The 115343-nt window shown below is 54.0% G+C and carries 109 protein-coding genes, 3 tRNA genes, 1 other RNA gene and 1 other annotated feature (1 of these 114 running past the window's edge); of the genes, 99 read left to right on the top strand and 14 right to left on the bottom strand.

The window, feature by feature from the left end; genetic code table 11:
- The 10 genes from glyQ to rnpB form a co-directional block, all read left to right on the top strand.
- Positions 1-284 carry the 3' portion of a glycine--tRNA ligase subunit alpha gene (gene glyQ, locus GT003_RS25080; protein WP_161703102.1) on the top strand. Its footprint begins 604 nt before the window's first position, so the window shows 284 of its 888 coding nt (coding positions 605-888); its start codon lies off the left edge, out of view; it ends in the stop codon at positions 282-284.
- The gene (gene glyS / locus GT003_RS25075) at positions 277-2358 is read left to right on the top strand and encodes a glycine--tRNA ligase subunit beta (RefSeq protein WP_161703100.1); all 2082 of its coding nucleotides are present in this window, start codon (positions 277-279) and stop codon (positions 2356-2358) included. The genes glyQ and glyS overlap by 8 nt, the downstream gene beginning before the upstream one ends.
- 40 nt (positions 2359-2398) lie before the next feature.
- Positions 2399-3217: a pyruvate, water dikinase regulatory protein gene (locus GT003_RS25070; RefSeq protein ID WP_161703098.1), complete on the top strand. Its 819-nt coding sequence runs from the start codon at positions 2399-2401 to the stop codon at positions 3215-3217.
- 85 nt (positions 3218-3302) lie between these two features.
- A complete protein-coding gene (locus tag GT003_RS25065) occupies positions 3303-3761 on the top strand; it encodes a YaiI/YqxD family protein (RefSeq protein WP_161703167.1) in 459 nt (152 codons plus the stop codon).
- A 40-nt stretch (positions 3762-3801) separates the two neighbouring features.
- Positions 3802-5646 carry a DNA primase gene (gene dnaG, locus GT003_RS25060; protein WP_161703096.1) on the top strand — a complete coding sequence of 615 codons (1845 nt, stop codon included), beginning with the start codon at positions 3802-3804 and terminating at the stop codon, positions 5644-5646.
- 32 nt (positions 5647-5678) lie between these two features.
- Positions 5679-6803 carry an RNA polymerase sigma factor RpoD gene (gene rpoD, locus GT003_RS25055; protein ID WP_161703094.1) on the top strand — a complete coding sequence of 375 codons (1125 nt, stop codon included), beginning with the start codon at positions 5679-5681 and terminating at the stop codon, positions 6801-6803.
- 486 nt (positions 6804-7289) lie between these two features.
- The gene (locus tag GT003_RS32655; protein ID WP_239565815.1) at positions 7290-7748 is read left to right on the top strand and encodes a hypothetical protein; all 459 of its coding nucleotides are present in this window, start codon (positions 7290-7292) and stop codon (positions 7746-7748) included.
- A gap of 1 nt (position 7749) precedes the next feature.
- Positions 7750-8541 (top strand): tRNA (adenine(22)-N(1))-methyltransferase, encoded by a 792-nt coding sequence (locus tag GT003_RS25045; RefSeq protein ID WP_161703089.1) that lies wholly within the window; start codon positions 7750-7752, stop codon positions 8539-8541.
- Entirely contained in the window at positions 8505-9626 is a 1122-nt protein-coding gene (locus GT003_RS25040) for a Nif3-like dinuclear metal center hexameric protein (RefSeq protein ID WP_161703087.1), read from the top strand. The genes GT003_RS25045 and GT003_RS25040 overlap by 37 nt, the downstream gene beginning before the upstream one ends.
- A gap of 67 nt (positions 9627-9693) precedes the next feature.
- An RNA gene (rnpB, locus tag GT003_RS25035) (RNase P RNA component class A) lies at positions 9694-10101 on the top strand.
- A gap of 118 nt (positions 10102-10219) precedes the next feature.
- Here rnpB and GT003_RS25030 read toward each other — a convergent pair.
- Complete coding sequence (locus tag GT003_RS25030; protein WP_161703085.1) at positions 10220-12148, bottom strand: S8 family peptidase; 1929 nt, start codon at positions 12146-12148, stop codon at positions 10220-10222.
- 201 nt (positions 12149-12349) lie between these two features.
- Between GT003_RS25030 and GT003_RS25025 the strand changes: the two genes are divergently transcribed.
- The 8 genes from GT003_RS25025 to GT003_RS24990 all read left to right on the top strand — a co-directional run bounded on the left by GT003_RS25025 (position 12350) and on the right by GT003_RS24990 (position 19022).
- Positions 12350-12850, top strand: coding sequence for a YpuI family protein (locus GT003_RS25025; protein ID WP_161703083.1), 501 nt, complete (start codon positions 12350-12352; stop codon positions 12848-12850).
- Positions 12851-12903: 53 nt separating this feature from the next.
- Complete coding sequence (locus tag GT003_RS25020) at positions 12904-13116, top strand: DUF1540 domain-containing protein (protein WP_161703081.1); 213 nt, start codon at positions 12904-12906, stop codon at positions 13114-13116.
- Positions 13117-13122: 6 nt separating this feature from the next.
- Positions 13123-13539 carry a DUF4190 domain-containing protein gene (locus GT003_RS25015; protein WP_161703079.1) on the top strand — a complete coding sequence of 139 codons (417 nt, stop codon included), beginning with the start codon at positions 13123-13125 and terminating at the stop codon, positions 13537-13539.
- A gap of 156 nt (positions 13540-13695) precedes the next feature.
- A complete protein-coding gene (locus GT003_RS32915; RefSeq protein ID WP_161703077.1) occupies positions 13696-14394 on the top strand; it encodes a lytic transglycosylase domain-containing protein in 699 nt (232 codons plus the stop codon).
- A 149-nt stretch (positions 14395-14543) separates the two neighbouring features.
- The gene (locus GT003_RS25005) at positions 14544-15713 is read left to right on the top strand and encodes a cysteine desulfurase family protein (RefSeq protein ID WP_161703074.1); all 1170 of its coding nucleotides are present in this window, start codon (positions 14544-14546) and stop codon (positions 15711-15713) included.
- Between the two features lie 4 nt (positions 15714-15717).
- A complete protein-coding gene (thiI, locus tag GT003_RS25000) occupies positions 15718-16938 on the top strand; it encodes a tRNA uracil 4-sulfurtransferase ThiI (protein ID WP_161703072.1) in 1221 nt (406 codons plus the stop codon).
- Between the two features lie 302 nt (positions 16939-17240).
- Entirely contained in the window at positions 17241-17516 is a 276-nt protein-coding gene (locus GT003_RS24995; RefSeq protein WP_161703070.1) for a hypothetical protein, read from the top strand.
- A gap of 9 nt (positions 17517-17525) precedes the next feature.
- The gene (locus GT003_RS24990; protein WP_161703068.1) at positions 17526-19022 is read left to right on the top strand and encodes an MDR family MFS transporter; all 1497 of its coding nucleotides are present in this window, start codon (positions 17526-17528) and stop codon (positions 19020-19022) included.
- 191 nt (positions 19023-19213) lie between these two features.
- Here the strand turns inward: GT003_RS24990 and GT003_RS24985 are convergent, their stop codons facing one another.
- Positions 19214-19915, bottom strand: a complete 702-nt coding sequence (locus tag GT003_RS24985) for a TerC family protein (RefSeq protein WP_161703066.1) — start codon at positions 19913-19915, stop codon at positions 19214-19216.
- A 242-nt stretch (positions 19916-20157) separates the two neighbouring features.
- On the opposite strand from GT003_RS24985, the gene GT003_RS24980 reads away from it, so the two are divergent.
- The 7 genes from GT003_RS24980 (at position 20158) to GT003_RS24950 (ending at position 25595) form a co-directional block, all read left to right on the top strand.
- On the top strand, positions 20158-20817 hold the full coding sequence (locus GT003_RS24980; RefSeq protein WP_161703064.1) for a TerC family protein: 660 nt from the start codon (positions 20158-20160) through the stop codon (positions 20815-20817).
- A gap of 107 nt (positions 20818-20924) precedes the next feature.
- Positions 20925-21407, top strand: a complete 483-nt coding sequence (locus GT003_RS24975) for a hypothetical protein (RefSeq protein ID WP_161703062.1) — start codon at positions 20925-20927, stop codon at positions 21405-21407.
- A 78-nt stretch (positions 21408-21485) separates the two neighbouring features.
- On the top strand, positions 21486-23327 hold the full coding sequence (typA, locus tag GT003_RS24970; protein ID WP_161703059.1) for a translational GTPase TypA: 1842 nt from the start codon (positions 21486-21488) through the stop codon (positions 23325-23327).
- A gap of 137 nt (positions 23328-23464) precedes the next feature.
- On the top strand, positions 23465-23764 hold the full coding sequence (locus tag GT003_RS24965; RefSeq protein WP_161703057.1) for a YlaH-like family protein: 300 nt from the start codon (positions 23465-23467) through the stop codon (positions 23762-23764).
- Between the two features lie 5 nt (positions 23765-23769).
- Complete coding sequence (locus tag GT003_RS24960; protein ID WP_161703055.1) at positions 23770-24042, top strand: hypothetical protein; 273 nt, start codon at positions 23770-23772, stop codon at positions 24040-24042.
- 15 nt (positions 24043-24057) lie between these two features.
- Entirely contained in the window at positions 24058-25062 is a 1005-nt protein-coding gene (locus tag GT003_RS24955) for an LCP family protein (protein WP_239565816.1), read from the top strand.
- Between the two features lie 80 nt (positions 25063-25142).
- Positions 25143-25595 (top strand): pyridoxamine 5'-phosphate oxidase family protein, encoded by a 453-nt coding sequence (locus GT003_RS24950; RefSeq protein WP_161703053.1) that lies wholly within the window; start codon positions 25143-25145, stop codon positions 25593-25595.
- Positions 25596-25702: 107 nt separating this feature from the next.
- On the opposite strand, the gene GT003_RS24945 is transcribed toward GT003_RS24950, so the two are convergent.
- Complete coding sequence (locus GT003_RS24945) at positions 25703-26281, bottom strand: YhcN/YlaJ family sporulation lipoprotein (protein ID WP_161703051.1); 579 nt, start codon at positions 26279-26281, stop codon at positions 25703-25705.
- Between the two features lie 218 nt (positions 26282-26499).
- Between GT003_RS24945 and GT003_RS24940 the strand changes: the two genes are divergently transcribed.
- On the top strand, positions 26500-27831 hold the full coding sequence (locus GT003_RS24940; RefSeq protein ID WP_161703049.1) for a PhoH family protein: 1332 nt from the start codon (positions 26500-26502) through the stop codon (positions 27829-27831).
- On the opposite strand, the gene GT003_RS24935 is transcribed toward GT003_RS24940, so the two are convergent.
- Positions 27828-28349 (bottom strand): hypothetical protein, encoded by a 522-nt coding sequence (locus tag GT003_RS24935; RefSeq protein ID WP_161703047.1) that lies wholly within the window; start codon positions 28347-28349, stop codon positions 27828-27830. The two genes, GT003_RS24940 and GT003_RS24935, sit on opposite strands and share 4 nt — an antisense overlap.
- Positions 28350-28498: 149 nt before the next feature.
- Between GT003_RS24935 and GT003_RS24930 the strand changes: the two genes are divergently transcribed.
- On the top strand, positions 28499-29833 hold the full coding sequence (locus GT003_RS24930; protein ID WP_161703045.1) for an extracellular solute-binding protein: 1335 nt from the start codon (positions 28499-28501) through the stop codon (positions 29831-29833).
- A gap of 2 nt (positions 29834-29835) precedes the next feature.
- Here the strand turns inward: GT003_RS24930 and GT003_RS24925 are convergent, their stop codons facing one another.
- Entirely contained in the window at positions 29836-30921 is a 1086-nt protein-coding gene (locus tag GT003_RS24925; RefSeq protein ID WP_161703043.1) for a coiled-coil domain-containing protein, read from the bottom strand.
- A 108-nt stretch (positions 30922-31029) separates the two neighbouring features.
- On the opposite strand from GT003_RS24925, the gene GT003_RS24920 reads away from it, so the two are divergent.
- A complete protein-coding gene (locus tag GT003_RS24920; protein ID WP_161703041.1) occupies positions 31030-32241 on the top strand; it encodes a class I SAM-dependent methyltransferase in 1212 nt (403 codons plus the stop codon).
- 121 nt (positions 32242-32362) lie between these two features.
- Here the strand turns inward: GT003_RS24920 and GT003_RS24915 are convergent, their stop codons facing one another.
- Positions 32363-32599, bottom strand: coding sequence for a DUF2626 domain-containing protein (locus tag GT003_RS24915; protein ID WP_090638377.1), 237 nt, complete (start codon positions 32597-32599; stop codon positions 32363-32365).
- A 268-nt stretch (positions 32600-32867) separates the two neighbouring features.
- Between GT003_RS24915 and GT003_RS24910 the strand changes: the two genes are divergently transcribed.
- The 6 genes from GT003_RS24910 (at position 32868) to GT003_RS24885 (ending at position 39417) form a co-directional block, all read left to right on the top strand.
- Positions 32868-33515 (top strand): RsfA family transcriptional regulator, encoded by a 648-nt coding sequence (locus tag GT003_RS24910; protein ID WP_161703039.1) that lies wholly within the window; start codon positions 32868-32870, stop codon positions 33513-33515.
- A 130-nt stretch (positions 33516-33645) separates the two neighbouring features.
- Positions 33646-34590: a ketopantoate reductase family protein gene (locus GT003_RS24905; RefSeq protein WP_161703037.1), complete on the top strand. Its 945-nt coding sequence runs from the start codon at positions 33646-33648 to the stop codon at positions 34588-34590.
- Between the two features lie 23 nt (positions 34591-34613).
- Positions 34614-35009, top strand: coding sequence for a DUF3397 domain-containing protein (locus GT003_RS24900; protein WP_161703035.1), 396 nt, complete (start codon positions 34614-34616; stop codon positions 35007-35009).
- 135 nt (positions 35010-35144) lie between these two features.
- A complete protein-coding gene (bshC, locus tag GT003_RS24895) occupies positions 35145-36776 on the top strand; it encodes a bacillithiol biosynthesis cysteine-adding enzyme BshC (protein ID WP_161703033.1) in 1632 nt (543 codons plus the stop codon).
- A gap of 18 nt (positions 36777-36794) precedes the next feature.
- Complete coding sequence (locus GT003_RS24890; protein ID WP_161703031.1) at positions 36795-38066, top strand: adenosylhomocysteinase; 1272 nt, start codon at positions 36795-36797, stop codon at positions 38064-38066.
- Positions 38067-38304: 238 nt separating this feature from the next.
- Positions 38305-39417 (top strand): DUF4349 domain-containing protein, encoded by a 1113-nt coding sequence (locus GT003_RS24885; protein ID WP_161703029.1) that lies wholly within the window; start codon positions 38305-38307, stop codon positions 39415-39417.
- A gap of 38 nt (positions 39418-39455) precedes the next feature.
- On the opposite strand, the gene GT003_RS24880 is transcribed toward GT003_RS24885, so the two are convergent.
- Complete coding sequence (locus GT003_RS24880; protein ID WP_161703027.1) at positions 39456-39743, bottom strand: hypothetical protein; 288 nt, start codon at positions 39741-39743, stop codon at positions 39456-39458.
- A gap of 298 nt (positions 39744-40041) precedes the next feature.
- Here GT003_RS24880 and mraZ point away from each other — a divergent pair, with 298 nt between their 5' ends.
- The 35 genes from mraZ to GT003_RS24705 all read left to right on the top strand — a co-directional run bounded on the left by mraZ (position 40042) and on the right by GT003_RS24705 (position 77954).
- Complete coding sequence (gene mraZ / locus GT003_RS24875) at positions 40042-40479, top strand: division/cell wall cluster transcriptional repressor MraZ (protein WP_161703163.1); 438 nt, start codon at positions 40042-40044, stop codon at positions 40477-40479.
- Positions 40480-40541: 62 nt separating this feature from the next.
- Complete coding sequence (gene rsmH, locus GT003_RS24870) at positions 40542-41477, top strand: 16S rRNA (cytosine(1402)-N(4))-methyltransferase RsmH (protein WP_161703025.1); 936 nt, start codon at positions 40542-40544, stop codon at positions 41475-41477.
- A gap of 85 nt (positions 41478-41562) precedes the next feature.
- Entirely contained in the window at positions 41563-41979 is a 417-nt protein-coding gene (locus GT003_RS24865; RefSeq protein ID WP_161703023.1) for a septum formation initiator family protein, read from the top strand.
- Between the two features lie 9 nt (positions 41980-41988).
- A complete protein-coding gene (locus GT003_RS24860; RefSeq protein ID WP_161703021.1) occupies positions 41989-44220 on the top strand; it encodes a penicillin-binding transpeptidase domain-containing protein in 2232 nt (743 codons plus the stop codon).
- Between the two features lie 131 nt (positions 44221-44351).
- Positions 44352-46292: a stage V sporulation protein D gene (locus GT003_RS24855; RefSeq protein ID WP_161703019.1), complete on the top strand. Its 1941-nt coding sequence runs from the start codon at positions 44352-44354 to the stop codon at positions 46290-46292.
- A 107-nt stretch (positions 46293-46399) separates the two neighbouring features.
- Complete coding sequence (locus tag GT003_RS24850; RefSeq protein WP_161703017.1) at positions 46400-47890, top strand: UDP-N-acetylmuramoyl-L-alanyl-D-glutamate--2,6-diaminopimelate ligase; 1491 nt, start codon at positions 46400-46402, stop codon at positions 47888-47890.
- Positions 47890-49296: a UDP-N-acetylmuramoyl-tripeptide--D-alanyl-D-alanine ligase gene (locus GT003_RS24845; RefSeq protein ID WP_161703015.1), complete on the top strand. Its 1407-nt coding sequence runs from the start codon at positions 47890-47892 to the stop codon at positions 49294-49296. The genes GT003_RS24850 and GT003_RS24845 overlap by 1 nt, the downstream gene beginning before the upstream one ends.
- A gap of 9 nt (positions 49297-49305) precedes the next feature.
- The gene (gene mraY / locus GT003_RS24840; protein WP_161703013.1) at positions 49306-50262 is read left to right on the top strand and encodes a phospho-N-acetylmuramoyl-pentapeptide-transferase; all 957 of its coding nucleotides are present in this window, start codon (positions 49306-49308) and stop codon (positions 50260-50262) included.
- A gap of 587 nt (positions 50263-50849) precedes the next feature.
- Complete coding sequence (gene murD, locus GT003_RS24835; RefSeq protein ID WP_161703011.1) at positions 50850-52286, top strand: UDP-N-acetylmuramoyl-L-alanine--D-glutamate ligase; 1437 nt, start codon at positions 50850-50852, stop codon at positions 52284-52286.
- Positions 52287-52331: 45 nt separating this feature from the next.
- The gene (gene spoVE / locus GT003_RS24830; protein WP_161703009.1) at positions 52332-53429 is read left to right on the top strand and encodes a stage V sporulation protein E; all 1098 of its coding nucleotides are present in this window, start codon (positions 52332-52334) and stop codon (positions 53427-53429) included.
- A gap of 7 nt (positions 53430-53436) precedes the next feature.
- Positions 53437-54546, top strand: a complete 1110-nt coding sequence (gene murG, locus GT003_RS24825) for an undecaprenyldiphospho-muramoylpentapeptide beta-N-acetylglucosaminyltransferase (RefSeq protein ID WP_161703007.1) — start codon at positions 53437-53439, stop codon at positions 54544-54546.
- Positions 54547-54750: 204 nt separating this feature from the next.
- Entirely contained in the window at positions 54751-55656 is a 906-nt protein-coding gene (gene murB, locus GT003_RS24820) for a UDP-N-acetylmuramate dehydrogenase (RefSeq protein ID WP_161703005.1), read from the top strand.
- Positions 55657-55671: 15 nt separating this feature from the next.
- Positions 55672-56952 (top strand): UDP-N-acetylglucosamine 1-carboxyvinyltransferase, encoded by a 1281-nt coding sequence (gene murA, locus GT003_RS24815; RefSeq protein ID WP_161703003.1) that lies wholly within the window; start codon positions 55672-55674, stop codon positions 56950-56952.
- Between the two features lie 94 nt (positions 56953-57046).
- Positions 57047-57811 (top strand): cell division protein FtsQ/DivIB, encoded by a 765-nt coding sequence (locus GT003_RS24810; protein WP_161703001.1) that lies wholly within the window; start codon positions 57047-57049, stop codon positions 57809-57811.
- A gap of 231 nt (positions 57812-58042) precedes the next feature.
- Complete coding sequence (ftsA, locus tag GT003_RS24805; RefSeq protein ID WP_161702999.1) at positions 58043-59287, top strand: cell division protein FtsA; 1245 nt, start codon at positions 58043-58045, stop codon at positions 59285-59287.
- Between the two features lie 15 nt (positions 59288-59302).
- Entirely contained in the window at positions 59303-60439 is a 1137-nt protein-coding gene (gene ftsZ, locus GT003_RS24800; protein ID WP_161702997.1) for a cell division protein FtsZ, read from the top strand.
- A 264-nt stretch (positions 60440-60703) separates the two neighbouring features.
- Complete coding sequence (spoIIGA, locus tag GT003_RS24795; protein ID WP_338045924.1) at positions 60704-61714, top strand: sigma-E processing peptidase SpoIIGA; 1011 nt, start codon at positions 60704-60706, stop codon at positions 61712-61714.
- Complete coding sequence (gene sigE, locus GT003_RS24790; protein WP_090638315.1) at positions 61693-62415, top strand: RNA polymerase sporulation sigma factor SigE; 723 nt, start codon at positions 61693-61695, stop codon at positions 62413-62415. Before spoIIGA ends, sigE begins: the two co-directional genes overlap by 22 nt.
- Positions 62416-62622: 207 nt before the next feature.
- On the top strand, positions 62623-63627 hold the full coding sequence (locus tag GT003_RS24785) for a methionine ABC transporter ATP-binding protein (RefSeq protein ID WP_161703159.1): 1005 nt from the start codon (positions 62623-62625) through the stop codon (positions 63625-63627).
- A 2-nt stretch (positions 63628-63629) separates the two neighbouring features.
- Entirely contained in the window at positions 63630-64295 is a 666-nt protein-coding gene (locus tag GT003_RS24780; RefSeq protein WP_161703157.1) for a methionine ABC transporter permease, read from the top strand.
- A gap of 43 nt (positions 64296-64338) precedes the next feature.
- Complete coding sequence (locus GT003_RS24775) at positions 64339-65196, top strand: MetQ/NlpA family ABC transporter substrate-binding protein (RefSeq protein WP_161702995.1); 858 nt, start codon at positions 64339-64341, stop codon at positions 65194-65196.
- A gap of 292 nt (positions 65197-65488) precedes the next feature.
- Positions 65489-65890 carry a GntR family transcriptional regulator gene (locus tag GT003_RS24770; protein WP_161702993.1) on the top strand — a complete coding sequence of 134 codons (402 nt, stop codon included), beginning with the start codon at positions 65489-65491 and terminating at the stop codon, positions 65888-65890.
- Positions 65883-66572, top strand: a complete 690-nt coding sequence (locus GT003_RS24765) for an ATP-binding cassette domain-containing protein (protein ID WP_161702991.1) — start codon at positions 65883-65885, stop codon at positions 66570-66572. Before GT003_RS24770 ends, GT003_RS24765 begins: the two co-directional genes overlap by 8 nt.
- The gene (locus GT003_RS24760) at positions 66569-67408 is read left to right on the top strand and encodes a hypothetical protein (RefSeq protein WP_161702989.1); all 840 of its coding nucleotides are present in this window, start codon (positions 66569-66571) and stop codon (positions 67406-67408) included. The genes GT003_RS24765 and GT003_RS24760 overlap by 4 nt, the downstream gene beginning before the upstream one ends.
- A 14-nt stretch (positions 67409-67422) precedes the next feature.
- Positions 67423-68670: a hypothetical protein gene (locus tag GT003_RS24755; protein WP_161702987.1), complete on the top strand. Its 1248-nt coding sequence runs from the start codon at positions 67423-67425 to the stop codon at positions 68668-68670.
- Positions 68671-68825: 155 nt separating this feature from the next.
- Entirely contained in the window at positions 68826-69608 is a 783-nt protein-coding gene (sigG, locus tag GT003_RS24750; RefSeq protein ID WP_090573745.1) for an RNA polymerase sporulation sigma factor SigG, read from the top strand.
- Between the two features lie 279 nt (positions 69609-69887).
- Positions 69888-70163 (top strand): YlmC/YmxH family sporulation protein, encoded by a 276-nt coding sequence (locus GT003_RS24745; RefSeq protein WP_161702985.1) that lies wholly within the window; start codon positions 69888-69890, stop codon positions 70161-70163.
- Positions 70164-70261: 98 nt separating this feature from the next.
- Positions 70262-71116: a peptidoglycan editing factor PgeF gene (gene pgeF / locus GT003_RS24740; protein ID WP_161702983.1), complete on the top strand. Its 855-nt coding sequence runs from the start codon at positions 70262-70264 to the stop codon at positions 71114-71116.
- Positions 71113-71835: a YggS family pyridoxal phosphate-dependent enzyme gene (locus GT003_RS24735; RefSeq protein WP_161702981.1), complete on the top strand. Its 723-nt coding sequence runs from the start codon at positions 71113-71115 to the stop codon at positions 71833-71835. The genes pgeF and GT003_RS24735 overlap by 4 nt, the downstream gene beginning before the upstream one ends.
- A 60-nt stretch (positions 71836-71895) precedes the next feature.
- Positions 71896-72345, top strand: a complete 450-nt coding sequence (locus tag GT003_RS24730) for a cell division protein SepF (RefSeq protein ID WP_161702979.1) — start codon at positions 71896-71898, stop codon at positions 72343-72345.
- A gap of 28 nt (positions 72346-72373) precedes the next feature.
- Positions 72374-72616, top strand: coding sequence for a YggT family protein (locus GT003_RS24725; RefSeq protein ID WP_161702977.1), 243 nt, complete (start codon positions 72374-72376; stop codon positions 72614-72616).
- Positions 72613-73395, top strand: a complete 783-nt coding sequence (locus GT003_RS24720; RefSeq protein ID WP_161702975.1) for a YlmH family RNA-binding protein — start codon at positions 72613-72615, stop codon at positions 73393-73395. The genes GT003_RS24725 and GT003_RS24720 overlap by 4 nt, the downstream gene beginning before the upstream one ends.
- Before the next feature lie 93 nt (positions 73396-73488).
- On the top strand, positions 73489-73986 hold the full coding sequence (locus tag GT003_RS24715) for a DivIVA domain-containing protein (RefSeq protein ID WP_161702973.1): 498 nt from the start codon (positions 73489-73491) through the stop codon (positions 73984-73986).
- A 67-nt stretch (positions 73987-74053) separates the two neighbouring features.
- Positions 74054-74353, top strand: a binding site (T-box leader).
- Positions 74354-74401: 48 nt separating this feature from the next.
- A complete protein-coding gene (ileS, locus tag GT003_RS24710) occupies positions 74402-77497 on the top strand; it encodes an isoleucine--tRNA ligase (protein WP_161702972.1) in 3096 nt (1031 codons plus the stop codon).
- 151 nt (positions 77498-77648) lie between these two features.
- Entirely contained in the window at positions 77649-77954 is a 306-nt protein-coding gene (locus GT003_RS24705) for a DUF5665 domain-containing protein (RefSeq protein ID WP_239565834.1), read from the top strand.
- A gap of 14 nt (positions 77955-77968) precedes the next feature.
- Here the strand turns inward: GT003_RS24705 and GT003_RS24700 are convergent, their stop codons facing one another.
- A complete protein-coding gene (locus GT003_RS24700; RefSeq protein ID WP_161702968.1) occupies positions 77969-78685 on the bottom strand; it encodes a TraR/DksA C4-type zinc finger protein in 717 nt (238 codons plus the stop codon).
- A gap of 179 nt (positions 78686-78864) precedes the next feature.
- Between GT003_RS24700 and lspA the strand changes: the two genes are divergently transcribed.
- The 24 genes from lspA to GT003_RS24585 all read left to right on the top strand — a co-directional run bounded on the left by lspA (position 78865) and on the right by GT003_RS24585 (position 103520).
- Positions 78865-79389, top strand: coding sequence for a signal peptidase II (lspA, locus tag GT003_RS24695; protein WP_338045925.1), 525 nt, complete (start codon positions 78865-78867; stop codon positions 79387-79389).
- Positions 79343-80314, top strand: a complete 972-nt coding sequence (locus tag GT003_RS24690) for an RluA family pseudouridine synthase (RefSeq protein WP_161702964.1) — start codon at positions 79343-79345, stop codon at positions 80312-80314. The genes lspA and GT003_RS24690 overlap by 47 nt, the downstream gene beginning before the upstream one ends.
- Positions 80315-80516: 202 nt before the next feature.
- Positions 80517-81752 (top strand): LL-diaminopimelate aminotransferase, encoded by a 1236-nt coding sequence (locus GT003_RS24685; RefSeq protein WP_161702962.1) that lies wholly within the window; start codon positions 80517-80519, stop codon positions 81750-81752.
- Positions 81753-82028: 276 nt separating this feature from the next.
- Positions 82029-82559, top strand: a complete 531-nt coding sequence (gene pyrR / locus GT003_RS24680) for a bifunctional pyr operon transcriptional regulator/uracil phosphoribosyltransferase PyrR (RefSeq protein ID WP_161702959.1) — start codon at positions 82029-82031, stop codon at positions 82557-82559.
- 15 nt (positions 82560-82574) lie between these two features.
- On the top strand, positions 82575-83477 hold the full coding sequence (locus GT003_RS24675; protein ID WP_161702957.1) for an aspartate carbamoyltransferase catalytic subunit: 903 nt from the start codon (positions 82575-82577) through the stop codon (positions 83475-83477).
- A 21-nt stretch (positions 83478-83498) separates the two neighbouring features.
- Positions 83499-84788, top strand: a complete 1290-nt coding sequence (locus GT003_RS24670; protein WP_161702955.1) for a dihydroorotase — start codon at positions 83499-83501, stop codon at positions 84786-84788.
- A gap of 35 nt (positions 84789-84823) precedes the next feature.
- Positions 84824-85969, top strand: a complete 1146-nt coding sequence (locus GT003_RS24665) for a carbamoyl phosphate synthase small subunit (RefSeq protein ID WP_161702953.1) — start codon at positions 84824-84826, stop codon at positions 85967-85969.
- Positions 85956-89174 carry a carbamoyl-phosphate synthase large subunit gene (carB, locus tag GT003_RS24660; protein ID WP_161702951.1) on the top strand — a complete coding sequence of 1073 codons (3219 nt, stop codon included), beginning with the start codon at positions 85956-85958 and terminating at the stop codon, positions 89172-89174. The genes GT003_RS24665 and carB overlap by 14 nt, the downstream gene beginning before the upstream one ends.
- Positions 89175-89356: 182 nt before the next feature.
- On the top strand, positions 89357-90052 hold the full coding sequence (gene pyrF / locus GT003_RS24655; protein ID WP_161703155.1) for an orotidine-5'-phosphate decarboxylase: 696 nt from the start codon (positions 89357-89359) through the stop codon (positions 90050-90052).
- Complete coding sequence (gene pyrE, locus GT003_RS24650) at positions 90053-90700, top strand: orotate phosphoribosyltransferase (RefSeq protein WP_161702949.1); 648 nt, start codon at positions 90053-90055, stop codon at positions 90698-90700. It abuts the gene before it with no gap.
- A 183-nt stretch (positions 90701-90883) separates the two neighbouring features.
- Positions 90884-91138, top strand: coding sequence for a hypothetical protein (locus tag GT003_RS24645; RefSeq protein WP_161702947.1), 255 nt, complete (start codon positions 90884-90886; stop codon positions 91136-91138).
- 450 nt (positions 91139-91588) lie between these two features.
- Positions 91589-92578: an ATP-binding cassette domain-containing protein gene (locus GT003_RS24640; protein WP_161702945.1), complete on the top strand. Its 990-nt coding sequence runs from the start codon at positions 91589-91591 to the stop codon at positions 92576-92578.
- Positions 92579-92582: 4 nt separating this feature from the next.
- Positions 92583-93422, top strand: coding sequence for an ABC transporter permease (locus GT003_RS24635; RefSeq protein WP_161702943.1), 840 nt, complete (start codon positions 92583-92585; stop codon positions 93420-93422).
- Entirely contained in the window at positions 93406-94251 is an 846-nt protein-coding gene (locus tag GT003_RS24630; protein WP_161702941.1) for an ABC transporter permease, read from the top strand. Before GT003_RS24635 ends, GT003_RS24630 begins: the two co-directional genes overlap by 17 nt.
- Before the next feature lie 297 nt (positions 94252-94548).
- Complete coding sequence (locus tag GT003_RS24625; protein ID WP_161702939.1) at positions 94549-95313, top strand: ABC transporter ATP-binding protein; 765 nt, start codon at positions 94549-94551, stop codon at positions 95311-95313.
- Positions 95279-96361, top strand: a complete 1083-nt coding sequence (locus GT003_RS24620) for an efflux RND transporter periplasmic adaptor subunit (protein WP_161702937.1) — start codon at positions 95279-95281, stop codon at positions 96359-96361. Before GT003_RS24625 ends, GT003_RS24620 begins: the two co-directional genes overlap by 35 nt.
- A gap of 3 nt (positions 96362-96364) precedes the next feature.
- The gene (locus tag GT003_RS24615; RefSeq protein ID WP_161702935.1) at positions 96365-99283 is read left to right on the top strand and encodes an ABC transporter permease; all 2919 of its coding nucleotides are present in this window, start codon (positions 96365-96367) and stop codon (positions 99281-99283) included.
- A gap of 6 nt (positions 99284-99289) precedes the next feature.
- The gene (locus GT003_RS24610) at positions 99290-100162 is read left to right on the top strand and encodes an ABC transporter ATP-binding protein (protein ID WP_161702933.1); all 873 of its coding nucleotides are present in this window, start codon (positions 99290-99292) and stop codon (positions 100160-100162) included.
- Positions 100163-100167: 5 nt separating this feature from the next.
- On the top strand, positions 100168-101700 hold the full coding sequence (locus GT003_RS24605; RefSeq protein WP_239565818.1) for an ABC transporter substrate-binding protein: 1533 nt from the start codon (positions 100168-100170) through the stop codon (positions 101698-101700).
- Between the two features lie 158 nt (positions 101701-101858).
- Entirely contained in the window at positions 101859-102023 is a 165-nt protein-coding gene (locus GT003_RS32180) for a hypothetical protein (RefSeq protein ID WP_170312332.1), read from the top strand.
- Positions 102024-102116: 93 nt separating this feature from the next.
- Positions 102117-102193 (top strand) — tRNA-Met (locus GT003_RS24600).
- A 21-nt stretch (positions 102194-102214) separates the two neighbouring features.
- A tRNA-Ile gene (locus GT003_RS24595) sits at positions 102215-102291 on the top strand.
- Between the two features lie 22 nt (positions 102292-102313).
- Positions 102314-102399 (top strand) — tRNA-Leu (locus tag GT003_RS24590).
- Positions 102400-102581: 182 nt separating this feature from the next.
- A complete protein-coding gene (locus tag GT003_RS24585; protein WP_161702931.1) occupies positions 102582-103520 on the top strand; it encodes a tyrosine-type recombinase/integrase in 939 nt (312 codons plus the stop codon).
- Positions 103521-104089: 569 nt separating this feature from the next.
- On the opposite strand, the gene GT003_RS24580 is transcribed toward GT003_RS24585, so the two are convergent.
- Positions 104090-104818: an NERD domain-containing protein gene (locus GT003_RS24580; protein ID WP_161702929.1), complete on the bottom strand. Its 729-nt coding sequence runs from the start codon at positions 104816-104818 to the stop codon at positions 104090-104092.
- A 565-nt stretch (positions 104819-105383) separates the two neighbouring features.
- Here GT003_RS24580 and GT003_RS24575 point away from each other — a divergent pair.
- The 3 genes from GT003_RS24575 (at position 105384) to GT003_RS24565 (ending at position 106751) form a co-directional block, all read left to right on the top strand.
- The gene (locus GT003_RS24575; RefSeq protein ID WP_161702926.1) at positions 105384-105578 is read left to right on the top strand and encodes a hypothetical protein; all 195 of its coding nucleotides are present in this window, start codon (positions 105384-105386) and stop codon (positions 105576-105578) included.
- Positions 105578-105934: a hypothetical protein gene (locus GT003_RS24570; RefSeq protein ID WP_161702924.1), complete on the top strand. Its 357-nt coding sequence runs from the start codon at positions 105578-105580 to the stop codon at positions 105932-105934. Before GT003_RS24575 ends, GT003_RS24570 begins: the two co-directional genes overlap by 1 nt.
- Before the next feature lie 208 nt (positions 105935-106142).
- The gene (locus tag GT003_RS24565; protein ID WP_161702922.1) at positions 106143-106751 is read left to right on the top strand and encodes a hypothetical protein; all 609 of its coding nucleotides are present in this window, start codon (positions 106143-106145) and stop codon (positions 106749-106751) included.
- A 101-nt stretch (positions 106752-106852) separates the two neighbouring features.
- Here the strand turns inward: GT003_RS24565 and GT003_RS24560 are convergent, their stop codons facing one another.
- The 5 genes from GT003_RS24560 to GT003_RS24540 form a co-directional block, all read right to left on the bottom strand.
- On the bottom strand, positions 106853-107305 hold the full coding sequence (locus GT003_RS24560) for a hypothetical protein (protein ID WP_161702920.1): 453 nt from the start codon (positions 107303-107305) through the stop codon (positions 106853-106855).
- A gap of 71 nt (positions 107306-107376) precedes the next feature.
- Entirely contained in the window at positions 107377-107721 is a 345-nt protein-coding gene (locus tag GT003_RS24555) for a hypothetical protein (protein ID WP_161702917.1), read from the bottom strand.
- 186 nt (positions 107722-107907) lie between these two features.
- Entirely contained in the window at positions 107908-108219 is a 312-nt protein-coding gene (locus GT003_RS24550; protein WP_161702915.1) for a hypothetical protein, read from the bottom strand.
- Between the two features lie 534 nt (positions 108220-108753).
- Positions 108754-110052: a DEAD/DEAH box helicase family protein gene (locus GT003_RS24545; RefSeq protein ID WP_161702913.1), complete on the bottom strand. Its 1299-nt coding sequence runs from the start codon at positions 110050-110052 to the stop codon at positions 108754-108756.
- A gap of 720 nt (positions 110053-110772) precedes the next feature.
- The gene (locus tag GT003_RS24540) at positions 110773-111312 is read right to left on the bottom strand and encodes an NUMOD4 domain-containing protein (protein WP_161702911.1); all 540 of its coding nucleotides are present in this window, start codon (positions 111310-111312) and stop codon (positions 110773-110775) included.
- Between the two features lie 311 nt (positions 111313-111623).
- Between GT003_RS24540 and GT003_RS24535 the strand changes: the two genes are divergently transcribed.
- From GT003_RS24535 to GT003_RS24525, 3 genes are all read left to right on the top strand, one after another.
- Positions 111624-111815: a helix-turn-helix domain-containing protein gene (locus GT003_RS24535; protein ID WP_161702909.1), complete on the top strand. Its 192-nt coding sequence runs from the start codon at positions 111624-111626 to the stop codon at positions 111813-111815.
- Positions 111816-111892: 77 nt separating this feature from the next.
- On the top strand, positions 111893-114451 hold the full coding sequence (locus tag GT003_RS24530) for a hypothetical protein (RefSeq protein ID WP_161702907.1): 2559 nt from the start codon (positions 111893-111895) through the stop codon (positions 114449-114451).
- A 9-nt stretch (positions 114452-114460) separates the two neighbouring features.
- The gene (locus GT003_RS24525) at positions 114461-115096 is read left to right on the top strand and encodes a hypothetical protein (protein WP_161702905.1); all 636 of its coding nucleotides are present in this window, start codon (positions 114461-114463) and stop codon (positions 115094-115096) included.
- Positions 115097-115343 lie beyond the last annotated feature (247 nt).

Below are 115343 nucleotides of genomic sequence, written 5' to 3'. Positions count from 1 at the left end.
AGACGTCCGATGCGGCGATGCTCTTCTCGCTGTTCAATATGTACGAAGAGGAAGCGAAGAAGACGATGGAGCATAAGCTCGTTTTCCCGGCTTACGATTACGTGCTCAAATGCTCGCATACGTTCAACCTGCTGGATGCGCGCGGCGCGATCAGCGTAACGGAACGAACCGGTTATATCATGCGCGTGCGCAATCTTGCGCGGGCATGCGCGGCTACGTATTTGGAGGAGCGCGAGCGCCTCGGATTCCCATTGCTGAAGAAAGGAGCGAACGCCAATGGCTAAGGATCTATTGCTGGAGATCGGATTGGAAGAAGTGCCGGCCCGTTTCGTGCGCGGAGCGATGAACCAATTGAAAGAGAAGGCTGCCAAATGGCTGGAGACGAGCCGCATCGCGCATGGCGAGATCGAAGCGTACGGTACGCCGCGCCGCATCGCAATCCTGGTTCGCGGTGTCGAAGAGAAACAAGCCGATGTCAACGAGGAAGTAAAAGGCCCGTCCCGTAAAATCGCGCAGAACGAGCAGGGCGAGTGGAGCAAAGCTGCTCTCGGTTTTGCCCGCAGCCAAGGCGTCGAGCCGAGCGACTTCTTCTTCAAGGAAGTCGGCGGCGTCGAATATATCTATGCGAACAAAAGCAGCATCGGGACCGTTACGGCCGACGTGCTGCCAGAAGGCCTGACGACGCTTATCACCTCGATGTCCTTCCCGAAGAATATGCGCTGGGGAAATTACGACCTGCGCTTCGTCCGTCCGATCAAATGGCTGGTCGCGTTATTCGGCGAAGAGATCGTGCCGATGGAAATCACGGCCGTCCAAAGCGGCAGAACGTCGCGCGGACACCGTTTCCTAGGCGCGGAGACGGATATTCCTGCACCGGCTGACTACGTGTCCCGCTTGAAAGAGCAGCATGTTATCGTCGACGTGGCAGAGCGGGAATCGCTGATCGTCGGTCAAATCAACGCTTTGTCCGCAGAGAAGAACTGGCATATCGCGATCAAGGAAGATTTGCTCGAAGAAGTCGTGTTCCTCGTCGAATATCCGAATGCCCTGTTCGGCACATTCGACGAATCGTTCCTGAACATTCCGCAGGAAGTGCTCATCACTTCGATGCGCGAGCATCAGCGCTACTTCCCCGTACTGGACGGAAGCGGCAAGCTGCTACCATTCTTCGTCACGGTGCGCAACGGCGACCGGACGTCGATCGAGAATGTGGCGAAAGGCAACGAGAAAGTGCTGCGGGCGCGTCTGTCCGATGCGAAGTTCTTCTACGCCGAGGACCAGAAGCTGGCTATTAACGATGCGCTGGCAAAGCTGGATTCGATCGTCTATCATGAGGAGCTCGGCACGGTCGCGGACAAAGTTCGCCGCATCGTGGCTACCACCGGCAAATTGACGGCAGCGCTTGGTTTGGATAAGCAGGCTTCCGAAGATGCAGCGCGCTCGGCCGCGATTTGCAAATTCGATCTCGTTACGCAGATGGTCTACGAGTTCCCGGAGCTCCAAGGCATCATGGGCGAAGATTACGCGCGTAAAGCAGGCGAACGGGAAACGGTCGCGAAAGCGATTAACGAGCATTACCAGCCTCGATTCGCCGGCGACCGCGCTCCGGCTTCCATCGTAGGCGCAATCGTCAGCTTGGCGGATAAAATCGACACGATCGTCGGCTGCTTTTCCATCGGCATTATTCCTACCGGTTCGCAGGATCCCTACGCGCTTCGCCGCCAGGCTGCCGGTATCGTGCAAATCGTGCTCGCACATGGCATGAAGCTGCCACTGCACACATTGTTCGATTTGGCACTCGACGTTCACTCCGCTCGCGGATTGAAACGGAATGTTGACGAAGTACGTAAAGATCTCTATGAGTTCTTCGGGCTTCGGGTGAAAAACGTACTTGCAGAGCAAAGCATCCGTTACGATGTCGTCGATGCGGTAATGGCTGTCGGATACAACGACTTGCGTCAAACGGTCGATCGGGCCGCGGCAGTTACGGCAGCGGCCGCAGGCGACCGCCGCGAAGAGTTCAAGACCGTCGTGGACGCGCTCGGCAGGGTGTGCAACCTTGCCGCCAAAGCAGCGTCTAATGAGGTGAATCCGCAATTGTTCGCGGACGACTCCGAGGGCGTCCTGTATCGTGCGTGGCAATCAGTAAGCGATCGCGTGAATGAACGGGTCGAGCAAGGCGACGCGGCTGCGGCCATCTCCGAGCTGGCGGGTCTGAAGGCGCCGATCAATGCGTATTTCGACCGCGTCATGGTTATGGCGGAGGACGAAGCGGTACGTAAGAACCGGCTGGCGACGCTGGCTTCGATTGCGGGAAGCGTGAATCGGATCGCGGATTTCTCCAAGCTGGTGTGGTAATCGCCAGCATCGTTTTGATAAGGATTAGGAGGGGATTGAAATGGCGGCAGATGCGCAGCCTGAAGTGATCATTTATGTCGTTTCCGATTCCGCCGGCGATACCGGCGAGCTGGTGGTCAGGGCAGCGGTGGCCCAATTTCATCCTATCCATACCGATATCCGCCGGGCGCCGTTCGTCCATGACGAGGCTTCCCTCGAACGTTTCGTGCGTCTGGCGAAGGAGCATGACGCGATCATGCTGTATACGCTCGTGCTTCCCGGCATGCGCGAGCGCATGATCGAGTTCGCGGACAAGCATGGCGTAACGGCGATCGATCTGCTCGGTTCGCTCATCAAGAGCCTGGAGCTCAAGACGGACCGCAAAGCCCGTCAAGAGCCGGGTCTCAATCATGTGCTGGACGAAAATTATTTCCGCAAGGTCGAAGCCGTGGAATTTGCCGTCAAGTACGACGATATGCGCGACACGACCGGGATTTTGAAAGCCGACATCGTGCTGGTTGGCGTATCGCGTACCTCCAAGACGCCGCTGTCGATGTATTTGGCGCATAAGCAGTTCAAAGTCGCTAACGTGCCTTTGATCCCCGAGGTCGGGCCGCCGCCCGAATTGTTTCAGATTCCGAAGGAGAAAGTCGTTGGGCTGACGATCGACGTCCGGTACCTGAACGGCATTCGGAAGGAACGGCTGAAGGCGCTCGGCCTGCCGGACAGCGCATCTTACGCGAAGGCGGAACGGATCGAGTTCGAGCTCCAGTACGCGTCATCCATCATGGATCGGCTCGGATGTCTCGTCATTGATGTCTCCCATAAAGCAGTCGAAGAGACGGCGAGCCTCATTCTGGAGCACATCGAATCCGTTTGAGATTAGCGGCAGGATTTTTTGGTTATTTGCCGTATATAATAGTACGGAAGTTACACGGAGATGCGGTGGTGCAAAATTGACGGCAATGCCAACGATCGTAGTCGATGCCGATGCTTGTCCGGTAAAGCGGGAAATTGTCGAAATTGCTCGGGCGCATGCTGTGCCGGTTCTTATGGTAGCTTCACATGATCATCGGCTTCACGCGGAGGAAGGCGTAGCGATCATGCAGGTAGACCGCAGCGATCAATCGGTCGATCTGTATATCGCGAACCATATTCGGCGCGGGGATATCGTCGTCACGCAGGATTTCGGACTTGCGACGATCGTGATTGCCAAAGGAGCGATTGCGCTTTCTCAGCGAGGTCAGGAATACGATGACAGCAACATCGATTATCTGATGGAGCGGAGGCATGAACTGGCGAAGCGGCGCCGGGGAGGCGGTAGAACGAAAGGACCCAAAGCGCTGACGAACGAGGATCGGGTTCGCTTTCAGCAAAAGCTGACAAAAGTTTTGGTCTCTCGGCAGGAAAATGCTGAACCGTAGCGAATAGTATTACTTGTCATTTAGGATGAAGGTGAAGGTTATGGCTTACGGGAAAATACCGGATTCCGTCATTGAAGCGGTGCTGAAGCATCACGATATCGTCGAAACGGTAGGAAAGTACGTTCACCTGTCGAAACAAGGGAAATACATGAAGGGATTGTGCCCGTTTCATTCCGAGAAGACGCCGTCATTTACCGTCACGCCGGAGAAAGGGATTTTCTACTGTTACGGATGCGGCAAAGGCGGCAACGCCATCAAGTTCATCGAGGAAATCGAGGAATATTCGTTTCCCGAGGCCGTGCGCGTTCTAGCGGAAGAAGCCGGCATTCCGATTGCGTGGACCGGTCCGGGCGATGGTCCTTCGAACGAAGGAAACGGAGACCGGGACAAGCTGATTCAAGCTCATGAACTGGCAGCCAAACTGTATCATTATCTGCTTATGAACACGACGCATGGACAGCCGGCGCTGAAGTATTTGCGGGATCGGGGCGTTACGGACAAGCAGATCGATCAATTCCAGATCGGCTATGCACCTCCGGAATGGGACACGCTCGCGCGCTTCCTGGAGAAGCGGGAGTTCGATAACGCCCTGATGGAGAAAGGCGGGCTGTTGATCGGGAAGCAGGACAAGAGCGGGTATATCGATCGATTTAGGGACAGGGTCATGTTCCCGATATGGAACCGCGACGGCAAAATGATTGCATTTGCCGGCAGGATGCTCGGCGAAGGACAACCGAAATATTTGAATTCACCGGAAACGATGCTGTTTAACAAAAGTCGGAATTTATATAACTTTCATCACGCAAGGGCGGCGCTCCGCAAGAGCAGGCGCGTTGTGTTATTTGAAGGCTATATGGATGTCATCAAGGCTTGGAGCTCCGGAGTGACGAATGGCGTCGCCTCCATGGGAACGTCATTGACCGAGGAGCATGCGGCGGTGTTGCAGCGCAATGCGGACGATGCGGTGCTGTGTTACGACGGCGATAACGCGGGACAAGCCGCCGCGCTCAAGACGATACCGATTTTGGAGAAAGCAGGGCTGCGCGTACAAGTTGCCATGCTGCCCAAAGGCATGGATCCGGACGAATTTATCGAACAGAACGGCGCGCATGCGTTCATGCGGGACATTATCGAACATCCGGTTTCCGCAACAAAATTTAAATTACTATATGCAAAGAAAAACCATATACTCCTAGAAGAAGAGGGACAGAAAAATTACTTGCTTGAAGCCGTGCGCATTATTGCCGTGCTGGATTCACCGACAGAGCGGGAATTTTATTTGAAAGAGCTGTCCCGGGAGTTCGATATGTCCTTGGATTCGCTGAAGCAGGACTGTTTTGCGCAGCGCCAGCAGCTTCAAAAAATGAAACCGCAAAGGGATAATAACGACAATTCGTGGAATAATGGTAGGAATGAAAACCGTGAAAACCGTCGTTCATCCTCTGCACCGCCCGTATTGCCCGCTTATCAGGTAGCAGAGCGCAAGCTGCTTGCGCAAATGCTGCAAAGCGCGGACGTTGCGAACACGGTGCATCGGAAGCTTGGAGAAGCTTTTCATGTGGAGGATCACGCAGCGCTTGCTGCTTACTTATACGCTTATTATGCGCAAGGCCATGATCCGGATGTTAGCCGGTTTGTAGCGTCGCTTCAGGATGATCGTCTTGAACGGGCGGCCGCCTCCATTCTTATGATGGACGATGACATGCCTTTCGACGAGCAATTGCTCGACGACTACGTGAGTGAAATCGTGAAAGTGCCTAAGCTTCGAGAGATCGAACAGAAAAAAGAAGCCATGGTGCGGGCGGAGCGCTCAGGCGACATGCTGAAAGCGGCACAAATTGCAAGTGAGATTATAGCCCTAGAGAGACAACTGAAAGGTCGGTAGGATGATCGTTCTAGGGAGGAGGGAGTCGGAATATGGCGAATGATCAACATACTGAATTGGATACTGAACAAAGGCTGGAGCTCGTCAAAGAACAGCTGATTGAACACGGGAAGAAAAGATCCTCCTTAACTTACAAAGAAATCATGGAGAAGCTTTCGCCGTTCGATCAGGATCCGGAACAAATCGATGAGTTCTTCGAACAGCTTGACGATATCGGAATTGAAGTGGTGAACGAGAACGACGATCTTCCGATTGGCAACAGGGATGATCAAGAACGCGAACAAGACGACTTCAACTTCGACGACGACTTGGCACTCCCGCCAGGCATTAAAATAAACGATCCGGTGCGGATGTACTTGAAGGAAATCGGCCGCGTACCGTTGTTGTCGGCAGACGACGAAGTGGAATTGGCGAAGCGGATCGAGAATGGCGACGAAGAAGCCAAACGCCGGCTGGCCGAAGCCAACCTACGGCTCGTCGTAAGTATCGCGAAGCGCTACGTGGGTCGCGGTATGCTGTTCTTGGACTTGATTCAAGAAGGCAACATGGGCTTGATCAAAGCCGTCGAGAAGTTCGACCATACGAAGGGCTACAAATTCAGTACGTACGCAACATGGTGGATCAGACAAGCGATCACCCGTGCGATCGCGGACCAAGCGCGTACGATTCGGATTCCGGTCCATATGGTCGAGACGATCAACAAGCTCGTTCGGGTCTCCCGTCAATTGCTGCAGGAGCTGGGCCGCGAGCCGAGCCCGGAAGAAATTGCCGCCGAGATGGATCTGAGTACCGAGAAGGTTCGGGAAATCATGAAGATCGCGCAGGAGCCGGTTTCGCTGGAAACGCCGATCGGGGAAGAAGACGATTCGCATCTGGGCGACTTTATCGAGGATCAGGAAGCACTCGCTCCGGCGGATGCCGCGGCTTACGAGCTCTTGAAGGAACAGCTGGAGGACGTGCTTGATACGCTCACCGAGCGTGAAGAAAACGTGCTGCGACTGCGTTTCGGACTCGATGACGGCCGTACGCGCACCTTGGAGGAAGTCGGCAAAGTGTTCGGCGTCACCCGCGAACGGATTCGGCAAATCGAAGCAAAGGCACTTCGCAAGCTTCGTCACCCGTCCCGCAGCAAGCGATTGAAAGATTTTCTTGAATAACAATCCGGGACCTTACTGCGCAAGCAGCAAGGTCTTTTTTGGAAGTTCGATGCCTTACCGCCGGTATTTCTTACAGCAACTCACTATCCTGCGCATAGAAAGGGACAACAGGCTGTCATGGATCAGGAGCGCCGAAAGACGATTATTAAAGAAATCGAGCATTGGGAGCGATCGAAACTGCTGCCCGGGCAATATTGCGACTTCCTGCTGAACCTGTATCTGGAGGAAGGGGAGACCCGAGGGCCAGCGACATTTGCAGGGAGAGCAGCGATTGTGGTGAAAGGAGCTTCGGCCAAACAATGGCTCCTTACATTTGGAATATTTTCCTTGATTTGTTTTGTTGTTCTTTATTTTAACGTTTTTCATCCGCTATTGCAAATGGCCGTGTCGATTACGGGCGTATATCTGCTCTTGCTTCTAGGTCATAGGTACCGTTCAAAAAATGAGTCCGTGGGACTAGTTCTGATCGGGGCAGGTATGCTGCTTATGCTTGGCGCAGGATTGTATATTCTAGAGCTGCACGATTGGAATGAATGGGGCTGGAAAGCGGGGCTGTTGTCGTTTTGTGCGCTCGTCTGGGTAGCCTTCGGGATAGGCGCAAGAATTCCGCTGCTTCATTTATGCGGCTGGCTGGCGTTCTTCCTTGTGTATGCCTGGCTGTTGTCTAACAATACGGTTGATCCGGAGTGGTACGAAATTCAGTTGTATTGGCTGCCGCTCTCGTTCGTATTCGGCTGGTCGAGCTGGTTCGTTCAGCGGTGGACCAAATCGTCCGCGTCGATTTTGTTTATTGCCGGCGCCGCAGCCTGGTTTATGCCCGAGCTCTACACGGCCATGTTCCGCGGCGGCGCGGCTGAATTGCAAGTGGAGCTTATCATCAAAATAATAGCGGGAGGCATCTTGCTCTTCTCGCTCCGAAAACAATGGATTGCGTGGGTTGCTTGAAATGATAAAGCTGTCAAAACGATTACAAACGATTGCGGACTGCGTAACGGCCGGCGCGCGCACGGCGGATATCGGTTCCGACCATGCGCTGCTGCCGGTCTATCTGCTTCAGTCCGGCAAGTGTCCTTCGGCGATCGCCGGAGAATTGAATTACGGTCCCTATCAGGCGGCTAGAAAACAGATTGCCGAGGCAGGGCTAACCAAGGTCATCGAAGCTAGACAAGGAAATGGTTTAGGCGTTCTTGCCCCTGGCGAGGCGGACACGGTCACGATTGCCGGAATGGGCGGAGCCTTGATGGCAGACATACTCGAGACGGGACGGCTGGCGGGTAAGCTCGAAGGCGTCAAGGAACTGGTGCTTCAGCCGAACGTAGGCGAAGAGATCGTGCGCAAATGGCTGTCGAAGCATGGCTATGTCCTTCAAGGCGAGACGCTGCTCGAAGAGGACGGGAAGCAGTACGAAGTGCTTCATGCGCTTCGCGCGGCGGATAGTCCCGCCGACGTCACAAACGAGCGTCTGTACGATCCTTCGTTCTTGCCGGCTGCTATGGAACCCGGTCTGAAGCAGGAATGGCTTTATCGTATGGGACCGTATTTGCTGCGGCAGCGCGCGGAGCTGCTGCCGAACAAATGGCGGCATGAGATCGGGAAGCTGGAGCGGATCTGCAAACAGATGGGACAATCCGAGCTGCCCGAGTCCCGCGAGAAAGAGGCGCTGCTGCGCGGCGAGATCAACGCGATCGAGGAGGTGCTGTCATGTTTGCAAATGGTCAAACCGTCGTCCAACTGCTAGAGCAGCTGGCTCCGAAACATATTGCCATGGAGAACGACAAAATCGGTCTGCAGCTGGGCACGCTTCAAAAGGAAATCACGAAGGTGCTGGTGGCACTCGATGTTACGCCGGAGGTCGTGGACGAAGCGATCGCTATCGGGGCGGAGCTGATCGTTGCGCATCATGCCATCATCTACCGGCCGCTGGCCAAGCTGGATACGTCAACGCCTGCCGGCAAGCTGTACGAGAAGCTGATCAAGAACGATATCGCGGTGTATATCGCGCACACCAACCTGGACGTCGCGGACGGCGGCATCAATGATTGGATGGCCGATATGCTGGGCATTCCGGCAGATGGACGTTCATCGCTGGAGGACGTGCATACGGATAAGCTGTACAAGCTGGTCGTATTCGTCCCGGAAACGCATCATGAACAGGTGCTGCAGTCGGTCTTGAACGCAGGAGCGGGTCAAATCGGCGGCTACAGCCACTGCAGCTTCAACATTGAAGGCATCGGTACGTTCAAACCGGGCGAAGACGCCAAGCCGTTCATAGGCAAAACCGGCCGTCTGGAGCGCGTTCGCGAGGTGCGGGTAGAAACCATCGTGCCGCACAGCGCGCACCGGAAGGTCGTTCAGGCGATGCTGAAAGCCCATCCGTACGAGGAAGTGGCATACGACCTCTATCCTGTCGAGCTGAAAGGACGCGTATTCGGCCTTGGCCGGGTAGGAAAGCTGCCGGAGCCTGTCACGCTAGGCGAGCTCGCGGCAAGGGCCAAGTCGGCCTTCGACGTGCCCGCCCTTAGGCTTGTCGGGGATCCTGAGCGTCCCGTACGCAAGATAGCCGTGCTCGGCGGCGCCGGCTCCAGATATATACGCCATGCGTCCTTTGCAGGCGCCGACGTGCTCGTGACGGGCGATATCGACTATCATACGGCGCATGACGCGCTGGCAGCCGGTTTGGCGATTATCGATCCCGGCCATAACATCGAGAAGCTGATGAAGCCGCGGCTTGCGGATTGGCTGCGTCAAGAGCTGCAGAAACGCAGCTGCGCGACGGAAGCGGTTCCGTCGCAGATCAATACGGAGCCGTTCCGATTCCTGTAGAGGAAACGGAGGGAATCTTTCCGGCTTGAGCTTTGTCTCTTTTCTTAGTATACTGTTGACTACACGGAAAGTTTGACAGACAATCGCTGGCGGCCTAGATGCCGCGAGAGGAAAGTCCGGGCTCCGCAGGGCAGAGATGCTGGATAACGTCCAGTCGGCGCGAGCCGAAGGATAGTGCCACAGAAATGGACCGCCGATGGCTGCGCTTCGCGCGCGGCACAGGCAAGGGTGGAACCGTGGTGTAAGAGACCACGAGGACCGTTGGTGACAACGGTGCTGGTAAACCCCATCTGGAGCAAGACCGAGAGAACGCAGCAGCCTCGCGCTGCACCCTTGCCCGGGGAGCGTTCGGGTGTGTCGCTGGAGCCGGTCAGCAATGGCAGGCCTAGATAGATGATTGTCGCTTCACAAGTGGAAGGGTAGTTCCCGTTATACCACGCGAAGTACAGAACCCGGCTTACGGCAAGCTTTCCATATGCTCAAATAACCCGCAAGGCTTATGCCTTGCGGGTTATTTCGTCATTGTCGTCATCAGCGACCGGATTGCATCTCAGGAGCAAGTGAAAGTAAAAACGAGCAAGAACGTCAAGACTTTAACTGTATTTCCGTTCGATTTGCGCCAAGCGACGCTCGACCTGCTTCGGAAACTGCTGCAGCGAAACCTTCGATTGACGGGCGGCGAGCAGCGCCTTGTCGATATCGATTTGTCCATAACCGAAATAGTTGTCTTTGCCTTTGCTGCCGAGGTCCTGCGCTGATTCGCGGATAATATCCATGACTTCCGTATTCTTGAGGTCCGGATTGATGGAGCGGATCAGCCCTGCCAATGCCGCAACATGCGGACTGGCCATTGAGGTGCCGGAGAGCGCGGCATACTGGCTGCCGGGATACGTGCTCGCGATGCTCATCCCCGGTGCCGCTACGTCGATGTAATCGCCGTAGTTGGAGAACGGCGACCGGGTGCTGTCCGCATTGGTCGATCCTACGGCCAAGACCTCGGGATAAGCCGCCGGATAGCCCGGGCGTTCCGTATTGTCGTTGCCGCTGGCCGCGACCAGCACGACGTCCCTGTCATAAGCGTATTTGATCGCATCGTGCAGAAACTGGGCTTCGGCATAATTGCCAAGACTCATGTTGATGACCTTGATGCCATGGTCCGTCGCCCAGATGATGCCTTCCGCGACGGAATACGTGGAGCCCGCTCCGCTCGAATCCAGCACTTTGATCGGAACGATTTTGTTGTACCAAGTCAGACCGGCCACGCCTTCGCCGTTATTGACGGAAGCCGCGATGATGCCGGATACATGCGTCCCGTGTCCGACGTCGTCATCCGGAGGGCTTGTTTCATCGACCAAATTGGTGCCTTTATCAAGCTTGCCGATCAGATCCGGATGGTCGGCCTGCACGCCCGTATCCAGCACGCCGATCAGCACTTGGTCGCTGCCCTTGGAAAGGTTCCAGCCTTTCTCCGCCTCGATGATCGGAAGATTCCATTGGTACCGGGAGTAGAGCGCATCGTTCGGCGTGATGTCCATATCGGTATCCGCATCGGAATTCGCACCGGCAGTGCCGGTAACGGATTCGTGTCCATCGCCTGCTTCGGCTTCGCTGCCGGTTCGAGCATCATTGGTCATATACAAATAATGAGGTTCCGCATAAACGACATTGCGGCTGCGTTGGAAATACCGCATCATATCGTCGGCTTCCATGACGCGCGAGCGGAACACGTACGTATAACCAAGCTTTCTCGTCGAAATGGCATGAATATCCCGCTGGATGCCGGCCATCTCGCCAGCGGACGGCTGTACCTTGAACCTGACGACGACCTCGTTGAGATGGTAGTGGCTGGCGTTCCCGTTCTGCTCGCCGTCGTTGACCGTAATGTCGGTCGTGGAATTCGGACTGACGGACTCGATCTTGTATTTGCCCTCCGCCGGATACGGAACGAGACGAAGATTGCGGCGCTGGTGATCCTGAACCTTCATGACGATATCCTGGAGAAGAACGCCGACGATCCCATCGCCCTTATGCTGCTTGTCCGCCTGGCCGATGACCATGTAACGATGGCCGTTCGCTTGCAGCGGAGGGGAGGTGAAGTCGGTCCCGGCCATTACCTGTTTCTTCGCTTGGCCGATCAGCGCATCCAGTTCGCCCGAGGATGGCTTGGCCCCTTGCGTGATGCTGCCGCCTTGATGATGCCACCATACAAATACCATCTGCTTGTGCATCTTCATCATATGCTGCAGATGCTGTTTGTTCATCGGCGCTGCCGCCTCGTGCCGAATAAGCTTCTCAAAATTGCGCGCGCATTCCGTCGTGCAGAGCAGGGCGGTTGCATCCATGTCCGATTTCACGGCGGCCAGCTTCATCTGGCGTTCTTGATGCGCCGTCATGGTGCTCATTTGCTTGTTATTCTTAGTCGTCTCGCCCGGTGCGCGGCCGCTGAACCATGGGGTGAGCGGTATCAACAAAGCGATCGCGGCAAGCGCCGCGAACCAGCCGATCCATTTACGTCGAGTCATATCGTAGTTTCCTCCCTGATTGAGGCCTGCAAGCGCGATGACAGTCCGTTTCGCGCTTCGCCGTTAGACCTTAGGGTAACGTCCGCCGGGAGAAAATATACGGTCAGGTGGTTGAAACGGCAGTACCATCTGTTTCATTTTTGTGGTACGATGTTGATGATTTAAGTATTGTTCGCGATGATGAAAGGGGATCTACCAATCATGCCTTCGACTAACGTAAAAGCGATTAGCGAATCAACAAGGGAAAAATTAAAGCTAGCCATCAGCCAACTGGAATCGTTTCTGAACGAAAATGCTCTTCCGCAGCTCACTGCAGAGGACCAAGGAAACGAATCGGAGCTTTTCTATAAAGGATTGCTGTCTGATCTCCGCCATATGCTGGTTTTTTCCGAAGTCGCGTACGAGAAGCTGGGCGTCGCGCTGAGGCGGCCTAACTTCGATACGGATTTCGCGGAACGCGCGCTTTACGAAGTCTACCACCAATGTGTAAATGCATTTTTCTATCCGAAGAACGAATGTTATTCCGAAGACGGCCGTTATGCTTACACGGGACAAGACGCCATCCGTTTCCGCAAGAAGCCGGTTCGTACGGGACGCGACATCGTATTGTCCGTTTCCAAAGTATTCGAGGAGCTGCGCGACGACCTTTCGTATTACGAAAGCGACTACATGACGCAGCGCCGCATGCAAGGACAAAAATAAGGCAGACATAACTCACCCCCGGTACGGGCAACTTGATACCGGGGGTGATTTTTATGCCGAATGGCGTAAGCTGCAGCGTTGCGAACTGTTCTTTCTGGGGCGAAGGTAATCAGTGCGGCGCCGACAAAATTATGGTCGACATCGACCGTCATGCCAACGTCGATTTCGATTCCGAGTTCGCCGAAGAACATTTCGGGCACGACCATCAAGACAAGGCCGATAACAGTGCATCCACTTGCTGTCAAACCTTTAAACCAAAGGAGTGAAGCCGCATGGATCGCGAAAACCATGGTCACGAAAGGTTCGAGCATAGTCCGCACGACGACACGGCGACAGGCCCGTTGTACCATCCCGATATGCGGGCGTACAACGAGGAAGCGGCGGCGGAAATCGCCGTACCGCATGCCTCGATGCACGATTATTATCCGGACCGCACGACGACCAGGCTTACGAATCGGGCCGTCCGGGAAACCAAATCGGCTGGCGTGGCTACAGGCTGGGCAGCACTTATATTGGCAGTCTTATCTTGGATTGTTTGGCCGGTGGTGCTGGGCGCGACCGCGGTTGTCGTCGGCTTCATCGCCTATTGGCAAGGAGCGCGCGGCCTTGGCATAACTTCGATTACGCTGGGCATGATCGCCGTGCTCGCTTATTTGGTCCTTGTACCTTTCTATTATGCAATAACCTAAGCACGAGCCGGCTGGGGATTCCTCCCTGGCTGGCTTTTTTTACTATTCTTCATCGCGCATGGGACTAACGGCTCATTGGCGTAAAATCGCGGTTCGATGTAAAATAGTGTTAATCTTTGTCGAATAAAGCAGAAGACAGTGGGGGTAACTTACGACATGAGCATTGATCCGCGGATTATGAAATCGCTGCTGCAGCTTCAAATGCTGCCGAGCCTGGACTTGAACGGTAACGAAAACGTCTTGTCCACGACAACGGGGGCGGACGGCTCCTCGATGTTCGATACGCTGCTCCAACAATACATGGCCGGCGGTACAGGCGGCGTTTCAACAACGGATGAACGCTCTGCATATGCGAATATGATGCCAACGAACGGCCTGAATTCTCTCATGCCGATGCTGAGCAGCATGAATGCGCAGCCGGATTCGAACAGCGGCGATTCGGCCGGCTACGAGGCTTGGATCGATCAAGCGGCGGCGAAATACGGCATTGATCCGACTTTGATCAAGGCGGTTATCCACACGGAATCGGGCTATGATCCGAACGCGCAATCCTCTTCCGGCGCCAAGGGCCTGATGCAGCTCATGGACGGAACCGCTCGCGGCCTCGGCGTTGCCAATTCATTCGATCCGCAGCAAAATATCGAAGGCGGCACGAAGTTTCTCTCTTATCTGATGCGCAAATACGGCGGCAACGAAGAGGCGGCCTTGGCGGCCTACAATGCCGGTCCCGGCAGAGTAGACCGTGCGGGCATTCAGACGGACAGCGATTTCCGGTCGCTGATGAGCCGTCTGCCCGATGAAACGCAGCGTTACGTCACGAAGGTATTGAACGCGAAGTCGGGTTATTCGGCTTAAAACGGGGTTATTTACATATTTTCGGTAAACGTTAGATCGCGGGGAAAGCTTATCGGGCATGAGAATGCCTCGGAAGCCTTCTTTCGTTGATCTTTTTCTTTTATATGCGATACTAGTAGGAAACACGTTTTTGAAAGGAATCTTTGAACATGCACTACTTCGATCATTGCGCATCCTCGCCGCCGCAAGAAGAAGTCATCCGTACGATGGCCGAAATCATGGCGAAGCATTATGCGAATCCCTCCTCGCTGCATCGCAGCGGGCAAGAGGCGAGAAATTTGCTGGAACGGGCCAGGCTGGTCATTGCAGGTCTATTTCCCGGTACCGCGGCAGCCGATTGGTTGTTCACTTCGGGAGGCACGGAGAGTAATAATATGGCGATTGCAGGCGCGGCGCGCAGTCTGGGCCGTAGAGGCAAACACCTGATTACCTCTGCCATCGAGCATCCTTCCGTGTACGATACATGCAAAAGCTTGGAACGGGAAGGCTGGACGGTGACGTATTTGCCGGCCAACGAAGCGGGATCCGTATCCGCCGATGACGTGGAAGAAGCATTGACAGCGCAGACCGCGCTCGTAAGCATCATGCACGTCAACAACGAGACCGGAACGATTCAGCCCGTCGGGGAAATCGGCCGCAGATTGAAGGAACGCGGCAACGTACTATTTCATGTGGATGGCGTACAGAGCATCGGTAAAGTGAAGGTCGATCTCGAAGAGTGCCGAATCGATCTCTTCTCGGCATCCGCTCACAAGGTTGGCGGACCGAGAGGCGCCGGATTGCTCTATGTTCGTTCGGGACTTCAGTTAGCGCCCGTGTATCGGGGCGGCGGCCAGGAACGGAATCTCCGTCCGGGCACGGAGAATGTGCCGGCGATCGTGGCGGCGGCCAAGGCGTTTCGGCTCGCCGTCGAGAGCCAGGCGGAGAGGGCGGACCGCATGTACGCGCTGAGGGAGCGGCTGCTGGCCTGTATCTCCGCGATCCCCGAGCTCGTATTGAACGGCAGTCCCGACGTCGCGGCGGGCGGACAAGCCGCCCCTAATATCGTGAACTTCTCGTACCCCGGCATGAAGCCCGAGGTTATCGTTCATATGCTGGAGAAACATCAGATATTGGCATCCACCAAATCCGCTTGCTCGTCGAAAAGCGACGAGCCCAGCCGGGTGCTGCTCGCGATGGGCTTGCCGAGGGACAGAGCGGCAAGCGGGATCCGCATCAGCTTCGGGGACGAGCATGGAGAGGCCGAGCTTGAATGGCTTTGCGGCATGCTCCGTAAAGTCGTGCACAAATTAAAACCGCTGGAACGAAAAGAGGGATAACAACATGAATCCGGATATGATTTTGCTTCGATTCGGCGAATTCACAGTGAAAGGCAAGAACCGGGATAAGTTCGACAAACGAATCACGGAGCAAGTGAGGAAAGCGGTGGCGGGATACGCGCGCGCCGAGATCGTCAGGGCATACGGCAGAATATATATTACGTTAAACGGCGAGCCTTACGAGGAGATGGCCGTGAAGCTGAAGTCGATATTCGGTATCGCGTCGTTCAGTCCCATCCTTCGAACAACAAGCGAGCTGGAGGCGATCAGCGGCGCGGCATTGGCTGTCATGCAGGCGCTGCCGAAGCAGCCGGAGACGTTCAAAGTATCCGTTCGCCGCGTCGATAAAGGTTTTCCCCATGATTCCCAAGAAATGAATCACCTCGTCGGCGGACATGTGCTCCGCGAGCTGCCGGGTCTTAAGGTCAACGTTCGGGAACCGGAGGTCGAGCTCCGCGTCGAGATCCAGCCGGAAGGCACGTATGTCTTCAGCAGCGTCGTACCGGGCGCAGGCGGCTATCCGTACGGCACGAACGGCAAGGCGATGCTGCTGCTGTCCGGCGGCATAGACAGCCCGGTTGCCGGTTATCTCGCGATGAGGCAAGGCTTGGAGCTGGAAGCGGTCCATTATCACAGCTATCCGTTCACGAGCGAGAAGGCGACCGAGAAGGTCATCGATCTAGTCCGCAGGCTGGCGCATTTCACGGGCAGCTCGATCAAGCTGCATCTCGTTTCGTTTACCGATATCCAAACCGCCATCGCCCAATGCAACCATAATTCGCTCATCATCACGCTGATGCGCCGATCCATGCTTCGAATCGCGGAGCAGCTTGCGGAGCAGCGGGAAGCGCATGGTCTCGTGACGGGAGACAGTCTCGGGCAAGTCGCCAGCCAAACGCTCGGCAGCATGAATGTCATCGGGCGTACGACGGTGCTGCCGCTCCTTCGGCCGCTTGTTACGATGGACAAGAATGAGATCATTCGCATCGCCCGGCAGATCGGAACGTTCGAGACGTCGATCCTGCCGTACGAGGACTGCTGCACGTTATTCGTGCCGAAGAATCCGACGACCAATCCGAACTTGAACATCGTCGAGAATGCCGAAGCGGGCATCCTCAATTTGCAGGAAATGATTCGCCAGGCGGTTGCGACCGTGGAAACGATGAATATTACCCCGGAGATTCAATCGGCCGTAGAATCGGCAGGCCAAGACGATTGGTTTTAAGACGCTGGAAATAAAAGGAGCTGCCCGCAAATCACCCGTTCAGGGATGTATTGCTGGCAGCTTCTTTTTTTTGCATATCCGGACGAAACGCAGCGCTCGTCAATTATTATTTCGGCTCGAAGGAAAAGCTAATCAGGGAAACGCTCAAGCTGCAGCTTACTTCTTTTCGGGCAGCCTTCTCTGCATTCGACGATACTGAATCGCCTCCGCTTGCGCAGCTGGAGACATTCATGCTCGCTTACCGAACTCGCTTCAGGGGCATCCCGAGCTGATCAAGCGCCTGCTCGGCCAAGAGCATTTCTTTGAATCGCAGACGGAATATGCCGCGTCAGGGATTCGAGAAGCTGAGCGCCGTGCTGACGGAGATAGTCGGGCCATCCGACAGGCAAACGACGATGCTCATCATGCAGCAAATGTTCGCGGCGATTCTGTCGCCCATCGTTAAGGGCACTTTCGCACAGAAGCACAAATCGATGGACGCAGAAGAGCAGCTGATCAGCGCATCCGTCGAGGAACAAATCGACTTCTTCCTTGATCATTATTTTTACAAATACGCAGCTCGAAGAGCAGAAAGCTGAGGCATACCTATGTCCGCTCGACCCCCAGCGCAAGTACCCGCAAACGGCGGCGACAACTTCTCGATGAAAGCGATTCTGCCGCCGCTGATGGCCATTATCGTAGGCATGATCATGGTCATCTTGGACAGCACGGTCGTCAATAATGCCATTCCGAAACTTGTCGAATATTTCGATACCGATCTGAAAACCATCCAATGGACGGTTACTGGCTATACGCTGGCTTTGTCCGCCGTCATTCCGCTCGCCGGCTGGCTGACGGATAAATTCGGCTCCAAACAAATTTTCTTAATCACCATTACGTTTTTTACCCTCGGGTCCGTTCTGTGCGGAGTAGCGCAAACGCCGGAGCAGCTGATCATCTTCCGCGTTCTTCAAGGTTTGGGCGGAGGCATGGTTTCCCCGATCGGAATGGCGTTGGTATTCAAGCTTGCGCCGCCTGAGCGCCGCGGCTCCATCATGGGCGTGCTCGGCATTCCGATGCTCATGGCTCCGGCTTTCGGCCCGGTTCTCTCCGGGTGGCTGGTCGATTCCGTCAGCTGGCATTGGATTTTCATCATCAACTTGCCTATCGGCATCATCGCATTTTTTCTCGGCATCAAATACCTGCCTAGGTCCGACCGTCAAACGGCGCCTCATCTCGACGTCATCGGGATGTGCTTGGCGCCGATCGCTTTCGCGATGCTGGCATACGGAGTAAGCGAAGGCGGTACGAGCTGGACCTCGGCATCGACGCTTACCGGCCTTATCGTGGGCGGCGCCGCTTTAATCATTTTCATCTTCGTCGAGCTGGGCCAGAAGCAGCCGCTGCTGGAGCTCAAGGTGTTCAGATCGTCCGACTTTACGCGCAGCATTATTTTGACTTGGATCGTGCAGCTCGCGTTGTTCGGCGCCATGCTGATCGTGCCGCTCTATCTTCAGGGCGTCAAAGGCTATTCGGCGCTCGATACGGGGTGGATTCTCATGCCGCAGGCGATTTTCGCGGGCATCGGCATGCCGATCAGCGGACGGCTGTTCGATAAAATCGGCGCTCGGCCGCTTGCGTTCGCCGGTCTTGCCGTCGTTTCCGCAGCCTTGTTCATTCTGTCGGGCGTTACCGTCGACACCAGCTTATGGCTGATTATCGTCTCCCTCTGCATGATGGGCCTCGGCATGGGCTTCTCCATGATGCCGCTGAACACGCATGTTCTGAATTCGGCTCCAAGGCGGCTGGTAAGCCGCGTAACGCCGCTTACGACGGCAGCGCAGCAGGTCGTCGTGTCGTTCGCCGTTGCCGGTCTCACGGGTTATCTGACCTCTCAGATCACATCGCATGCTTCCACTGCGGAAGAAGGCGCGAATCCGCTGATGGCGGTCGTTGCCGGCTATGGCGATACGTTCTTCTTATCCGCCTGCATCGCGACCGTCGGCGTGCTGCTTTCCTTGATTCTTCGCAAGCCTCGTTTGAAAGAGGAAGATAAATTGGCAGGCGGGGAAGCGCCGGATCCGGCCATGATGATGGGGCACTAACCATAGTCTCATGGGGGTAATCTAACGTTAATCTAACGAAATGGGAAGAATGGGATCTAAGCCGCGTTAGCCATGTTCTCAAGAAATATTGCATGAAAAAAGATCGCCTTCCGCAAACGGGATAGGCGATCTTTTGTTTTGTTATAAATGTCGTTTTTTTGATTCGCGGACCATTTCCATTCATTCGTTTCTTAATGCGTCTCGCGGCTGTTTTCAACGCGAACCGATCTGCCGCGTCTTAAGTTCTTGCGCAAACCGAAAGCAATGACGGCGATCACGACCAGAATCATGAACGACCACTCGAATGCGGGACTTGCGTCGAACAGTTCCTCCAGCCGTTTCTCGTGCGTGATCATCTTCGCAGCGGTATATGCGATAACCGCGGAACCGATATAAACGATCCAGGGATAGCTCGATATGACCTTGATGAATAAGGTACTGCCCCATACGACGATGGGAATGCTGATGACGAGTCCAAGGACGACGAGGAGAATATTGCCATGTCCGGCGCCGGCGACGGCGATGACGTTGTCGATCCCCATGGCCGCGTCGGCGATGATGATGGTCCGAACGGACTGCCAAAGCGAATTGCCGGCTTGGACATCGTCATGCTCGTCCGAATCGACCAGCAATTTATACGCAATCCACAGCAGCAGGACGCCGCCGACCACCATCAGCCAAGGCACCTTCAGCAGGTAGACGACCAGTACGGTCGCGACGGCTCGGATGGCGACGGCCCCGACCGTCCCCCAGATGACCGCTTTTTTCTGCTGCTCTTTCGGCAGCTTTCTGGCCGCGAGCCCGATGACGATGGCGTTGTCTCCGGCTAGGATCAAATCGATGAAGACGATCGTCAGGAGTGCCGTGAGAAATTCCAGTGAGAAAAAGTCCATTTTGTTTCAACACCCTTTCTGCTTGCGATAGCTATCTCCTCATACGAGCCTAGCGGGGAAAGGATTCAAAAAAATCGCAAACATAAGCTGTCCATTTGGAACATACCGTTCATAGACGGGAGCTTTCTTTACTCGAATCGGAGTTTGCAACAGCCTCCCCGATGTATTTTCAAAACGGAAGAAACCTGCTTCGTCCTTCAATGGGACGGGCTACAGCCGTTTCTTCGCAGGAGGCGGACAAATTGGACAGCTTGATCGTATTTATTCAAATTATGGTTATCAATGTGCTCTTAAGCGGTGATAATGCCGTTGTCATAGCGCTCGCAAGCCAGCAGCTGCCGCCTGCACAGCGGCGCAAGGCGGTTTTATGGGGGGCAGTCGCCGCCGTTGGGCTGCGCTGCGTTCTTACGCTAGTCGCCCTGTCGCTGCTTCAGGTTCCGTATCTCCAAGCCGGCGGAAGCATCCTGTTATTCTGGATCGCCGTCAAGCTCATCATGGACGCTTCTGACCATGCCCAGGAATTTCACGCCATGCGCAAAGTAACCTCGCTCGCGGGAGCGGTCCGCACGATCGTCATCGCGGATTTTATCATGAGCCTCGACAATGTGCTTGCCATCGCCGCCGTTGCGCAGGGGGAGCCCGTTCTTATCCTGCTTGGCATCCTGCTCAGCATCCCGATGATCGTATGGGGCAGCCAGCTCCTCAGCAATATGCTTCGGAAATTCCCTTCCTTGGTCTATATCGGAGGCGGCCTGCTTGGCTATGCATCCGGAGAGATGCTCGTCCATGACCCGGCGATCCACCGGCTGCTGGCCGAGAATGCGGCCGTAATGATCAAGGCGATGCCCGTCTTATTCATTCCATTGGTCATAATTGTGGCGCTCTTGCGCATCAAAAAATGAAATAACCTATTATTTTCAGTAATTTGCAGTACTTTCACTGGTTTTTTGCCTTCCGTTCCATTACACTAGTAAATGTTAAAAAAGTGTCGAGAGAAAGGAACTTAGGCATGTCGAAAAATCAATACACCGTCGGACTTCTCTTTTTAATCGCCGGCGCTGTGATTTTACTCGGGAAATTGGGGCTGTTTGCGTTTATCGGCACAAACTTCTGGCCGCTTTTTCTGTTGATACCCGGCATTTTGCTGCACGTGCTGTTTTTCGGACGATTGCTGCCTCCGTACGTATTGGTCCCTGGAGCGATTTTGACGATTAACGCCTTTATTTTTTTCTTTTGCATGGCACTCGGCTGGAACCACATGCAGTACCTTTGGCCGTTTATGATTTTAAGCGTCGCAGCCGGATTGTACGAATATCATCTTTTCGACACGTACCGTCCGAGATTCCCGCTAACGCTTGCCATCGTATTGGCGCTTGCGGCGGTATGCCTGTTCCTGATCATGCTGGTATGGGGCTGGGGGTTATACATCATAGCTGTCTTGCTGATCGCGGCGGGTGCATGGCTTGTGCTGGGACGGAGAGCCCGCTGGTAAGGTTGCAATGGATTGGCACGGTTTTAGAAGCTTGGTGTTAAACAGACTATAAATAAAAAGTGGAGTGGATAACTTACAATGCAAGCTAGAGAGAACATCAGAAATATCGCCATCATCGCGCACGTTGACCATGGTAAAACAACGCTGGTCGATAAACTGCTTCAACAATCCGGTACGTTCCGCGATAACGAAACCGTTCAAGAACGCGCAATGGATTCCAATGACCTGGAACGCGAACGCGGCATTACCATCTTGGCCAAGAACACGGCGGTAAATTATAAGGACTATCTCATTAACATCGTGGATACTCCTGGACATGCCGACTTCGGCGGAGAAGTAGAACGGATCATGAAAATGGTCGACGGCGTACTGCTTGTCGTCGATGCCTTCGAGGGCTGCATGCCGCAAACGAAGTTCGTGCTTCGCAAAGCGCTGGAGAGCCAATTGACGCCGATCGTCGTATTGAACAAAATCGACCGTCCGAACGCAAGTCCGGAGCAAGTCGTCGACGAAGTACTGGATCTGTTCATCGAGCTGGGCGCCAATGACGAACAGCTGGAATTCCCGGTCGTTTACGCTTCCGCGCTTATGGGTACGGCAAGCATGAACGTCGAGACGCAAGACGAGAACATGCAGGCGTTGTACGAGACGATCATCGAACACATTCCGTCCCCGACGGAAAGCATCGAAGAGCCGCTGCAGTTCCTCGTCACGCTGCTTGATTATAACGAATACCTCGGCCGTATCGCGGTAGGACGCGTGAATCGCGGCAAGATCCGCCAAGGTCAATCCATTGCGGTCATCAACCGCGATGGCGTAACGAAGCAGGCGCGGATCGAGAAGCTTTTCGGCTTCCAAGGCCTGAAGCGCGTGGAGGTTGAAGAAGCCGGCGCCGGCGACATCGTGGCGATCGCGGGTATCCGCGAGATCAACATCGGCGAGACGATCGCCGATCCGGCTAATCCGGAGGCGCTGCCGGTTCTGAAGATCGACGAGCCGACGCTGCAAATGACGTTCCTCGTCAACAACAGCCCGTTCGCGGGCCGCGAAGGCAAATGGGTAACGTCCCGCAAGCTTCGCGAGCGTTTGTTCAAGGAACTGGAAACGGACGTTGCGCTGCGCGTCGAAGAAACCGACAGCCCGGATGCCTTCATCGTATCCGGCCGCGGCGAGCTTCACCTCGGCATTCTGATCGAGAACATGCGCCGCGAAGGCTTCGAGATGCAAGTATCCAAGCCGGAAGTTATCGTGAAAGAAATCGACGGCGTGAAGTGCGAGCCGTACGAGCGCCTGCTCATCGACGTACCTGAAGAAAACATGGGTGCAGTCATGGAGAGCCTGGGTTCGCGTAAAGCCGAAATGGTCAACATGGTCAACAACGGCAGCGGTCAAGTTCGTATCGAGTTCATCATTCCCGCGCGCGGCCTGATCGGCTACCGCACGAACTTCCTGACGCTTACGCGCGGTTACGGCATCATGAACCACGCGTTCGACAACTACGGGCCGCTTGCAGGATCCTCCGTCGGCGGACGTCACCAAGGCGTGCTGATTTCCAGCGAGACCGGCGTAACGACATTCTACGGCATGCTCGGCGTGGAAGACCGCGGCTTGTTGTTCCTGGAACCGGCAACGGACGTCTACGAAGGCATGATCGTGGGCGAGCACAACCGCGACAGCGACATCATCGTCAACATTTGCAAAGAAAAAGCGCTGACGAACGTTCGTTCCGCTGGTAAAGACGACACGGTCCGTCTGAAAACGCCAGTTCTGTTCTCCTTGGAGCAGGCGCTTGAATACTTGAACGACGACGAATATTGCGAAGTAACGCCGAAATCGATCCGCCTGCGCAAGAAGCTCTTGAACAAGAGCGAACGCGAACGCGCGGAGAAACAACGCAAGACCGCCCAAGCAGGCGTATAATTTAAGGCAAGCTTAGTATCGCCAACAGCTTTGACGGAGGCAGGGCAGCGGATTTCCCCAGGGAGATCTGTTGCCCTGCCGTTTGCGTCAAGCGCTTCAATATGCTACATATAGAATAGAAAAGGAGGAGAACGCACGTGCAGCACTGGCTTTCGCAACATCCGCTTTTGACGTACATCCTTATCCTCGCGTTCATTATTTATATTTTCAATGCGGTTTTCCGCGCTTCGAAGCGCCTGCCGATTCTGAAGGAAATTCTCGTTCATCTGATCATGGTGATCGGCGCGTTCGTTTTGTTCATTCTACAAGATTTCGGCCTGCCGATTCTCCAATGTATGGCCGTTGCCGTATTCATGATGCTCCTGCTGCGAGGCAGACAGCTCTACGACAAAATCAAAGCCAAACGCAGCAGCAGATCTGACGCGGAAGGGGTCTGACGCCATTGCGCCTCGAGGATGCCCTGTTCAATTGGCTGCAAATTCAGCTCGTTGCCGAGCAGCGTCCCGATGACCGTGCCGCTGCCGACACCCGCGATTTCTTTCTCGAGATCTTGACGGATGACCACGGCGTAACGGACGTGCTCGTACATAAGACGGATGATACGATGATTCACGTGAAGTATGTCAAGGATGACCGCGCGAAGCTGCAGCTGTATCCGAGAGAAGCAGCCGAACAGCTGCTGACCGACATCAACCAGAATCCGAAATACAACTGACGAAGGTGGACCCCTATGACAAGGACGGCTGACAAAGCAGTACGACCGAAGAAAAAAAACTATTGGCCGCGCCGCATTATGGCTGCTCTTCTCCTTGTGCTCGTCGGAGCTGCATGCTACATTGGCTATTTGGTATACGAGTCGAAACAAGCGCTTAAGGATATCACGACGGATGCGGATCCTTCCGTTGTCGTGGCGCCGGAAGACTCCGTGAAAGTGAAGCCGGTCGCCTTGATGATGCTCGGCATCGACTCGCGCAAGAAGACGGGAACCTTAAACACGGACGTTATGATGATCGTCGCGATGAATCCGAAGACCAAGTCTGCGGTAGTCGTCTCCATACCGCGCGATTCCCGCATACAGGTGAGCGGCTACAACAGCCGCAAGGCGAATGCGTATTACGCGAACTTCCTCCGGCAGGAACACAACGACGGCTTGAAAGACAAGGAAGCCGAGCAGGCGGCGAAGAAGGGCATGCGCACGATGTTTAGCAAGTTTTTCGACATTCCGATCGATTACACCGCGATGATCAACTTCCAAGGCTTCTCCGACGTCGTGGATGCGATCGGCGGCGTAACCGTCGATGTCGATATGGACATGCATTACGTGGATAGCGCCGACGGCACCAATATCAATCTGTCGAAAGGTCGTCAGAAGCTGATGGGCGACGACGCGCTCGATTTTGTCCGTTACCGCAAGTCCAACGACGGCAAGAACATGTCCAGCGACTTCGACCGCAACCAGCGGGAAAGCCAAGTGCTCGGCCAAATCGCGGACAAGCTGAAATCGTTCTCCGGCGTGCCTAAGATTGCCGGCGTCATCAAGGCGGTCGGCAGCAATTTGCGGATGGACATCCCGGCCGGCGAAGTCGAGAACCTGCTCAAAACGTATTACGGGATCAGCGGCAGCGGCATTACGTTCATTCCGCTAGAAGGAACGTGGAAGAGCCCTTACGTTTATTTGGACCAGGCGAAGCTGCAGGCTGCGAAGGATGCGCTGCAAGCAAAACTGGCTGAATGACGGGTGGAAGAAGGGACACGGCTATGCTATAATGGGTCCATCGGAGCATTCATGATACGTTAAGCAAGGAGGGCATGCGGATGACCGAACCCGTCACAGTACTCACTGACGAATTGTTTGGCGCGCTGAATCACGATCCGTTCGTTCTTCTGCACACCATCGATGCGGACAACGGCTCCCCAACGTCCAGCGCGATCTCGTGGATTTATGCGGTCGACCGTACCACGCTAAGATTCGCGATCGACGGCCGCTCGCGCTTGTCGACGAACATGACTTCGAAAGCGGAAGTAAGCGTTACGCTGTTTGCGCCGGGAACCGTACAAACGATCTACGGCACAGCGAAGCTTGCTTCGGAAGCATTGGAAGAAGTACCCTTCAAGCTCGTCTGCTTCGACATTGACATCGCTTCAATCCGCGATGCGATGTTTTACGGCGCGCGCTTGTCCGTTGTACCGGACCATGAGAAAACCTATGACAAGAGAGCTGCGGACAAACTGGATGGACAGGTGTTTGCAGCCATGAGAAAAGCCTAGTGAGCGTTCACTAGGCTTTTTCTGTTCATTGGCGATGTTGTCTTGTTCGGCTGCAACACGAGCGACGTCGTAATCGCATTAGCGCTCAACTTGTCGCGGCATCACGTTCAAAGCTTCTTCTGGTTTTTCGAACCGGCCTGCTGCAGCTGGCGATCGAGGTTCTTTTGCTCCGTGGACTTTGGTTCCATCTTCATGGGCTGCACGTCCCGCGGAATTTGCGGCACGATTCGGCCGATGATGTCCGCCATTTCTTCGCCTAGCCCGGCAAGAGGACGGCCGCGTCTAATATCGGCGCCAAGTTCGCTGAGCCTGTGTGAGAGGTCGATATCCGCGGTAACGATGGCGTCGACTCCATAGGGATCCTTATGGAACGCTTCCGCAACGGCGTATTTGACGGTTCCGACGCGGGATCGGTCCAGATTGCCGGCCACGTCGATACCGACGACAGCTTTATTTTTAAAGACTACGCAGTGCGCGCCCTTCACCCCTGGCACATGCCGCGCCAAGTCCTCCAAATGCGCGGCGACCTGCTTCGGGCTGCTGATGGTTGTCTTCTGCGGGGAGCTCTGCTGTGCACGGACGCGGTTATCATTCTGCGGAGAGGGTGATGTCTCATTGCGGGCAACAGTGTTGCATCCTGCTGCCAGCAAACTAAGGAGCATAGCGGGCACCAGCCATTTCCTCATATTCGCACCTAACCTTTCTAATGTCTGCTCTTTTGTTCAAGCCTTGGTCGTTAGATCCGCTCGTAAGCTCCACTTACTGCTCGGGTATGCATCCTACCTAGCCATACCCTGATTGTAAGCTCGTCTTGCGGCCCGGGCATGCCTCCCACCTAGTTTACCTTGAAGCGGGTTGCGCTATGTATGCCTTGAACGAAATTCCAACGCCAGGAGGGCTCACGATGAAAAAAATATTCGTGCTCGACACCAATGTTCTGCTCCATGACCCGCAAGCGATCTTTGCCTTTGACGATAACGAGGTCATAATCCCCGCTGTGGTGTTGGAAGAGATCGATTCGAAGAAAAGGCTTGCCGACGAGCTTGGGCGCAATGCGCGGCATGTTTCCCGGCTGCTGGACCATATGAGAGAGAACGGACATCTGCATGAAGGTATCGTGTTGGATAACGGAGGCGTGCTGAAGGTCGAACTGAACCATCGGAGCTTCGTGCGCGTACAGGAGATGTTCGGCGAGATGTCGAACGACAACCGCATTCTCGCGGTGGCGTTGAATTATCACTTGGAAGAGCAGAACAAAGGGGAAGCGCGGCCGGTCATCATCGTCAGCAAAGACGTGCTGGTGCGCATCAAAGCCGACGTGCTCGGGATCGATGCGCAGGATTATTTGTCCGATCAAGTGGTGGCGCCATCCGACGTGTACGCGGGCTATCTGACGCTCAAGGTGCACCCGTCGGTCATCGACGAATTTTATACGTACCGGTTCTTGACGATCAAGAACCTGCTGCTGCACACGCGGTTGCATGCGAACGAATTCGTGATCCTGCGGGACGAGATGGGCACTTCGAAGTCCGCGCTGCTGAAAGTAAGCCAGGATGGAGCGAGATTGGAGCCGCTGTACTTAAGCAACGATCCCGTGTGGGGCATCACCGCCCGCAACGCGCAGCAGCGAATGGCGCTGGAGCTGCTTCTGAACGACGATATTCCCCTCGTGACGCTCACGGGCAAGGCGGGAACGGGAAAGACGCTCCTGGCGCTGGCCGCGGGCTTGATGAAGGTCGAGGATGAGCACAAATACAAGAAGCTGCTGATTGCGAGACCCGTCGTGCCGATGGGCAAAGATATCGGTTACTTGCCAGGCGAGAAAGAAGAGAAGCTGCGTCCGTGGATGCAGCCGATTTACGATAATTTGGAGTTTTTGTTCGATACGAAAAAATCGGGGGATATCGATAAAATACTGATGGGACTCGGAAGCATACAGGTGGAGGCGTTGACCTACATCAGGGGCCGGTCCATACCGGGGCAGTTCATCATCGTGGACGAAGCCCAAAACTTGACCCGCCATGAAGTGAAAACGATCGTATCGCGGGTGGGCGAAGGAAGCAAAATCGTGCTGATGGGAGATCCGGAGCAAATCGATCACCCGTATCTCGATTCCATCAGCAACGGGCTCACGCATATCGTGGAACGCTTCAAGCAGGAAGGCGTCAGCGGTCATATGACGCTGGAGAAGGGCGAGCGTTCCAAGCTCGCCCAGCTGGCGGCGGATTTGCTTTAAAGAGCAAACGGGGCAGCGGCTGGCTGGATGAGTTCGTACGCGCAGCGGTAGGCGCGTGCGATCCCGGCGATCAGCTCTGCTTGATGACGGTCGACGGCCAGCAGCCGCCGGCCGTCTTCTTGCGTCAGGGAAGCAATGGCATGCTCCTCCGCCTGCTCCAGGGCTTGTACGTACTCCGAGGATGGATCCTCCCCGGCGGACAACGCGACGACCGCGGCAAGTCCGAGATCCACGAAGGTATTTCCTTCGCGCGTCTGCAGGCCATAATCCGCGAACATTCGATCATTCGGCTCCCAGGCTTCTTCAAGCTGGAGCCATGTGCCGCGCTCGCAGTCCACTTTATACTTGGCGACAAACCGGATGATGGCCTCGCACTCCTCCGGCGTATTCACGAACAGAAGCGTTTTGTGGCGGTCCAGCAGGGTAACGATGTCCGCGATGCCTTTGATAATTTGGGCGTAATAGCCCGGAAGCTTATCCTCGGGCAGATGCAGTTCAAGGCTGCAAACGATCTTCATGAGCAACATTCTCCTTCTCTTCGGCGTCTATCGGTAGTATGAGGGATATCGGATAGAGAAGCAACGCGGGGCAGGGAAGAAATGATAGCGACAAAAAAGCGCTTTCTTGCTACAATGTAAGTTAGCTTAAATGGGCGAGGAGGGATAAGGTGTCACGCAGAAAAGCGGTAATTTTGCTCCTGAGCGGATTTACGTTATGCGCGGCTTTGCTCATTTCCTTAAGCAGCAAGCCGGGATCGCCCATCACGCCGTCAGGCGGCGGGACACCTTCCAGCCAAGCGCCTGAGGTCGTGAACGGCGACGATCATGAACGGACGACGCTGTCCATTGCCGTCTCGATGGACGAGGCGGAATTTCAATATTGGGTGAAAGGCAACGAAAGCTATCAGCAAAGCCACCCGAACGTATCGATCGAGTTGACGAACATTCATGCCAAGGATGCCGACGAGGCCCGCAAGGAAGCATCCGAATCGGGCGAGCCATTCGACATCATGCTGCTCGACGATGACCGCGTTCGCGAATTCGCCATGCTGGGCTATTTGCTTCCCGTCGATGAGATCGTTACCGGAGATTCGGCCGCAGACCTATTGGAAGCGCTCACAGGCATGGTGAAATGGAACGGTTCGCTGTGGGGCGTACCCGTAGACAGCAATCCGACGCTGAACGTATGGTCGAAGAAGCTGCTCAAGGCGGCGGGCGATCAAGAGCCTCCAACGACCATGAATGCCTTCAAATCGATCGTTTCCACGCTCACGGCTTTGAAGCCCGACGGATTCAGCCCATTCAACTTGAATACGGCTGATGCAAGAGATCTATCCGCTTGGCTTGGCCTATTCCCGGAGAATGCGGCGGCTGCGGCGGGACTCTCGCCGTTCAACGCCAGTCAGCAGCAGCAGCTGCAATTCGCGGCGGAGCATGCGCGGCAGCTCGCTCGGTTCGATCCGTTGACGCAGCGTATCGGGCTGCTTCACGCATTTCGTTCGGAGACGCTGCTCGGCGCCACGATTCCCTGGTCGGTATATTTCGCGATGACGGACGAGGAGCGGGCGCTGCTTACGGTCGGTTCGCAGAACAGCCCGGTCGTTCGCACGAACGGGAGAAGCTTCGTGCTGACGGCAGAGACGGACAAGCTGGCGGAAGCAAGGGAATGGATCCAGGATATGACCGGTTCGAACGAACAGCTCGACCGTTATCGAATCTTCGGGCGGCTTCCTGCGCGCGTATCCGTGATGACGGGGGAGTTCGTCTATAACGAGATCGCGGACCGTCCCCCCCATTTTCTCGCGCGCATGCTTCAAGCTGCGGCAGCGGTTCCGGACCCGCCATGGCGCGAACGATGGGCGCGCTGGTCGGCGTTATGCGCCTCGCTGGGCGGCAACGGGAAGGAATTCCTTCCGGAGACGGCTGCTGGCCTGATCTCGGCGTGGAACGAAGCGCCCCCGGAACCGGCAAAAAACGACGCCGAAGCGCCGTCCTCTGCGTAAAACTATAGGCTGATGGATAGCTTGATGACGAGAGTGCCGTTCTCGACGGCAACGGATTTTGCTTTCAGGAAAGAAACGATTTGCGCGGGATCGAAGCCGAGATCGAACTGCCTCTCGAGCTGTTTGCGCGTCGTATCCGGCAAAGCCAGACCATTGAAGATCAGTTCATCGACGTGAAATTGAATCGCGCCGTTCTTCTCCAGCGTGTAATGACCGAGCAACTCCACCTCGAGGTCATCCCGTTTACCGGTGATGATGACTTTATCCGGCTCGAACGCGAAGGCGAAATTATCGAAAATCTCGTTTTGCTCGCGGAGGAACGCGTTCAGCTTGTCGTCCGGAATCGTCAGCGTATAGTTGAAGCCGTCGATATCCAGCATGTCTTTGTTTTTCTCCACCCACGCGGTGATATGCCCCATCGCTTTGGATAACGCTTTAAAATACCGGTTGACCTCGACAAGGCCGACGTTCTGCCAATAATCCGTATATTCGTCGATCAACGAGCGCAGCTTGTCGGCATCGGACCGGCCGCTGAGCGCGGCATCGACATCGTTCTGCAGAGCGGTTACGCGGCTGCGCTGCGTTTGCAAGCGGGCTTCGACTTCATCGAGCTGCGCAGACTGCGCGTTCAGGGAAGCGATCGATTTCTTGATGGCTTTGTACTGCTTCGTGTAGTCGTTCAACGTCGTCTTATCGGAGGAGAAAATATAATCGAAATAGTCCATGACCGTCAACAGTGCCGATAGATTGCGGGCGGACAGTACGGCGGTCAGCAGCACGTCCCTTTCGCCGGTATAATAAGCGCGCAGAACCTTCCCGGCATCCTCGCGCTTCTTGTCGATTGCAGCCTGCTGCATATCCAGCTCGGCTTGAGCGGACGACAGTTTGGCCTTGACACCGCTTTGCTCCGCTTGGATGCGCGAGATCTCCTTGTCGATTTCGACAACGGACAAGCTTTTCTCGAGCACGCTGCGGATCTCTTCGTCTTGCGGCACGGCGGGTTCGGCGAGAACGGGATAGATCGCCAGCCAGCTTGCGATCGCACCTGCCGTAAGTGCTGCAATCCAGCGGCGTTTCGTTCCTTGCACGGCCCGTCCCCCTTTCTGGGTTTGCGGATGAACTACTATATGCGCGCTACGCATCTATTATATCTGGAACCCTCGATTTTGTCCTAGGCTTGGAGGTGCATTGCTGCGTTGGAAGCTTTCAATCGGTTGGAGACAGCCATCTTAGAAACGATTGCGCGAAGCGAGAGAAGAGGCTGGCCGGATGAGGCCGTTCCGGCTGGCGAAGCCTGGCTTCCCGCTATCACGTTCCATGCCTACATGGCGATGTGTTTATATGACGAGTTCGACGGTTATTACAAGAGCGGACCCGTCCGCATCGGCAAATCCGGCGACTTCTATACGAGCTCCGCAATCGGGTCGATGATGGGCAGCAAGCTTGCTGGATATGTTACGAAGCTGGCCGAGGCGCAAGATAGGCCAGCAGTGATTATGGAGTGGGGAGCGGGTACTGGCGCGCTGGCCGTACAGATGCTGTCCGCGTGGGAGCAGGCCGCCCCTCCTTGGCTGGCATCGGCGCAATACTCGCTTGTGGACGGAAATGCCGTTCATCTGGAAGAGGCGAAGAGCAGATTCGTAGAGAGGGGTCTTGGAAGCGCCGGCGAAGGGATTTCCGTATCGTTCATGACGCCGCAGGAGGCAGAGGCATCTCTGGAGAGCGGTCCGGAAGAGCGATTCGTGGTCGTGCTGGCCAATGAGCTGCTGGACGCGATGCCGGTTCACCGCGTCGTCCGGAAGGCAGGCAGGCTGTGGGAGCTTGGTGTCGCCGCTGCTGCCGGAGAACAGGAGGGACAGGCTTTCCGTTACGTCTATATGCCTCTGTCCGACGAACGCATCGCAGGCGTCCTTAACAGGGACGGCATTCAGCTTCGCGAGGGGCAGATTACAGAGGTGAATCTGGACGCGGAGCAGTGGATCAAGAGTCTGGGCGGACGCATTAGGCATGGCTGCCTCTTGCTCATCGATTACGGGCATGATGCGCGGGAGCTGACGGCTTCTCACCGTATGCACGGCACGCTGCTCTGCTACAAGGACCATATCGCCCGGGATGAACCGTTTCAGAACCCTGGAGACCAGGACTTGACCGCGCATGTCAATTTTACCGGCTGTACGGCGGCGGGAGAAGATGCAGGGTGGAAGCCCCGCTATTACGGCACGCAGAAGCAGTTTCTCCTCGACGAAGGACTGCTCTCCGATCTCGTGCGGCATGACGGCGCAGATCCGTTCAGCGAAGCGGCGCGGCATAACCGTTCGATTCGGCAGCTGCTGCTCAGCGATGCCATGAGCGAGACGTTCAAAGTGCTCGTGCTGGAGAAATCCGAACAGCGGTGGACTTCCAAATAACCGAAAGTCGATTACCGATAGCCGATAATCGAGTTCCAAGGCATTGAAAAAGGCTGTTCCGGAGAGCTTGTCTCCCGGAGCAGCCTTTTGGCTATTTTTTGAAAGTGATGGAGCCGTATATTTAGAATGGGTTCCCCATTACAAATACCGTCCAATACGTGAAGCCGACGAACGAGATAAACATGTATCCCCAGAACATCAGCATGTAAGTTCTTTCGGAAAAGTTCAAATAGCCTAACAGGACAAACACAGCGGTTTGGATAAAGAACAAGAGCGCCATCTCGTTCATATGCCCTGCAAACGCCATCAATGCGATTACAAGCGTCCAAAAACCGAGCACTCGGAACATGCGTGCCATGATTTCTCCCCCTCTCGTCAGTCTAGACCCGATTTCTATTGCCCATTATAACGTTTCAGGTAACGACTGTAAACTGTTTCAGTCGTGACGAATTGGCAAACTTTTTGCCTTGTCTACACGCCATATGACAAGTTTGCTTCAATTTGTGAAAAAACATGTATGAGCCTAAAAAAAATTGGATATACAAATTAGTATCCGATAGATTCTATGAACTCTACCAAGGGCATAGAGATAAAGTAAGCGCCTAATGTTGGGAGGTTTTGGTTGCATGACAGCAGTGAGACAAGATGCCTGGAGCCCGGATGACGATCTTATCCTGGCCGAGGTTACGCTGCGGCATATTCGCGAAGGCAGCACGCAGCTAGCCGCGTTCGAGGAAGTTGGCGAGCGAATTGGCCGGACATCGGCCGCTTGCGGATTTCGCTGGAACAGCTGCGTACGCAAGCGTTACGAGGATGCCATCCAGATCGCGAAGCAGCAGCGTCAGAAACGGAATTATATGAAAAAGCAAACGTACGCCGCGGCCCCTCACGTGTCGTCCATTCATGTGGTGGACGTCGAGGAACGCGCATACAAGAACGACCCGCTGACGGAAGAGTCGTTGTCGATCGATACCGTCATCCGCTTTTTGCGCCAGTGGAAGGGTACGTACCAGGAGCTCAACCGTCAGATCAAATCGCTTGAACGCGATTTGCGCGAGAAAGACGAGGAGCTTCATACGCTGCGCGAAATCAATGAACGCCTGTCGCTGGAAGTGAACAACGCGCAAACCGATTATCGTGCCGTGAATGACGATTACAAAACGCTCATTCAAATCATGGATCGGGCCAGACGCCTCACCGTTCTGACGGAAGAGGACGAAGCGAAGCCGAGGTTCAAAATGGACGCGAACGGCAATTTGGAACGAATCGAATAACTAGCTAGCCGCTGCAAGGCGGCAGCAACGCTTAAAATCTCTCCGTGCCTCTATCGGCCGCGGCGGGATTTTTTAGTTTGTTTCTGCTACGATAGCCGTATACATCTTACAAGAAAGCCGGGGCGGGTGCATGAGGATCATCATCGTCGGCGGCGGCGCGATCGGGCTTCTCCTTGCGGCTAGGCTGGCACGGGCCGGAGAACGGATCATGCTGCTGACGCGAACGGACGAACAGGCGGAGGCGCTGTCGTCGGAAGGCCTTCTATTAATAGAAAATGCGGGAGCGGAGCGGCGGATCCAGATTTCATCCTCCTCCTTGATCCGTTATACGGCAGCAGGCGAACATCGGGCGTTCGCTCCGGATTGGGTGCTGCTGGCCGTGAAACAGCCGAGCCTGAACGAGGCGTTGCTCGCAGAGCTGAAGCTGCTCGCGGCCGGCGGCGTGCCGCTGCTCGCGCTACAGAATGGCATCGGGCATATGGAGCTGTTGCAGCGATCGCTGCCGCAATCGCCCGTCTATGCCGCCGTTACGACGGAAGGCGCGCTGCGGACGGACGCGCGTACGGTCATGCATACCGGGACAGGGCAGCTGACGTTCGGGAGCTGGACGGAAAGCGAGAAAAACGATGCCAAACCGCAAAAAATGTTGCTTCAGGCGTTGAACGGTGCAGGAATTCAAGCAAAACTGTCGAAAGAGATGAAAGATCAAGTTTTCCTAAAGTTGTTAATCAATGCGGTCATTAATCCGCTTACGGCGATATTTCAAGTCAAGAACGGCGAGCTGCCGCAGGATCCGCACCGCCTTAAGCTGATGCGGGCGCTTCACGGTGAGAGCGAGCAGATCCTGCGTGCGGACGGTCTGCAATCGAATGCGGACCATTGGGAGCGGCTGCTCGGCGTATGCGCCGCGACGGCTGCCAACGAGTCCTCCATGCTGCGCGATATTCGCGCGGGCCGAATGACCGAGATCAACTGGATAAACGGCGGGATCGCCGAGCGTGCGAAGCAGCTCGGATTGCCGTCGAAGATGAACGAAGCCGTACGGGCGCTGGTAGAAGCGCTGCATGTTTCTTAATCGCTCTAGGGGAGGGAATCGGGATGCAATGGATTTGGGAAAGCATCAAGCATGTCTATGCCATCTCGGCGGTTCTTCCTGTCATTCCGTTTCTGCTCGTCTATTTCGGTTATGCCAGCGTCACCGGCGATCGCAAGAAAGCGTTTCGCATGGCGATGGACATTACGACCGCGCTCCTGATCGGCTGCGTTGCGGTGCTGTTCAACGAGACGTTCGACAGCAGCTTCGGCCTGTACGGCATCCTGCTTATCCTGCTTCTCGGCGGCGGATTGCTCGGCAACGTCCAATACCGTTCCAAGGGGACGCTGAACATGCAGCGGATCATGCGGGCGATTTGGCGGCTCGGCTTTTTTTTAATGAGCTTCTGCTACGTGATCCTGATGTGCATCGGCATTGGGAAGAGCTTGTTTACGGCATGATCGCAAGCGTGCACCCTCCTTTCACGGGAGGGTGTTTTATTTTGACGGTTACCGAAACAATGTGTACAATAAATGAGAAAAAACGCACTCCATGCATAGCCTGCAAACCGGAAAAAGAAAGGTAGAGACTGCCCGATGAGAACAGAATCGGTCCAGCTGCCTTTCAGTCAACCGATCGCCGAAGCTTACGTAAAGCGAAGCCACCCCGGGATAGAAGCATTATTCGGCAGTCATCCCGCCGAGGAAGCGCATTGGCACCGACGCTTGAATTGGCTGAAAGCTCATGCGGACAAACGCGTAGCGTCCGAGCGTCTAGCAGAAGTTTTGCTGGCGTATAATAAACGAACGAATGATCACCCGTCCGTGCTGGCGAATATCGAGGCGATCCGCGAAGGAGCGCCGGTCGTCGTCACCGGTCAGCAGGCGGGTCTTTGGACAGGGCCGCTGCTAGTCATCCATAAAGCCGTTACGGCGATCGCGGCCGCCAAAGATGCCTCTCGGATGACGGGTACGGAAGTCGTGCCCGTATTTTGGATTGCGGGAGAGGACCATGATTGGGACGAAGCGAATCATGCCTTCATCCGAAGCGGCGAGGCAACGCTTGCGCGCATAGCCGTGCCGCGCCCGTTCGGCGTCCGCACGTCGGTCAGCCGTACGAAGCTGGAGCAGGCAAAGCTTACGGAAGCATTGCAGCGCCTAAGCGCATCGCTGCCGGATACCGCCTTCAAGCGCGAGCTGTTGGAAACGCTGGAGGGCTTCGCCGTGCGCTGCAACGATTTGTCCGAGTGGTTCGCCCTTACGATGGGGTGGCTGTTCGGCAAATACGGGCTCGTGCTTATGGATTCCGACGATGCCGGCGTTCGCGCGCTGGAAGCGCCGATGTTCAAACGGATCCTTCTTCATAACGACGAGCTGGAAGCCGCCTATATGCGCACGGCCGGCGTCGTTCGGGAGCTCGGATACGCGCTGCCGGCCGACGTGTCGGAGAGCTGCGCCAATGTGTTCCTGTTCGAGGACGAGGAGCGGGTGCTGCTGTATAAGCAGGACGGCGATTTCCGTAACCGTAAAGAAACGCTGCGCGTGCCCCGCGAGGAACTGCTGCGCATTGCGGAGCAGGAACCGCAGCGGCTCAGCAACAACGTACTGACCCGTCCCCTGATGCAGGATTATTTGCTGCCGGTGCTTGGAGCCGTCCTGGGACATGGGGAGATCGCGTATTGGACCTTGACCGGCGAAGCTTTCCGGTGCCTCGGCATGGAGATGCCCCTCATCATTCCGCGGATGTCCTACACGCTCGTGGAAGGGACTGTCGAGAAGCACATGGCCAAATACGGGCTTACCTTCAACGACGTAGCAGAGCGTTACGAGGAGCATCGCGCCGGCTGGCTGAAAGAACGGGATGAGCTCGATATCGAGGGTCGTTTCGACGCTGCCCGGACGCAATTCGAAACCATGTACAAGCCGGTGATGGAGATGTCGGCTTCGATCGGACGAGGTCTGGAGGATTTGGGCGCGGTCAACCTTCGCCGGATTCAGGACCAAATCTCGTACCTGGAGAAACGGACGAAGGAAGCGCACGCAAGACGTTTCGATACCGCGCTGCAGCAGCAGGATGGCGTTGCGCTCGCATTATGGCCCGACAACCAGCCGCAGGAACGGATCTTGAACATGGCCGATATTTGGAACCGCTCGGGTTCCGCATGGCTCGATAAGCTGCTGGATGCGCCGTATGATCGATCGGGCGGTCATTATCTGATTTATTTATAAACGAAGGGAAGTTGAACCATGACGGTGAACGCGAAACAAAACAGCATCGTGCGCGATATGGCGCTTGCGCCTGACGGCCATCTGAAAATCGACTGGGTAGCGGCGCATATGCCGGTGCTGAACCGCATTCGCGAGCAATTCGAGCAGGAGCAGCCGTTCAAAGGGCTGAAGGTTGCGATCTCTCTCCACTTGGAAGCGAAAACCGCGTACTTGGCCAAGGTCGTCCAAGCCGGCGGCGCCGAAGTCACGATTACGGGAAGCAATCCGCTGTCGACGCAGGACGACGTATGCGCGGCGTTGGTGGAGGACGGTATAACGGTCTTCGCCAAATACAATCCGGAACCGAAGGAATACAAGGAGCTGCTGATCAAGGCGCTCGAGACGAAGCCGGACCTGATCATCGACGACGGCGGCGATCTCGTCTCCATTCTTCATGCGGAGCGTCCGGAGCTGATGGCGCAAATCCGCGGCGGCGCGGAAGAGACGACGACGGGCATCCTGCGCCTGAAAGCCATGGAGAAGGACGGCTCGCTGAACTTCCCGATGGTGGCCGTGAACGACGCCTATTGCAAGTACTTGTTCGATAATCGCTACGGTACGGGCCAATCCGTATGGGACGGCATCAACCGGACGACGAATCTGGTCGTCGCGGGCAAGACCGTCGTCGTCGTCGGCTACGGATGGTGCGGCAAAGGCGTAGCGATGCGGGCGAAGGGACTTGGCGCGCAGGTCATCGTCACGGAAATCGATGCGATTCGCGCGGTGGAAGCGTATATGGACGGCTTCACGGTTCTGCCGATGAGCGAAGCGGCGAAGCTCGGAGATTTCTTCGTCACCGTAACCGGCAACCGCGACGTGATTCGCGGGGAGCATTACGAAGTGATGAAGAACGGTGCCATCCTCTCCAATGCCGGCCACTTCGACGTCGAAGTAAACAAGCCGGAGCTGGAAGCGATGTCCGCGAGCAAGCGGGTCGTGCGCCGCAATATCGAAGAATATCGTTTGAAGGACGGCCGCAGCATTTACTTGCTGGCGGAAGGACGTCTCGTAAACCTGGCAGCCGGCGACGGCCATCCTGCGGAGATCATGGACATGACGTTCGCGCTGCAGGCCATGTCGCTGAAATACGTCAACGACAACTACGAATCGATCGGCAAGAAAGTCGTCAACGTGCCGTACGAGCTCGATGAGCAGGTCGCGCGCTATAAGCTGGAAGCGATCGGCACGAGCATCGACAAGCTGAGCGACGAACAGAAGTCGTATCTCGACAGCTGGCAGGAGCATGAATAATCATCGTTTTGCCAAATGAATCAAGAGCCCTTTCCTTCGGGAAGGGCTCTTTTTGCATGGTTGGAACAGGTGGCGGAATCGTTGTGGAAATGGTTGGAACAGCTGGTGGAATCGTTGTGGAAATGGTTGGGGAGGGGGACTCGTGCGCTCTACAGACGCCGTTTCTCCGTCTTGCAACATTTGGAAGCTCTTCTACGTTTGGGAAGTAGGCCGTATCAATCATAGAGGGGGCTATTCAATGACAAACGCAGAGAAGAGTACAGAGAGACGGCAAACCAACAGGAAATGGATGGCGGCATGCTTCGGTCTTATCTTGATGGCTTGGCTGCTCGCGGGATGCTCGGCAGCGAACGGCAACCAGAATTCCGCAGGAGATGCCGGGAACGGCGCCAAAGCCGTAATGGCGACCTCCGACGATGCATCCGCAAGCGAGGAGGCGAAGTCGAGCTCCAATGCCAACACGGCAACCTCGGATACGGCAGCTTCTTCGGAACCGGGTGCGCCGGCGGCGAATTCGGGCGCTGGAGCCGCATTGGGCGAATCGTCGGGCGATACCGATCCAAGCTTCGACCGCAAGATCGTCTATAAAGGGAACGTCACGCTGGAAGTCAAAGCCTATGACACCGCCCAGACCGCACTGCGCAATCTCATCCATCTCTCCGGCGGCTACTTGTTGAAGTTCGCGGATCAGAAGACGGCGGTAGAGAGGGGCGGCACGTTCACGATCAAGATTCCGGCATCCGGCTTTGACGGGTTCTTGAGCGGATTGGAGAAAATCGAGCATCTGAGCATGCAAAGCAGCGCGCAGGGGACGGACGTAACGGAAGAATATGTAGATATGCAGGCACGCCTGAAGGCAAGGCAGGTCGTCGAAGCCAGGCTCCTCGACTTCATGGCGAAGGCGACCAAGACGGCGGATCTGCTTCAAATCTCGACGCAGCTTGGCGACGTGCAGACCGAAATCGAGCGTATCAAAGGCAGGATCCGATACTTGGATAACAATGTCGCTTATTCGACGATCGATCTTCGCATGTATGAAGTAACAGAGGCGGCCGTAACGAAAAACGAAGCGAATCGCGGATTCGCGGATCGGATCGCGGATGCGGTCAGCGGCAGCGCGGAGGTCATGTATGCCTTCCTGCAAGGTTTGATCGTGGTGCTTGCAGGGGCATTGCCGGTCGTGGCGGTGATTGCCGTCATCGGCATTCCGTCCTATGCTGTCTACCGCAGCAGCAGCAGGAAGCACGCAGCCGAGAGACGGCTTGCGAGGGAATCGCTTCCGTTACCGCAAGCGGTCGAAGCTTCGCCGGCCGAGGAGGACCCGGACGCGGACCGCGAAACGGACAAATAAAGGATAAGCGCGCAGCGCAGTTGAAAGAGCTGGATCTCCTAGTCGTTCGCGACTCGGGGATCCAGCTCTTTTGGCGTGTCCGAAGCGCAGCGCTCCCGTGCGCGCTTCATGGCGCAGGCGACAGCGGCTTTCTTCGCCAGGGCTCGCCGATCCGCTGCAGCAGCGATCGTAAATGCCGAATCGCAAGCCAGTGCAAGCAATGCGCCTTCGCTGGCAGCGGCGGCGTCGCTTTCATTGCCGAGCACGTAGTAAGCGACCTGATAGCAGTAGTGTTCCACGCTTTGAAGCAAGTCGTATATATCGTGCAAGGCGGTAGTGCCGTTCATGGGCAGGCCCCCAGTTAGATGGTTCGAATATGGATGCTTCCGGAATTCAAGAGATTTTCAAGCGGTGACGAAGCCTACATTGCGCGGCTTCTGCGACGGCTGTTCTTCCTCCGACTTCCAGTTTACACGAACGAAAGGGCGAAAAGGTTTCAAATTTGTAACAAGGTTAATCCCATAAATTATTTTCAGAAATTCATGGCAGAAGAGCAGGAATTACTTTCCCGGTGGCGAATACATGAACCGTGGTGGTGAAAAGTGGGGCCAAGTGGTGGATTTAGGGGGAGAGGTGGAGCGGTCCATGTTCATGGGTGAGTATCAGCACAGCATCGATGACAAAGGCCGTATCATTATTCCCGCGAAATTCCGCGAACAGCTTGGCGATCAATTCGTCATCACCCGGGGATTGGACAACTGCTTGTTCGTGTATCCGCTGAGCGAGTGGAGCCAATTGGAGCAGAAGCTGAAATCGCTGCCGATGATGAAGTCGGACGCGCGTGCGTTTTCTCGGTTTTTCTTCTCCGGCGCCACGGAATGCGAGCTGGATAAACAGGGCAGGGTAAACTTACCGAACACGCTTTGCGAATATGCGAAGCTGGAGCGGGATTGCATCGTCCTTGGCGTTTCGAACCGGGTGGAGATTTGGAGCAAGCCGATCTGGGAGGGCTACTTCAAGCAGTCAGAAGAAACGTTCAACGAAATTGCGGAGAAGCTCGTGGACTTTGATTTTAATTTTTAGCCGATTCTTGACGATTATGTTCGGGAGAACGGCGGCGACCTTAGAGCCGGGAGGATAACATCATGTTTCAACATATAACGGTGCTCAAGGAAGAAGCGGTTGACGGACTTGCGATCAAACCGGACGGCATTTATGTGGATTGCACCTTGGGAGGAGCCGGTCACAGCGAGCTCATCGCTTCGCGTCTAGGACCTGGCGGACGTCTCATCGCGCTGGACCAGGACGATTGGGCGCTCGATAACGCCAAGCTGCGATTAGCGGCTTACATGGAGCGGGTAACGCTCGTGAAGAGTAATTTTCGTTATTTGGCGGCGGTGCTGCGCGACTTGAATATCGAGGGCGTGGACGGCGTTTTGTTTGATCTTGGCGTCTCGAGTCCGCAGCTTGACGAAGGCGAACGCGGCTTCAGCTATAATCATGACGCGCCGCTCGACATGCGGATGGACCAAGACGGCATGCTGATGGCCAGCGATATCGTGAACGGCTGGGACGAACGGGAAATTTCCCGAATCATAACGAATTACGGCGAAGAGAAATTCGCTAGATCGATTGCCCGCAAAATCATCGCAGCCCGAGAGAAAGCGCCGATTCAAACCACGGGCGAGCTGGTCGAGATTATCAAATCCGCCATACCTGCGGCTGCCAGAAGGACAGGACCCCATCCGGCGAAGCGGACGTTTCAAGCGCTGCGCATCGCGGTCAACGACGAGCTTGGCGCGGAAGAAACGGCATTGGAGCAGACGGTAGACGTGCTCAAGCCGGGCGGCAGAGCGTCAGTCATTACCTTTCATTCGCTGGAGGATCGGATTTGCAAGCAGCTGTTCGCGAAATTTGTTGAAAAATGCACCTGTCCGCCTGATTTCCCGATGTGCGTCTGCGGCGGCGGCGACGGGAAGCTGAAGCTCGTAACCCGCAAGCCGATCGTGCCGAGCGAAGCCGAGCTGGAGCAGAACCCGCGGGCTCGTTCCGCCAAGCTAAGAGTGGCGGAGAGACTGTAGAGGCAGAAGAACGACATCACGACGTCAATCATGAATGAACACATAGACGAGCGACACGAAGCATGAGGAGAGAGAGGAACGTTCAATGGCCTATGTAAATGGAAATCTCGCGATGCAGCCGAAGCGAAAGCCGGACCAGAAGCCTTCGTATCGCGAGACGAAGAAAGTCGTAGTCAAACGCAAGTCGATACCCGTACAAGAGAAGCTGCTTTACTTGTTTACGATTCTCGTATGCGTGGTCGTGGCGGGCGTCGTCATTTTCCGCTACGCTCAAATCTATCAGATGGAACAGCAGATATCGACGCTGACGCAGAAACAATCGGATCTTGAAATTCAGATCGACGATTTGGTCAAACAGCGGGAGATTGCGAACGATCCGAAGACGCTCATGCAGAAAGCAAAGGATCTCGGCTATGCGAAAGTGGACGAAAAAGAAGATACGTCGATTAAAGTAACCGTGCAAGGGTCTGCGGGCGATACGACGCTCGCGAACAATGACTAGGTGAAGACGATGACGAAACGAATACACTTACGCACGCTGCTGGTCGGAGGGGTTATTACCCTCCTTTTTGTTTTATTGGTCGGCCGCATCTATTGGGTGCAGGTCGTAAAAGCGGATTTCTGGACGGAGAAAGCCAAAGAAGTGTGGGCGAGGTCGGAGAAGCTGATTCCGGCGCGCGGCACGATCACGGACCGCAACGGCACCGTGCTGGCCATGGATATTTCGGCGTACACCGTTGCCGTCAATCCGAAGATCATTCATGATCTGAAGCTCGAGGACGTCATCGTGAACAAGCTGAGCACGGTGCTCGGCAAGGATAAAAACGATCTTCGGGCCATCATCGAGGCGAAGCAGAAGAACGGCGCCTATTACGAGCAGCGCGAGGTTCGCAGCGAAGGCTGGAAGATCGACAAGGAGCTCGCGGATCGCATCGTGAAATTCCGGGATCAATTGATCGCCGACTCGAAGAAGAAGGATGTCGGCATCTATCTCATCGACCAGAAGAAACGCTTCTATCCGAAAGGCGTGCTTGCTTCGCATGTGCTCGGCTACGAGGATAAGGAAGGCAATGCCGTCTCGGGGCTGGAATCGTCGCTGGACAGCACGCTTCGCGGCACGGAGGGTCAGATCAAGTACGAGAAGGACGGCAACGGCATCATTATCGCGAACGGCAACGTCGATATTAAACCGTCGGTCGACGGAAAGAACGTCAAGCTGACGATCGACGCGGATATCCAGAACTATATCGAAGACGCGCTCAAGGAAGCCTACGACAAGTATCAGCCGAAGAGCATTACGGCGATCGCGGCGGATCCCCAGACGATGGAAATTCTCGGCATGGCCAATCTGCCGAATTTCAATCCCAACACGTATTGGAATTTCCCGCAGGCGAATTTCTACGATCATGCCATCAAGTCGTTGTACGAGCCGGGCTCCACGTTCAAGATCGTCACGCTCGCCGGCGCCGTGCAGGAAGGGTTGTTCCATCCGAGCGAAAAGTATAAGTCGGGGTCCATCCGCGTGCCGGGCTATACGATCCACGACGTGCATACGAACTGGGGGACGATCACGTTTTTGGAAGGTTTGAAACGTTCCAGTAACGTCGCGTTCGTCAAGCTCGGCTACGAAGGCCTCAAGCCGGACAAGCTGATGAGCTATATCAACGATTTCGGTTTCGGCAAAAAGACGGGCATCGAACTCGGCGGCGAATTGGCCGGCTCGGTCAACCCGCAATGGCCGTCCGAATATGCCACCGCCTCCTTCGGCCAGGGCAAGGTTCAGGTAACTCCGATCCAGCAGGTTGCCGCGGTCGCTGCGGTAGCGAACGGAGGCAAGCTTCTCGTGCCGCATTTGGTCAAGGAGGTCGACGATCCGGTCACGAATAAATCGATCGTCACCAAACCGCAGGTGATCCGGCAAGCCGTCACGGAGAAAACCGCCGATCAGGTGGATGAATATTTGGAGCAGGTCGTATCCGATAAGGAGATCGGCTCCGGTAAGAATGCGTATATCGAAGGTTACCGCGTGGCGGGCAAAACGGGTACGGCGCAGAAGGTTATCAACGGCAAGTACGCGGACGACAAATACGTATTGTCGTTCATCGGCTTCGCTCCGGTCGGCAACCCGAAGGTCGTGCTCTACATCGTCATGGACGAACCGAACGACCGCCTCCTTTCCGGCGGCTCGGCGGTAGCTCCGATCTTCAAGCAAATCATGCAGCAGAGCCTGCGGCATCTCGGCGTCGAGCCGATTCGCGTGAAGAACGAGGCGGACGACGCGCCGAGCAAGGAATTGACTTTAGCGGTTCCGGACGTAATGGGCAAGACATTGTCGCAGGCGAAGCAGACGCTGGACGGCAAGAAGCTGGGCTACAATGTCGTAGGAACGGGAGGCACGGTGCTGAAGCAGATTCCGAAGGCGGGGGCTGCCGTCGGAGCGGACCAGAAGGTCTATCTGCTGACGCAGGAGCAGAGCAAGCTGGCGACGCCGAACATGAGCGGCCTGCCGCTGCGCGATGCGATGCAGATGTGCACGAACCTTCAGCTTCGCTGTATCGCGAATGGCGAAGGCTTCGTGAAATCGCAGATGCAGGCGAAGCTGAACGGGCAGCCCGTGCTGCAGCTGACTCTTGCGCCGCCGGACGAAGAAATGCTGCGTCAGGCGGGCGTGATTGCCGGTAACGGGAGCGGCGACGGAGAAGGAGACAACAAGGACGGCGGCAGCGACAAAGGGGATGGCTGATTACGGTTTAAGCCATGCCTTGCATTCCGGGGGATAGCTTGTTCTATCCCTCTTTTTCTTCGAATAGGCTTGGATTAGGAGACGGTTGGACGAACGTTCCCGTTTTACGAGCTTGTTCGGAGGGATGACACGTGAAGGTTTCCAGCGTAACGATCAGGCGCCGTTTATTCACGGCGCTTCTCATTGGCGTTCTTGCTTTCGGGCTTCTAGCCGGAAGGCTGGGGTATGTACAGCTGTGGAAAGGCGAGGAGCTTGCAGCTAAAGCCGAGGATTCCTGGCGAAGGGAAATTCCATTCGCTGCCAAACGCGGCGAGATCATGGACCGAAACGGAAGCCTGCTTGCGTATAATATTAGTTCCCCGACGATCATGGCGATCCCCGCCCAGGTGAAGGATGCCCGCGACGCGGCGGCCAAGCTGTCCGCCGTGCTCGGCATGACCGAGGACAGCGTATATACGATGATTACGAAGAGACAGCTCATCGTTTATATCAAACCCGGCGGACGCAAGATCACGACCGAGAAGGCGCAGCAGATCAAAGACTTGAATCTTCCGGGCATCGTGGTGGCAGAGGACAACAAACGGTATTATCCGCTTGGCAGCTTCGCTTCCCACGTGCTCGGCTTTACGGGGATCGACAATCAAGGCTTGACCGGCATCGAAGCCAAGTACGATGATCTCCTTCAAGGAATCAACGGCAACGTCTCGTTCTTATCCGATGCGAAAGGCGATCTGATGCCCGGCTCGTCCGACACCTATGCGGCGCCCAAGGACGGGCTCAATCTGGAGCTGACGATCGACAAGCAGATCCAGACGATCATGGAACGCGAACTGGATCAAGCGATGGTCAAGTTCCAGGCCGACGACATTATCGCTATCGCCATGGATCCAAATAATGGGGAAATCTTGGGCATGGCCAGCCGGCCTTCCTATGATCCCGACAAATACAGGGAAGTCGATCCGGCGATCTATAACCGCAACCTGCCGATTTGGATGACGTACGAGCCGGGCTCCACGTTCAAGATCATTACGCTCGCGGCAGCATTGGAGGAAGGGAAAGTCAACCTGACGCAGGATCACTTCTTCGATCCCGGCGCGGTGGAGATCGGCGGCGCGCGCCTGCGATGCTGGAAGAAAGGCGGCCACGGCAGCCAAACCTTCCTCGAGGTCGTGCAAAACTCCTGTAACCCCGGCTTCGTGGCCTTGGGCAACCGGCTTGGCAAAGATAAACTTTTCGAGTATATTAAAAACTTCGGCTTCGGCAAGAAAACGGGCATCGACCTCGGCGGCGAGGAGAACGGCATCATGTTCAAGATGAGCCAGGTCGGTCCGGTCGAGCTGGCGACGACGGCCTTCGGCCAAGGCGTATCCGTCACGCCGATCCAGCAGATCACGGCTGTTTCGGCGGCGATCAACGGGGGTACTCTCTATAAACCGCATGTCGCGAAGCAGTGGGTCAATCCCGATACGGGCGACGTCGTCAGCAAAGTCGAACCGGAGGTCGTCCGCAAGGTCATCTCCGAACAAACGAGCGCAACGGTGCGCAATGCGCTGGAAAGCGTCGTCGCCAAAGGCACGGGGCGCAACGCGTTCATCGACGGCTACAGGGTCGGCGGCAAAACGGGTACCGCGCAGAAGGTCATCAACGGCCGGTACTCGCCAAACGAGCATATTGTATCGTTCATCGGCTTCGCGCCGGCCGACAATCCGAAGATCGTCGTGTACGTGGCGGTCGATAACCCGCAGGGCATTCAATTCGGGGGCGTCGTCGCGGCGCCGATCGTACACAATATCATAGCTGACGCGCTGCCTTACATGGGCGTTCAGCCGAGCACGAAGCAAATCAACAAAGAATATAAGTACGGCGAGACGCCGATCGTCGTCGTTCCAAATCTGATCGGCAAAACGGTATCCGATATCTATGAAGATTTGAATATGAACTTCAATCTCTCTTCGGCAGGAAGCGGCGATACGGTCATCCGGCAGTCGCCGGCAGCCGGAACGCGCGTCGACAGAGGGTCAACCATCCGCATATATTTAGCGAAAGACGATGATGAAAGCGAAAATCCCTGACTATAATGAGTAGTGAGAATCGTAAGTTGGCGTAGGCTGCGCATGGTGCCTGCCGCCGCTTCGGCGGCTCGCACAGCCTGATCTGCTCATGGGAGGGGACCAAAGCGATGCGGGTGGAACAATTGGCCTCACTGCTGCTCACGGCAGTCCTGTTCGGAGAAGGGGAAACCGAAATCACGGGAATCGAGATCGATTCCCGAAAAGCCGGCGCGGGGGATTTGTTTATTTGCCTGCGCGGCCATAAAGTCGACGGGCATGATTTTGCCGCCGAAGCCGTTGCGAGCGGAGCGGCGGCTGTCGTTGCGGAGCGGCCGCTGGCCCTGCCGGACTCGGTTCCGCAAATCATCGTCAAGGACAGCCGGCATGCGATGGCCGTCATTTCGGATTATTACTTCGGCCAGCCGAGCCGCCGATTGAAACTGATCGGCGTCACGGGAACGAACGGCAAGACGACGACGACTTATTTGATCGAGCGAATATTGCGGGATGCCGGCCATTCGCCGGGCGTGATCGGAACCGTCGAGATGCGGTATGCCGGCCGTGCCTATCCGATGTCGGGCACGACGCCGGAGGCGCTGGATTTGCAGCGTTCCTTGCATGCGATGGCGAATTCCGGCACCGATTACTGCGTAATGGAAGTATCCTCTCATGCGCTGGAGCAGGGCAGGGTGAAAGGCTGCCGGTATCGGACGGCCATATTCACCAACCTGACTCAGGACCATCTGGACTATCATGAGACGATGGAACGATATGCGGCGGCAAAGGCGCTGCTATTCAGTAGGCTCGGCAATGCCTTCTCGGAATCGCCGGAGGATCGGCTGTTCGCCGTGTTGAACGCGGATGACCCGGCTTCTCCGGGTTACGCCGACGCGACGGCCGCGGAAGTCGTGACCTACGGATTGGACCGCGATGCGGACGTGCGGGCGACGAATGTGCGCATCACCGCGCAAGGAACGTCTTTCCATGTTGAATCGTTTGCCGGCGCTGCCGATATAACGTTACGGATGGCCGGTAAATACAACGTCTATAATGCGCTCGGAGCGGCTTGCGCGGCGCTTATCGAAGGCATCCCGCTCCGCCAGGTCAAAGCGAGTCTCGAAGCGCTTCCCGGCGTGCCGGGGCGGGTAGAGGCCGTGAATGCCGGTCAGCCGTTCGCCGTCATCGTCGATTACGCGCATACGCCGGACGGCTTGGAGAACGTGCTCAAAGCGGTGAAGGAGTTCGCAGAGGGCCGGGTCATCTGCGTGTTCGGCTGCGGCGGGGACCGCGACCGGACGAAACGTCCGCTGATGGGCAGCATCTCGGCCAAATACGCGGATTACAGCTTCATCACCTCCGATAATCCGCGCACGGAGGATCCGCTTCGGATCCTGGACGACGTGGAAGCGGGGCTGCTGCGCGACAACGTGCCGAACGACCGTTACGAGCTGCTTGCCGACCGCCGCGCCGCGATTCAAAAAGCGGTTGAAATGGCGCGCCGCGACGATGTAGTATTAATTGCGGGGAAGGGCCATGAAACCTATCAGGACATAGGCGGCGTCAAATACGACTTTGATGACCGGGAAGTGGCCAAAGAAGCGATAAGGAGTCTTTCATAGTGATTATACGACCATTGAATGCGATTGCCGCCCTATGCGGCGGCACGATGTTGAACGATAATGGCGGCGCCGCGATCGAAGGCGTCTCCATTAATACGAGAACGATGAAGCCCGGGATGCTGTTCGTTCCGATTCAAGGCGAACGGGTGGACGGCCATGCGTTTGTCGAGGGCGCTTTGGCGGACGGCGCCGGCGGATCTTTGTGGGAACGGAGCCGAGCGGTGCCGGACGCGTTGTCGGATGCGCCGCTTATTCTCGTTGACGACTCGGTAGCGGCGTTGCAGCAGCTTGCTGCGAATTACCGCGACGAGCTTGATCTGCGCGTAATAGGCGTTACGGGCAGCAACGGCAAGACGACGACGAAGGACATGGTGGCAGCGCTGCTATCGGGCTCTTACCGTGTACATAAGACGGAGGGCAATCTGAATAATCACATCGGTTTGCCGCTGACGGTGCTGGAGCTGGACGAAAGCTTCGATGCCGTCGTACTGGAGATGGGCATGAGCGAATTCGGCGAGATCGATTTCTTGACGCGTCTCGCCAAACCGGACGTTGCCATCATCACGAACATCGGGGAGTCGCATATGGAACAGCTCGGCTCGCGGGCCGGGATCGCCCAGGCGAAGCTGGAGATCGTTGCCGGCCTCCGCCCAGGCGGCTTGCTGCTCATTAATGGCGACGAACCGCTGCTGCATGAAGGCATCCGCACGGCGCGACTGCCGGAAGGCGTCGATGTCCAGACCTTCGGCCTGCAGGACGGCAGCCGCTGGGTGGCGGACAATATCCGAGTGGACGCGACCTCGTCGCAGTTCGGCGTGAAGGACGACGAAGCGCTGCAGCGCGTCGAGCTGCCGGTCGCGGGCAGGCATAACGTATCGAATGCGTTGGCGGCTATCGCCGCGGCGAAGAAGCTCGGCGTGCCCGCCTCCGCTATTCGCGAGCGCTTCGAGCGATTGAAGCTGACGGCCATGCGCATCGAACCCGGACGCGCCCATAACGGCGCTCTGGTACTGAACGACGCCTACAACGCCAGCCCGACTTCGGTCCGCGCCGCGATCGATCTCGTCGCCAGCCTCCGCGGTTACCGGCGCAAATGGCTCGTGCTCGGCGACATGCTGGAGCTTGGACCCGAGGAGACCAAGATGCACGGGGACATCGGCGCGTATGTGACGCCCGAGAAGGCGGATGGCGTGTTTACCTTCGGCGCGCTGTCGCAGCATACCGCAACCGAGGCCGCGAAACATTTTGGGGATGCCGGCGATGAAGTAAGGGTTCGCGCATTCGATGATAAAGCACTATTAACAGCGTGGCTTCTGGCTCGGGTCGAGCCGGAGGATCTCGTATTGGTGAAAGGATCACGCGGCATGCGCATGGAAGAAGTCGTCCATGCGCTGCAGCGGGGGTAGAGGTGGAACATGGACGTTAAGGTCATTCTTCTGTCAATCGGCGCTTCATTCATGCTTGCGGTCTTATTCGGACCTTTGTTCATTCCACTGCTGAGACGGCTGAAGTTCGGTCAGCAGATTCGAACCGACGGTCCTCAGAGCCATCTGAAGAAAACCGGCACGCCGACGATGGGCGGCATCATCATTCTGCTGGCGGTGCTGCTCGCTTTCTTGAAATTTTCCGATAAGACGAACGAGTTCTGGGTGCTGCTTATCGCGTGCCTCGGCTTCGGCTTAGTCGGGTTTCTCGACGATTACATCAAAATCGCCTTCAAACGCTCGCTTGGCCTGACGGCATCCCAGAAACTGTTCGGGCAGCTGCTGTTCTCGGTCATGATCTGCGTCTTACTGCATCAGATGCATCATAGCACCGTCATCGGCATTCCCGGCACCTCGGCGGAGCTCGATTTCGGCTGGTTTTATTATCCGTTCGTGGTCATCATGCTGTTCGGCACGTCGAACGCCGTCAACTTCACCGACGGCGTGGACGGCTTATTGGGCGGGACAGGCGCTGTCGCGTTCACGGCCTTCACGATTCTGGCGCTGCATGCCAGCGAGCACGAATCGGCGATCTTCTCGGCCACGATGATCGGCGCGCTGCTCGGCTTCCTGGTCTTCAACGCGCATCCGGCCAAAGTGTTCATGGGCGACTCGGGGTCGCTCGGCATCGGCGGCGGCATGGCGGCGGTCGCGATTTTGACCAAGACGGAATTATTGCTCGTCGTTATCGGCGGCGTCTTCGTACTGGAAATGCTATCGGTTATCCTGCAAGTCGGCTCGTTCAAGCTCCGCGGCAAGCGGATCTTCAAGATGAGCCCGATCCACCATCACTTCGAGCTGTCCGGCTGGAGCGAGTGGAAGGTCGTCACCGTCTTCTGGTTCGTCGGCATCGTGTTCGCGGCGGCCGGCGTCTTCCTGGGAAGATAAAATAATAGGTGATAAAGGCGGCTCCCTGCGGTCGGTATGGGTCTACGCTCGCTGTTGTAGTTCAGACTTCTTTGATTATCTAAGTAAGAAGAGGTAGAAGTCTGACTACAAAGGCGAACGCTGACGCTGCTCCGACTCCATACCGACCTCCGGTCGCTCCTTTTCACCAAGCTTAAAACCGTTCCGCCAAGGAATAAGGCGGAGCAGCCGCCGACAAACTAACTTCGGCCATCAAACTGAAAGCGTGTCCCGAAAGGGACGAAAGCGGGCAAACCAACAATGGCAGTTGCCCGAGCGTCTCTGTTGTCCTAACGTTACTCCGAACGCAGTCCAACAGGTAACCCGGGCGCACCAAAATGGAAGTTTGTCCCGCAGGGACAATCGATCCTACGCTGCAGTAGAATAGGAGCACCTCTAAATCGCCAGCGTTACCCCATCCGGGTGTCCAGAGGGTGGAACCCTTGGAATCCCCCTTTCCAAGGGGGACTTAGGGGGATGGCCCTATGATTGTAAATATTATATTTAATCGGGAGTCCGGAGGGCAGCGCCCTCGGCACCCTCTCGAGAGGATCATAAGGAGTGAACCTATGAAACACCCATCCTTATACAAGGATCAGCAGGTTGTCGTATTGGGCTTGGCCAGAAGCGGGGTCAGCGTCGCGAAGCTGTTCCACAAGCTCGGCGCGGTCGTCACCGTCAATGATAAGAAGGACCGTCAATCGAGCCCCGAAGCGGACGAACTGGACGCTTTGGGCGTTTCTGTTATTTGCGGCGGTCATCCGGATGATCTGATCGGGCCGGACACGGCGCTGGTCGTCAAAAACCCGGGTATCCCGTACACGTCGCCGCCGGTCATGCAGGCCTTGGAGCAAGGGATTGAGGTCGTTACGGAAGTCGAGGTCGCCTACTTGCTGTCGCCGGCCCCGATTATCGGCATTACGGGCTCGAACGGCAAGACGACGACGACGTCCTGGATCGGGGAAATGATGGAGGCGGCCGGCTTGAAGCCGATGGTAGCGGGCAATATCGGCACGCCGCTGTGCGAAGCCGCTCAGATCGCAGAAGCGGACAATTGGATCGTGGCGGAGCTCAGCAGCTTCCAGCTGAAGGGCACGACCGATTTCCGGCCGCGAATCGCGCTGCTGCTCAACATCGTGGAGACGCATTTGGATTATCATGGCGGCATGGAGGATTACATCGCGTCCAAGGCCAAGCTGTTCGCCAACCAGACGAAGGACGACATCGCCGTGCTGAATGCCGATGACCCCGTATGCCGGGATCTGATGAATTCGGGCAAGCTGCAAGCGAGCATCATCCCGTTTTCGGTGACCGAAGAGCTGCCTTACGGCCTATGCGTGACCCCGGCTTATCCGGCGGAACTGAGCGCGCCGATCGGAGACGCCGTGCGCAATATCGTTTGGCGCGATAAGGAAGGCGGCGAACGCGTCATTATCGGCGTCGCGGAGCTCGGCATTCCGGGCCGCCACAATGCGGCGAACGCGATGGCCGCGATCGCGGCTTGCCTTGCGGCCGGCGCTTCGGCAGGCTCGTTGACGGAACCGCTCCGGGAGTTCCGCGGATTCGAGCACCGGCTCGAGTACGTTCGCGAACGCGACGGCGTGGCCTATTACAACGATTCCAAAGCGACGAACCCTACGGCTACCATCATCGCGCTGCGCTCGCTGCCGCCGCGAATCGTGCTGGTCGCGGGCGGTCTTGACCGCGGATCGGACTACATGGAGCTGCTGCCGCATTTCCGCGACCAGGTGAAAGCGGTCGTCTCGCTCGGCGAGACGCGCGCCAAGATCGCGGCGGTCGCGGGCAAGGCAGGTTTAACGGCCGTCAAAGTAGTCGAACCTGAGGAGGATGCCGAGAGCACCCTGCGCCTTGCGGTCCAAGAAGCGGCAGGCCTTGCGGAGCCGGGCGATATCGTCCTGCTGTCGCCGGCCTGCGCGAGCTGGGACATGTTTACATCCTACGAGACGCGAGGGCGAATGTTTAAGCAATCGGCGCATAACTTGTAAGTAGGGGGCATGTCCCTACTTCAGCTTGCAAGAGGTGTTCGATATATGGCCAAAGCCAGGTCCGCCCCGGACATGTGGATGATTATTTCGATCCTGCTCATTCTCTCCATCGGTCTCGTCATGGTGTACAGCGCCAGCGCCGTTTTGGCGTTTCATGATTTTGGGGACAAGTTCTATTACGTGAAGCGCCAGCTGCTCTTTGCCGCGCTGGGGATCGGGGCGATGGTCGCCACGATGAACGCGGATTATTGGATTTGGAAGAAGTGGGCGAAATACGGCCTGTTTATTTGCTTCGGCATGCTGTTGATCGTACTGATTCCGGGCATCGGGGTCGTTCGCGGCGGCGCCCGCAGCTGGCTCGGCATCAGCTCCTTCGGCATCCAGCCGTCTGAATTCATGAAGCTGGCCATGGTGATCTTTCTAGCGAAACTGCTTTCCGAGAAGCAGCAGGCCGTCACGCAGTTCACCAAAGGTCTTCTGCCCCCGCTCGGCATTCTCGGGCTGGCATTCGGCCTCATCATGCTGCAGCCGGATCTCGGAACGGGGGCCGTCATGATCGGCGCCTCGCTGCTCATCATTTATACGGCGGGCGCGCGCATCCGCCATCTCGGCTCGCTCGCGCTGGTCGGTGTCGCCGGCCTCGTCGGCCTTATTGCGGCCGCGCCATACCGGCTGCAGCGGATCACGGCCTTTCTCGATCCGTGGGCGGATCCGCTCGGCGCCGGCTATCAATCGATTCAATCGCTGTACGCGATCGGACCGGGCGGTCTCGTCGGCCTCGGCCTCGGCATGAGCCGCCAGAAATTCAATTACTTGCCTGAGCCCCAGACCGATTTCATCTTTTCGATTCTTTCGGAGGAGCTCGGCTTTATCGGCGGAGCGGCGATCATCCTGCTGTTCGGCATTTTATTATGGCGCGGCATGCGCACTGCCATTGCAGCTCCGGACACGTTCGGCAGCCTGCTCGCGGTCGGTATCATCGGCATCGTAGCCGTTCAAGTCTTCATCAATATCGGCGTCGTCATCGGCATGCTTCCCGTAACGGGCATCACGCTGCCGCTTGTCAGCTACGGAGGCTCGTCGTTAACCCTGCTGCTGACCGCGCTCGGCATTTTGCTTAATATATCCCGTTATTCGAGGTGAGCTACCTATGCGTATCGTATTATCGGGCGGCGGAACCGGCGGCCACATCTATCCCGCGCTTGCGATCGGCAAGCAGGCGATGGAGGCGGAGCCGGGTTCGTCCCTGCTTTATATCGGATCTCCGAAAGGGCTGGAGAGCCGAATCGTTCCGGCCCAAGGCATCGCCTTCGAGCCCGTCGAGATTACCGGGTTCAAACGCAAGCTGTCCTACGATAACGTGCGGACCGTCATGCGATTTCTATCCGGCGTCCGCCGCTCAAAGCAGCTGCTGCGCGGCTTCAAGCCCGACGTTGTCGTCGGAACCGGCGGCTACGTATGCGGTCCCGTGCTCTACGCGGCTGCCAAGCTTGGCATTCCCACGCTGATTCACGAGCAGAACGCCGTTGCGGGCTTGACCAATCAATTTCTATCCCGCTACGCGGACAGCGTGGCGGTCAGCTTCGAGGAAGCGCTGTCGCAGTTCAAGCGCTCGCGAAGCACCCTGTATACCGGAAATCCCTGCGCGACGAACGTCGTGCGTGCCGATAAGAAACAAGGCTTTGCCCATCTCGGTATCCCGGTTGGGAGCCGGATCGTCCTGCTGGTCGGCGGGAGCCGGGGAGCCAAGGCGATAAACGATGTCATGGTGGACATGGTACCGCTGCTGGGGCGGCTGCCAGGCGTCCATTTTGTGTTTGTTACCGGCGAAAGCTATTACGAGCATACGATGGAACGGATTCGGGCGCGCGAGCCCCGGCTTCCGGCGACGCTGCAGGTACTGCCGTATCTGCATCGCATGCCGGAAGTGCTGGCGGCCTCGCAGCTCGTCGTCGGACGGTCGGGCGCATCTTCGCTTGCGGAGATTACGGCGCTTGGCATTCCGTCCATCCTGATTCCGTCCCCGAACGTGACGAACAACCACCAAGAGGCGAATGCCCGAAGCTTGGCGGACGCGGGGGCGGCCGAGATGATCCGCGAACGAGAGTTGAACGGTGCGGAGCTGTTCGGAAGAATCAGCCGCATCATGATGAATAAAGATATCCATACGAAGATGGGCGAGGCGGCACTGGCTCTTGGCATGCCCGATTCGGCGGCGCTGATCGTAAGCGAGCTGAAGCGGCTGGCGAGGAAGAAGTAAGCGCACTGCCTGTCAAATAGGCGATTGTCACACTCCTGTGCGGGAAGGCATAGTATACAGCATAATCGTGACCGTCATCCAGAGGGCCGAATGACTGGCTGCAAGCAGTGCTCAGCGCTGCCGGCAAGCCGGGAAAGAGCCGCCTGGGGGGAGCGACGAACGCCTGGAGGTTTCAATCGCTTGCAGCAAAAGGAGGTACGACAGATGAAGCAGTTTATAGCGGATTTACGTGAAATCGACGCAGGCAGCGTCAAATTTAACGAACCGCTGGCAGCGTACACGACATGGAAAATCGGGGGCCCTGCGGATGTGCTTATCATTCCGCGGACGCAAGACCAGCTGGTATCGGTCGTCCGGTTGCTACATGAACATGGGCTGGAGTGGACCAATCTCGGACGCGGTTCCAACTTGCTTGTCAGCGACAAAGGAATCCGGGGCGTCGTCATTCAACCGGGCGATGAATTCGATTATGTGCGATTCGACGGCAAACTCGTTTATGCGGGAGCCGCCTATTCCTTGATTAAGCTGGCGATGATGGCCAGCCGCAAGGGATTATCGGGCTTGGAGTTCGCGGGGGGAATTCCCGGCTCCGTAGGCGGAGCCGTCTACATGAACGCTGGCGCCCATGGGTCTGACGTGTCACGTATATTCAAATCAGCTGACATTGTGCTGGAAACAGGGGAATTGGTTCGCTACGGGGCAGAAGAAATGTCGTTTGCCTATCGTCATTCCTGCCTTCACGAAAGGCCGGGCATCGTGACGGAGGCCGTGTTCGAGCTGGAAGAAGGGGACCGGGTCGAAATCTCGGCCGCCTTGGCCGCGTATAAACAACGTCGGCTCGATACCCAGCCTTTAACGGCGGCATGCGCAGGAAGCGTATTTCGAAATCCGCCCAACGATCATGCCGCGAGGCTGATTCAAGAAGCCGGATTAAAGGGTATGCGACAAGGTGGCGCGGAAGTCTCCACGCAGCACGCCAATTTCATTGTCAACACCGGGCAAGCGACAGCTGAAGATGTCCTCACCCTGATGAAGACCATACAAGAAACCATATCGGATCAATACGGCATTGAGCTGGTAGCGGAGGTATTGGTTGTGGGTGAGCGGTAATTCGGAGGTGATAAATTGGACAAATTGGTGATTGAAGGTGGGAAACCTCTCTCAGGAACCATTGTTATCCAAGGCGCGAAAAATGCCGCTTTGCCGATTTTAGCTGCAAGTATGCTGGTAGAAGGAAAAGTGACGATCGATCACGTGCCCAAGCTGCTGGACATCGACGTCATGCTGAACATTTTGCGCGAACTTGGCTGCCGGGCGGAGCACGAGGACCAGACCGTGCTGCTCGATACGTCAAGCCTGCATTCCTCCCACATTCCTGAAGCGCTGATGCGTCAAATGCGTTCCTCTATCTTTCTGATGGGGCCGCTGTTGGCTAGGTTCGGCGAAGTGACGATTTATCAGCCTGGCGGCTGCGCGATCGGTGAACGCAAATTCGATTTGCATTTGAGCGGCCTGCAAGCTCTGGGCGCTGAAATCGAAGAAGACGGAAGCCGCATCGTTTGCTACGCGAAGAAATTGAGAGGCGCGGAAATTCATTTGGATTTCCCTAGTGTCGGCGCAACGGAGAACATCATGATGGCTGCTGTCCTTGCGGAAGGGCTGACGACGATCAGCAATGCGGCAAGGGAACCGGAGATTCAAGATTTGCAGCATTTCCTTAACCGGATGGGCGCGAAGATCATCGGCGCCGGTACGGATACGATAACGGTGGAAGGCGTAGAAAGGCTGGAGCCTTGCAGGTACCAAGTCATCCCTGACCGGATCGTGACGGGGACGGTCATGGTAGCGGCGGCGGCGACCCGCGGACAGGTCACGCTGCTTAATACTTGCCCTTCGCATCTTACCTCTCTCATCCATGTGCTTCGGCGCACAGGTGTTCAAATAGCGGTTGACGATGATATAATCAAGGTGGGAACCGCTTCGCGTCCCAAAGCGATCGACCGGATCGTCACCTCGCCTTACCCGGCATTTCCGACCGATCTGCAATCGCAAATCATGGTTTTGCTAGCTTTGGCCGACGGCGTGAGCATCATGAAGGAAACGATCTTCGAAAGCCGATTCAAGCATGTCGACGAGCTCGCCCGCATGGGGGCCGATATTCGCGTGGATCTCAGCTCCGCCATCGTGCGCGGCGTTTCCAGACTCTACGGCGCTACGGTGGAAGCGACGGATTTGCGCGCAGGAGCGGCACTCGTAATCGCAGGCCTTGCCGCGCAAGGCAAGACGGTCGTAGAGCAGGTTCATCATATCGACCGCGGTTACGACCGGATCGAGACGATGCTAGGTCGGCTGGGCGCCAGAATTTCCCGCTTCTCACCCATTCCCAACAATACGGTCGTGCCTTAAGACAGCATGCGGAACAAGATAGAGATCGCGTGAGCGGCTCCAGCCCATATGGCGGCGGGAAGCCGTTTGCGTTTATACGAATAGGGGACTAGCCATGCATGAGAAGATGCCCGTTCTGCGGGAACCAGTCAAACGGCGCAGGGTCGGCAAGAAACTGCTGGCGGTGCTCGTTCTGCTTTTCATCGTCCTGTTGGGCGTGCTGTTCTTCAACTCATCCATCAGCAAGGTGTCGACCGTGACGGTCGAAGGCCAGAAGTACTTGCAAGCCGTCGATCTCCGCAAAACGGCCGGCATCGTCGCAGGGGACTCTTTCTTCGCTACGTCGTCCGCCGATATCGAAGGAAGAATCCGTACTTTGAAGCCGGTCAAGAGCGTGACCGTCACCAAATCGTTCCCGGGCAGCATAACGATACACGTACAGGAATACGAGACCGTCGCTTACTCCTTGTCGAATAAAGGAGAACTATCCGCCGTTTTGGCGAACGGAATCGCGGTTCCGGCAGGAACCGACGCGCTTGTCGACAAGCCGGTATTATCGGGCTGGAAGGCAAACGACCCCGTGCTTGCAGAGCTTTGCAAGGCGCTTGCGTCCATTCCCGACGAAGCGTTGTCTGATTTTTCCGAGATCAGCCCGGATCCGTCGCAGTCGTATCCCGACCGTATCCAAATTTACACCAGAACGCGGTTCGAGGTCATAACGGCGGTCTCCTTGCTGCCCGAGAAGATCGCGACGATGAATGCCGTCATCGAAATTCAGCCGCCCGGCATGATAACGCTGCTGCTTGCGGACAAATATGCGCCATTCGTTCCCGAAGAGGCGGAAAATAGCGCCGTTACGCAAAAAGAGACTACTCAATAGCATCAAAGAATGATAGAATTTTATTTATGTAGATTTATTTGACCCCTTTGCATTTTTTTCGAATGTGACGATTCCGGACAAGCGTCAGGCGCTTCCGGCAGAATGAATAAAATATTGAAAAAATTGTTGAAAAAAGAGGGAAAATGAGTACTGCGTTGAATAAGAAGAAATGCATACACAGACACGGCAAGAAATCGTACCTTATTAATGTTGAAACGGAGGTGCCAGAGGTTGAGCAGCAATGACATCATCGTCAGTTTGGACATCGGTACATCCAAGGTTCGTGCTATTATTGGCGAAGTGAATAACGGCGTCATTAATATTATTGGAGTTGGATCTGCCGACTCGGAAGGTATACGCAAAGGAGCTATCGTTGATATCGACCAAACCGTCGCTTCGATACGCAGCGCCATTGACCATGCCGAGCGGATGGTCGATATACAAATAAGCGATGTTTACGTAGGCATTCAGGGCAATCATATCGGTTTGCAGACGAATCACGGCGTTGTCGCGATTTCCAACGAAGACCGTGAGATCGGCGAAGAAGATATTGATCGTGTCCAGCATGCGGCGAAAGTCGTCGCACTGCCTCCTGAACGCGAAATCATTAATCTGGTGCCGAAGCAATATTTGGTAGACGGCCTTGAAGGCATATCCGATCCGCGCGGCATGATCGGCGTACGCTTGGAAGTGGAAGCGACTGTCGTAACCGGAGCAAAAACAGCGATACATAACTTAGTCCGGTGCGTGGAGAAAGCGAACTTGCGGATTTCGGGCATTATCCTTATGTCTCTGGCATCCGGCCAAATGTCGCTGACCAAAGATGAGAAAATGATGGGCACCGTGCTTGCCGATATTGGCGCTGGCTCCAGCACGATTGCTATTTTCGAGCAAGGAAGTATCGTCGCTACCGCAACGCTGCCCGTCGGCGGCGAATACGTGACTAGCGATATCTCTTACGGACTTCGGACGCAGACGGAGCAAGCCGAGAAGATCAAGCAGAAATTCGGCTGCGCCCTCGTGGACGACGCGGCGGAAGACCAGAAGTTCAAGGTCATGCGCATGGGCAGCAACGTGGAGAAGGAATTCACCCAGGTTGATCTTGCCAATATCATTGAGCCGCGGATGCAGGAAATCTTCCACTTGATCCGTCAGGAAGTAAGACGTTTGGGCTACGGCGACAAAATCAACGGGTATGTGCTTACGGGCGGTACCGTTACGATGGCGGGTACGCTTCCGCTTGCTCAGCATGAATTGGAAGCGAGCGTGCGCATTGCGGTGCCGGATTATATCGGCGTCCGCGATCCGGCTTTCACGAGCGGCGTCGGCATGATACAATATGTTTCCAAATATATGCGGGGCCGTAATGTATCTATACCGAAGAAGAGCGCAAGCAAGAAAGCTAGCCCAACTAATTCTCCCTCGAAGCCCGGCCTTTTCGAGCGTTTGAAAAATATGTTTAGTGAATTTATCTGATCGGGGGACCACAGCATGTTGGAATTTGATTTCGAAATGGAGCAGATGGCACAAATCAAAGTCATCGGCGTTGGCGGCGGCGGCAGCAATGCCGTTAACCGGATGATTGAGAACGGCGTTCGCGGCGTCGAGTTTATTACGGTGAACACGGACGCGCAGGCGCTGCATATGGCCAAGTCGGAGCAGAAGCTGCAAATCGGCGATAAGCTGACGCGAGGGCTCGGTGCAGGCGCCAATCCGGAAGTCGGCAAGAAAGCGGCGGAAGAATCCCGCGAAACCGTCATGAACACGCTCAAAGGCGCGGATATGGTATTCGTGACGGCGGGCATGGGCGGTGGAACCGGTACCGGCGCCGCGCCGGTCATTGCGGAGATCGCGCGCGAATGCGGCGCGCTGACCGTCGGCGTCGTAACGCGTCCGTTTACGTTCGAAGGGCGTAAACGCTCCGGACAAGCCGAGCTCGGCATCGAAGCATTGAAAGAAAAGGTAGATACGCTGATCGTCATTCCGAACGACCGGTTGCTCGAAATCGTCGACAAGAAAACGCCGATGCTCGAAGCGTTCCGCGAAGCGGATAACGTTTTGAAGCAAGCGGTTCAAGGTATCTCCGAACTGATCGCCGTACCGGGACTCATCAACCTCGATTTCGCGGACGTAAAGACGATCATGACGGAACGCGGTTCCGCACTGATGGGCATCGGCATCGCGACCGGGGAGAACCGCGCTGCGGAAGCGGCGCGCAAAGCGATTCAAAGTCCCTTGCTGGAAACGTCGATCGATGGTGCTCGCGGCATCATTATGAGCATTACAGGCGGTTCTAACCTGTCGCTGTACGAAGTGAATGAAGCGGCCGAGATCGTCATCTCCGCTTCCGATCCGGACGTCAACATGATTTTCGGCGCAAACTTCGACGATAACTTGAAAGAAGAAATCAAAGTCACGGTGATCGCGACAGGCTTCGAGCATCGCGATTCGTCGCAGGCTCGTCGTCCTGCAGCAGGCCACCAGCACAACGAAGCGCCGGCGGCAAGCGAACCGCAGCGTCAGCAGCCATCTGCCGGCAACGGCCCTAAGCCGTTCGGAACGCCGGTCTCCAGCGACCAACTGGACATTCCTGCCTTTCTCCGCAATCGTCGAAACAACGATCGGTAACATCGAACGATCGATCGTGAATAAGAGGACTTTAGCCGCTTTCCGTTTCTACGGAGAGTGGTTTTTTGCTATAAAACAGCTCTCTCGGCTTGCTTGTCCGATGCTTCGGAACCTGATGGGTCGACAAAAAAAGATCGCTCCTGACGGCATGATTAGACAGACATTGTAATAGGATTTAACTATACTAGACACAAGCCGCAAATCCTCGCGAAATTCTCGCGGGAGCATTTAAGAGGAAGCGGGGTATGGGAACGCAGCAGGAAGGTGAAGGCGCTGAATGCGGTTTATATCGACGTTCTGTTTCTGGTAAACCTGTTGCTCGATGGATCTAATTTGCTGCTGACCGGTTGGGTAAGGAGCATTCGCGCCAAATGGTGGCGGGTGCTGCTAGCGGCAGGGGTAGGTTCCCTGTACGCAGTCTTGCTTGTTTTTCCGTCGTTGTCGTTTCTGTTCTCGATTTCCGTAAAATTGTTATTGTCCATTGCGATGTTATTGATCGCGTTCGGCTTTGGAAGCGTCCAACATTTTCTTCGTTTGATCGGCGCGTTTTACGGTGTGAATTTCGCCGCTGCCGGCGCGGTGCTAGGCGTCCATTATTTGTTCATGAACAGTTCGAACCAGCTGTGGCGGACCGTCGTCTACGTGAATGGCAAACCAAGCTTTATGCTGAGCACGACGATGATCTTCCTCGTGTGCGTCGTCGCTCTCGGCTATTATATGTACCGTTCGGTTATGACCCAGCGTCGGGAGCGGGATTTAGTCACGACCCATCTCGCGGAGGTGAAGGTGCGAATCGATGATCGGGAGTACGGCTGCATCGGCCTGATCGACACCGGGAACCAGCTGTACGAACCTCTCACGCGAACGCCGGTCATGGTGATGGAGGCTTCCATATGGCAGGATGTGCTGCCGGAATCCTGGATACGTCTTATCCGGGAGGCGAAGGTGGATCAGCTTCTAGCCGGCTTGACGGACGAGGATGAAGCGTCCTTCGTATGGCGCGATCGGCTAAGGCTTGTGCCTTACCGGGGCGTGAACCGCGGCGCGCAGTTCATGCTGGCCATCAAACCGGATCTCGTTATCGTGAACCGGGAAGGAGAGGTATTCCAGGCCAAGAAAGTTCTGATCGGGCTAGATGCTGGGAAGCTTGTCGCGGACGGGACGTACCGGGCGATTATCCACCCTTCGCTTCTTCAAGATCGAAGCGTCAAGATCGAAACCATTCACAGTTCATCAGGAAGGGATGGAGCGGCATGCTCGTCAAATGGAAATTAATCCTGCAGTTATATTATTATCGTGTTTTGTTTTTATTCGGCCTAAAGAGCGAGGAAATTTATTATATTGGCGGAAGCGAAGCGCTGCCTCCCCCGCTGACGCGCGAAGAAGAAGAATATTTGCTCGAGAAGCTGCCTTCGGGCGACTCGGCGATCCGGGCCATGCTTATCGAGCGCAATCTTCGCCTGGTGGTATACATCGCGCGCAAGTTCGAGAACACGGGCATTCATATCGAGGATCTGGTGTCCATTGGCGCGATCGGCCTTATCAAAGCGGTGAATACGTTTGATCCGGAGAAAAAAATCAAATTAGCAACGTATGCTTCGCGATGCATCGAGAACGAAATCCTCATGTATCTCCGCCGTAACAGCAAGACGCGCACGGAGGTCTCCTTCGATGAACCGCTCAATATCGACTGGGACGGCAATGAGCTGCTGCTCTCGGATGTGCTCGGCACCGAGAACGATACGATCTACCGCAATATCGAGGAACAGGTCGACCGCAAGCTGCTGCATAAGGCGCTGGATAAGTTGACGGAACGAGAGCGCATCATCATGGAGCTGCGTTTCGGCTTGGCCGACGGGGAAGAGAAGACGCAGAAGGATGTTGCCGACCTCCTCGGCATCTCGCAATCGTACATCTCGCGATTGGAGAAACGCATCATTAAGCGGCTGCGCAAGGAGTTCAATAAGATGGTTTGACTAGAGCACGGCCTATCAGAAGCCCGCGCCTTCTTCACGGAGGACTGCGGGCTTTTCCGCGTTATTTAGAAGATTCATCCAGTGACAGAGCAGCTTGAAATTGTTTATAATGCAGGTTGTCGCTCTGGAGCGGACTCCTGATGAGAGCTTCCGCGACAGGGCATTCTACCACGAATGGCATACGATGGATGGCAGGGGGTAATTCAACTGATCGAGCTTTCGGACATAAGCAAATCCTACCGGACCGGTTCCGTATCCGTGGAAGCGATCAAACATATCGATTTAACGATTGCGAAGGGTGAAATCTTCGGCATTATCGGTCACTCCGGCGCGGGCAAGAGCACGCTGCTGCGCACGGTCAACCTGCTAGAGAGACCCACTTCGGGCAGCGTGAAGGTTGGAGGCGTAGAGCTGACGAAGCTCTCTTCGTCCCAATTGCAGAAGGAACGCCGCAGAATCGGCATGATTTTTCAGCATTTCAACTTGCTCGCCATGGCCACCGTGCGCGATAATATCGCGTTCCCGCTTCGGCTGGCCAAGCTGTCCAGAGCCGCGATTCAGACAAGGGTGAACGAGCTGCTGCAGCTGGTCGGTCTGGAGGCGCATGCGGATAAGTATCCCGCGCAATTGTCTGGCGGCCAGAAGCAGCGCGTCGGCATTGCCAGGGCGCTCGCCAGCAATCCGGACGTGCTGTTATGCGACGAAGCAACCTCGGCGCTCGATCCGCAAACGACGAACGCGATCTTGGACCTGCTGCTCGATATTAACAAGAAGCTGGGCATCACTATTCTACTGATTACGCATGAGATGCATGTTATCCGTTCGATCTGCGACAGGGTGGCGGTCATCGACGGCGGCGAGGTCGTGGAGATGGGCGATGTTCTGGATGTCTTCCTGCAGCCACAGCATCCAACGACGAAGGATTTCGTCAGTCAGGTCGCGGATTCGTTCGATCCTCGGGAGCTGATTGCATCGAGCAAGGGACGATTGATGAAAATCAATTACGTCGGCGAAATCACGTATGAGCCGCTGCTTTTCAACGCGGTCAGGTCGACTTCCGTGCAATTTGCGATTCTGCAAGGGACGGTGTCCCGCATGAAGAATACGCCATACGGACAACTGGTCATCGAATTTATAGGCGAGGATCAAGAGATACGCCAGGTGATCGCGAACTTACGCGATAAAGGCTTGGAAGCAGGTGAACTGGCATGACGATGAGACTCACGTTCGAGAACGTCCGCTGGTCGGAAGTATGGCAAGCATCCAAGGACACGCTCGCGATGCTTGGCGCTTCGCTCGTGTTCACGATCGTCCTCGGCTTGCTGCTCGGCGTCGTGTTGTTTCTGACGTCGCGGCATCAGCTGATTGCGCAGCCGATCGTGTATTTCCTGCTGTCCGTCGTCGTGAACGTGCTTCGTTCCGTGCCGTTCGTCATTCTCATGATCATGATCATGCCGGTGACGAAAGCCATTACGGGCACGACCCTTGGCGTCCAGGGCACGATTCCGCCGCTTGTCGTGGCTGCGGCCCCATTCTTCGCTCGGCTCGTCGAGACCTCGCTGCGCGAGGTAGATCGGGGCGTCATCGAAGCGGCGCAGGCGATGGGCGCATCCCGCTGGGACATCGTACGGCGCGTCCTGCTGCTCGAGGCCAAGCCGGGCTTGCTTGCGGGCATTACGATTACAGCCGTAACGCTGGTATCCTATACGGCGATGGCAGGCGTAATCGGGGGCGGCGGCTTGGGCGATTTGGCCTTGCGATACGGATATCAACGGTTTCAGACGGACGTCATGATCGTAACCGTTATTCTGCTTATTATATTGGTTCAACTCCTGCAGATGGCCGGCGACTATTTGGTTCGTCGATTCAGCCGGAAGTAAGGTGGACATCATAGAGAGAAACGACAGATGGAGGCACAACAACATGAGAAAAGGTACTCTAGCTCTAGTAGTATTCGTATTGATCGCGGTATTAACGGCTTGCGGAGCCAAGAAAGACAATGAAAATAACACGGCAGGCAATGATGCAGCAGGCGCCGGCAGCAACGCGGGCACCCAAGAAATTACGCTGAAGGTCGGCGCTTCGCCCGTTCCCCATGCGGAGATCTTGAACTTCATCAAGCCAGCCCTGAAGGAAAAAGGCATCAACCTGGAAGTCGTGGAATTCAACGATTACGTGCAGCCGAACACGCAGCTGCACGAGAAGCAGCTGGACGCGAATTTTTTCCAGCATACGCCATACTTGGATCAGTTCAACAAAGACAAAGGCTATGACCTGGTCAGCGTTGCCGGCGTTCATATCGAACCGTTCGGCGCCTATTCGAAGAAAGTAAAAAGCACGGATGAGCTCAAGGAAGGCGCTAAAGTCGTCATTCCGAACGATCCGTCGAACGGCGGACGCGCTCTCGCGCTGATGGCTGCTAACGGATTGATCAAGCTGAAGGACGGCGTCGGCGTAGCGGGTACGGTACACGACATTACCGAGAATCCGAAGAAACTCAAAATTACCGAGGTTGAAGCGGCGACGCTGCCTCGCGTGCTGGACGAAGTCGATCTGGCGCTCATCAATACCAACTATGCGCTCGAAGCAGGCCTTGTGCCGACGAAGGACGCGCTCTTTATCGAAGGCAGCGACTCCCCTTACGTCAACATCCTCGTAGCCCGTCCGGACAACAAAGATTCCGCAGGGATCCAGGCATTGGCGGCAGCGCTGCAAACGCCGGAAGTGAAGAAATTCATCGAAGATAAATACAAGGGCGCGATCGTGCCTGCCTTTAAATAAAGCATCACAAATAATGGCCCATACAGCCAGTACGAGCGATATAGGCTATATCGCCCATGTAGACAATGCGGGAATACACGCAAACAAGAACATACAGGCAACAAGAAGCCGTCTTCCTTCGGGAAGGCGGCTTCTTCATGGTTAGATGTCAACGGGCTTTAAGGAGCGCGCGACATTTTCGGAAATCATGTTGACACACGAGTGTATTATGGGTATAGTACACATATAGTGTATGAACCAAGTAGTACACACACCAAAATAAGGAAGAATAAGCGTCAGGGGTGAGGAACCATTGGAAGTCAAATTCAATAACCGCGATCCCGTCTATCTGCAGGTGGTTCGGCATTTCAAGGAAGAAATCGCGACCGGCAAGATAGCGAAGGGGCAGGTAATCCCATCGCGAAGAGAGCTCGCGGGCACGCTGCAAATCAACCCCAATACGGCCCAAAAGGCGTATAAGGAAATGGAGGAACAAGGTTTGATCGTTACTGAGGGCAATTCTCCGAGCCGGATTACGACGGACGAGCAGGTGCTGCAGTCCATTCGTGGCGAGCTGATCGCCGACGCCGTCGATGCATTCGTAGCCAGCATTCATAACATTCATGTCCCGGTGGATGAATTGCTTGCCATCGTGAAGCATCGGATCGAGGATAGTTACGCCAAACAAACCAAGGAGGGATCGAGCCATGATTGAAGTCAAGAGCATTCGCAAGAAATACGGCCGCAAAGCGGTATTGAAGGACGTATCCTTCACGGCGGAGAAAGGGCAGATTACCTGTCTGATCGGCATTAACGGCGTCGGCAAATCGACGGTGCTCAAAGCCATCATGGGCCTCACGCCCGTAACGGACGGTACGATCTTGATCGATGGAAAGCCGCTCTCGAGCCGCGTCTACGAGCATATCACCTTCATCCCCGACGCGATCTCGATGCCGCCCGGGATGACCGTTGACGGCTGCATACAGTTCATGAAGGATTACTACGTCAGCTGGAATCCGAAGCGGGCGGCCGAGCTCGCCGGTTTCTTCAAGCTCAGCGGTTCGGACAGGGTCGGCGAGCTGTCCAAGGGCAACGCCGCGAAGCTTAATTTGCTGCTCGGCCTCGCGCTCGACGTCGACTACGTGCTGATGGATGAACCGTTCTCCGGCATCGACATGTTCAGCCGCGAGCAGATCGCCTCCGTGTTCACGAGCCATCTGATCGAGGATCGCGGCGTTATTATCACGACGCATGAAATCAACGATATCGAGCATCTGATCGACAAGGTCATCCTGCTCGAGAACGGGCTCGTCCGCAGGGAATTCGATACGGAGACCGTGCGCCAGGAAGAAGGAAAGTCCGTCATGGACGTGATGAGAGAGGTGTATAACGGATGAACCGTTATTTGAAGCTTGTTCATTGGGAAATCATGCGTTTTTGGAAATTGCTAGCCGCGCTGGCGATCGTCACGATTGTACTGCAATGCGTCGGCATCATTTATGAGACTCAGCGATATACGAGCCAAGTGGAAGATCAAGTCCAAATGAACAACAGCACGATTACGGCCTTCGTGCAGCAAAACGGAAAACTGTCGTTCTCCGAGGCGCTCGAGCGCGCAGGCTTGTCGTTCTTCGCATCGATCGCGCTTTGCATCGGCGGGCTGGCACTCTACGTGTTCTTCATTTGGTACAAGGAATGGTTCGGCAAGAATATGTTCATTTACCGGCTGTTGATGATTCCGACCGCGAGAAGAAACATCTACTTTGCGAAGCTGACGGCGATTCTGTTGTTCGTGCTTAGCCTCGTCGCGCTTCAACTCGTGCTGCTGCCGCTTGAAAACGGTTTGTACCTGCTTGTTGGCGGAGACGTCCTCTTCAAATCGAGCAGCATCGTCGATCTGATCGCCGGCAATCGGATTCTGATGTTTCTGATCCCGCCGACGTTCGCCGACTTCGTCATTTACTACGGCTTCGGCGCCATCGTCGTCTTGATTGCATTCACGGCGGTGCTCCTGGAGCGCAGCTACAAGCTGAGAGGCGTGCTGGCGGCCATTCTGTACCTGCCGGCGGTCGCGGTGTTCATGATGATTCCGTTCCTTATTCCGGGCAACGTGACGGAGACCTACTTGTACCCGGCGGAATCGTTCGGCATCGAGATCGCGCTCGGGGTTATCGTCACGGCATTTACGGTTTGGCTCGGCCTGCATTTGATTACGAAGAAGGTTACGGTATAGGAGGGCGCATGCAGATGAAAAAGTATTGGTTGTCCATCGGACTTTCGGTCTTTATTGCCGCGAGCATAGGGACGTATTATATCGGAGCCGCGACAAGGGAACTGCCGGAGTATCGGATGCAGACGGTCGAGGGGGACGGCAAAGAAGCGTCGCACCTGTTCCTCGAGGGCTCGGTCAGCAGGGACAAAATGATCGACCAAATCAAAATCGGCGACGGCGGCACGGCATACGAGAGCCGCATGTCGACGATCGGGAAAATGTTCGATTCGGAATATGCCGATCGCAATCCGGAATTGGCCGGCTTGATAAAGGATCATAAAGGATTCATGCGAGGCAAAAAGTCCTATAACGGGTTCTATAAAGACGAACGCCAGCTCGTATACGCGGTAACGAAGTCGGACGGCAAAACGTCGGATGACGGGCTTCATCGTTATTCGCTCGCGGTGTCCGCGCTCGATCTGAAATCGGGCAAGGAGAAGCAGTTCAAAGCCGCCATGCTTGGCAAGCAGCGCTACGCTTCGATGTACGTCATCGATGTCCAGTCCGGAGAGGACGGAATCAAGGTATTGGTGCAGCTGGACAAAAAGCCGGAAGTTTACAAGAACGGTAATTATCGCTTTGAGTCGGAGCTGCACGTCCTGACGGTGAACATGGACAAAGAGGGAATTTCGGACGATCAAACGATCGGGGCCGACAGCGGCGCGGACAGCGGCAAAATGGAGCGGTATTCGGTGCCGTACGGAGGAGGGATAGAACTAGCTTCCCCATCGTCCTATGCGCTCGTCTATAAGACCGTCGTAAAGATCGCCAAAGATCAGGACGGCAACGAAATGGAGCAGCAGGTCGGCTCGGAGATCTTCGCTTACGATTACGCGAACGGGAAGTTGACGCCGATTCTGGCTGGCTCCGGCAGCGACAGCGGCGTTTACAGAAGCTTAGCGGGCAACGCGATGATCACGATGGCCATGAAGGGGAACGCCCTGAGCATCGGCAAGCTTGAACTGGCGAAGAACAAGGAAAGCTTGCAGTTCGAAATTCCGATGTCGTTGAAGAATATAACGATCGACAATACGCAATTCTTCATCTATCAGAGCAAGCTCTACATGTACGTCCACGCCGGCGCGGATCACGAGATTCTCGTTGTCAGCCTGACGGACGGCAAGGTTCTCTATCAAGGCAAAGCGACGGTTGACGGAACGGCGGACGAGCAAAAGGAACGGCTAACCGGCCTCAATGTTTATGGTTTCTATTTCGCATCGTAATCCTGTTATCCGCAAGCCTTCGGCATCTCCGAAGGCTTGTTTTTTGTTCCGTTTTATGCTTAGCCGTACAGGGAGCTTCTTCTTGTTCGTGGGGAATAAATTGGGGGTCCGGGGAGATACTGAACATTAATGTTTCTCCTTGGGAGGTAATCACGTTGACCCGAAATAAAGTCGAGATCTGTGGAGTGGATACCGCTAAACTGCCTGTCCTTACGAATGCCGAGATGCGCGAGCTCTTCACGGCATTGCAAACGCAAAACGAATGGGCAGCAAGAGAGAAATTAGTCAATGGCAACTTGAGGCTTGTGCTTAGCGTGATTCAACGGTTCAACAACCGCGGGGAATTCGTCGACGATCTCTTCCAAGTCGGCTGCATCGGCCTCATGAAAGCAATCGACAATTTCGATCTCAGTCAGAATGTAAAGTTTTCAACCTATGCGGTTCCGATGATTATCGGCGAGATTCGCCGCTACCTCCGGGATAACAACCCGATCCGCGTCTCGCGCAGTCTGCGGGATATCGCCTACAAGGCGCTCCAGGTAAGGGACAGCCTCACGAACAAAAATTCGCGAGAGCCGACGATTTTCGAAATTTCCGAAGCGCTGAACGTTCCGAAGGAGGATGTCGTCTTCGCGCTTGATGCCATTCAAGACCCGGTATCCTTGTTCGAGCCCATCTATCATGACGGCGGCGACCCCATCTACGTGATGGATCAGATTAGCGACGATAAGAATAAGGACGTCTCATGGATCGAGGAAATCGCTCTCCGCGAAGCGATGCATAAGTTGAACGAGCGCGAGAAAATGATCCTCTCCATGCGTTTCTTCGAAGGCAAGACGCAAATGGAAGTCGCCGACGAGATCGGCATTTCGCAGGCGCAGGTATCCCGGCTGGAGAAGTCGGCCATTCAGCAAATGCAGAAGCATGTCAAGACTTGAACGGCTGCCCTTACGCAGCACGGACTACTGCAATTCGAACCCCTGCAATTTCGAACTTTTACGACTTCGAACTTCTGCAGCACCGAACTGCCGCAACTCCGAACGATCGCAATCAACCCTAACGGCGCCCAGCGCCGTTTTTTTTCATTTCATGCTCGACGACGAGGCTGGCCGAAGCGATAATTCGTGCCAAGCAGGACATTTTGCCCATGAGCCACATATACTGTTCATATAGGTCTGTTTGGAATCAGTCCTCCCGGAAGCGTGGTGAACGGTAAGATGAAAATATCCGATTTTCAAACGAAGGACGTCATTAATATCGTAGACGGCCGCAAGCTGGGGCAGGTGAGCGACCTCGAGCTCGATTTGCGGCAGGGACGGATCGACTCCATCGTCGTGCCAAGCTATTCCCGCTTCTTCGGCATGTTCGGCAGCGGCACGGATGTCGTTATTCCTTGGCGCAATATCGTAAAGATCGGCACGGACGTGGTGCTTGTCCGCATCGATGACGCGAAGGTGTACCGGGTGGAAGAAGACGACGTCGGCGCTCGTTGAGTCAATTTCGAAGGGATGGCCCTGCTTCGGTCGGATGCTGGCGAGCTCGCATGAAGCCGGGCCTCATGGTACACTAGTTGGCAGAGGTGAAGCCGAATATGGAATCATTTGTACAGGAACGCGCAGCGAAGAAGCCTTCGCTTTTTTTATTGTCCCCATGGGCGGAGCGTTACCGCGGATTGACGGCTGGATTCACCGGCAGGCACGGCGGCGTAAGCTCGTCTCCGTGGACGTCGCTTAATTGCGGCTTGCATGTGGGAGACGCGGACGAGGATGTGACCCACAACCGCCGAATGATTGCCGAAGCGCTGGGCTGGCCGTTCGAAGCCTGGACATGCGCGGAGCAAGTGCACGGGGATCGAGTGCTTGCCGTTACGCTGGATGACCGCGGCAAAGGAAGAGAAAGCCGGCGGACCGTCGTCGGCGACGCGGACGCGATGATGACGAACGAACGGAACGTGCTTCTGACGTCGTTCTACGCGGACTGCGTGCCGCTGTATTTCTACGATCCGAAGAATGGTGTCATCGCGCTCGCGCACGCGGGGTGGAAAGGAACGGTGCTCGAAATCGCCCGCAAAACGACGGAGGCAATGGCAGCCGGCTACGGCTCCGAACCGGCGGACATTCAAGCGGCCATCGGTCCTTCGATCGGATTATGCTGCTACGAAGTGAATGAAGTGGTCCTGGATCGGGTAATACCCCTTATCGGGCAAATGAATCTTCGGCAGGAGGAGATCGTCGTCCCGACTGTGGAAAGGAAAGCCAGGATAAACTTGAAAGAATTGAACCGACAGATTATGATAAAAGCAGGAATTTTGCCGAGTCATATCGAATGTTCAGAGTGGTGTACCGGCTGCGCTACGGATTTGTTTTTCTCCCATCGGATGGAGGGCGGAGCGACAGGCAGGATGGTCAGCTGGATCGGCATGAGTGAAGGAGAATTGAAAGCGTGACTTTGGTGCAGCGCATGGAGGCAGTTGAACGACGTCTTGCGGAGGCATGCGCAAGAAGCGGGCGGGTCCGATCGGACATCGAGCTCATCGCCGTGACGAAATACGTCGGCGCGGATCAGACGAAGTCCGTTCTGGCGCACGGCTTGACGAATTTAGGCGAGAACCGCTGGCAGGATGCGGGCGGCAAGTGGGACGCGATTACCGGGAGCCAATGGGACGCAAGCCGCGAGCATGCCCCGGCAGGACAAGCCGTCTGGCATTTTATCGGATCGCTTCAGACGAACAAGGTGAAGGACGTCATAGGCAAATTTACATATATTCATTCGCTTGACCGGTTATCGCTTGCGCAGGCGATCGAACGCAGAGCCGAGCAGCTCGGTCTTGTCGTTCCTTGCTTCCTGCAGGTGAACGTATCCGGAGAAGAGAGCAAGCACGGACTTTCGCCGGAAGGACTTTTTCCGTTCGCGAAGGAGCTCTCGGCTTTCCGCCACATTAAGCCCGTCGGCTTGATGACGATGGCGCCGATCGATGCCGAAGGCGAGCAGTCGCGCCCCGTATTCCGCGGCTTGAGAGAATTGCGCGACGAGCTTAACGGCAAGGCAGTGCTGGCAGAGCCCGTTACGGAACTGTCGATGGGCATGTCGGGGGATTTCGAAATCGCCGTCGAGGAAGGAGCCACATGGCTCAGGCTTGGAACCGTCCTGGTAGGCAAGAGCTAGATCTTGCGTGAATGGCCATGATCGGCAGCAAGTCAACTTATACGAAAGAAGGCGAAAGTCATGATCAACAAGTTCATGAGTTTTCTCGGGCTTCAGGAAGAAGAGGAAATCGTAGAGCGCGAGCGCATCGATTCTGCGCAGGACGATCAAGAAGTTGAAACTTCTCAGTTCGAAGCACGTAAACCTTCTTCGAAGGGGAATAATATCGTCAGCATTCATTCGCAGAAGAATGTTCGCGTCATCCTGAACGAGCCGCGTTCCTATGAAGAGGCGCAGGATATCGCGGATCATCTGCGATCGCGCCGCTCGGTCGTCGTCAATTTGCAGCGCGTACGCTCGGACCAGGCCGTAAGGATCGTCGATTTTCTGAGCGGTACGATATATGCGTTGAACGGGGGCATTTCGAAGCTGGGTCCCAATATTTTTCTTTGCACGCCGGATACGGTCGAAATTCAAGGTGCGATTACGGAAATGCTGACAGAAGAGCAAGACTACAAAAAAATGAGGTGACCTTGAGTTGGATGTAGCATCGTTAATAATGAATTTATCCCAGATCTACCAGTATATGATTATCGCATACGTGCTGCTTTCTTGGCTGCCCGGTCTGCGTGACAGCTTTATCGGAGAACTTCTTTCGAAGCTTGTCGAGCCGTATTTGGCCCCGTTTCGCCGGTTCATACCTTCCATCGGCGGCGTCATCGACATTTCTCCGATCGTAGCGCTGTTTGCCCTGAGATTCGTGGCTTACGGACTGATCGCTGTCTTAGATATGTTTCTATGAAGAATGAACTTTATGTGCATTTTCATCCTGACGAGCGGCCTTTCGTGGATCGCGCGTCGGAATGGGTCGACCGAGCCGCTTTTGCGCACGAATTGAAGCTGACCGATTTTCTTGATCCGAGACAGATCGAGATCGTCCTATCGCTCGCGAATCGCAATCCGGACGTCCAAGTGCGGCTGTCCGGCGGTTATGAGGGAGCGGAGCGGATGAGAGCCATGCTTGCTCCGGATTACCGGGTGCTCGATGACGAGCCGGCGAACATCGCGTTGATCGAAGTGACCGGCGGCACGCAGGGGCATCTGCAGCTGGATCACGGCGATTACCTGGGCGCATTGCTGGGCCTCGGCATCAAGCGGGATCGAATCGGCGACCTGCATATCCATGAGGATCGCTGCCATTGCCTCGTCGCAGAGGAGATAGCCGATTATATCAACATCCACTTGCGCCAAGTCCACCGCGTTCATGTCCTGACGGACATTCTTCCTCTGGAGCAGCTGCGTATTGCTGCATCGGCCATGGAAGAGATGAATTTGTCGGTGGCTTCTTTGCGTTTGGACGGGATTGCAAGCGACGTGCATCGCATCAGCCGTTCCAAAATCGTGGACCCGATCCGTGCCGGCAGATGCCGCGTGAACTGGAAGGTCGAAGAGGATCCCTCCGCGCCGCTGAAGGAAGGCGACGTCGTCTCCATGCAGGGGCTTGGCCGCTTCAAGGTGCTGGGGGTCGAAGGCATCACGAAAAAAGGAAGAATGCGGGTCAGAATCGGTAAAATTATCTAGTACTTTGCAGGAATATGACTCCATCTGTCGAATCAAGAATGTATAATCGGGTAATCAACCCTTGAGACTCGTAAACATTCAGGAGGTGCGCCAATGCCGCTTACGCCATTGGACATACATAACAAGGAATTTGGCAGACGTCTTCGCGGGTACGATGAGGATGAAGTCAATGAATTTCTCGACCAGGTTATCAAAGATTACGAAGCGCTGATTCGCGAGAACAAAGAGATCCAGAATCAGGCGCTGGCCTTGCAAGAGAGATTAAACCACTTCTCGAATATCGAAGAGACGCTCAGCAAGACGATTATCGTGGCGCAGGAAGCGGCGGACGAGGTTCGAAGCAATGCGAAGAAGGAAGCGCAGCTGATCGTGAAGGAAGCAGAGAAGAACGCGGACCGGATCATCAACGATTCGCTGAACAAATCCCGTAAAGTCTCGCTGGAGGTCGAAGAGCTGAAGAAGCAGGCGGCGATCTACCGTGCTCGATTCCGGACGCTCGTGGAAGCGCAGCTTGAGCTCCTTAACCTGGAGGGATGGGATTCGCTCGAGGTTGCTCCGTCACTTGCCAGCGAGAATGTCCGCGGGTCGTAATTTTCATGGGGTTTTGTTTGACAAAAGTATTGGAATGACGTATAAATGGTAATAATCCATGTATACGATCATTTCGTTGACGAGAACGAGTACGCACTCGAATGTTCCCCAGAGAGCCGGCATTTGCTGAAAGCCGGCGTTCGGACGATTGCGGAATATCCTCTCTGAGATGCGATGCCGAACCCCGCGAAGCTTCGCGGGCAGTAAGCACCGCCGGATTTCCCCCGTTACGCGGAACTCGGATGGCAAGTAAGCCTCCGTGACGAAGGTGCCAAGACGCGGCGCTGTGTTTGCCTTGATGGTCAAGGCACGCTGCAGCAGCGGATTGGAACAAGGGTGGTATCGCGAGCCAAGTCTCGTCCCTTTACAGGGGCGGGGCTTTTTTTATTTTCAGGACATGAAAGGGGTAGAGGTCATGCAGCGCGTTGACGTCAAGGAAAAGGCAAGAAGCCGGGACCTGCGGGTTCTGAGCAAGTGGAAAGAGGAGAATACGTTCCAACAATCCATCGACAGCAAAGAGGGCAAGCCGAACTTCGTCTTCTACGAGGGACCCCCGACGGCAAACGGCAAGCCGCATATCGGGCATGTGCTCGGACGGGTCATCAAGGATTTTATCTGCCGCTACAAAACGATGGACGGCTATCGCGTCGTTCGCAAAGCCGGATGGGATACGCATGGCCTTCCCGTCGAGCTGGGCGTGGAGAAGCAGCTGGGCATCTCCGGCAAACAGGAGATCGAGGACTACGGCGTGGAAGCTTTTATCACGAAATGCAAGAACAGCGTCTTCGAGTACGAGCGTCAATGGCGCGAACTGACGGAAGCGATCGGCTATTGGACGAACATGGACGATCCGTACATCACGCTGAACAATGACTATATCGAGAGCGTGTGGAACATCCTGTCCACCATCCATGGCAAAGGCTTGTTGTACCGCGGCCACCGGGTCAGCCCGTATTGCCCGGACTGCCAAACGACGCTCAGCTCCCACGAGGTCGCGCAAGGCTACGAGGACGTCAAGGATCTCAGCGCGACGGTGAAATTCAAGCTGCAGGACAGCAACGAATACGTGCTCGCATGGACGACGACCCCTTGGACGCTTCCGGCCAACGCGGCGCTGGCCGTCAATCCGAACCTGACGTACGCGCGCGTGCTGAAGGACGGCGAAGTTTACATCGTTGCGGAAGCGCTGGCCGAGAGCGTCATGAAGGGCGATTTCCAGCTGCAATCGACGTTTAAGGGTTCGGAGCTGCTGAACTTGAAGTATGAGCCTCCGTTCCGCTATGTGCCCGTGGAAAACGGTCACTTCATCATCCCGGGCGATTTCGTCAGCGACACGAGCGGTACGGGTATCGTTCATATCGCGCCGGCGCACGGGGACGACGACTACAAGGTTGCTCGTCAGAACAACGTCAGCTTCCTGAACGTGGTCGACAACGCCGGCCGTTACGTCGATGCCGTGACCGATCTCGCCGGCCGTTTCGTCAAGGAATGCGACGTGGACATCGTGAAAATGCTCAGCGAGCGCGGACTGCTGTTCTCGAAGGAACGCTACGAGCACAGCTATCCGTTCTGCTGGCGCTGCAAGACGCCGTTGATCTACTATGCGACGGACAGCTGGTTCATCGAGACCACGGCCGTAAAAGACCAGCTGATCGCCAATAACAACGAGGTTGACTGGTACCCGGGCCATCTCCGCGAAGGCCGTTTCGGCAAATTCCTGGAGGATCTCGTCGATTGGAATATCAGCCGCAACCGCTATTGGGGAACGCCGCTCAACGTATGGATCTGCGACAAATGCGGCGGCCAGCATTCGCCGGGCAGCCGCGCCGATCTAGCGGCACGCTCGATCAATCCGATCTCGGAAAACATCGAGCTGCACAAGCCTTACGTAGACGAGGTGAAGCTGCATTGCCCGCATTGCGAAGGCGGCGTGATGACGCGCACCTCCGAAGTCGTGGACGTATGGTTCGACAGCGGCTCCATGCCTTTCGCGCAGTACCATCAGCCATTCGAGAAGCAGCAGACATTCGCGGAACAATACCCGGCGGATATCATCTGCGAAGGCATCGACCAAACGCGGGGCTGGTTCTTCAGCTTGCTGGCCGTATCGACGCTTTACAATGGCAAGGCTCCGTATAAAGCCGTCATCTCGACGGGCCATATCTTGGACGAGAACGGACAGAAGATGTCCAAATCCAAGGGGAACGTCATCGATCCGTGGGAAATCATCGACGAGTACGGCACGGACGCATTCCGTTGGGCGCTTCTCGCGGACAGCGCGCCTTGGAACAGCAAACGTTTCTCGCGCGGCATCGTCGGCGAAGCGAAGTCCAAGGTCATCGATACGATCGTGAACACGCATGCGTTCTTCGCGCTGTATGCGTCCATCGACGGTTACGATCCGGCTTCGCAGCCCGACCGCGTATCCCCGGGCAAGCTTGACCGCTGGATCGTATCGCGACTGAACAGTCTTACGGTGAACGTTAACAAAAGCTTGGACGACTACGACTTCTTGAACGCAGCCAAAGGGATCGAGAGCTTCGTGGATGAGCTCAGCAACTGGTACATCCGCCGTTCCCGCGACCGGTTCTGGGGAAGCGGCCTGACGGACGACAAGCTCGACGCCTATGGCACGCTTCGTTCGGTATTGCTCACGCTGTCGCGCCTGATCGCGCCGTTCGCTCCGATGCTGGCCGAAGACGTGTACACCAATCTTGGCGGAAGCGGGAGCGTCCACCTGGCCGATTATCCGAAAGCCGACGAGTCGGCGATCGACGAGAAGCTCGAACGCGACATGGAAACGGCCAGACAGATCGTCGAGCTCGCGCGCAACGTCCGCAACGAGACCGGCATCAAGACGCGCCAACCGCTCGCGGAACTCATCGTTGCGTTGGACAATGAGTTCGAATTGTCGCTGTACGAGGATATCATCAAGGACGAGATCAATGTCAAAACGATCACGATCGCAAGCGGGGACAGCGGCTTCGTCGACTTCGCCTTCAAGCTGAACCTGAAGGTCGCGGGCAAGAAATACGGCAAGCATGTCGGTCCGATCCAAGCCTACTTGAAGTCGCTGCTTCCGGATGAGACGATCGACATCGTGAAGGCGGGCGAGCTGTCCTACACCTCGCTGGAAGGCGAGAGCTTCGTCATCGGTTTGGATGAGCTGCTCGTGGAGAAGCAGGCGAAGTCGGGCTTTGCATCCGCATCGGGCTATCAGCTGACGGTAGCGATCAATACGGATATTACGCCGGAGCTGGAGCAGGAAGGTTTGGTCCGCGAAGTCATCCGCGCCGTGCAGGATACGCGCAAGAAGCTGGATCTGCCGATCGAGCAGCGCGTTCAGCTCATCTTGGACGTCGATGCGGAATTGCATGCGGCACTGGAAGCATTCAAGGACGTGCTGTTCGAGAACGTGCTCCTGAGCGGCGTGGCTTATGGCAGCGAAGCGGGCATGGAACGCGTATCGCTCGGGGACCGCGAGATTGGAATCGCGATTTCGGGGGCATAGTAATTTCATAGCAGCAAACGAACGAACGCCCATGGCGGATCGGTCACTCGGCTTTTGCCGCTTGACCGGACGCTGCATGGGCTTCGTTTTCGTTTGGAAAGCCAAGCATATAAAGGACTGGATAGCTATGAAGACGGAAGAACACGAAGATATGCATAACGTACGCACGTCGCTTGTCGCGTTGGAGGAGAGATTGCAGAAGCTGTCGGCACAGATGGAGCGAACCCAGATCGCGGACTACGTCCAGCTGCTCAATCGTCCGTTCTCGCTCATGTGGCGGAACATACTCGGCGGGCTGTCCCGCGGGATCGGCATCGCGATCGGGTTTACGATATTCGCCTCCACCATTCTCTATGTGCTTCAGCTTCTCGGCGCGCTCAACTTGCCGATAATCGGCGATTACATCGCGGATATCGTCCGGATCGTACAACATCAACTGGAGGGAAAGACCTACTAGGTTCCCTTACTCCCTTAATCCCGTTCCAGCAGGTGATCGCCTTCGTCGTGCTCCAGATAGTCGTCGTAAGCTTGATTGCGTACGATATAACGATGGCTGCCCGTAATATCGGTTGCGACGAAGCTCTCGAACGGCTCGACATACCCATCTGCCTCGTCCGCTTCTAAGCCGACCTCGTCATAGGAAGTAACTTCGCGGTTCTCGGACATCGCCGGCGAATTGGAGTTCCCCCAGCTCTCGACGATTTGCCAGGCATCTTCGCCGTCGAAGCCCGTATAACCGTCCTCGTTCTCATCCAAGCTGGTGCGCCCGAACGGCGGCTGCAAGAATGATTCCTCGATGGGTCTGTGATCGGATACTTCCTGCCTGGGCGAGTGCGCTACGCAATAGAGGGCGTCCGGAAGCGCCTGAAGCCGAGCCGGAGGAATCGGTTCGCCGCAAGTCCGGCAGGTCCCGTAGCTTCCGTCTTCCATGGCGGCGAGCGCCGCGTTGATGCGGTTCAGATGGAGCTCTTCCTGCTCGTGAAGCGCGATATCCTTGCCGCGTTCGTACGTTTCGGTAGCCGCATCGCCGGGATGGTTGTCATAGGCGGACAAATCGCCGGATTCGTCCCGCAACGAGGCATCGAGGCCGTAATGCTCGCTGCTCGCAAGACGCTGCTCGGCTGCCGCCTTTTCCACGATCAGCTGGCTGCGGAGGTTGCGAAGCTGTGCATTCGTCAGATTCGTCATCGGTGAGTTACCTTCTTTCATGGGAGCGGATTGTCATTCATGCTGTGCCGTTAGCTTACGCATCGCAAGCGGTTTTTAGCGGCGGACAATCATGGATGCGCTGGCAGGAAGAAGCGGAAACGCGCTGGTCGAATGATAATGGGATATGCTACAATGTGGGGGATAAGGGGGCATATGGCGTGAAATTTTATTATTATTGGCTGGCGGTTTTTGTGCTCGTCGTCGATTATGCGAGTAAGAAGTGGGTCGAACATAGCTTGGCGATGTACGAGACGAAGCATGTGCTTGGCGATTTCTTTATCATTACCTCCATACGGAACAAGGGAGCGGCCTTCAGCATTTTGCAGGAGAAACGAACGTTGTTCCTGATCATCACGTTGATCGTCGTCGCCGGCATCGTTTGGTATTTGATGAAGAACCGCAAATCCGGTAAAGTATTGCTGCTTTCCGGGCTCGGACTCGTGCTTGGCGGTGCGGTCGGCAACTTTATCGACCGTTTATTGTACGGAGAAGTCGTTGATTTTCTGCAGTTTACGTTTGGCAGTTATGTATTCCCGATATTCAATTTGGCGGACTCCGGCATTTGCATCGGCGTCGGCATGATATTGCTGGATGCGCTGTTGACATCCAAAAACGAGAACGGAGATTCAAATTCAAATGGACAAGAACGAAATGAATCCGAAGGACATCAATTTATCCAGTGAAGACATGGACCCCATGGTCTTTGAGGCAGCCGACGAACATGCCGGCGAAAGGCTGGACAAGTACGTCACCGAAAGCATGGACGACGGCGCGGCCGTATCCCGTACGCAGGTACAGGATTGGATCAAGAACGGCGCCGTTCTCGTAAACGGCCGCGAGGTCAAATCCAATTACAAGCTAACCGTGGCCGACGTGGTCACGGTTATTGTGCCCGAACCCGAGGAAGCCGTGATAGAACCGCAAGCGATTCCGCTAGATATCGTATACGAAGACAGCGACGTTATCGTCATCAATAAGCCGCGAGGCATGGTCGTTCATCCCGCGCCGGGACATTATACGGGAACGATCGTGAATGCGCTGATGCACCACTGCACGGATCTCTCCGGCATTAACGGCGTTCTGCGGCCGGGCATCGTGCACCGGATCGATAAGGATACGTCGGGACTGATCATGGCCGCGAAGAACGACCTGGCGCATGCCTCGCTGGCTGCCCAGTTGAAGGCCCATACGGTGACGCGCAAATACATGGCGCTCGTGCATGGGAACATGCCGCATGAGAACGGAACCGTGGACGCGCCGATCGGACGGGATCCGAAGGACCGCAAGCAATATACGGTCATTCATAAAGGCAGCAAGGAAGCGGTCACCCATTTTCAAGTGGTCGAGCGGTTCGGCGATTATACGCTGCTGGAGCTGCAGCTGGAAACCGGACGGACGCATCAAATCCGCGTCCATATGAAGTACATCGATCATCCGCTTGCCGGAGATCCCGTCTATGGCCGAAACAAAACGATCGGACTTAAAGGACAAGCGCTCCATGCGGCATTGCTCGGCTTCGTGCATCCCCGCAGCGGCGAATATTTGGAGTTCCAAGCGCCGATTCCGCCGGATATGGAGCATGAATTGATGATTTTGCGGCAGCGATAGGCGATTGGTTTGCGTTCTCTGACGGATGTCGGAGAATGCAGCATTCGCCTACACCCTCGAATGAGATGAGATCGGTGCAGCTATTGTCCAGATACGGAATAGTGCAAACTTTTCACTATATTCTTTATATGGCGGGCGACCTGCTGTACGCTATGATGGAACCATAGTATAAACTCCGAATCGAAGGGTGAGATTACGCGAAATGACGCAAATTAACCATCACTATACACAGCTGCAGGGAAGTTACCTCTTCTCCGAAATCGCAAAACGCCGCACGAAATTCATTCAAGACAATCCGAATGCCCAAATCATCAGCCTTGGCATTGGCGATGTGACGCGAGGCCTGCCGGACGCCATTACGAAAGCGATGCACGATGCCGTCGACGAGCTCGCCAACCCAACGACGTTCCGCGGGTACGGCCCGGAGCAAGGCTATGACTTCCTGATCAATGAAATCATCAACAACGACTACAAAGCACGCGGCATCGATATCGCGACGAACGAAGTATTCGTCAGCGACGGTTCCAAATGCGATGTCGGCAACATTCAAGAAATTTTCAGCCAGGACGCGGTCGTTGCCGTTCAAGACCCTGTATATCCCGTATACGTGGACACGAACGTTATGGCAGGCCGTTCCGGTAATTTCAATAAAGAAACGAATCAATACGAGAACATCGTATACCTGAAGTGCGACGCGTCGAACAACTTCACGCCAAGCCTTCCGGATCGAAAGGTCGATCTCATCTACCTGTGCTACCCGAACAATCCGACGGGCATGACGCTGACCAAGGCGGAACTGAAGGTATGGGTTGACTTCGCGAAGGCAAACAACTGCATCATCCTCTACGATTCCGCGTACGAGGCATTCATCCAGGAAGCGGACGTGCCGCGCTCCATCTACGAAATCGAAGGCGCGAAGGAAGTCGCCATCGAATTCCGCAGCTTCTCGAAGACAGCCGGCTTCACGGGCGTTCGCTGCGCCTACACGGTCGTTCCCCGCGAGCTGAAAGCGAAGGACGCGGAGGGCAACGTCGTTCTTGTGAACGATCTGTGGAACCGCCGCCACACAACTAAATTCAATGGCGTCTCTTATGTAACGCAGCGCGGTGCCGCGGCTATCTATACGCCGGAAGGCAAAGCGCAGATCAATGCGATCATCGACTACTACATGACGAACGCCGGCATTATCCGCGACGGCCTTGCATCGCTCGGGCTGGACGTATTCGGCGGCGTGAATGCGCCTTATATCTGGCTGAAGACGCCAAACGGTTTCGATTCCTGGGCTTTCTTCGACAAACTGCTGTCGGAGGCGAATATCGTGGGTACGCCGGGCGTCGGCTTCGGTCAAGCCGGTCAAGGCTACTTCCGCCTGACGGCGTTCGGCAGCCGGGAAAATACGGAAAAAGCGGTAGAACGGATCACGAAATTGAGCCTGTAGTCAAAAGATCATTGACATCATTTGTCGAATGTGACATAATTCTTTTGATAAACAGCAGTACCTTTAACTCAGTCCAGAGAGGCTGGCAAGGTAACGTGAATCGTTTTATCGACCGAACGGGGGACAGCCCTGCCACTGGCGCAGCTTGGCGCAAGTGGGATTTGTCCAACCTCAAGGCCGAGCTTTCCAAAACGACGAAACTCCTTGCGCAACCTGCAAGGAGTTTTTTTTGTGACAAATGAACTTCGCACGCATGCAAGGAGGCGCTTGAAACGGATGGATGAACAGCATCGCGTCATTATGGACGAAACCGCGATTCGACGCGCACTGACGCGGATCGCCCATGAAATCGTCGAGAAGAACAAAGGGATCGACAACTGCGTGATCGTCGGCATCCGCACGCGCGGCATTTACCTTGCCGAGCGCATCGCCGAACAGATCCGCGAGATTGAAGGGCTACCGGTGGAAGTGCAGGAGCTCGACATCACGCAGTACCGCGACGACAGGGAAACCGGCAGCGGGGGCGCGCCTTTGGCAGGCTCCTCGCTCCATGTAAAGAACAAGCGGGTGATCCTGTTCGACGACGTGCTGTACACGGGACGTACGATTCGGGCGGCGATGGATGCCCTGATGGATCTCGGTCGTCCGCAGAGCATCCAGCTGGCGGTTCTGGTCGACAGAGGGCATAGAGAGCTGCCGATCCGGCCGGATTACGTCGGGAAGAACGTCCCCACCTCGAAGCAAGAGCAAATCGAAGTTTCTCTGCAGGAAGTCGACGAGAACGATCAAGTGACGATTATCCATTAAGGGGGAAACTACAACATGGCGATGGCAACGATGGTCAAGCAGCGAAGTTTGCTTGGTCTGAAGGAATTAAGCAAGGAAGAGATCGAATCGATCTTGACCCGAGCGGCATACTGGGAAGCCAGCCCGAATAAGATCGAGCCGGTTCTGCAAGGTAAATTTATCGCAAACATGTTTTTCGAGAATAGTACAAGGACACGGTTCTCCTTCGAAGTCGCGGAGAAACGCCTTGGCGCCGAAGTGTTGAACTTCTCGGCCGCCGTATCCAGCGTCCAGAAGGGCGAATCGATCTACGATACGGTCCGGACCTTGGAATCGATGGGCATCGACGCCGGAATTATCCGTCTCAAGCCGAACGGCGTTCTGGCCGAGCTGGCGACGAAGATCAACGTACCGCTGATTAACGCGGGCGACGGCAATAACGAGCATCCGACGCAGGCGCTGCTCGATCTGTACACGATGCGCAAGCAGTTCGGCGAGCTGCGAGGACTGACGGTGTCGATTATCGGTGACATTCAGCACAGCCGCGTCGCACGCTCGAATCTGTACGCGCTGCAAAAATTCGGTGCCAAGGTTCAATTCTGCGCGCCGGGCAACATGTCGGCACCGGAGTTGAACGCACCGCTGGTCTCGATGGAAGAGGCGCTGAAGGCGGACGTCATCATGATGCTGCGCGTGCAGCTGGAGCGTCATGAATCGGGCATGATGGGAACGCCCGAGGCATATCGCGAGCAGTACGGGTTGACGGTTGAACGGGCATCGCGCATCGCGCCGCATGCCATCATCATGCACCCGGCACCGATCAACCGGGGCGTCGAGATCGACGATGAGCTAGTGGAGCATGGACAGTCGCGCATCTTCCCGCAAATGCAAAACGGCGTACCGATCCGGATGGCCGTGATCGAACGGGCACTGACCTAACGGGTCGAAAGGAGAACAACGATGGCAACTTGGATTTTAAACGGCTTGGTATGGAACGAAACGACGGGTGAAACGGAATTGAAGCATATCCGCATTGCGGAAGGCGTCATCGCTCAGATCGAGGATGCAGCCGCAGGACGACCGGATACGAACGGGCACGATACGATCGACGCGAACGGCAAGCTGGTCTCCGCAGGCTTCATCGATATGCATGTGCATCTGCGCGAGCCGGGTTTCGAATATAAGGAAGACATTGCGAGCGGCACGCGCTCGGCGGCCGCAGGGGGCTTCACGACGATCGCCTGCATGCCGAACACGCGGCCGGTCACGGACACGGCGGAAACGGTCCGCTACATTCTCGATAAAGCGGCAAGCGCGGGAATCGTCAACGTGCTGCCGTATGCGGCCATCACGAAGAACGAGCTGGGACGCGAACTGACGGATTTCGCCGCCCTGAAGGAAGCGGGCGCGGTCGGCTTCACGGACGACGGCGTAGGCGTGCAGAACGCGCAAATGATGAAAGATGCCATGAAGCTGGCGGCTTCCATGAATATGCCGGTCATCGCGCACTGCGAGGATGATTCGCTCGTCGTGGGCGCCGCGGTTACCGAAGGCAAATTCGCTGCGGCGAACGGCCTCAAGGGCATCCCGAACGAATCCGAAGCGATTCACGTCGGCCGCGACATCCTGCTGGCGGAAGCAACGGGCGTGCACTATCATGTCTGCCACGTCAGCACCGAGCAGTCGGTTCGATTGATCCGGCATGCGAAGCAGTTCGGCATTAACGTGACCGCCGAGGTATGCCCGCACCATCTGATTCTGTCGGACGAAGATATTCCCGGCATGGACGCGAACTGGAAAATGAACCCTCCGCTCCGTACGCCGCGAGACGTACAAGCGGTCATCGAAGGCTTGCAAGACGGTACGCTCGACATCATCGTCACCGACCACGCGCCGCACAGCGCGGAAGAGAAAGCGAAAGGCATGCTGCTGGCACCGTTCGGCATCACCGGGTTCGAGACGGCTTTCCCGCTGCTGTACACCCGATTCGTCCGCACGGGCAGATGGACGCTCGGCTTCCTGCTCCAACGGATGACTTCGGATCCCGCTCGGGTATTCGGCCTGCAGAGCGGCGTACTGAATGTCGGCGCGCCTGCCGATCTGACCATCGTGGACTTGGAGAACGAACGCGAAGTGAAACCGGAAACGTTCGCTTCCAAAGGAAAGAATACGCCATTCGGCGGCTGGAAGCTCTTCGGCTGGCCGACGGCGACAATCGTGAACGGCAGCCTCGTTTGGTCGGAACAATAAGAGAAGCACGCAACTTGATAACAGGAGTGATACGGATGCAAGCAAGATTGTTATTGGAAGACGGCACGCTGTTTACGGGCCTTGGATTTGGCGCCGAAGGACAGTCCAGCGGCGAAGTCGTATTTAATACAGGCATTACAGGCTACCAAGAGGTGCTCTCGGATCCGTCCTACTGCGGACAAATCGTGTCCATGACCTACCCGCTCATCGGCAACTACGGCATCACGCGCGATGATTTCGAGACGGTTGCTCCATTCATCCACGGCTTCGTCGTACGCCGCCACGAACCGATTCCAAGCAACTGGAGAGCGCAATATTCGATCGACGGCCTGCTGAAAGAACACGGCATCATCGGCATCAGCGAGATCGATACCCGGATGCTGACCCGTATCCTTCGCCATCACGGCACGATGAAAGGCATCCTGACGACGGGCAACGAGCGTGTCGAAGAATTGCAGGAGCGCCTGTCCGTTACGCCGCTGATGCGCGATCAAGTCGCCCGCACGTCGACGAAAAGCATCTTCACGAGCCCCGGCGAACGCGAGCGTATCGTGCTCGTGGACTACGGCGCGAAGAGCGGCATTCTGCGCGAGCTGACGAAGCGCGGCTGCGACGTCGTCGTCGTTCCGCATGATACGACAGCCGAGCAGATCCGCCGCCTGAACCCGGACGGCATTCAGCTGTCCAACGGCCCCGGCGACCCGAAAGACGTCCCGCATGCCGTGAAAATGATTCAAGAACTGCTTGGCGAGTATCCGATCTTCGGGATCTGCCTCGGCCACCAGCTGTTCGCTCTTGCATGCGGCGCGGATACGGCGAAGTTGAAATTCGGCCATCGCGGCGGCAACCATCCCGTTAAAGATCTGGCGACGAACCGCTGCTACATCACTTCGCAGAACCATGGCTATACCGTTCTGGAAGAGACGGTCGCGGGAACGAAGCTGGAAGTGACGCATATCAATAACAACGACCGGACGATCGAAGGCTTGAAGCACGCGGAATTCCCTGCCTTCTCCGTGCAGTACCATCCGGAAGCGGCACCTGGACCGCTGGATAACAGCTACTTGTTCGATCAATTCCTGGACATGATCCGCGAGACGAAACGAAACAACCCGCAAAAACCGCGTCAAGCTCAATTGGCGGCGTCATTGAGAGGAGAACTGCAATATGCCCAGAAATAACAAACTCAAAAAAATCCTCGTTATCGGTTCCGGCCCGATCGTTATCGGACAGGCGGCTGAATTTGACTACGCCGGCACGCAAGCTTGCCAAGCATTGAAAGAAGAAGGCTACGAGGTCGTCCTGATCAACAGCAACCCTGCCACGATCATGACCGACACCAACATGGCGGATAAAGTATACATCGAGCCGATCACGCTGGACTTCGTCACGCAGATCATCCGTCAAGAGCGTCCGGACGGATTGCTTCCGACGCTCGGCGGACAAACCGGTCTGAATATGGCCGTCGAGCTGGCGCGCGCAGGCGTACTGGAACGCGAGAACGTGCAATTGCTCGGCACGCAGCTGACGGCGATCGAGAAAGCGGAAGACCGCGACTTGTTCCGTGACCTGATGCGCGAATTGGAGCAGCCCGTGCCGGAGAGCGTCATCGTGACGACGGTCGAAGAAGCGGTTGTCTTCGCCAACGAGATCGGTTACCCGATCATCGTTCGCCCGGCTTATACGCTTGGCGGAACAGGCGGCGGCATCTGCGCGGACGAAGTCGAGCTGCGGGAAACGGTCGCATCCGGTATCCGTTACAGCCCGATCAGCCAATGCCTCATCGAGAAATCGATCGCGGGTATGAAAGAAGTCGAATACGAAGTCATGCGCGATGCGAACGATAACTGCATCGTCGTGTGCAACATGGAGAACTTCGACCCCGTCGGCGTACATACCGGCGATTCTATCGTCGTAGCGCCAAGCCAAACGCTGTCCGACCGCGAGTATCAAATGCTCCGCTCGGCGTCGCTGAAGATCATTCGCGCGCTGAACATCGAAGGCGGCTGCAACGTACAGTTCGCGCTGGATCCGTTCAGCTTCCAATACTACGTCATCGAAGTGAATCCGCGCGTAAGCCGCTCTTCGGCGCTGGCTTCCAAAGCGACCGGCTATCCGATCGCCAAGATGGCGGCCAAGATCGCAATCGGCTACACGTTGGACGAAATCGTCAACCCGGTAACGGGACAAACGTACGCCTGCTTCGAGCCGACGCTGGATTACATCGTATCCAAAATCCCGCGCTGGCCGTTCGATAAATTCATTTCCGCCAACCGCAAGCTTGGCACGCAAATGAAAGCGACCGGCGAAGTCATGGCAATCGGACGCACGTTCGAGGAATCCATTCACAAAGCGGTTCGCTCGCTCGAAATCGGCACCCATCGCATTCACCTCAAGGATGCAGGAGAGCTTACGGAAGACGTCTTGAAGGTTCGCCTGCAAAAGCCCGACGACGAGCGCATGTTCCTGGTCGCGGAAGCCTTCCGCCGCGGGTACAAGCTGCAGGAAATTCAAGACCTGACCAACATCGACTGGTGGTTCCTCGACAAGCTGGAAGGCATCGTAGCGTTCGAAGCCCAGCTTCGCGGAGCGACTATCTTGACGAAAGAACAGCTGTACCAAGCGAAACGCAAAGGGTTCTCGGACCGTTCCATCGCCGAAATCCGCCGCGAAGGCGGTCACTCGACGCATACGAACGAGTACGACATCCGTGCGTATCGTCTGGAGCATGGTCTCAAGCCGGTTTACAAAATGGTGGATACCTGCGCGGCAGAATTCGAAGCGACGACGCCGTACTACTACTCGACCTACGAGGTTGAGAACGAAGTTACGGAAACCGACAAGCAGAAAGTACTCGTGCTCGGTTCGGGTCCGATCCGGATCGGCCAGGGCATCGAGTTCGACTACTCGACGGTCCACGCGGTGTGGGCGATTCAGAAGGCCGGCTACGAAGCGGTCATCATCAACAACAACCCGGAAACGGTCTCGACGGATTTCAGCACGTCCGACCGTCTATACTTCGAACCGCTTTTCTTCGAAGACGTCATGAACGTTATCGAGCAAGAGAAACCGATCGGCGTCATCGTGCAGTTCGGCGGCCAAACGGCGATTAACCTCGCGGCTCCGCTGACGAAAGCCGGCGTTCGCATCCTCGGCTCCAGCTTGGAGAGCATCGACGCGGCAGAGGACCGCAAGAAATTCGAAGCGCTGCTTCGCGAGCTGAACGTTCCGCAGCCGCAAGGTTCGACCGTGACGTCCGTTGATGCCGCAGTCGCGGTTGCGCAAGGCCTCGGTTATCCGGTGCTGGTACGTCCATCGTACGTCCTCGGCGGCCGCGCAATGGAAATCGTCTACTCCGATGAAGAGCTGCTGACGTACATGGTGCAAGCCGTGAAGATCAATCCGGAGCATCCGGTCCTGATCGACCGTTACATGCTGGGCAAAGAAGCGGAAGTCGACGCGATCTGCGACGGCGATACCGTGCTGATCCCGGGCATCATGGAGCATGTCGAGCGCGCTGGCGTTCACTCCGGCGATTCCATCGCGGTATACCCGCCGCAATCGATCTCGCAGGAACTGCAGCAGAAGATGGTCGACATCACGATCAAAATCGCGCGCGGCCTGAACGTTATCGGCTTGGTCAACATCCAGTTCGTCATCTTCCAGGACGAAGTGTACGTCATCGAGGTTAACCCGCGCTCCTCGCGTACGGTTCCGTTCCTCAGCAAAGTGACGAACATTCCGATGGCGAACCTCGCTACTCAGGCGATTCTCGGCACGAAGCTGACAGATCTCGGTTACACGGAAGGCCTGTGGCCGGAAGACGAGTACGTCTCGGTCAAAGTACCGGTCTTCTCCTTTGCCAAGCTGCGCCGCGTCGACCCGACGCTGACGCCGGAAATGAAATCGACGGGCGAGGTTATGGGCCGCGATCAGCATTACGCGAAGGCGCTGTATAAAGGCCTCGTAGGAGCGGGCATGCGTATCCCGCCGACGGGCTCCATCATCGCGACGGTTGCCGACAAGGATAAACCGGAAGCGATCGAAATCCTGCGCGGCTTCTACGAGCTGGGCTACAACATCATCGCGACGGGCGGCACGGCTACGGCCTTGGAAGAAGCCGGTCTGCGCGTGAAGACGGTGAACAAGCTGAGCGAAGGCTCGCCGAACATCTTGGATCTTATCCGCGACGGCCAAGCGCACTTCGTCGTCAATACGCTTACCAAAGGCAAGGCGCCGGAGCGCGACGGCTTCCGTATCCGCCGGGAAGCGGTCGAGAACGGCGTGGTCTGCATGACGTCCCTGGATACCGTACGCGCATTGCTGAACATGCTGGAGACCATCAACTTCTCCTCGCGTCCGATGCCCGTACTGGCTAAGAAATAAGCGACTTCCAGTAATCTGAATGAATCCCATGATTACAACAACTGAATGAATCGCTACAAGATGGCCGTATTTCGGCCGCCGCGAAAGCCTGCCCCCAAGCAGGCTTTCGCTATGCACGGCATAGCGAATCAAAGGAGGCGTAACGGTTGAAGCTAAGCAGAGAAGAAGCAGCGGGCCGCGTGATGGTCGCGCTCGATTATCCGGATGCCGCTTCGGCGGAAGCGCTGGTGAACAGCCTCGAGGGAATTCCATGCTTCATGAAGGTCGGGATGCAGCTGTTCTACGCGGCTGGCCCGGGCTTTGTCGCAGGCTTGAAGGCACGCGGCTACAAGGTGTTCCTGGACCTGAAGATGCACGACATTCCGAATACGGTCAAGGGAGGCGCAAACAGCATTACGAAGCTTGGCGTCGACGTATTCAACGTCCATGCCGCCGGGGGTTCGTCGATGATGAGCGCCGCGCTCGAAGGCGTCGAAGAGGCGCTTCAGGGCGATTCGAGCCTGAATCGTCCGCTCGTGATTGCCGTCACGCAGTTGACCAGCACGAGCCAGGCGGTATTGAACGAAGAGATCGGCATCGGCGGCTCCGTCGCGGATGCGGTCGTCCGCTATGCCCGACTCGCGCATGAAGCCGGTTTGGGCGGCGTCGTCGCTTCCCCGCAGGAAGTGCAGCTCATCAAAGCGGCCTGCGGAACGTCCTTCCGGACCATCACCCCGGGCATCCGCCCGGCAGGCGCCGACATCGGAGATCAATCGCGCATCATGACTCCGCGCCAAGCTTTGGAGCAGGGGACGGATTATATGGTGATCGGCCGGCCGATCACGGCTGCGGCGAATCCGAGACAAGCATTGGAATCCATTATCGAGGAGCTGGTATAGATGACAACATCCGCACTGGAACAACTGCCGAGAGAGATCGCGAAAGGACTGCTGGAGATCAATGCGGTCGCGCTTCGCCCGAATGATCCGTTCACGTGGACATCCGGCATGAAATCGCCGATCTATTGCGATAATCGGCTGACGATGTCGTACCCGGCCATCCGCGAGCTGATCGCGGACGGCTTCGCGGCCATCATCCGCGCGCAATACCCGGACTGCCAAGCGGTAGCGGGCATTGCGACAGGGGGCATTCCGCACGCGGCATGGGTAGCGTCCAAGCTTAACCTGCCGATGCTGTACGTGCGCGACAAGGCCAAAGGCCACGGCAAGACGAATCAGATCGAAGGCCATTACGAAGCAGGACAGAAGGTCGTGCTGATCGAGGATTTGATCTCTACCGGGGGCAGCTCGCTGAAAGCGGCGGTCGCGGTTCGGGAGGCCGGCTGCGAAGTGCAGGGCATCGTGGCGATTTTCACGTACCAATTCGCGAATGCGCTCGAGGCGTTTGCCAAGGAAGGCATTCCGCTGGCGACGCTGTCGAATTACTCCGCGCTGATCGAAGTGGCGGCCGAGAATGGCATCGTGCAAAGCAGCGACATCGCGCTGCTCCAAGCGTGGCGCGAAAATCCGCAGGCTTTCGGCGTTTAGGCCGGTTTTACCGGCCTCAACCAGCGATAATGATCAGGACCCTGCGACCATTGCAGGGTCCTATTTTCATTTTTTCCATCCATCGATTGTTTCGTTTATCTTAAATTGCGGTTATATTAAGCTAACTTACTTCATAGGAATGGACATGTCCAAATACAATGAATAGAATGCGAGGAAGCGAATATGAACCACATGTATAAACAATTGATGGATTCTACGGAAGATCTGCTGTACCGGGTAAGAATTTATGATCGGAACTTGGAGAAAAGCGACGAAATTTTGCAAATGGACGAAGCTTACAGCTGCGTTCGCCAAGCTTTCGATACCATAGATGTCCGTCAGGACAACAGCGGCCGGGTAGAACGCCTTGCCGCGCGGCTGCAGCAAATGCGGACGCGCCTCATCACGATGATGGAGGATTTGCTGTACACGGCGTAAGTTTGGTCTGGAAGGGAAAAATGACCTCCGGTCGGAACGGAGCTTCGCTCGCTGTTGTAGTTCTGATTTCTTCTATTAGATAAGTGATTATCGGTTGAAATCAGACTACAAAGGCGATCACTTCGTTGCTGCGATTCCGTTCCGACCTCCGGTCATTTTTCCCGGACCTGCTAAACGGCGAGTACAGTAAACCTTGGGGGACAGGGGAGGAAAAAAAACCTCTTGCCAGCCCAAGCGGCCGATGGTAATATGTTACATTAAATGGAAGGGTTTCTAGGGATCCGCTTTGAGGCGAACCGAGCGAAACCGGGCAGGGCGATAGCCTGCTACACCGTAGGGATAAAAGACCTTCGGCAAGTTCCACCCAGGGCGACTGGGCGGCGCTTGCTAGAGGGTCTTTTTTGCTTTACCATGCCGAAGCGCCGAGCGAACACAAAGGGGGCAAAGAGAGTGATTGCACTTCAGACGCAGGCCTTACGGAAGGTATTTACGGTCAAACGCAAGGACGCCGGCTTAGCGGGCAGCTTCCGCTCGCTGCTGAAGCCGCGGTGGGAAGAGAAGGTCGCGGTGCGCAGCATCGACCTGACGGTGCAGCGAGGGGAGATGGTTGCCTTCCTCGGGCCGAACGGGGCCGGGAAATCGACGACGATCAAGATGCTGACCGGCATTCTGCATCCGTCCTCGGGCGAGGCGCGCGTGCTTGGCTGCACGCCGTGGCGGGAACGCGAGAAGCTGGCCTTCCGCATCGGGGCGGTGTTCGGACAGAAGTCTCAGCTGTGGTATCATTTGCCGCCGATCGATACGTTCGATCTTATCAGCCGGATTTACGAGCTGAAGCGCAGCGATTATCACGCAAGGCGCGATGATTTGATCGAACGCTTCGAATTGGGACCGTACTTGCATACGCCGGTCCGCAAGCTGTCGCTGGGCGAGCGGATGCGCTGCGAGATTGCCGTTTCCTTTCTCCATCGCCCCCAGCTGCTGTTTCTCGACGAGCCGACGATCGGCCTCGACGTCGTCGTCAAGCAGCGCATTCGCGAGCTGATTCGCGAATTGAACCGGGAAGAGGGGACGACCGTTTTCCTCACCTCGCATGATGCCGGCGATATGGAGGAGCTTTGCGCCCGGGCGGTCGTCATTCACCATGGAGGCATTCTGCTGGATGCGCCAGTCGATCGGCTGAAGCGGGAGGTGCTGAATCGCAAGCTTATATCGCTGACGCTTGCAGCCGGTTCCGATGCTTCGATGCTCCCCCCTCTCTCCGGCACGGAGGTTATCGCAAGCGATAGCCGGAGGTTGAAGCTTGCGGTCGACCTGGCCGTCACCGAAATCGAGACGGTGCTTAGCGCGGTCATCGGCGCGCTGCGCCTGGAGGATGTCACCGTCGAAGATCCGCCGATGGAGGAAATCATCACGCATATTTACGGGACGGGGGGTTAGCGCGATGAGGACACCAAGGCGGCTTTTCGGATATCGCAATGCTTCTTTGGCGGCGGGAGGCAGCAAAGCGGGTGCCGTCGCCCGCATTACGATTCGCCAGCAAATGGCGTACAAAACCGACTTCATCATGCGCGCGAGCTTTCTGCTGATGATCCTGTACGTGTTCGTGCAGCTCTGGTCGGCCGCTTACGACGGCGATCATGCGCGCATCATCAACGGGTATACGCTGAAGCAGATCATCTGGTACCTCGTGTTTACGGAGGCCATCACCATGGGCGTGCCCGCGCTGTGCGGAATCATCGAGAACGAGGTCAAGAGCGGGGACATCGCGGTGCGGCTCATTCGGCCGCTCTCCTATGTCGGCTATCATTATGCCGCCTATTTGGCGGAGGCGGTCTTCCGGTTCTTCGTGCATCTGGCCGTCGGGAGCGCCATCGCATGGCTTTGCGTAGGTCCGCCGACGTTCGGAATGGGCTGGGCCGGTTTATTCTCGCTGACGTTCGGCGCGATTACGGTCGCGTTCGTGCTGAACATGATCGTTGCGCTTTGCGCCTTTTGGGTGGAAGAGACGAGAGGCATGGAGTTCGTGCTCCATAAGCTGCAGTTCACCGTCGGCGGCATGTTGCTTCCGCTCGATCTGATGCCGGAACCGCTGAGACGGATATGCGTGTGGCTGCCGTTTCAAGCCATGCTGTATTTTCCCGCGAGGACGGCGGTTAATATCGATGCTGCGCCGATCGCGGAGCAGTTCGCCATTCAAGCCGTTTGGATCTTGTTGCTTGGCGCGCTCGTCATGTGGATGTATAAGAGAGGAGTGTCGAGGCTGCATGTCAACGGAGGCTAACGCATGGGAAGAATCAGGGCCTGCGTCGTCCTGGATCAGTCGGTGCGCGGGAACGATGTCGTTCCTGCTGACCTGCTGGAAAGTCAATTTGGCCGCGGCCATGGAATACCGGATGAGCTTTTTCCTCATGGCGGGAATGATGTTCATAAACAATTTCATGTGGCTGTTCTTCTGGAGCTTGTTCTTCGGACGGTTTCAGGTCGTGAACGGCTGGGAACTCAACGATGTCATGATGCTGTGGGCCGTCACTGCAGGAGGCTTCGGCTGGTCGAATATGCTGTTCGGCAACTTTACTCGAATTGCGCCGATCGTCTCGAGCGGGCAGCTGGACGTTTATCTGTCGCAGCCTAAGCCGGTATTGCTGCATGTGCTGGCGAGCCGCATGTCGCTGACGGCGGTAGGCGATTTCGTGTTCGGCCTCGTCGTATATGCGTTGGCGGGCAATCATTCTTTAACGGGTTTGCTTCTGTTCTTGCTTGGTCTTCTCATCAGCGGCACGCTGTTCATTGGCGTCATCACGCTTGCGGGCTGCCTGGCCTTCTTCATTGGCAATGCGGACGGCCTGGCGCAGCAGATGTTCAACAGTTTCGTCGCCCTCTCCTCGTATCCCTCCGATATTTTCAAAGGTATGGCCAAAACGCTGCTGTTTACGCTTATTCCGGCAGGCATGATCAGCTACATCCCGATCGGGCTGTTGCGAGGCATCGAATATGATTTCGCGTGGAAGGCGGCGGCCGCGACGCTCGTCTTTGGCATGGCTGCGATGTTAGCGTTCAAGCTCGGCTTGAAGCGCTATGCCTCCGGAAATGCCATTACGCTTAGAGGGTAGCTGATCATCAGCTCGTGAAGATTCGTCCAATAATCCCTTGTTCAAACGAGGTTGAGCGTTCATCCGTCAGCAGTCAAATCCGGTCATATCTCCTGTCCGAGGCCGAGCCGATGTTATGCTAGGATTACGCTAGAAAGCTCCTGTTTCCCGTGTGTTTGCCGAACCGCGGGGGCGGGAGCTTCCGCGCGTATTAATTTCTCTTAAAGTCGCCTTTTGACTGTAACTTTTTGCTCCTATCGCGCGTCTAAACATTAGCAACATTAAAGTTTTCTCATGGGAAGGGGGTTCGCGGTAGAGATGGGATGGTGGAAGAGCAGGCAGTCCGTTGCCGAAACGATCGATGATCACGTACATAAGCAGGAACAGCATAAGGCGGATGCCGGCGACGTCACGAAACCGCTGCTTGTCGTAGAAGGCGTAGAGCGGACCTTTCAGGCCGGCGGTCAGCCGCTGCAAGTGCTGAAAGGCATTCATATGGAGCTGCTGCCCCGTCAATTGGTCATGCTGCGCGGGCGGTCCGGCTCCGGCAAAACAACGCTGTTGAATTTGATCGGCGGGCTGGATCAACCGTCCAATGGACATATCTTTTTTCACGGCAAGCCTTTCCATAGCATGAGCGACGATCAACGCACGAAGGTCAGACGCAAGGAAATGGGCTTTATTTTCCAGGCCTATGCGCTCATGCCGCTGCTGTCCGCCTACGAGAACGTGGAACTTGCACTGCGCATGGCCGGTTATCCCGGGGGCGAGTGGAAAGCGCGCGTGGAGCATTGCCTGGACCTCGTCGGACTCGCGAAGCGGATGCATCATCGTCCGTTCGAGCTGTCCGGGGGCGAACAGCAGCGCGTGGCCATTGCCAAAGCGATCGCTCATCGGCCAAGCTTGCTGCTGGCGGACGAACCGACGGCCGAGCTGGATTCGCAGATGGCCGCGCAGATTATGGCGGTCTTCCAAACGATCATCCGCACCGAGCAAGTAACGATTTGTATGACAACGCACGATCCCACGATTTTGGAGGTTGCCGATCATGTTTACGAAATGGTTGACGGGAAATTCATTTAAAACGGCTGCCGTAGTCGTTATCGGCGCGTCTCTCCTGACATCGGCCGGCTGCTCGCTGCTGCCGAACGAGGACAAGGAGGAAGTGCTGCCGGAAATCGCGCCGCCCCAGATCTCCAAGAAGCCGGAGTACGAGGTCTCGACGGCAACGCTGGAGACGAAGAAGACGCAGATCGGCAAAATGATCGCCACGCAGGAGGAGACGCTTTACTTCTCGCTGGACGGTAAAAGACTGAAAGAGCTGAACGTCAAAATCAATCAGAAAGTAACCGCCGGCCAAGTCATCGGAACGCTCGACGTGGACGATATGAAGAAACAGCTTCGTTCCGACAAGCTGCAATTTTCCAAGGATGAGCTGCAGATGAAGGACACGCTGCGCAAGAAGGACGAGATGGATCCGATTGAATTCGAGCTCGCGAAGATCGACTTCGAAGAGAAGAGACAGAAGCTCGTGGATGCCCAGGAGGAGATCGACAAAGCCGTGCTGACCTCGCCGTTCACCGGCACGATCGTCAGTCTGAACGTCGCCAAGGGCGATTCTATTAAAGCCTACGATCCCGTCTGCATCATCGCGGATACGAGCAAGATGACGGCCGCGGCGAAGATGACGCAGGATGAGCTCGAGGGCATCTCGGTCGGCATGCCGGTTACGGTGGACATTAACAACGCAGGCGAATTTTCCGGTAAAGTCGTGCAGCTGCCCGTGGTCTCTAACGACGACGAGAACGGCGGCAACGGTGGCGGCGGAGGAAGCGGCGGACCCCAGCGTCCGGAGAGACCGGAAGATTTTCTGACGGTGTCGCTGGATAAACCGCTGCCGAAGGGCGTTACCCGAGGCACGCCGCTGTCCATCTCCATTATTATGAACCGCAAGGAAAACGCCATCGTTATTCCACCCTCCGCGCTTCGCACGATCGGCTCGCGCACGTACGTGCAGGTCATCGACAGCGAAGGCAAGCGCGAGGTGGACGTGGAGGTCGGACAGCAGACCGCGACGGAAGTGGAAATCCTCAAAGGGTTGACGCCGGGGCAGAAAGTCGTAGGTAAATAACCTATGGGGATGCCGCTATTTCGCTTTCTGTTCCGCAAAATGTGGAACACGCGGTGGATGACGCTGAGCTCGCTGGCGGGCCTCATCATCGCCGTCGCGTTCGCAACCAGCATACCGATGTACGCGGACGGCGCGCTGAAGCGGGTCGTAGCTCAGACGCTCAAGGATGAAAGCGGCGGACTGCCGGCCGGCTCGCTGCTGATGCGCTATCAGGAAACGGCGGGGAAGACGGATCTGAACGGGCTGAACGAAGTCGAGCAATATATTCGGGACGATATCCCTTCCTTGATCGGGTTTCCATTCACGACGTTCAGTCAAACCGAATCGATCCGCAGCAGCGAGCTGACGCCGGAGGATCCGACCAAGGTCGATGCCAGCCGGGCGCGAACGATGGCCCTCGGTTCGATGTCGGGACTGGATAAGAAAGCCGAGCTCACGCAAGGCCGCTGGTTCGCCGATTCCGTAAGCAGCGACGATACCGTCGAAGCCGTCATGATGGAAGAGGCGATGTACCGCAGCGACATCCATATCGGCGACGTGTTCCAATATCCGATCTACGGCGGATCGAGCATTACGCTGCGGGTCAAGATCGTCGGTGCCTACAAGCCGCTTAAGGATACCGATCCTTATTGGTATCAGGGGCAGGAGAGCTTGATGAGTATGTTGACAATCGGAGACAAGGCATTCCATCAAGGGCTGCTCAAAGACCGCGGCGTTGCGATTCATACGGCGAGCTGGTATTACGCTTTTGATTTGAAAGACATCCAAACGAGCCAGCTGTCCCATCTCGACCGCACGCTGGATCGTCTCAATATCGATCTCTACCAGCATCTCAAGGAGACGCGCGTGGAAATTTCATTCGCCAAGCTGCTCGGCGAATTCAAGAAGCAGAGCCTGCAGCTTCAGATGCTGCTCTTCACGCTCGCGGCGCCGATGCTGGCGATGGTGTTCTATTTCATCGCGATGAACGCCCGCCAATCGCTCGACAAGCAGCGAAGCGATATCGCCGTTCTGCGCAGCCGCGGCGCGGGGACGAGGCAGATCATTTGGATCTATCTGCTCGAGGGCTTGCTGCTGGGAATCGTCGCGCTTTGCGCCGGGCCGCTGCTCGGCTGGTTCATGGCGAAGAGTATCGGCTCGGCCAACGGGTTCCTGGAATTCGTGAACCGGAAGTCGATTCCGGTCGGTTTTACCTCCGATGCGGTGCTGGCCGGATTAGGCGCCGTCGTGCTCGCCATGCTGGCAACCGTCATCCCGGCAGTGATGTACGCGAAGGCTTCGATCGTCGATTACAAGAAGCAGATCGCGCGCTCCGACCGCAAGCCGCTTTGGCAGCGTTGGTACGGAGACTTGCTGCTGCTTGGCGTAGCCGGTTACGGCTGGTATTTGTTCAACGAGCGGCAGATGATATCCGTCAAGAGCAATCTGACGACGGATCAACTGAACGTGCAGCCGTTCCTGTTCTTCGTGCCGGCGCTTGCGATCTTCGCCATGGGACTCTTCTTCCTGCGGGTATTCCCATGGCTGCTCAAGCTGTTCAACTGGCTCGGACGGAAGCTGCTTCCCGTGCCGTTGTACTTGACGCTGACCCAGCTGTCCCGCTCGTCGAAGGGCTACTATCCGCTCATGATCCTGTTGATCTTGACGCTGGGGCTTGGCGTCTATAACGCGTCGGCCGCTCGAACCATCGATCTGAACTCGACGGAGCGTACCTTATACAAATACGGAACGGATGTCGTGGTTCAGACCGTATGGGAAGGCAAGACGGAAGTCGTCCAGACGGGCGGCGGCAGTAACGGCGGCGAAGGCTCCGGCGGATCCGGCAGCGGCGGTTCAGGCGGCGGCAATGGTTCCGGTGGGGGAGGAGGCGGCCAAGGCGGCAGCGGCGGCGGTTCAGGCGGAGGCTCTGTCGTCCCGTCGCGAGTCAATTACAGCGAGCCGCCGTTCGAAATCTTCCGGAAGCTGGACGGCGTCGAGGCAGCGGCCAGAGTGCTGCAGACCAAAGCCAACATCGTCGTCTCCGGCCGTTCGATCGGCCAAGGCACGGTGATGGGCATCGACAACGTCGATTTTTCCAAAGTCGCCTGGTTCCGCAACGATCTCTATAACGTTCATCCGTTCAATTATTTGAAGTACTTGGGTTACTACGAGCAAGCGGCCATTATCCCATCCAACGTTGCGGAGAAGTATCAGCTGAAGCTCGGCGATCGCATCAACGCGGGCTTCCAAGACGGCGTCATCGAATTCGCGGTCGTCGGCATCGTGCCTTACTGGCCGGCTCAATACCCCGATCAGTCGCCGTTTATCATTGCGAATTTGGATTATATTTACGATCAAGTGCCGATGATTCCGTACGATGTATGGCTCAAGATGAAGCCGGGCGCGCTGACGGCTCCGATCATGAAGCAGCTGGAAACCGCCGGGATTGAATTGGCGGACGTGAAGGACGTGCGGATCGAGTTGGCTGCTCAGGCCAAACATCCGACGCGCGGCGGAGTTTTCGGGATTCTAAGCTTGGGCTTCCTGGTGTCCATCATCATTTCGCTGACCGGCTACATTCTCTTCTGGTTCTTCAACTTATCGGGCCGCATCGTGCAGTTCGGCATATTGAGGGCGATGGGACTGTCGCGCAAGCAGTTGACGGGCATGCTCCTGCTGGAGCAGATATTCACGGCAGGCCTGTCGATCGGCCTCGGCATCCTTATCGGCAAGATCGCAAGTCTGTTGTTCCTGCCGTTCCTGCAGACGACGGAGAACGTCGCGAACTCCGTTCCGCCGTTCCGGGTCGTCTTCGACGCCAAGGATACGACGCAGCTGTACATCGTCGTCGCCTGCATGATGCTGATGGGTGCCTTGCTGCTGTTAACGCATATCCGCAGGCTGCGCGTGCATCAGGCCGTCAAAATGGGAGAGGAGCGCTAACACGCCATGATCACCTGCGAAGGCTTGGTCAAAATTTACAAATCCGACGAACTCGAGGTCGTCGCCCTGCAAGGACTGAACCTTCATGTCCGCGAAGGCGAAATGATGGCGATTATCGGCAACAGCGGCAGCGGCAAATCAACGCTGCTGAACATCTTGGGCGGTCTCGACCGCCCTTCCGCTGGAAGCGTCGGCGTCGGTCCCTGGGACCTGCTCAAGATCACCGACGATCAGCTCGTCTCCTACAAGCGAGAGACCGTCGGCTTCATCTGGCAGAACAACGCCCGGAATTTGCTGCCGTACTTGTCCGCACTCGAAAACGTCGAAATGCCGATGATGTTATCCGCGAAGTTCGACCGCGCGTATGCCAAGCAGCTGTTGGAATGGGTGGGCTTGAAGGAGCGCATGCACAACAAGCTGCACCAGCTGTCCGGCGGGGAGCAGCAGCGCGTTGCGATCGCCATCTCGCTCTCGAACCGGCCGAAGCTGCTGCTTGCCGACGAGCCGACCGGATCCGTGGATACGCGGACCTCGGACATGATCATGGATATATTCAGAAGGCTCAATCGGGAGCTTGGCATTACGATCGTCATCGTCACGCATGACTTGTCGCTCGCATCCAAGGTCGACCGGGTCGTCGCGATTCGGGACGGCTTGACGAGTACCGAGTTCATTAAGCGCAACCCGAACTTGGACGATAATTTCGAGCCGGGTTCGGCTCAGGAAACCGTTCACGAGGAGTACGCCGTCGTGGACCGCGCAGGAAGGCTTCAAATTCCCAAGGCGTATTTAACCGCCTTGCAGATTACAGATAAAGCATCGTTGGAATTTGACGGCGAGCGAATTATCATTTCGCCGCCCAAATCATTGGAGGGGTAGATCGTATGGGGAACATGGATGCGCAGTTTAAGACCAAGAGAAGGATCGTCCTAAAGGCTTCCGCGATGGCGTTGTCGGCAGCCCTGCTGGCCACGGGCCTGTCGGCTTGCAGCAAAGGGGACAGCGGAAGCACGGAGCAGCATGTGCTTCGGGTTGGATTCGTGTCGTCCAACGCCGACAGCGAGCAATACTATCGTCAGCAGTTTACCGACGGCTATGAATTGACGCATGAGAACGTCGATATCCAAATCGTCGGCGCGGTCAACTATGACGATCAGCGCTACGAAGAGCCGGATCCGAACAAGAAGCAGCCGGATATCTACGCGGAAGTGAAGAAAATGATGGAGGGCAGCAATCCGCCGGACGTCGTCATCATGGATTCCGGCGTGCTTAAGCGGCTCGTTCAGGACAACATGGTGAAGAATCTCGATTCCTATATCCAGGACAACAAATTCGATATCGAGGATATCGTACCGTCCGTGATTAACGGTATCAAGGACATCGGAGACAACAGCATCTACGCGCTTACCCCGACGTTCAACTCTTCGGCCTTGTATTTTAATAAGAAGATGTTCGCCGACGCGGGCATCGACCAGCCGACGGACAATATGACGTGGCCGGACGTGATTACGCTCGCGAAGCGAATCGCGAAAGGCGAAGGCAAAGAGCGGAAATTCGGCTTGGCCTTCAACCGCTATGGCAGCGATCCGTTCTGGGATTCGCAGACCTATGCCGCTCCGCTGCAATTGAAGATGTTCGATAACACGGCGGAGAAGATGACCGTCGACCAGCCGGGCTGGAAGAAGGTATGGACCGATATTTCCGACCTGTACTTGAACAAAATCATTCCGAGCCAAGAAGATTTGAATAATGGCGCCGATGGCGGAATCATCAAGGATAAAGCCGTCTACAATCCATTCCAAGGCGATCTGTTCTTGAGCGGCCGCGTCGCCATGAGCGTGAACGGCTATGATTACGTGAGCCAGCTCTCCTCCGTGAAGGATGCAGCAGCCAAAAATCCGAAAATCCCGAGCGTTGACTGGGGTGTCGTTACGGTACCGCAATTCACCGAAGTGCCGGGCGTTGGCGGCAATATCTCTTTGAGCAACCTGATGGCGATCAACGCGAAAGCGCAAAACAGCGACGACGCATGGGAATTCATCGCGTTCAACAACGGCAAGCAGTGGGCGGAGCTCAAATCCCGCAGCACGTACGAGATGGTATCGCGCAAATCGTTCCTGAAGCCGAAGGATGGCATGGATTACAATATCGAAGCGTTCTATACCTTGAAGCCGGTTCCGCCGCAGGATCCTGCGATCGATAAGCTGTATCAGGATAAGCCGAACCTGTATCAAGTGCAAAACATCGCGCAGCAGCTGTTCCAGGAAGTGCTTCAGAAGAAGAAATCCGTCGATCAAGCCTTGAAGGAATGGCAAACCAAGGGCGACGTGATGCTGCAGAAGATCAAGACGAATCCGAACGGACCGCTCGAAGGCGATGGCGGCGGAGTTATCGGCGAACCGAGACCGCTGGATTAACGTCTGAATACGGAATAAGAGACAGGTTAGCAGCTGCGTATCATTGCGCAGCTGCTTTTCTATTGTCGGCTTATCGTTAGGGTTCAGCTGTCTGGCATGCTTATTTCTGCCGAATATGGGAACGCTAGACGAAACGGCAGCGAAGGGAGATACGCGTCATGAAATGGGTATACTGGGGGCGCTTGTACGAGACCAAGTTCCAAGCCGGTTGTTTGGTCAAACGGATGGAGAATGATTGGTGGGTGTACGGATACGACTGCCCGCAGGAGATCGAAGTGTTCCGCTCGCGAAAAGGGCGGTTTGGCGTACGATTCCTCCCATAGTAATATTTGCTTAACAACGCTTGACTTATTGCTAAATTCTATAGTATATTAATTGTTGTCGCCATTGCATGATTTGATGTGAATCGGTGTTATCGCGGGGTGGAGCAGCTCGGTAGCTCGTCGGGCTCATAACCCGAAGGCCGCAGGTTCAAATCCTGCCCCCGCAACCAACCTTTCGATTATTATCGCAAGGGCCCTTAGCTCAGTTGGTTAGAGCGGTCGGCTCATAACCGATTGGTCGGGGGTTCGAGTCCCTCAGGGCCCACCAATTCCACAATTCATCACACTATGCCGGGGTGGCGGAACTGGCAGACGCACAGGACTTAAAATCCTGCGGTGGGTGACCACCGTACGGGTTCGATTCCCGTCCTCGGCACTTTAAGTAAACCTTGAGCTTTCAAGGTTTTTTGTTTTTAGTGGCTGCGTTTGATTATGCCAATTACTCCAAAGGTTCTGAGTACCTAATGCGGTTTATGACGGTACACAGAACTCTAAAGCGAAGATAAAAAAACTCCTTTTCATCACTTGCCACAAAAGCGATGAAAAGGAGTTTTTTTGATGTCAAGAATCCTGAAAGTTAATGCTTTATCTTCGATAAACTGGACAGAAGCACTAGAACAATTTTTGTTCTGGAAAAAGGCACAGGGAATCAGTGAACAGACGCAAAAAGATTACAACCAACAAGTCAGGCTGTTTTTCAAGCGTTATCCTGATTCATTTGATTCCATGGAAAGATTAAAGCACAATGGTTTGCATTACCTTGGTCAAGATGGAATCAAGCCATGCACGTTCAATAACCGTTTGGTGTACCTTCGTACATTCTTTAACTGGTGTTTAGATCAATCACTAATCGAGTTCAATCCAATACTCTCGATTAAGAAGCGCAAAGATGAAGGGAGAGTAGTGAGTATCAGTTACGATGTACTAAAACAATTACTTGAACAGCCTGACACGCGGACATTTGTTGGCTTACGTGATTATGCTTTGATTTTACTCACCTTAGACACAGGAATACGGCCTAAAGAAGCTCTAACATTATCACCGGTTGATTTTAACCCAAACGCACAAGAAATTTATATAACTAGTGAGAAAGCAAAGACAAGAGTTTCAAGGTCATTGCCAATTTCTGTACCAACTGTTAAAGCGATTAGACAATTATTATCTGTACGACCGGTTGACTGGTCAGAGGATGTTACAATTTTCTGTACGTATGAGGGGAGAAAGCTAAATCGTCATACATGGGGAGACAGACTTGAGAAGTACAGTAAGTCAATCGGGGTTATGATTCGTCCATATGATTTAAGGCATTCATTCGCTCTGGAATACATAAGAAATGGGGCAAATGCTTTAACATTACAAAAAACTTTGGGTCATTCCGACTTAACAATGACAAAACGATATGTGGCTCTGACAAACAATGATTTAAAGAGGGAGCATATGACCGCGAGTCCGATAAATAAATTGATGCCAGAAACGAAAAGGATTAGGAAGCTTTAGTAAATCTCGGTTAACTCCGTACTTTATCTTAAGTAAAGTATAGCCGCTCTAAAAGGGAGCACAAGCCTTTCTTCATTTACTCGGGGTAATCTTTAGCAATAACTTCAATATAAGGCGCTTTAGCGAAATTTGGGCTTCTGGGACTGAAGTGTAGCAAAAGGCTGATGTTATTGTAACCATCAGCCTCAGCCTTTTTGTTTGCTATTTAAATTATTGAACAGGTAATCACCAGAGGGCTTAAACTAGGTTATTCAGACTTCTATTTTTTGTAGATGTGTTGATATCTGCTTTTTTTGGTTTACTTGATTGTTTTAGCACTATTGGAGTATTTGCAAAAGTTTCGGGATTTTATATTTTATGAAATTCTATTGTTTCTTGAAGGGTATTTGTTCATTATTTTGCACCTGCTACGTTGACCTTTTCTACAAGACCAAATTGTCATTAGAGTAAGAATAACTGTGAAAAATAAATATTTAGCAGGTGTCGTCATTCCAACATGATTTGTTATACCTGTTGTAAATGGGCTAATTGATATTAGCCCATTTTACATAAATTCGATTTGTTATTTATTATTTAAAGACATATCGACACTTCGGATAAGCACGACATCCTCTAAATTTCCCGTACTTCCCCGAACGTTCAATTAACTCATTTCCGCACTTCGGACAAACATTATTTTTAACCATTGTTTGTTTTGTTGCGGCGACTTCTTTAATTGCCCTTATATGTTCCTTATTAATACCTTTTCCAACTACCCTTCTTGTCTTCAGTACTTCTACAATTTGTTCGACTTGTTCCATATTCAGAAGAACCTCATTGTACTTCCCAATTGTCCGAACAAGTTTCGAAGCATATACAACATCTTGTGAGGTTTTGACCTTTAAATCCGCTCTTCCACTAAAACTGACTATTCCATATATCGGTAGGTTATTTTTAGGAAACAAGGCTGAAATCGCTTGAATATGACCGTAGTTTTGTCGTAAGGGATTAAACAACTTTTCTTTTCGTTTAAAGATGACCTGTGTCCAGTACTCAGAGCGGTCGTCGCCGACAATCCAACCACGATAGTTTTTTGTCTCAATGACAAAAACTCCATAGATTGATACAACTACATGATCTATCTGCGTAGTCCTACCTGAAGCCGATGGGATGGTTAAGTCATGAATAGTTATGTACTTCGACTTATCAAGCTTGTTTAATTTGTGAACTACTGACTTCTCACCAATGATTCCTTTGAGTTTAGGAGACTTAGTGATTATAAAGAGAATTAAAAGTATTACAGCAAATAAATAGATCATTTTCTATCCCCCATTATGATATTTCTTCCTGTTTCTCTAACGGCGAAGTTCTTTGTACATATTAGCTTCTGATCTCGTCTAGTTAGTGGGTAACCAAACGTCACCATATGACCTAAACAAATTTATTCACAAAGGTAAGATATCTAGTTATAATGACCTATATAACATCCTAGCATATTCCAATTGAATCAAGGTATAGATATTTTGCAAAGATCACATGTAACTGTTTGGATGGAAGGGAGGATTGTAGACTACGGAGGGATAATACAAGAAATCAAGAATGCCTATAATGGTTAATGGAGATTGGCATCCATTCATAATGTCAGATGAGAATGCTACTATTTATCCATGCGAAATTCGGATTCTTTAGTTTACCATCCTTATACATTTCATTAATAAGACCTACTGTGATAAATAGCACAAAGAGGGGCATGTTCATGGGGAATGTAATCAAATTCGCATCTAAGGTACCAAGGCCGGTTCCTGCACCGCTGTCATACGAACAGCAACAAGAACAGCTGACGCTGTGGAATCGCGGGTTTGTGAACTTCACAATGGGCGTAGCATGCAACAGCTTGCCAAGACTTCTGAGCTGGTGGCCGGCGTTTACTCAGAAGAAACCATGTATAAGGGCATTCGTGAGATGGCGGAAGCGAACTATATTAGAATGACCATGATTGTTATGAATGATCTGCTAGTGCAACGGGCGTTCCTTGGACAGGAAGAACGTCATTTAGAACTGATGGAAGGTGTTCTTTAATGATCGTTGACGGAATTGAATGGGTGATCCTGCGGACCGTGGCGCTCAGCCAGGGGCGTAGCATGACAACACTAAACAACTGGTACGCATTTGCGGAGAAGAATAACCGGCTGGACGAACTGCCTGAAATGCGAAGGGACTTCACCGCCAGGGAAACACGCTTCGTGCGGGCGGATCAGCTAGACAGGTTTGCTGTATTCGCAACGACCCTAAATCGTGGAGACTTGGCAGAATTCACGAAGACGGCGTTTGGGGATCGCGCGGATTATAACAAAAAATGGGCACAGAAGAAACGTGATGAAGCGAAGGCGGCACGTGAAGCCGCTGGAATTCCAAAGGGTAACCCCTGGGCGTAAACCGAAACAGAATATGGCTAATCAAAGCCACTAATTCCTCTACCTATAAATCGAAGATTTTGTTAGCATAAAGGGATGACAAAATAAGTGTTCTTGAACAACAAACTAAAGCTTGAGAGAAAGAAATCGCTGACTTAATGGATGAACTCTGGGAAGATTAGTTCATATTTCAACTTCGTAATATTTAAAAAGGAGAAATTATTACATCATGAAAAAAGCAAAGATTTTAACCTTACTAAGTTTATGTATGCTAGCACTGTCTATTCAAGCTTGTAGCTCTAACAATGAATCAGAAAAGATGAATACAGAAGCAGCTTTAGTTAATACGAATACAGAAGAAGCGTCGAAGGACACTCCTGCACAAACAATAAATGAATCAAATGACAAACCTGAGTCATCGGATAGTAATTCTTCCGAAGCGAATAAAGAGAATACACAAACTAACAAAGAAACAGCTGATTCCAAGATTGATACTTCTGTGTTTGCCTATGCAGAGAGTGTTGATGTGAACGATGCACGAGATATAAATAAGCATATTAATCTTGTTGTGCATATGAGCGATGAGCTAAAACAAGGATTGGCTACAGAGCATGTCATCATTCAAACTTATGATTTTTTACAACAAAGCGACATTCAGGGAGCAGATACAATTACAATTGGAGTTATGGTAGGTGCTTTCCGCGTATCTCAAATAACAGTCGATACTAAGAAATTCGATGCAGGTGAAAATTTCATTGACTCAGTGTTAGCGGCGTCAAAAATAGATAAAATGACTGATGATGTAAAAGAGTATGGAAAAGTAATGGAACGTTGGTAAACCATTCATCCACTCTTTGTAAACTAGAAGACTGCCATCATGTATGGCAGTCTTCTTACTATTACTCCTATTCATTCACCTAACAGATTTCTAGAAAAAATTTATTCCTTAATTCTCTTACTTTCTTGAATTGCCTTTAATACAGCCTTTACTCCATCAGAAGCAACAAAAGTTTCAGAACAATTCAAACAGACTGCACCTCGAACCTTAATGCTTTTAATTTTCTTATTGCCTGATGTAATTTCCCAATCTACATCTGAGTTTATGACCTGATCATGATTGCAGAGGGGGCATACAAGGATATTGAGTTCTGCTTCTCCGTAGTCAGCCTTCAATTTTCTTGCTTCGCGCTTCAATTTCTGCTCTTCCAGCGATTCTATCCCATACGCCATCTCCCATAATTCCTCAATGCTTTTTCCCTCTAGGGATTCAGACAAAAATTCAGACTCCGTATCCATTTTTGCCTCTGATCTTGCCCGCTCCCAAAGCTTCGGCAAAATCGATTCGAAATCGGATATAATCCGCTTCTTATCTTCATCATCAAATTCAGACATAGAACCGCTCCTTAACCCAATTTAATATTGATATTATATAGTCTTAAAATAAAGTTATCAGAAACAATTTGCTACTCATCCTCATCATCATCTCTAGCTGATCTCATGGATGACTCCTGATACTCCCGACTTTGAAGATGAAATGGAACGATTTTGGATGAAAAATACTTATACCTTACAAGTCCATCAATCAGAGAGTTTTTAGATAACATCTTCATTACCTTCTCTTGGTCTGCGAACTTTTTCTCATACCTCCACAACCAGTTTTCAATTGATAAGATTCGCTCTTCAATTGATATGATTCGTTCTTCGATATCACTCAACTTCAAAGTTGATTTTGCGGTTATCTCAATTAGATTACTGAACAATTGTTCGACTGAGTCAAATTTTCTGAGAATCTCATTATGTTCAAACATGACTCCACCTCCAAAGTAAATAGAAGGAATCTTACTTTCGTCTTTTCCTTCGTACTACGTCTAACCTTTATTACAAATAGAGATTCTAGGATGAAGTCAGGCATTAAATTTTAAGGATTTTTATTGGTTTGATCGAAAGTATCATTTTATGAAGTCCCCGCCGCATCTTCTTTTTTGAGTCACTCTTTAATATGAAATCTCTTCATCATAAACAAGTAATTCCAAAGTATATTCGTATCCTGTAGACACTTTTAGAATTTCATAGAGGAGATCGCTATATTTTATCCATATCCATTCTACATGTAATTCTGTTTTCGTTAAGCAAACTAGATGGTGAGGGCTATCGTGAACACTCATCACTGATAAAACAAAGAAGGTGTCGAACCAAAAATCAAATTCCTCCTCTGGAATCAGTGCCTGAACCATAGTCAACAGTTGATCCTCTAACTGCTTGCGTCTTTCTGAAATTTTCCTTCCCCAAATCCCCTTAACCTCCAAGAATTCACCTCCTTTACACCAAAGAAAGTACAGGTCAAAATTTATGCTAAATAGAAAAACGGAGGGCTAAGTAGCCACTCCGCTTGTTTTCATTGATATATAAAAGTGTATCTCTGGCTTTTTACAATTGGAATTTCTCATTGTATAACTCCATTCAGTAGTCTAGTCTTATTGAAATTACACTTGCAATTATACCTCTTCACTTTAAAAATTGTCAAATTATGCCAAAGAAAGTACCGTCTATATTTATACAAGTGAAAAGTACCTGCTGTGAACAAAACTTCGCTATCGACTCGTAAGTGAATAAAATTAAAGCCACTCCATTCTATACTGACATACCGAACCTTGCGGTTCGGTTCAAGTTCCTGACGCGGACAACGCTTCACTTTTGTCCTTGTCAACGAGTCAAACGCTTCGCTTATTGACTCGTCATGGAATAATCGTTTAGATACTTCTTTTCTTTAAGGAATCTGAAAAAAACCCCTTATATTTATTAGCTTTTTCCTACGTTGTCAGGAAGTCTACTTCCTGAATCTAAATATTCCAATCAGTTGGAGGTTCATCAATAATCGCATTCTCCGGAGGCGTTTCAAAGTAGTTTGTAGTCAGATACCTATGAAATAAATCTCTCATTCGACGACTCGGAATATATATTTGAATAGATTGTCCTGTACGAATGCGACTCCTCCAGACCCATTGAATCAATTCTGAAATTGCCCAAGTATCTTGCTGAACAGAAACTCCATATTGTTCAAAAAACTTCTTCTCAATTGGGTTCATAAATCGATTCATCAAATAGACTAGGTGATGTTTATCGATGTAATCATTTGTCGCTCTCATCGTCATTGGGATGAAGGCATCTTTAAATCCTCGGGGCATGACCATCTTCTTAATACGATCATTGTTACCTTTAACCACTGTCCACAACGATGTCGATATCTTCGCCTTACAATAATTGGTTAGATAATTATAAGTATTTCGCTTAAGCGATGTTACCAGTTCTTTATTTGTTGCCTTCTCAAACCAACTGGTAGATAAGGCGGTTGTCTTATCTCCGACTGAATTTAAGTGTCCTTCATATACTGAGACAAGTTCTTGAAGATGAGATTTGTCATTGATACGCCTGTCTGTATATGGTTCTAAGGAGTATCCTGACTCATCCTTAAATACACTTAAGTAGCGGTACTTGATACCATGAAGGTCATAGTAATATCTTTGCAGTTGTCCTTTGAAAAGATAGGTGAGAATATATACTTCCTCGAACAACTTGAACATTTCACAAGGCATATTCCAGATTAAAGCGGAGCTATCGCAGAACATTAGGTTTCCACTGAGTGCCATTGACTTAAGGTAGTTATAATCGGTGTCCCAACCTTTTTTGTCATCCATCCACCTAATGTATTTAAGACCGTTATCGTCAGGAACGATTTCAATTGTATTCCCTGACAAGAGTAAATCTAGGCTATTTTTCTTGAGTGGCACTTGCTCAATAACATCCATCACTTCGTCAAGTATCAGTGTGTAGTTATTTATTCTAATGAGTTCTCTTGTCTCTGCATTAGCCAATTTGAACAGAGCGTGAGTGGTTGCTATATCTTTTCCTTCTCCTAAGAGTCGGTGTAAATCTTCAAGCTTCGTCATGCCTGTCTTATCAGTAACAGGTTCAAAGAAGGTACGGTTAGTGACGATTTCCTTGACTCTACCTACTTCTTTAACAAAAGGCGTAACGAAAATAAAGCGGTGATAGCCTGTATCAGCCAAACTCATGTATTGAATAGCCCAAGAAGTCTTACCATATCCACAAGGCGCGTCCACAACATTAACGATAGTCATTTCTTCATTTCTCCTTTATGCGTAGTTTGATTCCGGATTATATATAAAACAAAAACTCTCTGAGATTTTCAGAGAGTCCTTTATTTTGTATAGAGATTTGGAATGATATAGTTATTCCAGTTTGGCAAATTGTAATAACGTCATATGTATAGCTATATTGAAAGATGGGGAAAACACACGGCATTCACAATGTTCTCAAAATAAGTATGGCGAAGGAGAGGCTAAAACGATCTCTCTGCTAACATCCCTATACGATGCCATTCGATTAACTAACGAGGTCTTCGCTTTATAATTTGATCGCACTGCAATACATGTGATGTATCCCCGCTTAGACTGTCTTAAATATTTGCCTGTTTGAACGATATATAGTTCTTTAAGTTTCTTGATTACTTCTTTTTGCATCTTCTATCAACACTCCTAACGATTTGAGTTAACTTCCCAACAAAAATAGACCACACAACGTTAGTTCGTTGTAGAGTCTCCTGGATTTGATGTAGCGTACGCACAAAGTGCATCATTTACGTGTTCTGTTCTTAGTTATAACCAGAATTTGTTACCAGTTTTCTCATGCTGTGCTCCGCAGATATAGGGAACATTCCTCGTTTCGTAGAAAGTGTTGCAAATAACTGCTTAACAGTAGACATAATCCCTTTGATTAATGTTACTCATATCCATCCTCGCTCCTTTTATTGTACATATCACTTATTTCAATGCTTGTCATCAACTAACCTTACACTCAATTTTCCAACCTTTAATATTCTTTTTGGCCCTACCGCTAAGAATGTAGCTAATATTCAAACCCAGACGCCTAGATGCTTCTGCCTGTGAAATAAACTCTAATCGTTCATTTGTTTCAAGATTGATTGCTGTTACTGGCTTTAATTGCTTACCAAGCCCATTTGCCTTTGCATGTAAGAGATTCTCTTTCTGCGTATTCCATTCTAAGTTCGTAACTCGGTTATCTGATTTAAAGCAATTTACATGATTTACTTGCGGTTTGTTCAGTGGATTCGGTATGAATGCTTGAGCTACTAGACGATGAACGGAAAACTTCTTTGGTTCTTGCCCCTTCATCGACAGATCAAGTTTCATGTAACCCCTCCTATTTATATGCTGTCTTAAAATCTTCTCTTTCCGAGTTACTCCATTCCCTAAGCTTTTTACTCTACCGAAATTACTTACTTGATAAATCCCTTCATATCCAACTACATCCTTCCAAACCTCGTCCTGCTGATTCTCTTTTACTGTGTACTTTGTCATGTCGACCCACTCCTTAGTAGTTTGAATTGTTGTGAGACGCAAATAACCCCTTGCCGCAATTGGCAAAGGGGTTATTTTGTCTTGTTCAAAAAAACGTCTCATACCTTAAAGTGACAAAGGCATCTATAGTTACGCTATTTTCGTCAACACATCGTCAAACTACAATGAGCTCTAGGAAGTTTACTGACCTATATAGTTATATGAATTGTACAAAGAAACACACGAAACACTATTTATTTTGCCAAAACTGATGAATTTTCTTTCTCAGTATCACTTAAATAGTTAAGAAGGTATTTTGGGAGGGGAATCTTATGGAGTTACGGATGAGCTTAAGGAGAAGTTATCAAACATTGCGTAAGATGAATAATTTGAAGTTGCGCCAGGTAGCAAATCGAATTGGTATTTCAGTTCCTATGCTATCGATGTATGAGAATGAGATCGTAAATTTAAGCAAAGAGAAAGAAATAATTTATCGAGAAATGATTATGACCCATAAGGAATAGTTCATTGCAAATAAGCCTACGATATCAGTTCTCGTAGGCTATTTCATTCCATTTTATAGCAAGAGGAGAGATTATAAATGAGTAATGCAACGATCATCCAAACCAATCAAGACATATTCATTGGCTCGGATACTGCGACTTCTACATTAATTGGAGATCAATTGTATCGTGTAGATACAAAGGCTAAAAAGTTATTCCATATTAATAATATGGTGTTATTCTGCTCTGGAGAATTAACCTTCTGTTACAACCTCATTGAGCTATTTTTAAAGCAAGAAGTCAGGAATGTTAGCATTCTTCGGCAAATCCTGCTTGCTTTGCATCTTGATGAAACTATCGATATTGTAATCTGTGAATACAAAGGAAACAAAACGATAGTCACACAATTGTCTCCGTATAACAAATTTGAACCAGTAATTTTCACTGATATTCCTGTTGGTGGTCTGAATATTATCTCAGCTGGAATACGCACCAGAGAGTCCTATGAAGCAACTTATGGGCAATTGAACAAGGGGAAATCGATACCCAAAATTTTCAAATCTATCTTTAATACCATTTCATATGAAGGTATTGGTGGCACATTGAGAGTCTATAGAATTAACAAACATGGTATCGTCCCCTTCCTCCAACATCAAATTAAAGAAAAGGATTCAATAAAGTTAATAAGTCCTGCTATCATAATGAATTACGCTCAAGAACATCTTATTGTCGGTGAACGCCTTTATGGAAAAGTAGTGTCAGGAGTTAACCTAGCCATCGAAGATGAACATGGAATTGTAAAATGGCAAGGGAGTAAGTCAGAAATCTTTGATCGTAATGGAAAGCATGTCATGAAAATGGGTCTAGTCGATGAGAACCCAGACGTATTCGGCCTATGGTCATTCAATGACATCACTAGAGTGCGTATGGACGACAAGGTGGGCTTTACAATTGAGAAGGCCACTACAGACACCAGCACGTATCCTGATGGCTGGCAGAAGCTCCTGTGGGCTGATCAAGCGGATGGCACCTTGTACACTCGTCGCATGATCGCAGAGAATATCAAGATCGTGAACAATGTCGGTAACACCATCCTTGACGCAGAAAGCAATTACATGAATCTGGGTGACTTCGAAACGATTGCCATGGATAACAAGCTTACGTCACTCGAAAAGATGCAGATCATCACTGAGCTGTATAAGATCGAGGCACAGTACAAGCGTATGCTCGAACAGGCAGAGGAGTATAAGCGTTCACAGCGAGACGATGTTCTTGATATAAACGCGCAATTCCTAGTAAAGACTCCAAGTGCAGTTGACCTGTATTCAACTCTAGCATTGTCGGATGCTTATAGCGCTCTAATCGTATACATGTCACAGTTTGTGAAAATGGTTACAACCATTCCATTGAACATTAACATTGATGATCCAATGACCTCCGCGACAAGCGTCATCACAAGTCGTGCGGAGTTCATCTTGAAGTTTAAGAATTACTATGATGCAGAGAAGGATTTGCGGAACAAGATCGAAGATGCTCAATTCTACTCTGGCCTGAACATGGGACAATTCTACAATAACGTTGTTATTGGAGAATATGGGTTTATAGCGCTAAGAAGCGATGGAAAGTATAGGTCTGTTTTGAATGCGACAAATGGACTGGCCTTGCAGAAGTGGGAGAACAATCGCTGGAACAATAAGGTGTATGGTTCCATTGGTAGCACAACATATGAAGATGGTACGCTGATCGCTGAAGATTTGGTAGCCAAGAGGCTGAGAATCGAAACGAAGAATGGTGGCGTATTGCTTGATGTCGACTCCCTGAACTTCGACTTCACAAAGCTGGATAGCATCATCTTGGATAATGTAATCATGTCGCCTGAGAAGATCACTTTGTCCAGTGAATTTAAGAATATAACGAAACAGTACACTGAGCTGAAGGCGGCAATTATGAACTATGCAAGCACTATCTATAATGATAGAGACTCCACGTACACTGGACTTGATACTGCAAAAGCCAATCTACTTGCGGCAGGAACAGACTTAGATAATAAGTATTCCGCGTTGAGTGCATACATGGCTCCTGTCTTTATTGATATGAATGCGAAGACTGATATTGTTAACGATCTACATTCTACACGAACAGACTTCCATGCTAAGTGGGAAGATTTCTATAAGGCATATGAAACTGGAAGAAACAGGGTTGCTGACTTCCTTGAGAAGAGTTCGATCCAATTAGGTCGGAATTATAACAACACAGTTATCGATGCTGAGAATGGCATTGTAGTAACCAGAGGAAACATGATGAATAGAGCAATCATGAATGCTACGAAAGGTTTCGCGCTTCAGCAAAACGATGGTACTGCTCAATCACCAATTTGGGTAGACAAATTCTACGCTGGCATCGATGGCAAGTTCTATGCCGAAGAACTTCAAGCGAAACGGTTGAGAATCTTTTCTGCTGACGGCGATATGCTTATCGATGGAGATGAAAGAAAGCTCTATTTGAACAAGTTCGATATCATCGGTGCTGGCCTGATTACTTCAGAGCATATCATTACGAACACGATCACAGCGGACAATGGATATATCGCAGACCTGACTGTAAACCATCTGAAGACTTTGGCTAAGGATGGAGCCGTAGGTTCTTTTGTCGATTAAATTGATGTGATGAATAATGAAGCCCGATGGGTTACAGGTAAAATCACATCTAAGGTTCCTGCCAAGGATTCCAGAGGGAATGCGTTATATTGGAAGGATTCTGAAAAGAAGTATCTCACGACTGATGTAACTGCATATTTGGCTTACACATATGAGATCACTGAAACAGAGAAACTGAAAATTGCATTCGAAGGTTCTGGTCAAGCATCATATCCGTATAGTGTATGGGGTGCTGGAGATGGAGTCATTAAGAACACTGGTAGTGGCTTTGGAGACAGCGCGAGAGGCTACATTTATAAAGGTCCAAATGCATTTAATTTCAGATATAACGCAAGTAACACCGGCGATACTAGAGAACTTATTCTGCATGATAACGGTATTGAGATTGCATCAGTTAAAGGTGACATACACCTTATAGGTGATGCAGTGCACATTAATGCAGTTAAGGGGGGAATTCAATTGTTACATTCCTTAGGCTCTAAGATTGTTATAGATGAGTCAGGGGAGAACATAAAACTAGAACATTCGAATGGCAGTGTTCTTGAGATTACCAATGAAGGTCTATTTGCTGACATAGATGGTGACATCAATTTAAATGCTACAGGAGATATTAAACTTTCTGGTGCAAGAATTGATTTAAACTAAATAGATGAATTGTCAGAAGTCTTCAGTGTTATACTTGGCAATTAAAGATGTAGAATGAGAAAATAAAGTATTAGACTGACGATGCTTCATTAAGCTAACGGGCAGCATTCCTATTATGAAGAAATACGAGGTTTGAGAAATGAAAAGACTCCTTGGTATGATGTTTATGGGTCCCAGATGCTCGCCAGCGACCGGATCCAAAAACAAACCAAGGAGACTACATCATGAATTCTAATCAAAATGAGCG

It is taken from the genome of Paenibacillus sacheonensis (assembly GCF_009909195.1).
GTDB classification, from domain to species: Bacteria; Bacillota; Bacilli; order Paenibacillales; family Paenibacillaceae; genus Paenibacillus_Z; species Paenibacillus_Z sacheonensis.
Note: the sequence above shows the minus strand (reverse complement) of the source record. Positions and strands in the feature narration are given on the sequence as shown.

Excerpts from the sequence above, each read along its gene's own strand:
- GT003_RS24705 (WP_239565834.1), top strand. The coding sequence starts at position 77,649 with ATGCATAACGTACGCACGTCGCTTGTCGCGTTGGAGGAGAGATTGCAG.
- pgeF (WP_161702983.1), top strand. The coding sequence starts at position 70,262 with ATGGAATCATTTGTACAGGAACGCGCAGCGAAGAAGCCTTCGCTTTTT.
- GT003_RS24915 (WP_090638377.1), bottom strand. The coding sequence starts at position 32,599 with ATGGCACGCATGTTCCGAGTGCTCGGTTTTTGGACGCTTGTAATCGCA.
- mraZ (WP_161703163.1), top strand. The coding sequence starts at position 40,042 with ATGTTCATGGGTGAGTATCAGCACAGCATCGATGACAAAGGCCGTATC.
- murB (WP_161703005.1), top strand. The coding sequence starts at position 54,751 with ATGAAGCAGTTTATAGCGGATTTACGTGAAATCGACGCAGGCAGCGTC.
- pyrF (WP_161703155.1), top strand. The coding sequence starts at position 89,357 with ATGGTCGCGCTCGATTATCCGGATGCCGCTTCGGCGGAAGCGCTGGTG.
- GT003_RS24745 (WP_161702985.1), top strand. The coding sequence starts at position 69,888 with ATGAAAATATCCGATTTTCAAACGAAGGACGTCATTAATATCGTAGAC.
- rpoD (WP_161703094.1), top strand. The coding sequence starts at position 5,679 with ATGGCGAATGATCAACATACTGAATTGGATACTGAACAAAGGCTGGAG.
- GT003_RS24690 (WP_161702964.1), top strand. The coding sequence starts at position 79,343 with ATGGACAAGAACGAAATGAATCCGAAGGACATCAATTTATCCAGTGAA.
- GT003_RS24530 (WP_161702907.1), top strand. The coding sequence starts at position 111,893 with ATGAGTAATGCAACGATCATCCAAACCAATCAAGACATATTCATTGGC.
- glyS (WP_161703100.1), top strand. The coding sequence starts at position 277 with ATGGCTAAGGATCTATTGCTGGAGATCGGATTGGAAGAAGTGCCGGCC.
- GT003_RS24675 (WP_161702957.1), top strand. The coding sequence starts at position 82,575 with ATGGCGATGGCAACGATGGTCAAGCAGCGAAGTTTGCTTGGTCTGAAG.
- GT003_RS25040 (WP_161703087.1), top strand. The coding sequence starts at position 8,505 with ATGTTTGCAAATGGTCAAACCGTCGTCCAACTGCTAGAGCAGCTGGCT.
- GT003_RS25025 (WP_161703083.1), top strand. The coding sequence starts at position 12,350 with ATGCCTTCGACTAACGTAAAAGCGATTAGCGAATCAACAAGGGAAAAA.
- GT003_RS24625 (WP_161702939.1), top strand. The coding sequence starts at position 94,549 with ATGGGATGGTGGAAGAGCAGGCAGTCCGTTGCCGAAACGATCGATGAT.
- GT003_RS24885 (WP_161703029.1), top strand. The coding sequence starts at position 38,305 with ATGACAAACGCAGAGAAGAGTACAGAGAGACGGCAAACCAACAGGAAA.
- GT003_RS24580 (WP_161702929.1), bottom strand. The coding sequence starts at position 104,818 with ATGATCTATTTATTTGCTGTAATACTTTTAATTCTCTTTATAATCACT.
- GT003_RS24545 (WP_161702913.1), bottom strand. The coding sequence starts at position 110,052 with ATGACTATCGTTAATGTTGTGGACGCGCCTTGTGGATATGGTAAGACT.
- GT003_RS24850 (WP_161703017.1), top strand. The coding sequence starts at position 46,400 with ATGCGGGTGGAACAATTGGCCTCACTGCTGCTCACGGCAGTCCTGTTC.
- bshC (WP_161703033.1), top strand. The coding sequence starts at position 35,145 with ATGAGAACAGAATCGGTCCAGCTGCCTTTCAGTCAACCGATCGCCGAA.
- GT003_RS24610 (WP_161702933.1), top strand. The coding sequence starts at position 99,290 with ATGATCACCTGCGAAGGCTTGGTCAAAATTTACAAATCCGACGAACTC.
- pyrR (WP_161702959.1), top strand. The coding sequence starts at position 82,029 with ATGGATGAACAGCATCGCGTCATTATGGACGAAACCGCGATTCGACGC.
- mraY (WP_161703013.1), top strand. The coding sequence starts at position 49,306 with ATGGACGTTAAGGTCATTCTTCTGTCAATCGGCGCTTCATTCATGCTT.
- GT003_RS25045 (WP_161703089.1), top strand. The coding sequence starts at position 7,750 with ATGATAAAGCTGTCAAAACGATTACAAACGATTGCGGACTGCGTAACG.
- murG (WP_161703007.1), top strand. The coding sequence starts at position 53,437 with ATGCGTATCGTATTATCGGGCGGCGGAACCGGCGGCCACATCTATCCC.
- dnaG (WP_161703096.1), top strand. The coding sequence starts at position 3,802 with ATGGCTTACGGGAAAATACCGGATTCCGTCATTGAAGCGGTGCTGAAG.
- ileS (WP_161702972.1), top strand. The coding sequence starts at position 74,402 with ATGCAGCGCGTTGACGTCAAGGAAAAGGCAAGAAGCCGGGACCTGCGG.
- GT003_RS24985 (WP_161703066.1), bottom strand. The coding sequence starts at position 19,915 with ATGGACTTTTTCTCACTGGAATTTCTCACGGCACTCCTGACGATCGTC.
- GT003_RS24720 (WP_161702975.1), top strand. The coding sequence starts at position 72,613 with ATGAAGAATGAACTTTATGTGCATTTTCATCCTGACGAGCGGCCTTTC.
- GT003_RS24950 (WP_161703053.1), top strand. The coding sequence starts at position 25,143 with ATGACCGAACCCGTCACAGTACTCACTGACGAATTGTTTGGCGCGCTG.
- GT003_RS24810 (WP_161703001.1), top strand. The coding sequence starts at position 57,047 with ATGCATGAGAAGATGCCCGTTCTGCGGGAACCAGTCAAACGGCGCAGG.
- GT003_RS24665 (WP_161702953.1), top strand. The coding sequence starts at position 84,824 with ATGCAAGCAAGATTGTTATTGGAAGACGGCACGCTGTTTACGGGCCTT.
- sigE (WP_090638315.1), top strand. The coding sequence starts at position 61,693 with ATGCTCGTCAAATGGAAATTAATCCTGCAGTTATATTATTATCGTGTT.
- GT003_RS24555 (WP_161702917.1), bottom strand. The coding sequence starts at position 107,721 with ATGTTTGAACATAATGAGATTCTCAGAAAATTTGACTCAGTCGAACAA.
- GT003_RS24615 (WP_161702935.1), top strand. The coding sequence starts at position 96,365 with ATGGGGATGCCGCTATTTCGCTTTCTGTTCCGCAAAATGTGGAACACG.
- GT003_RS24565 (WP_161702922.1), top strand. The coding sequence starts at position 106,143 with ATGAAAAAAGCAAAGATTTTAACCTTACTAAGTTTATGTATGCTAGCA.
- GT003_RS24935 (WP_161703047.1), bottom strand. The coding sequence starts at position 28,349 with ATGAAGATCGTTTGCAGCCTTGAACTGCATCTGCCCGAGGATAAGCTT.
- GT003_RS24865 (WP_161703023.1), top strand. The coding sequence starts at position 41,563 with ATGGCCTATGTAAATGGAAATCTCGCGATGCAGCCGAAGCGAAAGCCG.
- GT003_RS24975 (WP_161703062.1), top strand. The coding sequence starts at position 20,925 with ATGTCGAAAAATCAATACACCGTCGGACTTCTCTTTTTAATCGCCGGC.
- typA (WP_161703059.1), top strand. The coding sequence starts at position 21,486 with ATGCAAGCTAGAGAGAACATCAGAAATATCGCCATCATCGCGCACGTT.
- spoVE (WP_161703009.1), top strand. The coding sequence starts at position 52,332 with ATGGCCAAAGCCAGGTCCGCCCCGGACATGTGGATGATTATTTCGATC.
- rsmH (WP_161703025.1), top strand. The coding sequence starts at position 40,542 with ATGTTTCAACATATAACGGTGCTCAAGGAAGAAGCGGTTGACGGACTT.
- GT003_RS24860 (WP_161703021.1), top strand. The coding sequence starts at position 41,989 with ATGACGAAACGAATACACTTACGCACGCTGCTGGTCGGAGGGGTTATT.
- GT003_RS24890 (WP_161703031.1), top strand. The coding sequence starts at position 36,795 with ATGACGGTGAACGCGAAACAAAACAGCATCGTGCGCGATATGGCGCTT.
- GT003_RS24725 (WP_161702977.1), top strand. The coding sequence starts at position 72,374 with ATGAATTTATCCCAGATCTACCAGTATATGATTATCGCATACGTGCTG.
- pyrE (WP_161702949.1), top strand. The coding sequence starts at position 90,053 with ATGACAACATCCGCACTGGAACAACTGCCGAGAGAGATCGCGAAAGGA.
- GT003_RS24880 (WP_161703027.1), bottom strand. The coding sequence starts at position 39,743 with ATGAACGGCACTACCGCCTTGCACGATATATACGACTTGCTTCAAAGC.
- GT003_RS24775 (WP_161702995.1), top strand. The coding sequence starts at position 64,339 with ATGAGAAAAGGTACTCTAGCTCTAGTAGTATTCGTATTGATCGCGGTA.
- GT003_RS32180 (WP_170312332.1), top strand. The coding sequence starts at position 101,859 with ATGAAATGGGTATACTGGGGGCGCTTGTACGAGACCAAGTTCCAAGCC.
- GT003_RS24630 (WP_161702941.1), top strand. The coding sequence starts at position 93,406 with ATGTCAACGGAGGCTAACGCATGGGAAGAATCAGGGCCTGCGTCGTCC.
- GT003_RS25070 (WP_161703098.1), top strand. The coding sequence starts at position 2,399 with ATGGCGGCAGATGCGCAGCCTGAAGTGATCATTTATGTCGTTTCCGAT.
- GT003_RS24945 (WP_161703051.1), bottom strand. The coding sequence starts at position 26,281 with ATGAGGAAATGGCTGGTGCCCGCTATGCTCCTTAGTTTGCTGGCAGCA.
- GT003_RS25020 (WP_161703081.1), top strand. The coding sequence starts at position 12,904 with ATGCCGAATGGCGTAAGCTGCAGCGTTGCGAACTGTTCTTTCTGGGGC.
- GT003_RS25030 (WP_161703085.1), bottom strand. The coding sequence starts at position 12,148 with ATGACTCGACGTAAATGGATCGGCTGGTTCGCGGCGCTTGCCGCGATC.
- GT003_RS24525 (WP_161702905.1), top strand. The coding sequence starts at position 114,461 with ATGAATAATGAAGCCCGATGGGTTACAGGTAAAATCACATCTAAGGTT.
- GT003_RS24635 (WP_161702943.1), top strand. The coding sequence starts at position 92,583 with ATGAGGACACCAAGGCGGCTTTTCGGATATCGCAATGCTTCTTTGGCG.
- GT003_RS24575 (WP_161702926.1), top strand. The coding sequence starts at position 105,384 with ATGCAACAGCTTGCCAAGACTTCTGAGCTGGTGGCCGGCGTTTACTCA.
- GT003_RS24730 (WP_161702979.1), top strand. The coding sequence starts at position 71,896 with ATGATCAACAAGTTCATGAGTTTTCTCGGGCTTCAGGAAGAAGAGGAA.
- GT003_RS25015 (WP_161703079.1), top strand. The coding sequence starts at position 13,123 with ATGGATCGCGAAAACCATGGTCACGAAAGGTTCGAGCATAGTCCGCAC.
- GT003_RS24560 (WP_161702920.1), bottom strand. The coding sequence starts at position 107,305 with ATGTCTGAATTTGATGATGAAGATAAGAAGCGGATTATATCCGATTTC.
- GT003_RS24570 (WP_161702924.1), top strand. The coding sequence starts at position 105,578 with ATGATCGTTGACGGAATTGAATGGGTGATCCTGCGGACCGTGGCGCTC.
- GT003_RS25065 (WP_161703167.1), top strand. The coding sequence starts at position 3,303 with ATGCCAACGATCGTAGTCGATGCCGATGCTTGTCCGGTAAAGCGGGAA.
- GT003_RS24910 (WP_161703039.1), top strand. The coding sequence starts at position 32,868 with ATGACAGCAGTGAGACAAGATGCCTGGAGCCCGGATGACGATCTTATC.
- GT003_RS24760 (WP_161702989.1), top strand. The coding sequence starts at position 66,569 with ATGAACCGTTATTTGAAGCTTGTTCATTGGGAAATCATGCGTTTTTGG.
- GT003_RS24620 (WP_161702937.1), top strand. The coding sequence starts at position 95,279 with ATGTTTACGAAATGGTTGACGGGAAATTCATTTAAAACGGCTGCCGTA.
- GT003_RS24940 (WP_161703049.1), top strand. The coding sequence starts at position 26,500 with ATGAAAAAAATATTCGTGCTCGACACCAATGTTCTGCTCCATGACCCG.
- GT003_RS24585 (WP_161702931.1), top strand. The coding sequence starts at position 102,582 with ATGTCAAGAATCCTGAAAGTTAATGCTTTATCTTCGATAAACTGGACA.
- ftsZ (WP_161702997.1), top strand. The coding sequence starts at position 59,303 with ATGTTGGAATTTGATTTCGAAATGGAGCAGATGGCACAAATCAAAGTC.
- GT003_RS24765 (WP_161702991.1), top strand. The coding sequence starts at position 65,883 with ATGATTGAAGTCAAGAGCATTCGCAAGAAATACGGCCGCAAAGCGGTA.
- GT003_RS24645 (WP_161702947.1), top strand. The coding sequence starts at position 90,884 with ATGAACCACATGTATAAACAATTGATGGATTCTACGGAAGATCTGCTG.
- murD (WP_161703011.1), top strand. The coding sequence starts at position 50,850 with ATGAAACACCCATCCTTATACAAGGATCAGCAGGTTGTCGTATTGGGC.
- GT003_RS32915 (WP_161703077.1), top strand. The coding sequence starts at position 13,696 with ATGAGCATTGATCCGCGGATTATGAAATCGCTGCTGCAGCTTCAAATG.
- GT003_RS24990 (WP_161703068.1), top strand. The coding sequence starts at position 17,526 with ATGTCCGCTCGACCCCCAGCGCAAGTACCCGCAAACGGCGGCGACAAC.
- GT003_RS24905 (WP_161703037.1), top strand. The coding sequence starts at position 33,646 with ATGAGGATCATCATCGTCGGCGGCGGCGCGATCGGGCTTCTCCTTGCG.
- GT003_RS24900 (WP_161703035.1), top strand. The coding sequence starts at position 34,614 with ATGCAATGGATTTGGGAAAGCATCAAGCATGTCTATGCCATCTCGGCG.
- GT003_RS24605 (WP_239565818.1), top strand. The coding sequence starts at position 100,168 with ATGGGGAACATGGATGCGCAGTTTAAGACCAAGAGAAGGATCGTCCTA.
- carB (WP_161702951.1), top strand. The coding sequence starts at position 85,956 with ATGCCCAGAAATAACAAACTCAAAAAAATCCTCGTTATCGGTTCCGGC.
- GT003_RS24670 (WP_161702955.1), top strand. The coding sequence starts at position 83,499 with ATGGCAACTTGGATTTTAAACGGCTTGGTATGGAACGAAACGACGGGT.
- GT003_RS24755 (WP_161702987.1), top strand. The coding sequence starts at position 67,423 with ATGAAAAAGTATTGGTTGTCCATCGGACTTTCGGTCTTTATTGCCGCG.
- GT003_RS25005 (WP_161703074.1), top strand. The coding sequence starts at position 14,544 with ATGCACTACTTCGATCATTGCGCATCCTCGCCGCCGCAAGAAGAAGTC.
- GT003_RS24535 (WP_161702909.1), top strand. The coding sequence starts at position 111,624 with ATGGAGTTACGGATGAGCTTAAGGAGAAGTTATCAAACATTGCGTAAG.
- thiI (WP_161703072.1), top strand. The coding sequence starts at position 15,718 with ATGAATCCGGATATGATTTTGCTTCGATTCGGCGAATTCACAGTGAAA.
- GT003_RS24700 (WP_161702968.1), bottom strand. The coding sequence starts at position 78,685 with ATGACGAATCTGACGAATGCACAGCTTCGCAACCTCCGCAGCCAGCTG.
- GT003_RS24715 (WP_161702973.1), top strand. The coding sequence starts at position 73,489 with ATGCCGCTTACGCCATTGGACATACATAACAAGGAATTTGGCAGACGT.
- GT003_RS24685 (WP_161702962.1), top strand. The coding sequence starts at position 80,517 with ATGACGCAAATTAACCATCACTATACACAGCTGCAGGGAAGTTACCTC.
- GT003_RS24540 (WP_161702911.1), bottom strand. The coding sequence starts at position 111,312 with ATGACAAAGTACACAGTAAAAGAGAATCAGCAGGACGAGGTTTGGAAG.
- GT003_RS24955 (WP_239565816.1), top strand. The coding sequence starts at position 24,058 with ATGACAAGGACGGCTGACAAAGCAGTACGACCGAAGAAAAAAAACTAT.
- GT003_RS32655 (WP_239565815.1), top strand. The coding sequence starts at position 7,290 with ATGCTTGGCGCAGGATTGTATATTCTAGAGCTGCACGATTGGAATGAA.
- GT003_RS24780 (WP_161703157.1), top strand. The coding sequence starts at position 63,630 with ATGAGACTCACGTTCGAGAACGTCCGCTGGTCGGAAGTATGGCAAGCA.